The 115,343-nt window shown below is 69.6% G+C and carries 87 protein-coding genes and 6 pseudogenes (2 of these 93 running past the window's edge); 48 read left to right on the top strand and 45 right to left on the bottom strand.

Annotated features, from left to right (window positions below; all coding sequences use genetic code 11):
• The 5 genes in view from GFH48_RS02205 to GFH48_RS02185 are tightly spaced (each overlapping or abutting the next) and all read left to right on the top strand, a layout consistent with a single transcriptional unit that may run on beyond the window.
• Nucleotides 1–354: the 3' portion of an RNA polymerase sigma factor gene (locus tag GFH48_RS02205; protein ID WP_153286601.1), read on the top strand. It extends 207 nt beyond the left edge of the window; the window shows 354 of its 561 coding nt (coding positions 208–561); its start codon lies off the left edge, out of view; it ends in the stop codon at nucleotides 352–354.
• On the top strand, nucleotides 351–1,175 hold the full coding sequence (locus GFH48_RS02200; protein WP_153286600.1) for a cupin domain-containing protein: 825 nt from the start codon (nucleotides 351–353) through the stop codon (nucleotides 1,173–1,175). Before GFH48_RS02205 ends, GFH48_RS02200 begins: the two co-directional genes overlap by 4 nt.
• On the top strand, nucleotides 1,172–2,005 hold the full coding sequence (locus tag GFH48_RS02195) for an ABC transporter ATP-binding protein (RefSeq protein ID WP_153286599.1): 834 nt from the start codon (nucleotides 1,172–1,174) through the stop codon (nucleotides 2,003–2,005). Before GFH48_RS02200 ends, GFH48_RS02195 begins: the two co-directional genes overlap by 4 nt.
• The gene (locus tag GFH48_RS02190) at nucleotides 2,002–3,399 is read left to right on the top strand and encodes a hypothetical protein (protein ID WP_153286598.1); all 1,398 of its coding nucleotides are present in this window, start codon (nucleotides 2,002–2,004) and stop codon (nucleotides 3,397–3,399) included. The genes GFH48_RS02195 and GFH48_RS02190 overlap by 4 nt, the downstream gene beginning before the upstream one ends.
• Nucleotides 3,396–3,971, top strand: a complete 576-nt coding sequence (locus GFH48_RS02185) for a hypothetical protein (RefSeq protein WP_153286597.1) — start codon at nucleotides 3,396–3,398, stop codon at nucleotides 3,969–3,971. The genes GFH48_RS02190 and GFH48_RS02185 overlap by 4 nt, the downstream gene beginning before the upstream one ends.
• A gap of 271 nt (nucleotides 3,972–4,242) precedes the next feature.
• On the opposite strand, the gene GFH48_RS02180 is transcribed toward GFH48_RS02185, so the two are convergent.
• Complete coding sequence (locus GFH48_RS02180) at nucleotides 4,243–4,773, bottom strand: hypothetical protein (protein WP_153286596.1); 531 nt, start codon at nucleotides 4,771–4,773, stop codon at nucleotides 4,243–4,245.
• A 278-nt stretch (nucleotides 4,774–5,051) separates the two neighbouring features.
• Here GFH48_RS02180 and GFH48_RS38935 point away from each other — a divergent pair.
• The 6 genes and pseudogenes from GFH48_RS38935 to GFH48_RS02150 form a co-directional block, all read left to right on the top strand.
• Nucleotides 5,052–5,183: pseudogene (locus tag GFH48_RS38935) on the top strand (cold shock domain-containing protein); the annotation flags it as partial.
• Between the two features lie 140 nt (nucleotides 5,184–5,323).
• Nucleotides 5,324–5,602 (top strand): GlsB/YeaQ/YmgE family stress response membrane protein, encoded by a 279-nt coding sequence (locus GFH48_RS02170; protein WP_153286594.1) that lies wholly within the window; start codon nucleotides 5,324–5,326, stop codon nucleotides 5,600–5,602.
• 682 nt (nucleotides 5,603–6,284) lie between these two features.
• Nucleotides 6,285–6,689 (top strand): actin-binding ADF family protein, encoded by a 405-nt coding sequence (locus GFH48_RS02165; protein ID WP_153286593.1) that lies wholly within the window; start codon nucleotides 6,285–6,287, stop codon nucleotides 6,687–6,689.
• Between the two features lie 586 nt (nucleotides 6,690–7,275).
• Entirely contained in the window at nucleotides 7,276–8,931 is a 1,656-nt protein-coding gene (locus GFH48_RS02160; protein WP_153286592.1) for a PP2C family protein-serine/threonine phosphatase, read from the top strand.
• Nucleotides 8,928–10,022, top strand: coding sequence for a cobalamin B12-binding domain-containing protein (locus GFH48_RS02155; protein ID WP_153286591.1), 1,095 nt, complete (start codon nucleotides 8,928–8,930; stop codon nucleotides 10,020–10,022). Before GFH48_RS02160 ends, GFH48_RS02155 begins: the two co-directional genes overlap by 4 nt.
• Entirely contained in the window at nucleotides 10,019–10,435 is a 417-nt protein-coding gene (locus GFH48_RS02150) for an STAS domain-containing protein (RefSeq protein ID WP_153286590.1), read from the top strand. Before GFH48_RS02155 ends, GFH48_RS02150 begins: the two co-directional genes overlap by 4 nt.
• Before the next feature lie 108 nt (nucleotides 10,436–10,543).
• Here the strand turns inward: GFH48_RS02150 and GFH48_RS02145 are convergent, their stop codons facing one another.
• Together GFH48_RS02145 and GFH48_RS02140 are read right to left on the bottom strand one after the other, a co-directional pair.
• Nucleotides 10,544–12,241, bottom strand: a complete 1,698-nt coding sequence (locus GFH48_RS02145) for a methyltransferase (protein ID WP_153286589.1) — start codon at nucleotides 12,239–12,241, stop codon at nucleotides 10,544–10,546.
• A 76-nt stretch (nucleotides 12,242–12,317) separates the two neighbouring features.
• Nucleotides 12,318–13,529 (bottom strand): 4-hydroxybenzoate 3-monooxygenase, encoded by a 1,212-nt coding sequence (locus GFH48_RS02140; protein ID WP_194280468.1) that lies wholly within the window; start codon nucleotides 13,527–13,529, stop codon nucleotides 12,318–12,320.
• A gap of 608 nt (nucleotides 13,530–14,137) precedes the next feature.
• On the opposite strand from GFH48_RS02140, the pseudogene GFH48_RS02135 reads away from it, so the two are divergent.
• The 3 genes and pseudogenes from GFH48_RS02135 to ltaE form a co-directional block, all read left to right on the top strand.
• Nucleotides 14,138–14,311, top strand: a pseudogene (locus GFH48_RS02135) (DNA-binding response regulator); the annotation flags it as partial.
• Between the two features lie 262 nt (nucleotides 14,312–14,573).
• Complete coding sequence (locus GFH48_RS02130; protein WP_194280467.1) at nucleotides 14,574–15,026, top strand: VOC family protein; 453 nt, start codon at nucleotides 14,574–14,576, stop codon at nucleotides 15,024–15,026.
• Nucleotides 15,027–15,310: 284 nt separating this feature from the next.
• A complete protein-coding gene (gene ltaE, locus GFH48_RS02125) occupies nucleotides 15,311–16,450 on the top strand; it encodes a low-specificity L-threonine aldolase (RefSeq protein ID WP_228120272.1) in 1,140 nt (379 codons plus the stop codon).
• Between the two features lie 373 nt (nucleotides 16,451–16,823).
• On the opposite strand, the gene GFH48_RS02120 is transcribed toward ltaE, so the two are convergent.
• From GFH48_RS02120 to GFH48_RS02100, 5 genes are all read right to left on the bottom strand, one after another.
• Nucleotides 16,824–17,765 carry an ROK family protein gene (locus GFH48_RS02120; RefSeq protein ID WP_153286588.1) on the bottom strand — a complete coding sequence of 314 codons (942 nt, stop codon included), beginning with the start codon at nucleotides 17,763–17,765 and terminating at the stop codon, nucleotides 16,824–16,826.
• A 41-nt stretch (nucleotides 17,766–17,806) separates the two neighbouring features.
• The gene (locus GFH48_RS02115; RefSeq protein WP_153286587.1) at nucleotides 17,807–19,594 is read right to left on the bottom strand and encodes a dipeptide ABC transporter ATP-binding protein; all 1,788 of its coding nucleotides are present in this window, start codon (nucleotides 19,592–19,594) and stop codon (nucleotides 17,807–17,809) included.
• Complete coding sequence (locus GFH48_RS02110) at nucleotides 19,591–20,490, bottom strand: ABC transporter permease (protein WP_153286586.1); 900 nt, start codon at nucleotides 20,488–20,490, stop codon at nucleotides 19,591–19,593. Before GFH48_RS02110 ends, GFH48_RS02115 begins: the two co-directional genes overlap by 4 nt.
• Nucleotides 20,487–21,446: an ABC transporter permease gene (locus GFH48_RS02105; protein ID WP_153286585.1), complete on the bottom strand. Its 960-nt coding sequence runs from the start codon at nucleotides 21,444–21,446 to the stop codon at nucleotides 20,487–20,489. The genes GFH48_RS02110 and GFH48_RS02105 overlap by 4 nt, the downstream gene beginning before the upstream one ends.
• A 168-nt stretch (nucleotides 21,447–21,614) precedes the next feature.
• A complete protein-coding gene (locus tag GFH48_RS02100; protein ID WP_153286584.1) occupies nucleotides 21,615–23,429 on the bottom strand; it encodes a peptide ABC transporter substrate-binding protein in 1,815 nt (604 codons plus the stop codon).
• A 321-nt stretch (nucleotides 23,430–23,750) separates the two neighbouring features.
• On the opposite strand from GFH48_RS02100, the gene GFH48_RS02095 reads away from it, so the two are divergent.
• The 3 genes from GFH48_RS02095 (at nucleotide 23,751) to GFH48_RS02085 (ending at nucleotide 27,630) form a co-directional block, all read left to right on the top strand.
• Nucleotides 23,751–25,007 carry an ROK family transcriptional regulator gene (locus GFH48_RS02095; RefSeq protein WP_153286583.1) on the top strand — a complete coding sequence of 419 codons (1,257 nt, stop codon included), beginning with the start codon at nucleotides 23,751–23,753 and terminating at the stop codon, nucleotides 25,005–25,007.
• Between the two features lie 224 nt (nucleotides 25,008–25,231).
• Nucleotides 25,232–26,755: a M81 family metallopeptidase gene (locus GFH48_RS02090; RefSeq protein ID WP_153286582.1), complete on the top strand. Its 1,524-nt coding sequence runs from the start codon at nucleotides 25,232–25,234 to the stop codon at nucleotides 26,753–26,755.
• 80 nt (nucleotides 26,756–26,835) lie between these two features.
• Nucleotides 26,836–27,630: a copper homeostasis protein CutC gene (locus GFH48_RS02085; protein WP_153292678.1), complete on the top strand. Its 795-nt coding sequence runs from the start codon at nucleotides 26,836–26,838 to the stop codon at nucleotides 27,628–27,630.
• A gap of 339 nt (nucleotides 27,631–27,969) precedes the next feature.
• Here the strand turns inward: GFH48_RS02085 and GFH48_RS02080 are convergent, their stop codons facing one another.
• Nucleotides 27,970–31,182, bottom strand: a complete 3,213-nt coding sequence (locus GFH48_RS02080) for a family 78 glycoside hydrolase catalytic domain (protein ID WP_153286581.1) — start codon at nucleotides 31,180–31,182, stop codon at nucleotides 27,970–27,972.
• 375 nt (nucleotides 31,183–31,557) lie between these two features.
• Here GFH48_RS02080 and GFH48_RS02075 point away from each other — a divergent pair, with 375 nt between their 5' ends.
• The 3 genes from GFH48_RS02075 to GFH48_RS02065 all read left to right on the top strand — a co-directional run bounded on the left by GFH48_RS02075 (nucleotide 31,558) and on the right by GFH48_RS02065 (nucleotide 34,588).
• Nucleotides 31,558–32,049: a hypothetical protein gene (locus GFH48_RS02075; protein WP_153286580.1), complete on the top strand. Its 492-nt coding sequence runs from the start codon at nucleotides 31,558–31,560 to the stop codon at nucleotides 32,047–32,049.
• A gap of 758 nt (nucleotides 32,050–32,807) precedes the next feature.
• Nucleotides 32,808–33,695 (top strand): NmrA family NAD(P)-binding protein, encoded by an 888-nt coding sequence (locus GFH48_RS02070; RefSeq protein ID WP_153286579.1) that lies wholly within the window; start codon nucleotides 32,808–32,810, stop codon nucleotides 33,693–33,695.
• Nucleotides 33,696–34,111: 416 nt separating this feature from the next.
• Nucleotides 34,112–34,588, top strand: a complete 477-nt coding sequence (locus GFH48_RS02065; protein WP_194280466.1) for a hypothetical protein — start codon at nucleotides 34,112–34,114, stop codon at nucleotides 34,586–34,588.
• Here the strand turns inward: GFH48_RS02065 and GFH48_RS38930 are convergent.
• Nucleotides 34,495–35,541, bottom strand: coding sequence for a CU044_5270 family protein (locus GFH48_RS38930; protein WP_228121259.1), 1,047 nt, complete (start codon nucleotides 35,539–35,541; stop codon nucleotides 34,495–34,497). The genes GFH48_RS02065 and GFH48_RS38930 overlap by 94 nt on opposite strands.
• Nucleotides 35,499–36,031, bottom strand: a pseudogene (locus GFH48_RS38925) (RNA polymerase sigma factor); the annotation flags it as partial. The pseudogene GFH48_RS38925 and the gene GFH48_RS38930, both read right to left, overlap by 43 nt.
• A gap of 340 nt (nucleotides 36,032–36,371) precedes the next feature.
• On the opposite strand from GFH48_RS38925, the gene GFH48_RS02055 reads away from it, so the two are divergent.
• Nucleotides 36,372–37,157, top strand: coding sequence for a GNAT family N-acetyltransferase (locus GFH48_RS02055; protein WP_153286577.1), 786 nt, complete (start codon nucleotides 36,372–36,374; stop codon nucleotides 37,155–37,157).
• 425 nt (nucleotides 37,158–37,582) lie between these two features.
• Here GFH48_RS02055 and GFH48_RS02045 read toward each other — a convergent pair whose 3' ends face one another.
• Nucleotides 37,583–38,116 (bottom strand): GNAT family N-acetyltransferase, encoded by a 534-nt coding sequence (locus GFH48_RS02045; RefSeq protein WP_153286575.1) that lies wholly within the window; start codon nucleotides 38,114–38,116, stop codon nucleotides 37,583–37,585.
• Between the two features lie 408 nt (nucleotides 38,117–38,524).
• On the opposite strand from GFH48_RS02045, the gene GFH48_RS02040 reads away from it, so the two are divergent.
• The 5 genes from GFH48_RS02040 (at nucleotide 38,525) to GFH48_RS02020 (ending at nucleotide 49,444) form a co-directional block, all read left to right on the top strand.
• The gene (locus tag GFH48_RS02040; RefSeq protein ID WP_194280464.1) at nucleotides 38,525–41,458 is read left to right on the top strand and encodes a helix-turn-helix transcriptional regulator; all 2,934 of its coding nucleotides are present in this window, start codon (nucleotides 38,525–38,527) and stop codon (nucleotides 41,456–41,458) included.
• Between the two features lie 110 nt (nucleotides 41,459–41,568).
• Complete coding sequence (locus tag GFH48_RS02035; RefSeq protein WP_153286573.1) at nucleotides 41,569–41,739, top strand: hypothetical protein; 171 nt, start codon at nucleotides 41,569–41,571, stop codon at nucleotides 41,737–41,739.
• A gap of 156 nt (nucleotides 41,740–41,895) precedes the next feature.
• Nucleotides 41,896–45,549: a S8 family peptidase gene (locus GFH48_RS02030; protein ID WP_153286572.1), complete on the top strand. Its 3,654-nt coding sequence runs from the start codon at nucleotides 41,896–41,898 to the stop codon at nucleotides 45,547–45,549.
• 77 nt (nucleotides 45,550–45,626) lie between these two features.
• Nucleotides 45,627–46,190 (top strand): hypothetical protein, encoded by a 564-nt coding sequence (locus tag GFH48_RS02025; RefSeq protein WP_153286571.1) that lies wholly within the window; start codon nucleotides 45,627–45,629, stop codon nucleotides 46,188–46,190.
• Nucleotides 46,191–46,612: 422 nt separating this feature from the next.
• Nucleotides 46,613–49,444, top strand: coding sequence for a fascin domain-containing protein (locus GFH48_RS02020; protein WP_153286570.1), 2,832 nt, complete (start codon nucleotides 46,613–46,615; stop codon nucleotides 49,442–49,444).
• A gap of 404 nt (nucleotides 49,445–49,848) precedes the next feature.
• Here GFH48_RS02020 and GFH48_RS38920 read toward each other — a convergent pair.
• A pseudogene (locus GFH48_RS38920) lies at nucleotides 49,849–50,034 on the bottom strand (hypothetical protein); the annotation flags it as partial.
• Between the two features lie 182 nt (nucleotides 50,035–50,216).
• Entirely contained in the window at nucleotides 50,217–50,594 is a 378-nt protein-coding gene (locus GFH48_RS02015) for a MerR family transcriptional regulator (RefSeq protein ID WP_153286569.1), read from the bottom strand.
• Nucleotides 50,595–50,727: 133 nt separating this feature from the next.
• Here GFH48_RS02015 and GFH48_RS02010 point away from each other — a divergent pair, with 133 nt between their 5' ends.
• The gene (locus GFH48_RS02010) at nucleotides 50,728–51,801 is read left to right on the top strand and encodes an alkene reductase (RefSeq protein WP_153286568.1); all 1,074 of its coding nucleotides are present in this window, start codon (nucleotides 50,728–50,730) and stop codon (nucleotides 51,799–51,801) included.
• Nucleotides 51,802–51,924: 123 nt separating this feature from the next.
• Here the strand turns inward: GFH48_RS02010 and GFH48_RS02005 are convergent, their stop codons facing one another.
• Together GFH48_RS02005 and GFH48_RS38915 are read right to left on the bottom strand one after the other, a co-directional pair.
• Complete coding sequence (locus tag GFH48_RS02005; protein ID WP_228120271.1) at nucleotides 51,925–55,281, bottom strand: lectin; 3,357 nt, start codon at nucleotides 55,279–55,281, stop codon at nucleotides 51,925–51,927.
• Between the two features lie 543 nt (nucleotides 55,282–55,824).
• Nucleotides 55,825–56,175: a sigma-70 family RNA polymerase sigma factor family protein gene (locus tag GFH48_RS38915; protein ID WP_228121470.1), complete on the bottom strand. Its 351-nt coding sequence runs from the start codon at nucleotides 56,173–56,175 to the stop codon at nucleotides 55,825–55,827.
• On the opposite strand from GFH48_RS38915, the gene GFH48_RS02000 reads away from it, so the two are divergent.
• Entirely contained in the window at nucleotides 56,107–56,499 is a 393-nt protein-coding gene (locus GFH48_RS02000) for a dihydrofolate reductase family protein (protein WP_228121258.1), read from the top strand. The genes GFH48_RS38915 and GFH48_RS02000 overlap by 69 nt on opposite strands.
• Nucleotides 56,500–56,804: 305 nt before the next feature.
• Here GFH48_RS02000 and GFH48_RS01995 read toward each other — a convergent pair whose 3' ends face one another.
• On the bottom strand, nucleotides 56,805–60,623 hold the full coding sequence (locus GFH48_RS01995) for a Kelch repeat-containing protein (protein ID WP_153286565.1): 3,819 nt from the start codon (nucleotides 60,621–60,623) through the stop codon (nucleotides 56,805–56,807).
• Nucleotides 60,624–60,923: 300 nt separating this feature from the next.
• On the opposite strand from GFH48_RS01995, the gene GFH48_RS01990 reads away from it, so the two are divergent.
• A complete protein-coding gene (locus GFH48_RS01990; protein ID WP_153286564.1) occupies nucleotides 60,924–61,154 on the top strand; it encodes a hypothetical protein in 231 nt (76 codons plus the stop codon).
• 494 nt (nucleotides 61,155–61,648) lie between these two features.
• On the opposite strand, the gene GFH48_RS01985 is transcribed toward GFH48_RS01990, so the two are convergent.
• Nucleotides 61,649–62,005, bottom strand: coding sequence for a hypothetical protein (locus GFH48_RS01985; protein ID WP_153286563.1), 357 nt, complete (start codon nucleotides 62,003–62,005; stop codon nucleotides 61,649–61,651).
• 582 nt (nucleotides 62,006–62,587) lie between these two features.
• Between GFH48_RS01985 and GFH48_RS01980 the strand changes: the two genes are divergently transcribed.
• The gene (locus tag GFH48_RS01980) at nucleotides 62,588–63,478 is read left to right on the top strand and encodes an NAD(P)H-binding protein (protein ID WP_153286562.1); all 891 of its coding nucleotides are present in this window, start codon (nucleotides 62,588–62,590) and stop codon (nucleotides 63,476–63,478) included.
• 919 nt (nucleotides 63,479–64,397) lie between these two features.
• A complete protein-coding gene (locus tag GFH48_RS01975; RefSeq protein ID WP_153286561.1) occupies nucleotides 64,398–64,688 on the top strand; it encodes a WhiB family transcriptional regulator in 291 nt (96 codons plus the stop codon).
• Between the two features lie 134 nt (nucleotides 64,689–64,822).
• On the opposite strand, the gene GFH48_RS01970 is transcribed toward GFH48_RS01975, so the two are convergent.
• Together GFH48_RS01970 and GFH48_RS01965 are read right to left on the bottom strand one after the other, a co-directional pair.
• Nucleotides 64,823–66,031, bottom strand: coding sequence for a GH12 family glycosyl hydrolase domain-containing protein (locus GFH48_RS01970; RefSeq protein WP_153286560.1), 1,209 nt, complete (start codon nucleotides 66,029–66,031; stop codon nucleotides 64,823–64,825).
• 144 nt (nucleotides 66,032–66,175) lie between these two features.
• Nucleotides 66,176–67,990 carry a cellulase family glycosylhydrolase gene (locus GFH48_RS01965; protein WP_153286559.1) on the bottom strand — a complete coding sequence of 605 codons (1,815 nt, stop codon included), beginning with the start codon at nucleotides 67,988–67,990 and terminating at the stop codon, nucleotides 66,176–66,178.
• Nucleotides 67,991–68,749: 759 nt separating this feature from the next.
• Here GFH48_RS01965 and GFH48_RS01960 point away from each other — a divergent pair.
• Nucleotides 68,750–70,882, top strand: a complete 2,133-nt coding sequence (locus tag GFH48_RS01960) for a glycoside hydrolase family 6 protein (RefSeq protein ID WP_153286558.1) — start codon at nucleotides 68,750–68,752, stop codon at nucleotides 70,880–70,882.
• Nucleotides 70,883–71,338: 456 nt separating this feature from the next.
• Here the strand turns inward: GFH48_RS01960 and GFH48_RS01955 are convergent, their stop codons facing one another.
• Nucleotides 71,339–72,688: a flavin-containing monooxygenase gene (locus GFH48_RS01955; protein ID WP_153286557.1), complete on the bottom strand. Its 1,350-nt coding sequence runs from the start codon at nucleotides 72,686–72,688 to the stop codon at nucleotides 71,339–71,341.
• 209 nt (nucleotides 72,689–72,897) lie between these two features.
• Here GFH48_RS01955 and GFH48_RS01950 point away from each other — a divergent pair, with 209 nt between their 5' ends.
• The 8 genes from GFH48_RS01950 to GFH48_RS01915 all read left to right on the top strand — a co-directional run bounded on the left by GFH48_RS01950 (nucleotide 72,898) and on the right by GFH48_RS01915 (nucleotide 82,333).
• Nucleotides 72,898–73,551 carry a TetR/AcrR family transcriptional regulator gene (locus tag GFH48_RS01950; protein ID WP_153286556.1) on the top strand — a complete coding sequence of 218 codons (654 nt, stop codon included), beginning with the start codon at nucleotides 72,898–72,900 and terminating at the stop codon, nucleotides 73,549–73,551.
• Nucleotides 73,548–75,260 (top strand): GMC oxidoreductase, encoded by a 1,713-nt coding sequence (locus tag GFH48_RS01945; RefSeq protein ID WP_153286555.1) that lies wholly within the window; start codon nucleotides 73,548–73,550, stop codon nucleotides 75,258–75,260. The genes GFH48_RS01950 and GFH48_RS01945 overlap by 4 nt, the downstream gene beginning before the upstream one ends.
• A complete protein-coding gene (locus tag GFH48_RS01940) occupies nucleotides 75,257–75,913 on the top strand; it encodes an acetoacetate decarboxylase family protein (RefSeq protein ID WP_228120270.1) in 657 nt (218 codons plus the stop codon). The genes GFH48_RS01945 and GFH48_RS01940 overlap by 4 nt, the downstream gene beginning before the upstream one ends.
• A gap of 179 nt (nucleotides 75,914–76,092) precedes the next feature.
• Entirely contained in the window at nucleotides 76,093–77,037 is a 945-nt protein-coding gene (locus GFH48_RS01935) for an alpha/beta hydrolase family protein (protein ID WP_153286554.1), read from the top strand.
• 452 nt (nucleotides 77,038–77,489) lie between these two features.
• Nucleotides 77,490–79,604 (top strand): discoidin domain-containing protein, encoded by a 2,115-nt coding sequence (locus tag GFH48_RS01930; protein WP_228120269.1) that lies wholly within the window; start codon nucleotides 77,490–77,492, stop codon nucleotides 79,602–79,604.
• A 581-nt stretch (nucleotides 79,605–80,185) separates the two neighbouring features.
• Nucleotides 80,186–80,416 carry a DUF397 domain-containing protein gene (locus tag GFH48_RS01925; RefSeq protein ID WP_153286553.1) on the top strand — a complete coding sequence of 77 codons (231 nt, stop codon included), beginning with the start codon at nucleotides 80,186–80,188 and terminating at the stop codon, nucleotides 80,414–80,416.
• A 212-nt stretch (nucleotides 80,417–80,628) separates the two neighbouring features.
• Nucleotides 80,629–81,261, top strand: a complete 633-nt coding sequence (locus GFH48_RS01920) for a VOC family protein (RefSeq protein WP_153286552.1) — start codon at nucleotides 80,629–80,631, stop codon at nucleotides 81,259–81,261.
• Nucleotides 81,262–81,619: 358 nt separating this feature from the next.
• The gene (locus tag GFH48_RS01915; RefSeq protein ID WP_153286551.1) at nucleotides 81,620–82,333 is read left to right on the top strand and encodes an SDR family NAD(P)-dependent oxidoreductase; all 714 of its coding nucleotides are present in this window, start codon (nucleotides 81,620–81,622) and stop codon (nucleotides 82,331–82,333) included.
• Between the two features lie 259 nt (nucleotides 82,334–82,592).
• Here the strand turns inward: GFH48_RS01915 and GFH48_RS01910 are convergent, their stop codons facing one another.
• Nucleotides 82,593–84,029 carry a helix-turn-helix domain-containing protein gene (locus GFH48_RS01910; protein WP_153286550.1) on the bottom strand — a complete coding sequence of 479 codons (1,437 nt, stop codon included), beginning with the start codon at nucleotides 84,027–84,029 and terminating at the stop codon, nucleotides 82,593–82,595.
• Nucleotides 84,030–84,236: 207 nt separating this feature from the next.
• On the opposite strand from GFH48_RS01910, the gene GFH48_RS01905 reads away from it, so the two are divergent.
• Nucleotides 84,237–84,767, top strand: a complete 531-nt coding sequence (locus tag GFH48_RS01905; RefSeq protein ID WP_153286549.1) for a hypothetical protein — start codon at nucleotides 84,237–84,239, stop codon at nucleotides 84,765–84,767.
• A 464-nt stretch (nucleotides 84,768–85,231) separates the two neighbouring features.
• On the opposite strand, the gene GFH48_RS01900 is transcribed toward GFH48_RS01905, so the two are convergent.
• From GFH48_RS01900 to GFH48_RS01880, 5 genes are all read right to left on the bottom strand, one after another.
• The gene (locus GFH48_RS01900; protein WP_153286548.1) at nucleotides 85,232–85,918 is read right to left on the bottom strand and encodes a cytochrome b/b6 domain-containing protein; all 687 of its coding nucleotides are present in this window, start codon (nucleotides 85,916–85,918) and stop codon (nucleotides 85,232–85,234) included.
• Nucleotides 85,902–86,624: a molybdopterin-dependent oxidoreductase gene (locus tag GFH48_RS01895; protein WP_194280463.1), complete on the bottom strand. Its 723-nt coding sequence runs from the start codon at nucleotides 86,622–86,624 to the stop codon at nucleotides 85,902–85,904. Before GFH48_RS01895 ends, GFH48_RS01900 begins: the two co-directional genes overlap by 17 nt.
• On the bottom strand, nucleotides 86,621–86,830 hold the full coding sequence (locus GFH48_RS01890; protein ID WP_153286546.1) for a hypothetical protein: 210 nt from the start codon (nucleotides 86,828–86,830) through the stop codon (nucleotides 86,621–86,623). The genes GFH48_RS01895 and GFH48_RS01890 overlap by 4 nt, the downstream gene beginning before the upstream one ends.
• A 420-nt stretch (nucleotides 86,831–87,250) precedes the next feature.
• On the bottom strand, nucleotides 87,251–88,846 hold the full coding sequence (locus GFH48_RS01885) for an MDR family MFS transporter (protein WP_153286545.1): 1,596 nt from the start codon (nucleotides 88,844–88,846) through the stop codon (nucleotides 87,251–87,253).
• Nucleotides 88,843–89,511, bottom strand: a complete 669-nt coding sequence (locus tag GFH48_RS01880; protein ID WP_153286544.1) for a TetR/AcrR family transcriptional regulator — start codon at nucleotides 89,509–89,511, stop codon at nucleotides 88,843–88,845. The genes GFH48_RS01885 and GFH48_RS01880 overlap by 4 nt, the downstream gene beginning before the upstream one ends.
• A gap of 37 nt (nucleotides 89,512–89,548) precedes the next feature.
• On the opposite strand from GFH48_RS01880, the gene GFH48_RS38910 reads away from it, so the two are divergent.
• The gene (locus tag GFH48_RS38910) at nucleotides 89,549–89,773 is read left to right on the top strand and encodes a hypothetical protein (RefSeq protein ID WP_228120268.1); all 225 of its coding nucleotides are present in this window, start codon (nucleotides 89,549–89,551) and stop codon (nucleotides 89,771–89,773) included.
• A 245-nt stretch (nucleotides 89,774–90,018) separates the two neighbouring features.
• Here GFH48_RS38910 and GFH48_RS01870 read toward each other — a convergent pair whose 3' ends face one another.
• The 3 genes from GFH48_RS01870 to GFH48_RS01860 form a co-directional block, all read right to left on the bottom strand.
• Nucleotides 90,019–90,357 (bottom strand): thioredoxin family protein, encoded by a 339-nt coding sequence (locus tag GFH48_RS01870; protein ID WP_153286543.1) that lies wholly within the window; start codon nucleotides 90,355–90,357, stop codon nucleotides 90,019–90,021.
• Nucleotides 90,358–90,623: 266 nt separating this feature from the next.
• Nucleotides 90,624–92,741 carry a SpoIIE family protein phosphatase gene (locus tag GFH48_RS01865; protein ID WP_194280462.1) on the bottom strand — a complete coding sequence of 706 codons (2,118 nt, stop codon included), beginning with the start codon at nucleotides 92,739–92,741 and terminating at the stop codon, nucleotides 90,624–90,626.
• Nucleotides 92,742–92,995: 254 nt separating this feature from the next.
• Nucleotides 92,996–93,895 carry a LysR family transcriptional regulator gene (locus tag GFH48_RS01860; RefSeq protein ID WP_153286541.1) on the bottom strand — a complete coding sequence of 300 codons (900 nt, stop codon included), beginning with the start codon at nucleotides 93,893–93,895 and terminating at the stop codon, nucleotides 92,996–92,998.
• 135 nt (nucleotides 93,896–94,030) lie between these two features.
• On the opposite strand from GFH48_RS01860, the gene GFH48_RS01855 reads away from it, so the two are divergent.
• From GFH48_RS01855 to ypfJ, 3 genes are all read left to right on the top strand, one after another.
• On the top strand, nucleotides 94,031–94,849 hold the full coding sequence (locus tag GFH48_RS01855; RefSeq protein WP_153286540.1) for an inositol monophosphatase family protein: 819 nt from the start codon (nucleotides 94,031–94,033) through the stop codon (nucleotides 94,847–94,849).
• A gap of 42 nt (nucleotides 94,850–94,891) precedes the next feature.
• Nucleotides 94,892–95,488 (top strand): NADPH-dependent F420 reductase, encoded by a 597-nt coding sequence (locus GFH48_RS01850; RefSeq protein WP_153286539.1) that lies wholly within the window; start codon nucleotides 94,892–94,894, stop codon nucleotides 95,486–95,488.
• A gap of 296 nt (nucleotides 95,489–95,784) precedes the next feature.
• Complete coding sequence (ypfJ, locus tag GFH48_RS01845) at nucleotides 95,785–96,687, top strand: KPN_02809 family neutral zinc metallopeptidase (RefSeq protein WP_153286538.1); 903 nt, start codon at nucleotides 95,785–95,787, stop codon at nucleotides 96,685–96,687.
• A 205-nt stretch (nucleotides 96,688–96,892) separates the two neighbouring features.
• On the opposite strand, the gene GFH48_RS01840 is transcribed toward ypfJ, so the two are convergent.
• The 8 genes from GFH48_RS01840 to GFH48_RS01810 form a co-directional block, all read right to left on the bottom strand.
• Complete coding sequence (locus GFH48_RS01840; RefSeq protein ID WP_194280461.1) at nucleotides 96,893–97,369, bottom strand: hypothetical protein; 477 nt, start codon at nucleotides 97,367–97,369, stop codon at nucleotides 96,893–96,895.
• Between the two features lie 212 nt (nucleotides 97,370–97,581).
• Complete coding sequence (locus GFH48_RS01835; protein ID WP_153286537.1) at nucleotides 97,582–98,514, bottom strand: aldo/keto reductase; 933 nt, start codon at nucleotides 98,512–98,514, stop codon at nucleotides 97,582–97,584.
• Between the two features lie 48 nt (nucleotides 98,515–98,562).
• Nucleotides 98,563–99,423: an aldo/keto reductase gene (locus GFH48_RS01830; RefSeq protein ID WP_153286536.1), complete on the bottom strand. Its 861-nt coding sequence runs from the start codon at nucleotides 99,421–99,423 to the stop codon at nucleotides 98,563–98,565.
• 182 nt (nucleotides 99,424–99,605) lie between these two features.
• Nucleotides 99,606–99,914, bottom strand: a complete 309-nt coding sequence (locus tag GFH48_RS38425; RefSeq protein WP_194280460.1) for a hypothetical protein — start codon at nucleotides 99,912–99,914, stop codon at nucleotides 99,606–99,608.
• Between the two features lie 179 nt (nucleotides 99,915–100,093).
• Nucleotides 100,094–101,119 (bottom strand): LacI family DNA-binding transcriptional regulator, encoded by a 1,026-nt coding sequence (locus GFH48_RS01825; RefSeq protein ID WP_153286535.1) that lies wholly within the window; start codon nucleotides 101,117–101,119, stop codon nucleotides 100,094–100,096.
• Nucleotides 101,120–101,168: 49 nt separating this feature from the next.
• Nucleotides 101,169–101,978 (bottom strand): ATP-binding cassette domain-containing protein, encoded by an 810-nt coding sequence (locus GFH48_RS01820; protein ID WP_153286534.1) that lies wholly within the window; start codon nucleotides 101,976–101,978, stop codon nucleotides 101,169–101,171.
• Nucleotides 101,979–102,115: 137 nt separating this feature from the next.
• A complete protein-coding gene (locus tag GFH48_RS01815; protein WP_153286533.1) occupies nucleotides 102,116–103,111 on the bottom strand; it encodes an ABC transporter permease in 996 nt (331 codons plus the stop codon).
• 6 nt (nucleotides 103,112–103,117) lie between these two features.
• On the bottom strand, nucleotides 103,118–104,116 hold the full coding sequence (locus tag GFH48_RS01810) for a sugar ABC transporter substrate-binding protein (RefSeq protein WP_153286532.1): 999 nt from the start codon (nucleotides 104,114–104,116) through the stop codon (nucleotides 103,118–103,120).
• Nucleotides 104,117–104,619: 503 nt separating this feature from the next.
• Between GFH48_RS01810 and GFH48_RS01805 the strand changes: the two genes are divergently transcribed.
• Complete coding sequence (locus tag GFH48_RS01805) at nucleotides 104,620–107,034, top strand: glycoside hydrolase family 32 protein (protein ID WP_153286531.1); 2,415 nt, start codon at nucleotides 104,620–104,622, stop codon at nucleotides 107,032–107,034.
• Between the two features lie 203 nt (nucleotides 107,035–107,237).
• Here the strand turns inward: GFH48_RS01805 and GFH48_RS01800 are convergent, their stop codons facing one another.
• From GFH48_RS01800 to GFH48_RS01790, 4 genes and pseudogenes are all read right to left on the bottom strand, one after another.
• A complete protein-coding gene (locus GFH48_RS01800) occupies nucleotides 107,238–107,873 on the bottom strand; it encodes a hypothetical protein (protein WP_153286530.1) in 636 nt (211 codons plus the stop codon).
• Between the two features lie 185 nt (nucleotides 107,874–108,058).
• Nucleotides 108,059–108,218, bottom strand: a pseudogene (locus tag GFH48_RS38905) (aldo/keto reductase); the annotation flags it as partial.
• Between the two features lie 77 nt (nucleotides 108,219–108,295).
• Nucleotides 108,296–109,330 carry a zinc-binding dehydrogenase gene (locus tag GFH48_RS01795; RefSeq protein ID WP_194280459.1) on the bottom strand — a complete coding sequence of 345 codons (1,035 nt, stop codon included), beginning with the start codon at nucleotides 109,328–109,330 and terminating at the stop codon, nucleotides 108,296–108,298.
• A 99-nt stretch (nucleotides 109,331–109,429) separates the two neighbouring features.
• The gene (locus GFH48_RS01790) at nucleotides 109,430–110,407 is read right to left on the bottom strand and encodes an aldo/keto reductase (protein WP_153286529.1); all 978 of its coding nucleotides are present in this window, start codon (nucleotides 110,405–110,407) and stop codon (nucleotides 109,430–109,432) included.
• Nucleotides 110,408–110,581: 174 nt separating this feature from the next.
• Here GFH48_RS01790 and GFH48_RS01785 point away from each other — a divergent pair, with 174 nt between their 5' ends.
• A complete protein-coding gene (locus GFH48_RS01785) occupies nucleotides 110,582–111,490 on the top strand; it encodes a helix-turn-helix transcriptional regulator (RefSeq protein WP_153286528.1) in 909 nt (302 codons plus the stop codon).
• A gap of 451 nt (nucleotides 111,491–111,941) precedes the next feature.
• On the opposite strand, the pseudogene GFH48_RS01780 reads toward GFH48_RS01785, so the two are convergent.
• Both GFH48_RS01780 and GFH48_RS01775 read right to left on the bottom strand, forming a co-directional pair.
• Nucleotides 111,942–112,210: pseudogene (locus GFH48_RS01780) on the bottom strand (transposase family protein); the annotation flags it as partial.
• A gap of 134 nt (nucleotides 112,211–112,344) precedes the next feature.
• A complete protein-coding gene (locus GFH48_RS01775) occupies nucleotides 112,345–112,818 on the bottom strand; it encodes a cupin domain-containing protein (protein ID WP_153286527.1) in 474 nt (157 codons plus the stop codon).
• 342 nt (nucleotides 112,819–113,160) lie between these two features.
• Between GFH48_RS01775 and GFH48_RS01770 the strand changes: the two genes are divergently transcribed.
• The gene (locus GFH48_RS01770; RefSeq protein ID WP_194280458.1) at nucleotides 113,161–113,799 is read left to right on the top strand and encodes a TetR/AcrR family transcriptional regulator; all 639 of its coding nucleotides are present in this window, start codon (nucleotides 113,161–113,163) and stop codon (nucleotides 113,797–113,799) included.
• A 1,122-nt stretch (nucleotides 113,800–114,921) separates the two neighbouring features.
• On the opposite strand, the gene GFH48_RS01765 is transcribed toward GFH48_RS01770, so the two are convergent.
• Nucleotides 114,922–115,343, bottom strand: partial view of a class I SAM-dependent methyltransferase gene (locus tag GFH48_RS01765; protein ID WP_153286525.1) — the 3' end only. It continues 427 nt past the right edge of the window; 422 of the gene's 849 nt are visible here — the last part of the coding sequence; its start codon lies off the right edge, out of view; the stop codon is at nucleotides 114,922–114,924.

The following is a 115,343-nucleotide window of genomic DNA, read 5'->3' as shown; positions in this document are numbered from 1 at the left end:
GCGTTCGCCGGGGCGGCCGTCGGAGGGACGGCCACGGGTTGGCTGTGGACGATCGCGGCGCGCCGCCTGGTCGACGCCTTCCGCCGCAGGGCTCATCACGCGGAGCCGCCGCCGGCCGCCGCTGTGCCTGAGGCGGCGCCCGCCGCCGAGGAGGAGGCGCTCGCGGCGACGGTCGGTGGTGATGTCGGGGACGCGCTGCGGCGCCTCGCGCCGGAGCTGCGACAGGTGCTGCAGGCGATGGTGCTCGACGGGTTGTCCGTACGGGAGACCGCGGTCCTGCTGGGGGTGCCCGAGGGCACGGTCAAGACCCGTGCCCGCCGGGCCCGGATCGTGATGCGGGAGGTGCTGGCATGAAGGTGGAACACGCGTCGAAACGGATCATCGAGGGCTACGCGCGCGGCGGCACGGACCTCGCCGCCGACGAGGTGTGGGCCGTGGAGGCCCATCTGGAGGCGTGCCGGACGTGCCGTGACCGGCTGTCCGCGGCCGTGGGTGCCGAGGTGCCCGCCGTGACGTCCCTGGTCGACACCGTGTGGTCCGGCCTCGAACCCCACCTGGCCGTCACCCACACGATGTCGCGCGGACGGCGCTGGTCGGCGCGGCTGTCGAGATGGATGACGCCGACGATGGTGCCGTGGCTGGCCATGGTCGTCGGCGCGACGGTGCTGGCCCTGCTGTTCGACCTCGTCGGCTCCGGAGCCGACGAGGTGTCGCTGGTGCTGCTCCTCGCCCCGGTCCTGCCCGTGCTCGGCGTCGCGGCGTCCTGGTCGCGCGGTGTCGACCCGGCGTACGAGCTGACGGCCTCGGCGCCCAGGGCCGGGTTGTACCTGGTGCTGCGCCGCACCGCGTCCGTGCTCGGCGTGGTCGTCCCCGCGCTGTCGGTGGGTGGGTGGATGACGGGGGTGATGGTGGCTCAGTGGCTGTTGCCCTGCCTGGCCTTCACCGCGACGACCCTGGCCCTCGGTGGTGTCATCGGTGTGACCCGCGCCGCTGTCCTGCTGGCCGCCGTGTGGGCCGCCGTGATCGTGGCGCCGACCCTCGCCACCAGCCGTACGACCTTCGCCCTGCAGACAGGCGGCCTGCCCATGTCCATGTGGGGGTTGCTTCTCGCACTCGGTATCGGTGTCGTGATCGCCCGCAGGGGCGCGTACTCCGTGCTGGGAGCCCATCGATGACCATCGGAAAGGACCATCACATGACGTCCGCGGTGAGCGGGGCCGACATCGCGCCGACGGCCTACGCCCGGGAGATCCAGGCGACCGGGTTGAAGGTCAGGGTCGGCAGGAGACGGATGGCCGTCGACGGGCTCGACCTGTCGCTGGGTACCGGTGTACACGGCCTCCTGGGCCCCAACGGGGCGGGCAAGACCACGCTCATCCGGACGCTGGCCACCGTGCTGCGCCCCTCCGAGGGCACCCTGGAGATACTCGGTGAGTCCACGGGCGGCGTGGGTGAACATCGTGCGCTGCGCCGCCGGATCGGTTACCTGCCGCAGGAGTTCGGCTACTACAAGCGCTTCACGGTGCGCGAGTTCGTCGAGTACATGGCGTGGCTGAAGGAGGTGCCCAAGGCGGACATCCCCGCCGCCGTGCAGCGCGCCGTGGAGAGGGTGGGTCTGGCGGACCGCGCCGACGAGAGGATGAAGGCCCTGTCGGGCGGGATGGTGCGCAGGGTCGGCATCGCCCAGGCCATCGTGAACGACCCGACGATCCTGCTCCTGGACGAGCCGACGGCCGGCCTGGACCCGGCGCAGCGCCTGCGATTCCGTGAGCTGTTGCAGGAGTTGGGTACCGACACTTGCGTGGTCGTCTCCACTCATCTGGTGGAGGACGTCGCCGCCGCCTGCACCGACGTCGTGCTCATCGCCGAGGGGCGACTGGTCTTCCAGGGTCCTCCGGACGAACTGGCCTCGGTGGGCGGCCCCGAGCATGTGGGGGACAGCCCCCTGGAGCGCGGTTACTCGGCGCTGCTGTTCAACCCGGAGCAAGGAAGGGGTACTTGGTGAACAGCCGTGTCCTGCGTGTGGAGTTGAAGCGCTCTGTCGCCCCGTGGGCCGGCGCCGTGGTCCTGTTGCCGGCGCTGGCGTTCCTGTACCTGATTCCCGGATCGTGGTGGACGGGCACCACGGCGTGGACGGCCCAATGGACGTCCATGGCCCTGTGGACCCGCTCCCTGCTGTTCTACCTGTGGCCGCTCGCCGTGGGGCTCGGGGCACTGCAGGGCCTGCGCGACCACCGGTCCAAGATGTCCGAGCTGCTGACGAGCACGCCGCGGCCGGCCCGGCACCGCGCGGCCACGCTCGCGGGCGCGACGGCGGTCACGCTGGTTTCGGCCTTTGCGCTCCTCGTCCTCGTGGGCGCGGTCCAGGTGGTCGCCCACACCGACTACGCGCACCTCGGGTGGCTGCCGATCTCGTCCGTAGGGGCACTCTCTCTCGTCGCCGGGGCCGTGCTCGGGATGGGAGCCGGGCGGGCCCTGCCGTCCGCGCTCACCCCGCCCGCGCTGGCCATGGCTGCCTTCGTGTTCACAGTCCTCATGCAGTCGTCGCTGGGCCGGACGGGGACGACCACGGCGACGGGACTCCCGAGCACGGACCCGAACCAGGTCTCCCTGCTGTCACCGGCCGTGCAGGAGGCGCGCGACGCACTCGTCACGCTCTCCGTCCCCGTGCACATCGGGCAGACGATCTGGCTGCTCGCCATGGCCGCGACCGGCTTCGCCCTGATGGTCGCGGCGACCCCGCGCGCCCGGCTGATCGCCCTGACGCCCATTCTGTCGGGCGCGGTGATCGCCCTGCTCGTCCTCCCCTCCGACCCGCGCGCCATGTACGTCGTCGACCGGGCCGCCGCGGAGCCGGTGTGCGACGGCCCGGTGTGTGTGACGAAGACGCAGCGGGCGCGACTCGCCGGCCTCGCGGGTCCCGGCAAGGAGGCGCTGGGCCTGCTGCGGGGCGCCCTGGGCGGACGGGCTCCGGTCTCGGTCCGGGAGAACACGACCGAACTGCCCGAAGGTTCCACGCCGAGGTGGTCCCGCAGGACCGTGCTGTTCGACTTCGACGACGACATCATCGCCGCCTCGAAGGGCGAGGAGCTGACCCGGGCCCTGATCGCCAAGGGCATGGTGCCAGGGTGCGCCCCTGTCGGCTGGAGCAGCTTCGGGGACGATCAATTCGCGCAGATGATCGCGGTGGACTGGGTTCTCGGGGCCCTCAGGCCCCTTCCCGGCACCTTGTCAGCAAGTATGCGCCGCGAGGCCGACGCCAAGATCCGCCCGGTGTGGAAGAAACTCAGGTCGCTGCCGCGGGCCGAGCAGCTCTCGCGGATCAACGCGATGCGCGGCGCCGCGCTCTCCTGCAAGGGCGACGCGTTCGACGCGCTGAAAGGCGAGGCGTCCCGGTGAGATGGCTGACGCTGTACGCCCGTTCGCGTCAGGTACCCATGTCGCTCACCGTGCTGGTGATCAGCGCGGTGACGGTGTGGGCACTCGCCCGGGACGGCGGTGGGGAGTCCGGTGATCCGCGGCTGCCCGTGCTCGTCCTCGCCACGGGGGTCACGGTGGCCTCGGCAGGGCTCAGCGGGCAGGACCTCGCGCTGGACCGTACGGCCGCGATCCGTTGGGTACCCCGCAGAACGGCACACGTGCTGCTCTGCGGGGCGGTCGTCGGCGCGGTACTGCTGACCGTGCAGGCGATGGGCTCGGACGGTGCCACCACCGCGTTCGTCGTCCGGGACAGCGCGGGCCTGATGGGACTGGTCGCCCTGGGCGCGGCGCTCTCGGGCGGCCGGTACGCCTGGACACTGCCGTTCGCCTGGCTCTCGTTCTCCTGCTTCGCCCCGCCCCCGACGACCACGCCGATGCGGGTGGCGAGCTGGATGCTCCTGCCGCCCGGCACGGCAGCGGGCACCTGGACGGCCACGGTCCTCGCCGTCGCCGGCACCGCGGCCTACGCCGTCGCGGGACCGAGACGGTGACGACCGCAGCCCATCGTGGAACAACACCCGATGTCGTCGAGGCCGTGTCGTGGGGTATCGGCGTCACCACCGGCGATGTGTTCCGTCCGGGGACGGCTTCGAGGGTGTGGGCACCGGGGCGTTCTTCGTCGGCAGCGGTGCGGTTGGGGTGGTGCCGGACCACCGGCCCGCCGCCGTGTGTGAAGGCCCGCCGTCCGATCTCTGCCCCGACGAGCAGGGTGGCGAGGCGGAGCGCGACCGGAGCAGGTCCGACCCAGTATGTGCCCGTGAGTCACAAGTGGTAGACCCACATGGAGCTGATCCGGTCGTTGGCCGACCACGGGATGTTGTCGGCCGAGCAGATGCCGCAGAAGTAGATCTCGTTGCCGTAGTTGGACGTGTCGTAGGCGTCGATGGTGTTGCAGGTGCCGAACAGCTTGTAGGAGCTGATGCGGTCGTTCCAGTCGTCGCCGACGTAGGCGATGCCGTAGCCCGAGGCGTCGCATCCTCCGCTGCTGCCCCGGATCTGCGTGCTGGCGCCGCTCTGGTTGGCGTCCGCGTACCACGTCATCAGGAGCGTGCTCTGGATACCGGAGGGCCGCGCCTGGGCCGATGCCGTACCCGTGGTGCACGAACGCGACAGAACGCGGGACGACGTCCGACCCGGTTGGAGTTTGTCCAGGACGACGACGCAGTTCCGCGCTTCGTGGGTGTCCACCGCGGCGGCTGTGGCGGTGGTCGAGTAGCTGCCCGTCAGCGCGAGTACGGTGGCTGTGACGGCAGTGGCCGCGGCTACGCGCCCACGATGTAGACGTCGGGACATGAATTTCCCCCATTCCGGGCCCGATCCCGGTGACCGCGGCCCGCAACGCACGCTAATTCCGGCGCGGACGCGTCAGCAATCTTTTCGATGGAGGTCGAAAGGACCAGCGCGCCTCTCGGTTCCGGCCGTGTTCAGCGGGGTGGCCCGGATCGCGATGTGGTCGTGCTCACCGGTCACTACTACCGGGAGACAGCCCGTCCACAGCCACAGCCACCGGGCCGGCTTCGGGTTCAAGCACCTGAGTCAAGGGCCCTGTCGGCAGTAAGAGTTGCGTGCACGGTGGCGGAAAGGACGTCTTCGCGCAGTACTTCGACATCTCCGGCAACGGATACCGGGAGTTGATCGAGGGCGAGTCGGTCACGTTCGACGTGGCCCCGGGTCGGAAGGCCTCGGCGGGGAACATCGTCCGCCGCCGACCGCGGCGTACTCCGCGTATCGCCCTGGGACCGGGAGGCGACAGGACCGTGATGCGGGCGAGACGTTTGTTCGCGCGTAATCGGTGCACACGATGAGCTGACACGGTTCTTGTACGAGGAAGCGGAGAAACATCATGGGCATCATCGCGTGGATCATCATCGGCCTGCTCGCCGGCGCCATCGCCAAGGCCCTGATGCCGGGCAAGGACCCCGGCGGCGTCATCATCACCATGCTCATCGGCATCGCCGGAGGTCTTCTCGGTGGCTGGCTCGGCAAGGTGATCTTCGGCGTCGACTCCCTCGACGGATTCTTCGACCTTTCCACCTGGATCGCCGCGATCGTCGGGTCGTTCATCCTGCTCGCCGTCTACCGACTCGTCACCGGCAACCGGCGCTCGCACCGTCACGCGTGACCCGCTGACGGCATACGCGTTCGACGCACCGGACGGCTCCCGCACCTGATGACAGGACGGGAGCCGTCGGCGTACGGTCCGTGGTCCTCGGGTCGGCCACAGCGGGCGTCGGGCAGCTCTGTGGTTGTGGCCGCCGACTTCGTACACCCCGGGCTACGCTCACGGCCCGGCACCCGCGTGCTGCCCGTGGACGTCTCCGGTGGCTTCCCCACCGGGGTACGCCCCCGCGCCAGTGACGTGACCGCATTCCCACAGGGCGTTTGCGGCACCGAGGTCGCCGTGCGGCACCGCTCTCGTGATGTGATGGAGCCTGTCCAGCGCTGCGAGTTCCCCCTCGGCCCGTAGGCGCCCCCTGTCGGACATGAGCGGGAACTGCTCCGCGCGCACGTTCTCCGCGAACCGCCGCCACCGGCCTTCTCGCTGCTCAGGGACATCTGCTCGTACCGGCTCGACGGTCCCGGCACGAGCCGGACCGGACAGCAGCGTGACGTACCGCGCCCGCACCTCCGTCCGGCACTCCCGTCGCCTGCCTGTGGCCGCCGTGTTCGACCGCGCGGTCGAACACGGCGGCCACAGGCATATCCGGCGGAACGGGTGCTCACGGCGAGCGGCCCAGAACCTCCCAGGGGCCCGGTTCGTTGAGCCGCTCGGCCTGCTCTCCCCGTGATCAGAAGGGCTCCCCGTGAGCGGACATATCGCAGTGGACGACAGCTGTATCAGCGCCTTCCAAGAGCTGAAGGGCAGGCGGGACGTCAACACGGTGATCTACCAGCTCAGCGAGAGCCTGGACAGCATCGTGATGGACGTCATGGGGAACATGACGCACGACGAACTGTTGAAGGCCCTCCCGGCCGATGAGCCCCGCTACGTCGTCTACGACCTGCTCTTCGCCTCGCCGGACGGAGCCCGACAGGAGCGGATCGTGCTGATCTCATGGTGCCCGGCGCGGGCGACGGCCGAGGAGCGCCTCGCGCACTCCTCCGGCTCCAGCACGCTGCGGAATCTGCTCGAAGGTGTCCAGGTCTACGTGTCGGCCACAGAGCTGTCCGATGTGAACTACCAGACACTCGTATCCGGGGCGTCGTGACCCGTCTCCCTTGCGACATCAGTGATCGCAGCCCGGGGGCCACCGCCTGGCGGGCGGAAAGCCTTGCCGGGCGGTGGGCATCCCTGGTCACCGCCCGCGGGTACCGTTCGTCACCGTCACCGTCACCGTCACCGTCACGTCATCGCGGCACCGCGTGCCGGACACAGGCTCCCGCACAGGCGTCATAGACAGGCGCTCTGGCGCTGATGGCCGTCCAGCGGCGCGCCCCAGTGTCCGGACCGCGGCGGGGGGGGTGACCTACGGCACACGACAGGCCCTGTGCGTGTCCGACTGCCGGGCGAGGGGGATTCCCGGCTTGGACTCGCGGCCCAGATGACCACCTGCCGGGTGCCGAGGGTGACGCATTCGACAAGGGTGGCCGCGGTGAGGTCAGGCGGGCGGGAGGATCGCCCCGGCCTCCATGAGTCCTGCGCCCCTGGTACACGTGGTCTTTACGTTTGTGCCGATCCGGTGTGGTGGGGATGCCTGCTTTGCAGGGATGCCGTGACGTGAGGGATGGTTGCCTGAAGGCAACATTTCCGGCGAGCTGAAGAGGTGAGGGATTCGCGCAGCGGGTCCTCTATATTTGGTCTCCACCCGTGGGCAAACTGTCACCACCACAGAGCAGGGCTTTCCGTGGGGGAGCGCCCCGTACCCGGTTCTGGTTGCCGACCCTCAGGGCACTCTCGTCCAGTGCAATGACGCCGCCGCCGTCCTCCTGCCTCGAGCGGCCCCCGGGATCCCCTTGGCGGACGTGGCCCCGCCCTGGCTCGTGGCAGCCCACCTGACCTTGCGGATTTCCGCCACCCCCGCGGAGCCCGAGGCGGGGGTGTCACACTCCGGTGTGCTCGGTGGGCGCCGATTCGAGGCACACCCCAGCGTGCGGGACGACGGCATGGTGGCATGGTGGCTGGTGGACGACACCGATCATCAACTCGCCCGGGAAGCCCTGCACATGGAGCGGGAACGTACCGCGTTCCTCGTGAGGGCCTCCAACTCCCTGCTGTCCTCACTCAATCTGGGGCGGTGCATGGACGTGACCGCACAGATGGCCGCCGAGACTCTCGCCGATGCCGCCCTGGCCATCGCACCCGCCCGTGGGCACCGGCTGCCGGTGGTGACCTGCCTGCGCGGCGGCACGCCGGCCCTGTCCCAGGAGACGGTGGACCCGGACGACGTGCCGGGTCTCGGGGAGGCGCTGCGGGGGTTCCCGCCGGTGCCCTCACGGTGGATCGACCCGGCGTTGGCACCTCGGTGGATGGTGCCCGACGGGTTCGGGCCCGTCGGCTCGATAGTGATCACCCCGCTGCCGGGGCACGGTGTCCCGGCAGGGGCCCTGGTCCTGCTGCGCAAGACGGGCAGCACCGCCTTCAGCGACGAGGAAGAGATCTTCGCCCGTCTCTTCGCTGCCCGTTCCGGGGCCGCGATGTCCGCCGCCCGCCTGTACGCGGAGCAGACGGCCATCACGGACATTCTCATGCAGGAGCTTCTGCCACCGACGCTGCACCAGATCTCCGGGGTGGATTTCGCCGGCCGGTACCGGCCCTCGGCGGACAACGTGAGGATCGGAGGCGACTTCTACGACGTACACCCCGCCGGCGTCGAGGGCGAGCCGTCCCTGGTGACGATCGGAGACGTGTGCGGCAAGGGGCTGGAAGCCGCCGTCCTGACGGGCAAGATCCGAAATACGCTGCACGCGCTGCTGCCCCTTGCGGACGACCACCAGCGGATCCTGAGTCTGCTGAACACCGCGCTGCTCAACTCGCACCACGCCCGGTTCGCGACGCTGGTCCTGGCCTCCGCCGTCCGCCGGGGCAACGAGGTGGACCTCAAACTGACCAGCGGAGGCCACCCGGCACCGTTGATCATCCGCGCCGACGGCACGGTGGAGGAAGCCGACACCCGCGGCACACTGGTCGGGGCGTTGCCCCGGGTTTCCGCCAGCAGCGCCGAGGTCACCCTCGCCCCGGGAGAGTCCTGCGTGCTGTACACCGATGGGATCATCGAGGCCAGGGGCGGTCCGATGGGCGATGCCCAGTTCGGTGAGGCACGTCTCAAGCGGGCGTTGGCCGAGTGCGCGGGCATGCCCTGCGAAGGCATCGCGGAACACGTCCAGATGCTCGCCGCGCAGTGGCTGGGCAGCCGTCGGCACGACGACATGGCCGTCGTCGTCATCTCCGCACCCCGCACCCAGTATCTGAGTGCGGTGAACGGCACCACCCGAGGCAGGTACACCGCGTGACTACGAGCACCCCGCCCCGTCTCCCCGACGGCGCGCATCTTCGACAGCTGGCCGAGCAGCTGTGGGACATCGTCTCCGCCGGCGACGAGTACTCGGCCATCGAGCTGGTGATGCGCGCCCTCGACGAGGGGGTCGACCCGGAGAGCGTGCTGCTGGACGTGATCGCCGTGGTGCAGGGCAAGGTCGGCGAGGAATGGGCGGCCAACCGGATCACAGTCGCCCAGGAGCACGCGGCGACCGCCGTCAATGAACGGGTCGTCGCCGTCCTGGGCTCGCATCCCGCCGCCCGCACCCCTCCTTCCCGGGGCAGGATCACGGTCGCCTGCGTGGACGGCGAGTGGCACGCACTGCCCGCCCGACTGGTGGCCGAGGTCCTGAAGTTGCGCGGCTGGCAGGTCGATTACCTCGGCGCCCAGGTCCCGTCCCCGCACCTGATCGCCCACCTGCACAGCACCCACGCCGACGCGGTCGCCCTGTCCAGCTCCATCGCCACCCGGCTGCCCACGGCGCACGCGGCGATCACCGCGTGCCAGGCGGTCGGCGTACCCGTCCTCGTCGGCGGCGCCGCCTTCGGGCCCGAGGGCCGGTACGCCGCCCTGCTGGGTGCCGACGCATGGGCCCCCGACGCCCGCGCCGCCGCCGACCACCTCGCTCGCGGGCCGCTGCCACGCCCGCACCTCGGACACCAGCCGATGGACGACCTGCCGCACTTGGCCGACCAGGAGTACACCCTGGTCACCCGCAACAGCGACTCGCTCGTACGGGCCGTCTTCACCGCTCTGGAAAACGACTTTCCCGGCATGCGGACCTACAGCGACACACAGCGCGAACGCACAGCGGAAGACCTGGCGCACATCGTGGAGTTCCTGGCCACCTCGCTCTACCTCGGTGACGAGAACCTGTTCACGCAGTTCATCAGCTGGACCGAGCAGATCCTCGTGGCGCGAGGTGTCCCCGCGCGGAGTCTGCCGCCGGCCCTGAACCTGCTCGCCAGTGAGCTGAAGGACTTCCCGCGGGCCATCCGCATCCTCCAGCACGGGACACGAGTACTCCTCGCCGATCACGACACCGCCGCCGGGAACCCCGCATGACCTCGCTGCCTTTCGATCACTTGCGCCTGACCACGGTCGACACCGAAGACAGAGTCCGTATAGAGCTCCACGGCGACCTCGACTACGACAACGCCGACCTCCTCCTGGACGAGGTCACCGTCCAGCTCTCCGGCCGGCCGGGGCTGAAGGACCTGCACCTGCACTGCCGTGGCCTCGGAACGGTCGACTCCATGGGTCTGTCGATCCTGCTGATGATCGGCCGCCGGACGGCCGCCGCGGGGGTGCTTCTGCACCTCGACGAGCGGCCTCCGAAGCTGGACCGCCTCCTGGACCTGACCGGCACCCTCGACTACTTCACGGCGCCGCCTTCCAGCGGCGCCCCGGAGTTCTCGAAGGCAGAGGAGAACGTGGCAGCGGCCGCCCGGCCCACCGGGCCGGACGGCACCAGCTGAGCTCTCGTGGGGAGCGGGATTCCCGACGCCTCCCCCTTGGACAAGGAGCGCGGACGGCATCCTCGAACGTCCCACCGGATGTCTGAACCGAATTCCTGACTCAGAACACTAGGACCAGGACCCGGTGTCCGGCCCGGTCCCGCGGACGTGCAGCACGCTGCCGTCGAGAGGCAGCGGTGCCCGGCCCACCAGGGTGAGGCCCGCGTCGGCGAAGAGCCGGGCGTAGTGGTCGGCCCGCCGTTCGCGGCCGCCGACGTTGCACATCATGTGCAGGTCCCAGGCCGTGGCGAGCGAGGCGGAGCCGTCGGCGGGCAGGACGCGTTCGACGACGAGCAGATCGGCGGTGTCGGGCATCGCGCGGGCGCAGTGGCGCAGGATCTCGCGGCAACGGTCGTCGTCCCAGTCGTGCAGGACCCGGGACAGGACGTAGACGTCGCCGCCCGCGGGTACGTCCGCGAAGTCGCCGGCCCGGAAGCCGCACCGTGCCGAGTGGCCGGCAGCGCCGAGGAGGCGGCGGGCGGTCTCGACGGTGTGCGGGCGCTCCAGCAGGATTCCGCGCAGGCGGGGATGTGCGGAAAGGATTCGGCCGAGCAGTTCCCCGTTGCCACCCGCGATGTCGACCACGGTGGCCCCTTCGGCCGCCGAGGTGAGGACCGGGTGCGCGGGCAGCGGGTCGAACATGCGTGAACCGGCGGCCATCGACCGGTCGAAGAGTTCGGCGAGCGCGGGATCGCGGGCGAAGTGGTCGAAGTGGTTCTCGCCGAAGCGCTGCTCGAAGGCGACCTGTCCGGTGCGCACCGTGTGACCGAGCCCGGCGAAGGACTCGTAGAACGGTCCCCCGTACATCAGCGCCAGCGGCCGCATGGACCCCTCGGTGTCCGCGCGCAGCAGCCCGCCGAGGTCCGTGAGCCGGAAACCGTCACGGTCCTCGCTCACCACACCGAGCATGGTGAGGTAGCGCAGCAGGGTGGCCAGGTTCGGAGCGAAGGCACCGACGTCCTGGGCCAGTTCGGCCACACCGACGCCCCGTTCCCGGTCCATCGCGTCAGCCACCTCCAACTGCGCGAACGCGGCCAGGGCCTGCGTGGTCCACGCCCCGGTCAGCAGCCGCAGGAGGGTGTCGGCGGGCTGACGCCCACGGTGCTCGTCGAGGTGGGCGGTGAGGACGTCGCGATGGTCGCCGGGGACGTAGAGTTCCACGCGCCGGTAGCCGGCCTTGGCCTCGGCGGCCGTGGCGAAGTAGAACACCGTGCCGTTCTCGTGCGGGTTGTACCCGCCGCCGTCGGGGGTGGCACCGTACTGCGCGAAGGTAGCGCACAGTCCACGCAGCACCAGCGGGTCCGGTACGTCGACCTCGAAGGCGACATGCGCCTCGTGCTGCCGCTCCCGCTCGTGCGTGGCGATCGTGCCGAGGTCCGATCCTGGCGGCACGGTCAGTGTGAACACCTCGACCGTGCGCCGCGCCCCGTCCAGGCACCGCACCTTCGGGCGAAGAAGGCCGACGTCGAGCTCGGCGGCACCCCGCTTGTGCCGTACGGCGAGACGCTCGCGCACGACGACACTCGGCCGCGGCGGGGCGTCAGCGGTGAGTCCGCAGTCGCGGAGCATGGCGTCCAGTGCCGCCTCGTCGCCAGGGAAGACGAGGAGCGCCGCGTGCGAGAAGTCGCAGCGCTCCACCAGGGTCCGCAGCTCCGGGCCGTCGAGCCCGGGAAGCAGGAGCGGGAGCAGTGCGGCGGTGTCCTGTGCCTTGACGAAGTCGACCGTCGCGCGCAGGCGGGACGTGTCGCCCGACCATGCCGTGATCATCGCGGGGGAATCCTCATTCCGGGGTTCGGATGTGTGCATACGGGTGTACGCGGGTGCGGAGTTCGGAGGTGACGGGCTACACGCCGACGTAGTGCTCGGCGAACCAGTCCTGCTGGCTGCGCGAGGTGCGCAGTGAGGTGAGGCGGGAGCGGCGCAGGGAGTTGTGGAACAGCGACTCGCCGTCTGCGCCCGACGGGCCGTGCAGCAGGCTGATCATCCAGTGCGAGAACTCCTGTGCGCGCCAGATGTACGGCAGGCACCGCGCCGTATAGGCGTCGAGGCCCTGAGGGTCCCCGGCGGTGAGGTCGTCGATCAGGGCGCGGGCCAGGATCTCCGCTTCGAGGACCGCGAGATTGGCGCCCTTCGCGGCGGACGGGCTGATCAGGCCGGCGGCGTCGCCCACGAGGAACAGCGCTCCGTGGCGCAGCGGTTCGAGCACGTCGGACTCCAGGGCGACGACGGAACGCTGCACGACGCGGCCGCGGCGCAGTGGGCCGTACTCCCACGCCCGCATCCGCAGTTCCAGCTCGTCCCAGATCCGCTCCTCCGACCAGGCGTCGGCAGGGGTGCCGCGCTCGCACTGCAGGTAGTAGCGGGTGACCTCGCTGGTGCGGGCCATGTGTCCGGCGAACCCGCGCTCGTGCACCGCGTACCCGACGGCGTCCAGGCTGGGCGGTGCCTCGGCGAGCAGGCCGAGCCACGTCACGCCGTGATCGCGGTGGTGGCGGACCGTGCCGGCCGGCAGTGACCGCCGGGCGGCGCCGTGTCGCCCGTCGCACCCGGCCACGTACCGCGCCTGCCACAGGCCGGGCCGCCTGTCGGCGTCGACCACGGCCACCTGGGGTCGCCCGCTGTCGGCGTCGCGCACGGCGACGGCTTCGGTGTCGAAACGGATCTGTCCGCCGCGATCCAGGAACCGCCTCAACAGGTCGGCCACCAGGTTCTGTTGGGGGTAGACGGTGTGTCGTTCCCGTCGCCCGAACTCGCCGTAGTCCAGCCGGAACCGGCCGTCTCCGGTGCGGAATTCGCAGGTGCTGTGGGGCTGCCCGTGCCGGTGCAGCCCCTCGGCGAGACCGTGCCTGTCCAGGGTCCGCACGGTGTTGGCGGCCAGGAAGCCGGCACGTGCCCGTGTCTGGATGTGTGTCCGTCCGGCCCGCTCCAGGATGACGCAGTCGATTCCACGGTCCACCAGGATGTTGCCGAGCACGAGCCCGGCGGGCCCGGCCCCGAGGACGACCACATCGGCCGCGTGGTCGGCGGGTTTTCGCCGACCCTTCCCATCTGTCATGGATCAAGATACTAAGTAGGTAAAAATCTGCCCTCGAACAGAAATCACCTGAATGCCCGACTCGATCGGCAAAAAGATCACTGCTCGGGACAGCGGGCCCTGGCCAAGTGGGAACGAGGGTCTGCCGAACATGACGAGGGGGCATGGCGATTGGGCGGAGGGGACGGTTCCGGGACTGAGTCACCTCGGGGCACTCGGGGCACTCGGGGCACTCGGGGCACTCGGGGGTGGGAGTGACGTCCAGGGAGGGGCACTGGTTCCGTACGGTCCGTAGGCTCGTCGGCCATGCGTCCTGACGCTCCGTGCCCGTGATTCGGTACCCACTCGCGGCGCCTTCCGGTGGGCTGTCGAGCCTCGCTCGCCTTGGGCCGCCATCGCGTAGGCGGCCTTGCCGTCCTTGCCGTCCTTGCCGATCCGGGTAGCACCCGCGGGGCCGTACACGCGGGTGACCGAGGCGACCGAGGGCAGTGCGTCGACCCGGTGCGGCATCGACGCGGCCGGGCACGCCTGCGCCGATCCGCCAGGGACCGCGGTCGACCGGGCGCTGCGCCCGGCGGCGGGCTCGGATGCCGGCGGACTCAGTGAGCAGCCGGCGTGGATGCGGTGGCCCGCGTGAGCACGAGGTCCTCTCCCTGATGGCGCAGGCGCGCTCGAAGGCTGCCATCGCCGGCCGGAAGTTCGTCAGCAAGCACACCTGCACCATCTTCATCAAGCTCGGACTCGAACAGTCGGAGGACGACAATCGCCGGATCCTGGCGGTGCTCGCGTACCCGGAGGGCTGAACCGGCATGGTCGTCCGCGACGGGAATGCGGTCATCGGCGTCCGGGCTTCGAGGTCCTTCCTGCCGTCGGACCCGGGCCGCGTACCGCGCGGGCCCCGCTGTGACACGCCCGTCGGCCCATCTGAATCCCATCCGACTACGGGGGGCCAGGAGAGTCCGCGTGCTCAAGTGCGCGTATGACTTCCGTGCGCACCGATGAGTTCCGGAGGGCGGGTCGGTCTACCCCGTCGTACCGCACCGAACCTCGGACTGGAGACCCACCATGACCACTCCCGTGCACGCCGGTCGCATGCTGTTCGTCAACGTCCCCGTGGCGGACGTCGAGCGGAGCAAGGAGTTCTTCGCGCGGCTCGGGTTCAGCTACAACCCGATGTTCACCGACAAGACCGCCGCCTGCATGCTGGTCGGCGAGCAGGCCTCCGTCATGCTGCTCAGCCACGAGACGTTCGCGCGGTTCGCGAAGCTGCCGATGGCCGATCCCACCACGCACACACTGGCGCTCTACTGTTTCGGCGTGTCGTCCCGCGACGAGGTGGACACGGTCGCCGAGGCCGCGCTCGCGGCGGGCGGCTCCGAGGCGGACGGGCCCGAGGACCACGGCTTCATGTATTCCCGCAGCTTCTTCGACCTCGACGGCCACGGCTGGCAGGTCATGTGGATGGATCCGTCGAGCACCTCGGACAGTTCGAGCTCCGGCACGCCCGCGGGAACGTGATTCCGCTCGGAACCGAGGCGGACGCGATGGCTCTCGGCTGACTCTGGGCGCGGGAGGAGGCCTCCCAGCCGCGGTCGAGGGTCTCGCGAGGCCGCACGTCGCTTCCGGCCGGCCCCGACTCCGACCCGTCGTCCTCTCGACAGGGACGGACGGATGCTCGGCCCGCTCGTCGACAGCGGCCCACTTTGATCTCCTCGGCCCGAACCGCGGCGGACGGGACCGCATTCCCGTGATCGTCGTGCCCCGGGCGGTCGCGGTTCCTCCCGCCGTGGCAGAGTGTGCGTGTGCCGACCACCGATAGCGCCCGTGCCGTTGACCCCGTCGATGTCTCCCACGCCGAGAACGAGGCGGACGCCGCCCGTGACCGGTCCGGTCACCTCGTCGATCTGCGCAGCGACACCGTCACCCGGCCCACCGAGGCGATGCGCCGGGCCATGGCCGAGGCAGAGGTGGGGGACGACGTCTTCGGCGACGACCCCACCGTCAACGCTCTCCAGGAGCGGATCGCCGGGCTCCTCGGATTCGAGTCCGCGCTGTTCGTCTCCTCGGGGACACAGAGCAACCTGTGCGCTCTGCTGACCCACTGCGGTCGCGGAGACGAGTACATCGCCGGTCAGATGGCTCACATGTACCGGTGGGAAGGCGGCGGCGCGGCCGTGCTGGGAGGCATCCAGCCCCAGCCGCTTCCGCATCGAGCGGACGGGACGCTGGACCCGCGGGACATCGCGGCGGCCGTGAAACCGGACGACCCGCACTTCGCCCGAACCCGGTTGCTCTGCCTGGAGAACACCATCGGTGGCCGGGCTGTGTCCATGGACTACCTCGAGACGGCCACGCGGATCGCCCGGGACCGCGGACTCGCCACGCACCTTGACGGGGCACGGCTGTTCAACGCCGCGGTGGCCGGCGGGGACGACCCGTACGAGCAGGCACGACGGATCGCCGGTCACTTCGACAGCGTCTCGGTCTGCTTCAGCAAGGGACTGGGGGCGCCGGTCGGTTCGGCGCTGGTGGGGTCCCGGGAGTTCATCGCGGGTGCGCGACGCTGGCGCAAGGTTCTCGGTGGCGGGATGCGTCAGGCCGGCGTCCTGGCGGCCGCGGCTCTGCACGCGCTCGACCACCACGTGACACGGCTCGCGGACGACCACGCGCACGCCGCGCTGTTCGCGGAGGGACTGAAGGGACTGGAGGGCCTGACCGTGGAGCCGAGCGGGACCAACATGGTCTTCGCGAAGTCCGCTCCCGGCCTCGATGTCGACGAGTTGCGCGACCGGCTGGAGCGTCGTGGCGTCCTGTGCGCGGCCTACCCGGACCAATTGCGCTTCGTGTTCCACCTGGACGTGACGCGCGCCGATGTGGAACGTGCGGTGCGGATCGTGCGCGAGGCCGTGGCCGAAGTGGCCGGCACGCCGGCCGAGAGCTGAGCGCCGCGTCTTCGACCGCGGTGGGCGCCTCGGGTGGTCACGCGCCCGGGAGGCTCGCATACGCGGACGCGGGAGCGCCCGGTCCGCAACCTGGGCCTTCAACGAACGCGCCCGTGCGTCGTCGGCCTTGTGTCCGGTCCCTCGATGAGGGCCTCGTCAGCCGTCACTCGAAGGTCGGAAGGCGAAGCTCGGAAGGCAACGCCGGCACAGGTGTTTCCGGACCGTAGGGCGTGTTGAGGTCCGTGCGGCCGCCGGACGAGCGGACCGGGTGCGCCGGCGGCGGATCGCTCCGTCGTTCTCGCGCGCCCGGACCGCCACGCCACCGCGGTCCACGGGTCGGACCCCGTGGGCTTCGGGGCCGGTGTTCCCGTCGTTACGTCGTTGCCCTCAGCCCCGTGGCCAGTTCGCCTCGGACACGGGCGGCGGCGCCGACCGGGACCGCGTCGGAGGCCAGGGCCGCCTTGACCAGGCGGACGGGGTGACCGCTGATCGGGGGGTCGGCGGCGAGGGCGGACAGGATGAAGGGTTCCAGCAGGGGCCAAGCACGGCTGACGCCGCCGCCGACGACCACGGTGGTGATGTCGGCGACACCCGCCGTGATCACGATCGCCCGGGCGATGCCCGCCCCCGCGGCGCGGTACACCGCGAGAGCGTCGTCGTCGCCTCGGACAGCGGCCTCGGCGACTTCACGGGCGGTGCGGTGGATACCGGTGAGATCGGCGTAGCGAGCCCCTATGGAGCGGCCGGAGGCCAGCGTCTCCAGGTGGCCGCGGCCGCCGCAGGAGCAGGGCAGGTCTCCGAAACCGGGGATGTGCCCGATCTCGCCGGCCGCGCCGTGCGGACCCGCGTACAGGGCGCCGTTGGTCCACAGGGCGCCGCCGACCCCCGTCCCGAGGGTCATGCCGAGGACGTCGGCCTCGCCGCGCACCGCCCCGCCGTGGACCTCTCCGTAGAGGAAGGCGTTGACGTCATTGTCCAGGTAGGCCGGGACGCCGAGGGCGTCCTCGACGGCGGCGGTGACGGTGAAGCCGGCCCAGCCGCGGAAGGAGTCGCTGGCGACCAGGATGCGGCCGTTCGCGGAGTCCACCACCCCGGCGGCGCCGATTCCGGCGCCCACCAGGCGGCCCGGGGTACGGGCCAGCAGCGGGGCGAGCGCGTCGAGCGCCGCGCCGACCATGGCCCGGCCGCCCTCGCGTGCCGGGGTGCCGGCCTCCGCGCGGTCGAGGACCGTCAGGTCGTCGGAGCAGACCACCACCTGGGTGGTGGTGCCGCCGATGTCGATGCCGGCGAACAACGGCCGGTGAGAGGTTGTCATGGCCGAGTCCTGCGGGGTGTGGGGGGAGAGAAGGGGGCCGGTCACGTCTGGGCCTCCGTACGGCCGGCCGCGAGGGTGGCCAGACGCTCGGCCCTGCGGCCCCGCTGCACCACCGGGTCGGGCACCGGCACGGCGGCCAGCAGACGACGGGTGTAGTCGGTCTCCGGATGCAGCAGGGTCGTCCCGGTGGAGCCCTGCTCCTCGATCCGGCCGGCGCGCATCACGACGACGCGCTGGGCGAAGTGCTGCACGACGGCGAGGTCGTGGGAGACGAACAGACAGGCGAAGCCCAGGTCGCCCTGGAGTTCGGTGATCACTTCCAGGACCGCCTCCTGCACGCTCACGTCGAGCGCGCTGGTGGGTTCGTCCGCGACCAGCAGCCGGGGTTCGAGCACCAGGGCGCGGGCCAGGCTGACCCGCTGGCGCTGTCCCCCGGAGAGTTCGCGGGGCGTGCGCCGGGCGACTTCACGTGGCAGCCGGACCCGGTCGAGGACGGCGGAGATCTTGGCCTGCCGGTCCTTGGCGGACAGGTCGCGACGGTGGATCCGGAGCGGTTCGGCGATGCATTCGCCGATGGTCATCCGGGCGTCGAGGGAGGCCACCGGGTCCTGGAGGACGACACCGATGCCGGCCCGCAGCGCGCGGCGGGCCCGGGCGCGGGTGCGGCCGAGGTCGGAGCCGAACAGGGAGACGGTGCCGGACGTGGGCGGGATCAGGCCGAGTGCGACGCGGGCGGCGGTCGACTTGCCGGAGCCGGATTCGCCGACGAGGCCCAGGGTCTCCGCAGGTCCGACCCGGAACGACACTCCGTCGAGGGCGTGCACGGCGGCCTTGCCGCGGCCGAACACCACGCTGATGTCCCGCAGTTCGACCACGGGCTGGTCCTCGGGGCCGTCGGACCCGGCGGACGGGTCCGACGGCCCGGCCGCGGGACCGCCCGTGGGGGCCGGCACGGTCGTGGCGGGCAGGCCCGTCGCGTCCGTCGTGTCCGCGGTCTCGGCGACGGACAGCCGGGGCACGGCGGCCAGCAGACGCCGGGTGTAGTCGTGGGTGGGGCGCAGCAGGACGTCCTCGACCGGCCCGGTCTCCACGATCCGCCCGTGGTACATGACCGCGACGCGGTCCGCGAAGTCGGCGACGACGCCCATGTTGTGGGTGACGAGCAGCACGCCGGTGCCGGTCTCGGCGGCGAGCCGGCGCAGCAGGTCGAGGATCTCGGCCTGCACGGTCACGTCGAGGGCGGTGGTCGGTTCGTCGGCGATGAGCAGCCTGGGCTCGTTGGCGATGGCCATGGCGATGACGACCCGCTGCCGCTGTCCGCCGGAGAGCTGGAACGGGTAGGCGCGGGCACGCCTCTCCGGTTCGGGGATGCCGACCCGGCGCAGCAGGTCGACGGCCTCGGCGGCGGCGTCCTTGGAGGACACCTCGCGGTGGTTGCGGATCACCTCGGCGATCTGCTTCCCGATGCGGGTGAGCGGGTCGAGCGCGGTGGCCGGCTCCTGGAACACCATGGAGGCGGTCCTGCCGCGCAGCGCCGCGAGTCCGTTCTCCGAGGCGCCGACGATCTGGGTGCCGTCGATGACGGCACTGCCCGTGGTGCGGGCGTTCCCGGTGAGCAGACCCATCGCGGCGAGCGCGATCGTCGACTTGCCGGAGCCCGACTCGCCGACGAGGGCCAGTGTCTCGCCCGGCCGGACCTGGAGGGACACGCCCTCCACCGCGGGTATCTCGCCGGTCTCGGTGGTGAAGACGACGCCGAGGTCGTCGAGTTCGAGGATCGGGCCTGGCTCCGCGGTGCGGGCGGGGGAGCCCTTGGTGGTGGCGGTCATCCGCGTCCCCTCACATCGAATGCGTCGCGGAGTCCGTCCCCGATCGCGTTGAACGCCCACACCACCAGGATGATGGCCAGGCCGGGCGGCAGGATGAGCCACCAGTAGCCGGAGTAGGCGGCGGTGAGACCGGCGGAGAGCATGCCGCCCCAGTCGGTCTGCGGCGGCCGGACTCCCATGCCCAGGTACGAGACGTACGCGACCAGCAGGATGGCGTCGGCGATCTGGAAGGTCGCGGCGACGACGATGGTCGACACCGAGTTCGGCAGGATGTGCCGCAGGATCGCCCGGGCGTGCGTGCCGCCGATGGCGCGCAGGGTCAGGACGTAGTCCCGGTTCTTCAGGGTCAGTGTCTCGGCGCGGACCAGCCGGGACGGCACCAGCCAGGACACCAGGCCCAGGATGAGGACGAGTCCGCTGAGGCCCGGTGTGGTGATGGCGGAGACCACCAGCAGGATGAACAGCGCGGGGATCGCGATGCCGGCGTCGACGATCCGCATCATCACGGCGTCGATCCAGCCTCCCGCGTATCCGGCGGCGGCGCCCCACAGGGTGCCGATGCAGGTGGCGAGGACGCCCGCGGCGAGGCCGACGATCAGCGAGACCTTGCCGCCGTACATCAGCCGGCCCAGCTCGTCGTGGCCGACGGCGTCGGTGCCGAGCCAGTGGGCGCCGCTGGGGGCGAGGTTGACCTGCTGGAGCAGGGTGTGGGTCTGGTCGGTGGAGTACACCAGCGGACCGGCGAAGCAGAACAGGAAGAAGAGGACCACGACGGCGAGTCCGACGACGGCCAGCCTGTTGCGCAGGAAGCGGCGGACGGCGAGCCGTGTGCTGGTGGCCTCGCGCGAAGCGGCGTCCTTCGCCGGGGCCGTGTCCGGCTGGATGACGGCGCTCATGCCCGGCCTGCCTTCACTCGGGGGTCGATGATCCGCTGGACGATGTCGGCGAGCAGGGTGCCGGTGACGGTGGCGACGGCGATCACCAGCACGCAGCCCAGCAGGACCGGGTAGTCGGAGGACTGTGCCGCCGTCCAGAACAGCAGCCCCATTCCGGGGTAGTTGAAGAGCTGCTCGACGACCAGGGCACCGCCGAAGAGCACCGGGATGTAGTAGCCGAGCATGGCCACCACGGGCGTCAGCGAGTTGCGGAACACGTGCCGTCCCAGGATGGCGCGGGAACGGGAGCCGCCGGCCCTGGCCGTGCGGACGTAGTCCTCGGAGAGGTTCTCCAGGGTGGCGGCCCGCATGTACCGGCTGAACACCGCGATCATGGAGGCCGCGCCCGCGACGACCGGCAGCACCAGGGCCTGCGGGTCGGAGAACACCTGGCCCAGGGTGTCGCCCTGCGGAGCCTGCGAGGGGAACCACGCCAGCTGCTGGCTGAAGACCAGCACGAGGATGAGTCCGAGGAAGTACACGGGTGTGGAGTAGGCGATGAAGCTCAGGGTGGTGATGATGTAGTCCGTCGCCTTGTTGCGGCGCACGGCCTGCCACATGCCCAGCGGTATCGCGAGGACGAGGCCCACGAGTGCCGACAGCAGGGTGAGGACCAGCGTCTTCGGCAGCCGTTCGCCGATGAGCTGGGAGACCGGTTCGTTGAGGGTGTACGAGGTCCCGAGGTCCCCGCGCAGCAACTGGCCGAGGTAGTGGAAGTACTGCACGGGCAGGGACTTGTCCAGACCCTGTTCGTGGTTGAAGCGGGCGATCTGCTGTGCGGTGGCCTGGGGCCCGAGGATCCCGCGCGCCGGGCCTCCGGGAAGGGCGTGCAGCAGGCCGAAGACGACGATCGTCACGATGACGATCACCACGACGGCCTGGAGGACGCGTCTGATCAGGTACGAGGAAGTGCTCATGTGTTTTCCGGTCGCTTCGTCTCTGTGGCGCGCTCGGGCGTCACCTGGACAGGGGCGTCACCGCGACGTGGGCGTCGGTGTGGCGCGGATGCGCGAGGGGTGGGCGCGGGCCTCCGACGGCCGGCCGGGCGGCCGGGTGTCGGAGGCCCGCGCGGGCACCGACCGGGCTTACTTGGTCCACTTCCACATGGCGGGGTGGAAGTTGGCGAGCGAGTCCTGGGCGAAGCCGCCGAGGCCGTTCTTGACCACGGAGATCTGGTAGTCGGGCTCCGGCAGCCAGATCACGGGGAGGTCCTTGGCGAGTGCGGCGCTGTACTTCTGCACCGCCTCGTTCGAGGAGGACGTGGTGGTCTCGGTGATCAGCTTGTCGACGTCGGCGTTGGAGTAGCTGCCGAAGTTGGAGCCGCCGCCGGTGGCGAAGAGCGAGTCACCGCTCGGGTAGGCGGGGAAGTACCAGCTGCCCGCGGTGCCGAAGAAGGAGAGCTGCCACGAGCAGCTCGACTTGCCGGCGGTGCACTGGCCGGCCTGCGACAGGACGGAGTTGACCGGGGCGGTCTTGATGCCGAACTTGATGCCGGTCTTCGCGAACGACGACTGCAGCGCGCTCATCATGTTGTCGGTCACGGTCGAGCCGGACTGGGACAGCACCTGCATCTCGAACTTGGTGCCCTTGTCGACGCCCGCGCCACACTGGTTGCCGCCGGTGCCGGGGTCGTTGCACACCATGGTGCCGCCCTGCTCGGCCCATCCGTGGTCGGTGAGCAGCTTCTTCGCCTTGACGGCGTCGAAGGGGTACGGGTTGTTCTTCTGCTCGGAGGAGACGAAGGACGACTCCTGGCCCTGCGGGATCGGACCGTAGGTGGAGACGGCACTGTCGTTGAAGACCACCTTGGAGAGGGTCGTCTGGTCCACCGACATCTGGATCGCCTGGCGGGCGTACAGCTGCTTGAACACCGGTCCCATGGCGGGGTTGTTGAAGTTGTACGGCATGTAGGTGATCGCCCAGCCGCTCCACGGCTTCACCGAGTAGCCCTTGGCCTTGAAGGACGACTCCTGGCCCAGGTCCGTGGCGTTGATGTAACCGTAGTCGACGGTGCCGGCGCGGAGTGCGTTCTCCTCGGCGTCGGTGGTGGTGAACGGCAGCAGGTTGACGTTCTTGATGTTGGCCTTGCCGCCGCCGTCGTACTTCGCGTTGGCGGTCAGTTCGACCCTGCCCGCGGTGGAGAACGACTTGATGGTGTACGGGCCGCTGACCGTCTTCCACAGCGGGTCGGTCGCGTAGCCGGAGATCTTCTTGGCGGCGTTGTTGAGGTACGTCCAGACCTGCTTGGCGCCGGCGGCGGTGTGGTCCAGGTCGGAGACGGCGCCCGAGTCGCTCGTCTTGTCCCAGACGTGCTGCGGGATGGGGCGGATCATGCTCAGCTCGTTGGCGAGCATCCACTCCTGGTTGTAGGCCTTGTCGAAGGTGATCGTGAAGTGCGTGTCGTCGATCGTCTTGAAGGAGGCCCAGTTGTCCGGCGCCTTGCCCGGGCTGTAGCTGGCCCAGTCCGCCTTGTCGGCCTTGACCAGGTTGAACCAGAACTCCACGTCGCGCGAGGTGATCGGCTTGCCGTCGCTCCAGTGACGCTGGTCGAGGGTGATCGTCACGCTCTTGCTGTCCGGGGCGAACTTCGCCTCGCTGGCGAGGGAGTTGTCCTTGTTCCAGCCGACCTTGCCGGTGGATCCGTCGTACGCGATCAGCGGCTCCCAGGCGGCCTGGGATATCGAGGAGTTGTTGGTGTTCAGGTGCGCGGCGGTGCCGATCGGGAGGATCCAGTTCGGCGTGAAGTTCGCGGGAAGGGCGTAGTTGATCGTGTCCGAGGACGCCGAACCGGAGGACGAGGTACCGCCGCCGGAACAGCCGGTGACCAGCGCGCCGGTGATGACGGCGGCACCCGCGACGAGGGCCCAGCGGCGGCCGGCGGCCGTGTGAGCAAGGAACATGACTCTCCTCAGAGTGAAAGGACCCGCAAACGTCATGGGAGGACCCAGAACCGGCGCCGCGGGATCGGCGCTGTGTATGGCGACAGTCAACGACGGACCCGCCGAACAAACAAACAAGAATTAGTAACAAATAAGTTACTGCGAATCTGGCGAAAGTCTGATCCGTCCACTTCGAGTACGCCGAGTGGGGTCTATGTGCCGTTTTGAGTGGAATCCTCTTGGCGTCGACACTCTCCGCTTTCTTCACGGAAGCCGTTCCACGACCGGCAGAACGGGCGTACTGTCTCCGGCACACCCATCACTGCGGAAGTTACTTCGTACATGACTGAAATAAGTGCACGGGACCGCAAGAGCACCAAGGGCGTGTCCCCGAAGGGCGCCGTGCCGAAGAGCGCGACGCTCGCCACGCGGGTCCTCGAACTCGTCGCATCGGGGCAGGCGTCGTCCCGCGCCGAACTCGCGCAACTCCTCGGCACGGCCCCCTCGACCATCTCCCTCACCGTGGCCGAGCTGGTCGAGCGCGGGCTCATCGCCGAGGAGGGCACCCAGTCCTCGACCGGGGGCCGCCCCCGCAGGGTGCTCAGGGCGGGCAGTACCGACGAGTACGCCGTCGCGGCCGACGTCGGCGGCCGGCACGCCCGGATCGGTGTGGTGCTCCCGGGCAACGGCGTCCGCGACGTCGCCAACGTCCCCTTCGAGATCGCCGACGGTCCCGAGGCCGCCCTGCCGAGACTCGCCGAGCACTTGGAGTCCCTCGCCGACCGGCGGGGACGCGACCGGCTCCGGGGCGTCGGACTCTCCCTGCCCGGGCCGGTGGACGTGACCGCCGGCGCCGTCGTCCTGCCCTCCCGGATGCCCGGCTGGAACCGGTTCCCGGTCGCCGCCTGGCTGGAGGAGCGCTTCGGGGTCCCGGCCGTCGTCGACAACGACGCCAACTGCATGGCGGTCGGCGAGCAGAGCGTCAGGCCCGCCGAGCACCGACGGACGATCACGGTGAAGATCGGCTCGGCGATCGGCGCCGGCGTCATCATCGACGGCGGCCTCTACCGGGGCGCCACCGGAGCCGCCGGCGACATCACCCACATCCGTATCGACGGCGGAGCCGACATCCCCTGCTCCTGCGGCAACACCGGCTGCCTGGAGACCGTGGCCTCCGGCGCCGCGCTCGTCCGCATCCTGCGCGAACGGGGCCTCGACGTCACCAGCACCGAGGACGTGGTCCAGCTCGCCACCGACGCCGACCCGGAAGCCACCCGCGCCGTCCGCAGGGCCGGCGACCACCTCGGCCAGGTGCTCGCCGCCAACGTCAACTTCTTCAACCCGGACGCCGTCTATCTCGGCGGCATCCTCTCCACCCTCGAACCGTTCATCGCCGCGGTGCGCAGCCAGCTCTACGAGAGCTGCCATCCGCTGGTGACCGAACACCTCACCATCGAGCGGGCGGCCCTCGGCGCCGACGCGGGACTGGCCGGAGTCGGGCTGTTCGCCCTGCAGCGCGCCCTGGCCCGTGCTCTGGGTGAGGCCGGAGGCACCGGCACGGACCGGTTCCCCACCGCCGCGCCCCCAAGAAGTGGCTGACGCCGCCCAAAACGTCCCGCCTCGGCCCAACTCCCGCCCCGGGCAGCGTCCGACGGGGCCGGAACCGCCGACACCCGGCTTCCTGCCGGAAACGAAGTCCTGAAGGAAGCGAAGAAAGTCCGGGGCCCGGGACCCGCCCGTGGCCCGGATCCCGGACAGCACCCCGAGGCTCGCGCACCAAGCCTTCCGCACCGCCCACTCCGCACTACCCCGCACGAGGAGCCATGTCGCACACCCGCACCGCCCATGCCCGCCCGGTCATCGCCGTCGCCGGCCTCGGCATCGAGTCCTCGACCTTCTCTCCCGCCCGCACCGAGGCGCCCGCCTTCCATCCCTCGCGCGGTGCCGAGGTGTTGGAGCGGTACCCCTTCCTCGCCCCGGGCGAGGAACTGCGCGAGGCCGCCGAATGGCACGGCGCCCTGGTCGGCAAGTCGCTGCCCGGCGGCACCGTCACCGCCGCCGCCTGGACCGCGCTCACCGACGAACTGATCGAACGCCTCGCCGCGCTGCCCCGGCTCGACGGTCTCTGGTACGACATCCACGGCGCCATGACCGTCGAAGGGATCGACGACGCCGAGGCCGTACTGCTGGAGCGCGTCCGCGCCACCGTCGGCCCGGACGTGATCGTCTCCACCTCGATGGACCTGCACGGCAACGTCTCCCGCGAACTGGCCCACCGCAGCGACCTGATCACCTGCTACCGCATGGCCCCGCACGAGGACCACATGGAGACCAAGGAGCGCGCCGTACGCAACCTGGTCGAGCTGCTGGTGTCCGGCGGCCCGCGCCCGGTCAAGGCGTGGGTGCCCGTCCCCGTGCTGCTGGCCGGCGAGCAGACCTCCACCCGGATCGAACCCGCGAAGAGCGTGTACGCGGCCGTCGACGAGGTCGAGGCCGCCGACGGCGTGACCGACGCCGCCATCTGGGTCGGCTACGCCTGGGCGGACGAACCCCGCAACCGCGCCGTCGTGGTCGTCACCGGCGACGACACGGCGGCGGTCTCGGCCGGGGCCGAACGCCTCGCCCGGGGCTTCTGGGACGCCCGCCACGACTTCGACTTCGTCGCCCCGACCGGCACCTACGACGAACTCCTCGACGAGGCCCTCGCCACCGACCTGCGGCCGTACTTCATCAGCGACACCGGCGACAACCCCACCGCGGGCGGCGCCGGCGACGTCACCTGGGGTCTGACCCGGCTGTTGGAACGTCCCGAGTTCCAGAAGGAGGACGGCCCGACCGTCATCTACGCCTCGGTACCCGCCCCCGCCGCGATCGAGACCGCCGTCGCCGCCGGGATCGGCGCCACCGTCACCGTCACCGCCGGCGCGGAGGTCGACGACCGGCACGCCGGCCCCGTCACCCTCACCGGCGTGGTCCACGCGATCCGGCACGGCGACCGCGACGCCGAGACCGAGGTCGTCATCCGCGTCGGCAGCGTGTACGCGATCCTCACCAGGCTGCGCAAGCCCTATCACCACGAGCACGACTTCACCGACCTCGACCTCGAACCGCGCTCCGCCGACATCGTGATCGTCAAGATCGGCTACCTGGAGCCCGAACTGTTCGACATGTCGGTCGGCTGGAAGATGGCCCTCACCCCCGGCGGTGTCGACCAGGACCTGGTGCGCCTCGGTCACCGCCGCATCCGCCGCCCGATGTTCCCCTTCGACCGTGACATGGCCGCCCCGGACCTGACGGCCCGCGTCATCCCGGCCTCCGACCAGCCGCTCACCGGGGGCGACGAGTGAGCGAGCGCACCACCAGGCCTCTCGATCCGTCGCGCACCGCCGGTGCGGGTCAGGCCCCCGCACCGGTGCCCTACGCCGAGATTCCCGGACGCGGGCAGCCCGGCACGGACGGACAGGTACCACGGCCCGCACTGGAGATCGCCGTCACCTCACCGGCCGGCGCCCGTGTCGCCCTCGACCACGGAGCCGACCGCGTCGAACTCTGCACCGGTCTGGAACTGGGCGGTCTGACCCCGTCTGCCGCCCTGGTCGAGGCGGTCGCCGCCGTGGGCCTGCCGGTTCAGGTGCTGGTCCGCTGCCGACCGGGCGACTTCGTCCACGACGCCGAGGAGACCGCCCTGATGGTCGCCGAGGTGCGCTCCGTGATCGCCTCCGGAGCCTCCGGCGTGGTCGTCGGCGCGCTCACCGCCGACGGCAGCCTCGACACCGCTGCCGTCACCCGCCTCGCCGCGGCGGCTCACGACGCGGGCCGCCCTGTCGAGGTGACACTGCACCGCGCGATCGACCTGTCCGCGGACCCGGTCGCCACCGCCGCGCTGTTGCCCGCCCTGGGGCTCACCCGGGTGCTCACCTCCGGCGGCGCCCCGGCCGCCGGGCAGGGGCTGACCCGCCTCGCCGCCATGGTCGAAGCCGCGCCCGGTGTACAGGTGATGGCGGGCGGCGGGGTGAGTCCCGGCGACATCCCGGCCCTGACCGCCGCCGGGGTGGCCGCCGTCCACCTCTCGGCGAAGCGTCGCGCCGAACCCCGGCGCGGGGCCGCGTGGATACCCCTCGGTGCCTCCAGCGCGTCCGCCGAGCAGGACACCCACTTCGTCACCGACCCGGCAGTGGTCGCCGAGGCCAGGAGAATGCTGGAGACGCGGACGGCGTACTGACCGCCCTGCGCCCCTGAGAGCTCTCGCCGCGCCGGCTGTTCGCGGTCCACGTCGGACCGCGGACACCCGGCGCGGAAGCGGACCCGCGTGGCAGGCCGCTCGCCGGCATCCGGTGGCCGGCCCCAGGCTGTCGCCGCAGAGCATGTCGCCGCGGCTTCCGACAATCCTCTGCCGACTGACCGGCCGGGTCAGCCGGTCGGTCGTCCCTGTGCCGCCGCGGCTCGGTCCACCCGCGTCAGGGGCGGGTTCGGCAAGGCCGCCCCTGACGCGCCGACCGTGAACTGTGTTCCGGCCGACGCGTCTCTCAACACGCCGTGGGGGAGCGACGGTTCGGGAGGGCTATCCCGTCACGCGGAACAGGTGGCTCCCCGCGCCCACGGTGAAGTGGGCGTACCCGGCCTTGTGTTCGCCGGCCGTCGCGGTCGCGGGCGCGTGCACCGCCTGTCGGCCGCTGACCGGGACGAGGACCTCCGCGGTCGCCCCCACCGGTACGTCGACCCGGAGCGTGAAGTGTCCCCGCGTCCGTGTCCACGACGAGGTGATCCGGCCGAGTGGTGACTGGACATGGGCGGATGCGTGCGTCAGGTCACCGACGACGTGGGGTCGGATCGTCATCTTCGTGTAGCCGGGTGCGGTGGCTTCGATGCCGGCGACACCCTGGTACAGCCAGTCGTCCACCGTTCCCGTGAAAGCGTGGTCGTGCGAGCGCGAGTTGGCGTTCCACTCCTCCCACATGGTCGTGGCACCCAGTCCCTCGAACCAGTATCCCCAGCCGGGATAGGTCGGGTTGGTGGCCACCGTGTACGCCAGATCGGCGTGGCCGGCCTCGGTGAGGACCGGCAGGAGCACCTTGGTCCCGAGAGCGCCGGTGTCCAGGTGGTCGCCGCGGGTGTGGATGTCCGCGACGAGGTTGTCGACCACGGCTCGGCGGTGCTCCTTCGGCACCAGACCGAAGCTCAGCGGGAGCAGGTTCGACGTCTGCCGGTATCCGGCGGCTTCGTTGTCGTAGTAGGCCTCCTTGTCCGGGCTGTAGAAGGTGGCGTTGAAGGTGTCCTTGACCTTGGCCGCGAAGGCGTCGAAGTGCCGCGCGTCGGCATCGTGGCCCAACGCCTCGGCCATGGTCGCGAGCCGTGTCGCGGTGAGGTAGATGTACGCGGTTCCTGAGAGCCGGGTGCCCTCAGGGGCGTTGGCGCCTTCCGGGGAGAGCCAGTCGCCGTAGCTGAAGCCGGTGTAGATGCCGCCGGTGCCGCTGATGTCGTGCTCGTAGTACGCCAGCCAGGCCTTCATGCCGTCGTAGTTGTCGGCCACCGCCTCGGTGTCGCCGTAGTACCAGTACAGGTCCCAGGTGCCGAGGATGTAACTCGCCGACCAGATGGGGTCCTTGACCTGCTTGCCCGACTCGGTGGTGGGCACGGTGGGGCCGATCGAGCCGTCCTCGTTCTGGTCGTCGCGGTGCGAGCGCATCCAGTTCTCGTAGAAGTTGCGCATGTCGAAGTTCGCGATCGCCGAGTCCGCGTAAAGGAAGCCGTCGGCCGTGTAGGGGCGCTTCTCGTACATGGGTGTGTCGGTCGGGATCGAGTGCAGGTTGTTGAGGATCGTGTCGGCCTGGGCGTCCTGGTAGCGGTTCAGCAGGTCGCTCGAACTGGTGAAGCCACCGGTGGACGCCACCGCCGTGTGGACCCTCATCCCGTCTACCGACTTGAGGGTGACGCCTTGGGGGACGACGACCTGGGCGTAGCGGAAACCGGCGTAGCTGTAGCTCGGCTGATAGTGCTCCACCCCGTCACCCCTGAGGGTGTACGAGTAGGTCTGCAACGCCATCCCGTAGGCACCGGTGTTGTCGACCGTGCCGTCGGCCCGCAGCTTCTCGCCGTAGGTGACGGTGACCGTCGCCCCGGCGGGACCCTGGACGCCGATGCGCGCCCAACCGGCTGTGGGACTCGCGTAGTCGTAGACGTGGGTGCCCTCAGCCGGGGTGGTGGTCCGCTCGGCCTTCAGGTGATCGGTGACCTTGATGGGCGGGAAGCTCTCCGAGCGGAGCGTGCCCTTGGGCCCGTCGACGCTCAGCGCGGGGCGCCAGGTGGCGTCCCCGAAGCCGGGGCGGTCCCAGCCGGGCTGCTCCGCGCGGGCGTCGTAGGTCTCTCCGAACCAGAGCGACTGCGTGGTCGTCGGCCCGTCGGACACCTTCCACCCGCTGTCGCTGAGCACTTGCTGGTGACTGCCGTCGGTGTAGGTGATGTCGAGCTCCAGCTTGAGTTTGGGCTCGCCCCACCACGAAGACGCCTTCCACTCGTCCGGGTTGGTCATCGCGTAGAAACCGCGGCCCAGGCTGACCCCGATGGCGTTGCCGCCGGTACGCAGCGCGTCCGTGACGTCGTACGTCGAGTACAGGACGGTCTTGTCGTACACCGTGAATCCGGGTTCGAGTTCCCGGTCGCCGATGCGCCGGCCGTTCAGGTAGAGCTTGTTGTAGCCGAGGCCCGCGATATGGGCTCGTGCCGAGGCGACGGGTTTGCCCGCGGTGAACTCGTCCCGCAGCAGTGTCTCGGGCGCGGGCGGAGCCGACACCGACCGGCCCCAGGGACCGGATCCGTAGGGGGCGGCCTCGATGGCGTGCGGCCACGCCGCGTCGTCGTACCCGGGCTGCTCCCACCCGTCGTCCGCGGAGTCCGAGGCCTTCCAGCTGTCGTCGGTGACGACGTCGGCCGGTGATCCCGCCCCCTCGAAGTGCAGGCTTCCGAGTGCGCCCGCCGGCCCCTGATTGGTGTTGGTCGCCTCCACCGCCAGCACATTGGCGCCTGTGCGCAGGTACGGGGCGATGTCGACGATGCTCGCGGTCCTCCAGGAGTCCGCGACGCGCGCGGAACTCGTCACCTCGGTACCGTTGACGAACAGGGTGAAGCGGTCGTCGGCGGTGAGCTGCATCTCCGCCGTGCTGATCCGCGCCTCGGCGGGCAGGTCGAAGGTCCGGCGCAGGTAGCGCGAACCGGCGGGAGCCGAGTCGGACGGGTTGCCTTCGGGATACCAGATCCAGTTCGCGTCATCCAGCCGCAGCGCGGGCGCCTTCGCGTGCGCCCCGATCCAAGTGCCTCGGAAATCACCAGGGTTGACGAAGGCCGTCTCGAATCGCGCTTCGTCACTCCATGGCGACGCCTTCCCCGCACCGTCCCAGACCCGTACGTGCCAGTAGTAGCGCGTACGTGACGTGAGAGCGGGACCGCCGTACGTCACGTCGAAGGACCGGGAGGAGCGCACACGCCCGCTGTCCCACACTTCTCCCTTGCCGCCCTGCGACGTCGACACCTCGACCTCGTACGCCACTTGCCCGACCGTGGTGCGACCGGCCGCGCCACGCCCTGGGGCCACCTGCCAGTTCAGCCTCGGCCGGGGGACGTCGACACCCAACGGCTGGACCTGATGCTCGACTTCGAGCCCGCTCACCACGAGCGATGCCCCGTTCGCGTCCAGGCTCTGTCGGAGATCGGGAACGGACACCGCCGCCGCCCCGGGCGTCGCCCCCAACCCTGACGCGGCCACTACGAAAGACAGCATCAACCCGACAGCCATCCTGCGCTTTCTCACGCTTTCCTCCATCGACGGCAGACGGTTCGGCGCGCGGAACGAACGCCGTCTCGTCGCGATTGAATCGTTTCAATTCTCTTGTATGTCACTCAACCACAGGCGTCACGACGGGGACAAGATGTCGTCAACCGGCCTGTTGGTCAGGAGCCTTGAGTCACCAGCCGCATATTGCGTACGGCCTGCGCGCGGCACCCGGCGACCGTGGCGAGCGGGCCCCGCGGCGGAATCGCACCGATCGGGGTGGTGGGGCTGTGGAACGCGGTGTGGCCCGGTGGGGGAGTGTCTGTGGGCTCGGTCAAGGAAAACCGGGTGCGTTTGTGCTCGGGGTGAGGTCAGCATTGCCTGGTGTCCGAGCTGCTGTGGGATGACGTGAGGGGCTTCTTCGACCTTGAGTGGGAGGGGCGCCTTCCGGATGTGTGGGTGACGGGGGCTGGGGTGGAGGATTGGCAGGCGGTCCTCGATCTGGTCGTTGCGAGTGGCTGGCGGAGTGAGTACTCCGAGGGCGGTGTCGTCATGCCATGGCCGCGCGCCTGGGAGGTGCTGTCACGGCCTGCCGACGCCGACTGCGCGGATCTGCGGGTCTGGCCGGCGCCGGACGTGCTGGCGATCTTCCGGTTGGAGTCGGCTGAGGAGATCGGTTTTGACGTGGACCTGCTGGAGTTGCAGGGGCAGGAGCGGCTGGACGTGCTGTGCGGATTTCTCTGTGCGATCGGGCGCCGACTGGGCAAACGGGTGGTGATGACGCCCGAGGGCGACGGGGACCGGAGTCATCCGGTGCTGGGGTTCGACGTCGAGTCCGACCGGGTGGTGCTGCTGGCGGAACCGCCGATCGGCTGACTGCTGCCGTTGGACGTGATGCGTGGAAGACGCCGTCTCGGAGCATCGTGAAGGGGACGTCGGCTGGTCGTCGGGCGAGGCGGAGCAGTGCTTGGGTGGGGTGCTCGCCTCGCGCGGTCCTCTCGCCGAGTGGGCCCGGGACGCCGGGTCGCCCAGGGCGGCGGATGCGGACAGGAGACGGCCCGTTTGAGCTGCTTGTTTCGCCTGGGAAGGACTGTCGGCCGCGGATCGAGGGAGCCTGGACTGCGGGTCGCGGGGGCGAGCCCTGTGCGGGCGGCGAGGTGGGCCGCGGTCGGGACGGTGCTGCCGTCGCCGACCTCGATCTCACGCTCACCGCTCTCGTACGACCCCGGCAGGCCGCGGTTGACGTGACGGTCCGCCCGGGGGCGGCCGGTCGGGAAGTGTGCGCCATGCGCACGGCCGGTCCGGCAGTGCGTGCCATGCGCGGGCTCGACAGGCCACGCTTCGCCCGGAACCCCTACGATGAGAAGTGGCGAGGTCCGGAGGCGGTCCCTGCGAAGCCGGTGAGCCTTGACTCGGACGTCCGGAGGCGGTGCACCCGGGTACGCCGGCGGGTGCCCGAACCGGGATTCACCGCATGGGCGCCTCGGCGCCGGACGGCGCTGGGTACGTGAGGCCGCGGCGATGGCCATGGCCCAGGCCGCACACGACGACCCCTCCGGAGCTGATCCGCGTGGTCGGCCGCACCGGCCGCACCGGCCGCACCGGCGGGACCTGCGGAGCGAAGGGGTGAGGATATGGCCACGGTCCTGGTCACGACGGCGAACGGTGAGACCGGCCGACCCATGGTCGATCGCTTGATCGAAGAGGGTTTTCACGTACGGGCGATGGTCCGTACGGACGACGAGCGGGCGCAGCGACTGCGGGACAAGGGTGCCGAGGTCGCCTTCGGGAGCCTCCTGGACTTCCGTGAGGTGCGCGCGGCTCTGAAGGGCGTACAGCGCGCGTACTTCAACTACCCGGTCGGCGAGGGTCTGGTGGAGGCAGCCGTGATGTTCGCGCAGGCTGCCAGGGAACAAGACCTCGACCTCGTAGTGAACATGTCGCACATCCAGTCGCGTCACGACGCGCGCAGCAAGGCGACGCAGAACCACTGGCTGTCCGAGCAGGTCTTCAACTGGTCCGGAGTGCCCGCGACGCACCTGCGGAACGGGTTCTTCATGCAGTGGCTGCTCTACATCTCCGGGCTGATCCGTTACGGCCGTTACGTCATGCCCTTCAACGCCGACAGCCGCTTCGCGCCGATCGCCGGCAGTGACATCGCACTGACCGCGGCCAAGATCTTCACTCGACCTGAAGAACACGCCGGCGGGGTCTACACCCTCACCGGTCCGGTCGAGTACAGCCACGAGGAACTCGCGGCCGAGGTCGGCCGGGTCCTGGGCCGCGACCTCCCGTTCGAGCAGGTGACCGTGACGACGTTCCTGGAGCTGATCGGCGAGCCCGGTGACACCGCCAAGCTGAAGCACTTCGAGGCGGTCACCATCGACCAGCAGGAAGGCCGCTTGGCCGGCGTCACCGACACCGCCCCCCGCATCACCGGACAGTCCCTCCAGACGGTCGAGGAGTTCGTCAACGAGCACCGCTCACGCTTCGAACTCCCCTATGCCGTAACCACAGGCTGACAGCCGCCTGTTCGGGAGCCGCTGACCGCTGAGGCCATGTCGCCGACCGGGCGGGCGAATCGCGTCCATGACCTCGGCCCGCGCTGTTCCTGCGGGTACGGCCCGGGGCGACGGCAACAGCGCGCGGCGGCGCTCGACGGTCGTCCGGCGGGTACGCAGCGGGATATCGCCCCCTCCTCGGCCTCTGCCCGCGATCTCCTCTCCCGGTGGGCGTGGCCGGCCGTCCGGTCGGCCCGCGCCCCCTCGTGCGCAGTAGGCCGAATTTCAACCTTGTCGGTTCGCGTCGCCTGCGCATCAATAGAACTGTAGATCTGACGATCTGTCAGATTCGATCCCGCGGTGTGTCCGCACCCACCCGGTCCGGGGTCGCCATTCCCACATGGCATTCCCAGTAACGGGAAGGGAGCCCGATCTCCATGAAACGATTAGCTTCAGGTGCGGCACTCACGGCGGGGGTCCTCGCCGCCACGGCGTTGGCCTTCGCGCCCTCCGCGTCCGCGGCCGTCACTCCGAGTTCCGCCACCATCACCGCCACCTGCGGCCTGTTCGGTGGCGGAGCGGCCACACTGACCGCGACGCAGGTGAGCAGTACCTCGGCCACCGTCACCCTCAGTTCCACCGCCATCACCACTCCGCTCGCCCTGTCGGCGAACTCCATCAACTCCACGCTCACCATGACCAACTCCACCGGCGCCAACCGGGTCTTCAGCGGCGCCGTGAACCCGGCCATCCCTGCGGGCGGCTCGGTCACCGTCGGTCCGCTCCCCGGCACCGTGGCCATCGGTGACAGCCTGGACTTCTACAAGGGCTCGCTGAAGATGGTCATCTTCGGCATCACCGTCACCTGCACGTCGACCGCCGCCCAGTCGCCTGGACCCTTCGTCTTCAGCTGAGCCAACCGAGTGAGTGATGCGTTCCGGGTGCCGCGGGAACGGGGGGATCTGATGGTCCTTCCGGTTTCTGCGGCATCCCCGTCGACTACTCGGCCAGCCTCTACGTCGACGGCTTCCTGCTGGTTCGGAGAGGTGGCTGAGCCTGCGAACCTCGCATGTGCGGGGGAGCGGAGGGGCATCGAACGGTGACGGCGATGGGTAGGGATCACGCTCGTCGGAGCGGAGGCGCCCATGAAGAAGCCCTTTGCCTCCCAGGGGTTGTTGTCACCCTCCCGCCGACGTGGTCGATCTTCCCCAGGTAGGCGTAGGTCTTCGGGTCGAGGAGTCCCGGGGATCTTGGTCAGTGCCCGGAACATTCCTGCCTGTACTTTCGGCGGGACAAGGAGGGATCGGAAGAGGACGTTGAGCTCCCGCCGGTCATGTTCCGCCCGCGTCTCGCCCTTGACGGCGCCGATGGCATGTTCCTTGAGGATCCGTCGCATCATCTGGTCCGGGTCGCTCGGCAGAGTGGCGAGGAATCGGTAGAACTGACGCTGAGAGCGATCGTCGTAGCCCCGCTCCTTCCACTTCTCCTCCTGGTCGGGTCCGTACCAGACCTGGAGCCTGTTCGGATCGAACCCCTTGGTGGAACCCCCTCCGGGAATCCCGGGCAGCCTGGCGTCCCCCGTGCCGTCCCAGCGGGTCCACTGCTCGGATGTCTGGGGCCTGCTCCCGTCGAGGAACGTGCTCTTCTCGTACACCCACTGCTTCGCCGACGGTTCGGTGCCGTCATTCTTCGCCACGGTGGCCGCCGCCAGCTCCAGTGCGGCAGCGGAAGCCTTCGCGGACAGCACCTCACGTCCGCCGTCGGAGTGCCCGTCAGGCAGTCGCGCAACGACGCCACCGGATGTCGCAAGGGCCGCGGCGGCCGCGTGCCGACGGGGATTTCCAGGGCATCGGCGATCTCGGCGCAGGTGAGATCGGCCCAGGCGAAGAGCAACGCATGCCGGTCCCCCTGGGAGAGTCCCGCCAGCGCTCTGGCCAGAGACCTGGAGGAACCTTGCGCGACAACACGGTCGTCAGCGGAGTCGGTCCAGGACGCCACCACCGGATCGTGACCGGCGCGAGCCAGTATCCTCAGCGCCTTGACCTCGTCCCTGCGGTGTCGACTGATGAGCCGTGCCGCGATCCCATGCAGCCATGAACGGACGGAGGCGCGGCCGGCGTCGTAACGGACGCGTATCCGAAAGGCCGTCAGGAAGGTCTCGGCCGTCACGTCGTCGGCCGCGTCCGCGCCCAACCGCCGCGCGACATAACGGTGAATGGTGGGGCGTGGCGGTCGAAGAGCAGAGCGAACCGCTCCGGCTCCGTCAACGACGCCGCGATCACTGCCGCTTCGTCGACCTCGGTGGTAACGCTGTTGGTGGGAACCTCTGTTGGAGGTCTGCAGGGCAGGTCAGTCATAGGAGCCCGTCTGGTCGCGGGAACAACTCCTCTCACCTGTACTTGCCGTCTCACGGGAATCCGGTTCACGCCCGTCCGTCCGGCCACCCACCCACGCCGCCGCAGGGCATCCCGGCGAGCAGCGTTCGGAGACCTGAAACCGTAGGGGTCCACGTTGTCCGGGGTATCGGTGTGCTTCGGCACTGGGGTGTCCGACCCAAGGGCGGCCGACCATCGAGGCGGGGGAGCGGCAGAGGCCGCCTGATTCCGATCTCCGGTGGCCGGGTGAGAGACCTCGACCCTTCATGTCAGCGTGCTTTCGACCGGCTTAATCACTTGACCCGGTCCGTACGGTGTTCCAGTGAAGGACATTCTGATCAACGAACTCCGCACCGCGTATGACGCCCAGCTCCGTGGTGTCACCCCGCCTGGCGGCAGCGTCCGCGTAGAGACGGACGGTCCGTTGACCCGTGTCGTCGGGTGGCACCGTGGCTTCGTCACGGGCCCGCGCGACCTCGGTGTGCGCGGGGCGGAACTCGACACGCTCATAGCGCGGCAACGTGACTTCTACGCTGCCCGGGGCGAGGCGTTCGAATGGAAGACGCGCGCCCATGATCTTCCCGCGGATCTCACCGACCGGCTCACGGCCGCCGGCTTCGTCGCGGAGGACACCGAGACCGTGCTCATCGGACAGTCCGCGGACCTTGCCACCGACCCCGTCCTGCCCGACGGCGTGACCCTCCGCCGTGTCACCGCCAGATCGGACCTCGAACGCATCGCCGCTTTGGAGAGCACTGTCTGGGGCGAGGACTCGAGTTGGCTCGCCGACGACCTGGGCGCTCGGATCGAGAACGCCCCGGAGAACACCGTGGTCCTCGTCGCCGAGGCACGCGCCGAAGTCGTCTGCGCCGCCTGGCTGGTGTTCCACGAGGGCGTCGACTTCGGGGGTCTCTGGGGCGGCTCGACGCTCGAGGAATGGCGCGGACAGGGCATCTACCGGGCCATGGTCGCCCACCGGGCCCAACTCGCCGCCGCCCGCGGGGTCCCCTACCTCTACGTCGACGCCTCAGCCGACAGCACGCCGATCCTCACCCGCCTCGGCCTGCACGCCGTCACCACGACGACCCCGTACATCTGGTCCCCCTGAGGCCAGCCTGCCCCCGACCGGCGTGGTCGCCGCGCAGATGGGGGTGGACCCGGTGGAGGCAGCTGCTGAACGCGGGCTACGGGCCGCCCCTGGAAATCCACGCCCCTACCGTCACGCAGGGGCATAGCGAGCCTCGACGTGATCCCGGCCCTGAGCGCGGCGGCCGCGGCGACGCAAAGGAGATGGGTCAGCTCTTCGTGGAGCGCCGGGGACGACGGGCTGGTGACCGTGTGCGGGCAGCGCGGGATCCGGCTCGTCCACCGTCGCACGGCGGGGTGCATCAAGCCCTCGGCGACCGCCGGGTGTCCGCGCGGTCGGCTCGTACGCGACGTTCACGGGCCGCCTGCACGTCGAACGACCCACCGCTGCGTCCCGTCGCGAACGTTCCGGCGCGACGGAGGGGCCGTATCCACCGTTCGGCAGACTCAGGTCTTGGCGACGACCTCGGCGCGCAGCACTGAGTAGATGACCATGTCGTGCCATGTTCCGGCACGGAAACAGGCGCCGCGCAGGACGCCTTCGCGAGTGAAGCCTGCCCACTCCAGGGCGTGCTGCTCGGCGATGTTCGACACCTCGGTGCATGCCTCGATCCGGTTGACCTTGGTGTGGGCGAACAAATATTCGACGAGCTGGCGCTGGGCCCGCTTGCCGTAGCCCTTGCCGCGTTCGGCGGTGAGCAAGGAAATGCCGATGTTCCAGCAAGGTGACGCCGGGCCCTGAAGTACCTCATGCCACTGCACCTCACCGACGAATCGGTCGTCGTCTCCGGCGATCGTCAAACGTCCGCCTTGAGCGGTGAGGAAACCGTGCTCGGCCCACTGCCGGCGGAGTTGCCCCGGGTTGCGGTAGCCGAAGAAGCCGAGGTCTCCGAGCTCGGCACGGTCCTCGTGGAGACGCTCGAACAGGTCGAGGTCCTTCTCGGAGACAGGGCGCAGTCGAACATGATCATGATGGGGCATGCGGTCCAGGGTAGTGGTCGGCATACGCGCAGCCGAATGTGCCCACCTGAGGGCTGTCCCGCAAGTGATCCCCACGGCCGTCCCCGGCGGACGGTGTCGGCCTCCGTGTCTCGCAGTACGGATACCGGCTTCGCGAACCGGCGCGGCTTCCATCCGTCCGAGGGCGACGGCGGGCCGCTGCCGCCGGGGCGCCGGCAGGAGGTCGGCGGATCGTCGGTGACACGGTCCGCGGGATCGCAACCGCTCTCTCCCGGTGTGTTCTGCCAAGGGCGCGGTCGTGGAGCAAGGTTCGCAGGTTTACGGCCTTGTCGGCGTCGCGGAGCGAAAGTTGACGTGCCGCCCCCAGAATGATCTCCCGGGGATAAGGTCGGTGCCGGCGTACTCGCGGTCGGCTGGGGGGACTTGGCGGTGGTTGGAGAGGCCCGTAAGAATGACGGTCGGCTCCCGGCGCTGTCCGCGCCACGGTTCGTCGGCCGGGACGGTGAGCTGAATACGCTCCGGTCGGCGCTCGAACGTACCCCCGTGGTCGTTCTGGTCGACGGTGAGGCGGGCATCGGCAAGACCCGTCTGCTGCGGGAGTTCCTGGCGTCCGAGGCGGAGCGGGGGCGGCGCGCCCTGGTCGGTGCCTGCCTGGAATTGCGGGTGCCGTACACGCTCGGCGCGGTGGTGGACGCGGTGCGCGACGGCGTTGACAACGTTGCCGGGCTGCGACTGAGCGGTCTGGGCGGGGCCCTGCGGCCTCTGTTCCCCGAGTGGGCCGACGAGTTGCCTCCGGCGCCGGAGGCGCTGGAGGACGCCACCTCTGCCCGGCACCGGCTGTTCCGTGCGTTCGCCGAGGTCCTCGGCCGGCTCGACGTGGCCCTTCTCGCACTGGAAGACGTCCACTGGGCCGACGAGGCGACCCTCGAGTTCCTGCTGTTCCTCGTCTCCCGCCGACCGCAACCGGTGAGCTTGGTGCTCACCTTCCGGCGGGACGAAGTGCCTTCGGCGTCCCTGCTGTTGCGGCTGGCCTCCCGGCTCCCGTCCGACGCCCACCTGGTCAGGTTGACGCCGGGACCGCTGGATGTCGCCGAGACCGTCTCCTTCGTCTCGTCGATGCTGGGCGGCGGCTACGTGTCGAAGGAGTTCGCTGGATTTCTGCACGCACGCACCGAGGGCGTACCGCTGGCGGTGGAGGAATCCGTGCGGTTGATGCACGACCGGGCCGATCTGATCCGTCGGGACGGCGGCTGGGCGCGGCGGCGGCTGGAGCGCATCGAGGTTCCGCCCACGATCCGCGACGCCATGCTCGAACGCGTCCAACGGCTCCACCCAGACACCCGCACCGTCCTCTACGCGGCCGCCGTGCTCTCCGGTCCGGTCGACTTCGCGACCCTGCGCGCGGTCACCGGTCTGTCGGAAGAGCGCTTCGCGGCGCAGGCGGCCGAGGCGCTCGGCAACGGCCTGCTGCGTGAGGACAGGGCTGGACAGTGGTCGTTCCGGCATTCGCTGGCCTGCGACGCCGTGTACGACGCCATCCCGGCCGGGGAGCGACGGGCCACGCACCTGCGGGCGGGCCGGGTGTTGGAGCGGTGGCCGCTGGCCCCCGTGGCGCAGTTGGCACGGCACTTCCGGCTGGCCGGTGACGTCGAGGCCGCGTGCCGGTACACCGAGGCGGCGGCCGACCTGTGTGTCCAGTCCGGGGACGTGGCCACCTCGGCGCTGCTGCTGCACAGCCTGGTCGCCACCGTCCCGCTCCCGGCCGGGGTACTCGTAGGTCTGGTGACGAAGATCCAGTTCCAGGCGCTGTCCGGTTCCGACCCCTACTCGGCGATCACCGAGGCGCTGCGTTCGGCTCTCGCCGGTCAGGCCCTCACGCCCCTGGAGCGGGCGTTGGTCCGCTTCCAGGTCGGCCGGGTCCTCATGGTGGCGGGCGAGATCGAGGCGGGCCGCCGCGAGATCCTCACGGCGTTGCCCCATCTGTCGCCGGGGTCGGCGGAGACGGCGCGCGCCCGTGTTCTGCTGGCTCTGCCTCTGGGGAACGCGCGTCCGGTCTCGGAGCACCTGAGATGGCTCCAGGAGGCGCCGCCGCTGACGCAGCCCGTGGCTTCCCTGGACCGGCTGCGCCTGTCCGTGGAGCGTGCGTTCGCGCTGCTCATGCTGGGCGAGGAGGCCGGATGGGCGGCGGCTCTCGAGATCCCGGACGACGTTCTGGATCCGCAGGAGGCGTCCATCGTCGCGATAGGGCATACGAACGTCGGTGAGGAGGCGACGCGTTGGGGACGTTACGACGAGGCCCGGACACGACTGGCCAAGGCCCGGACCCTCGCCGAGCGCCATCAACTCCTTGACTACCTCGACAGCATCGCCTCCTCCCGGGCACACCTCGACTGGTTCACCGGCGCCTGGTCGGGACTCGCGGAGCGGACGGCGCGTCTGGTGGACGACGACGGTGGGGTACGGCTCAAGGACCGGTGCGAGGCATCCCTCGTGGCGGGGTTGCTCCAGGCCGCCTCGGGAGACCGGGAGGCGGCGAAGGAGAGGCTGCGTTTCGCGGGCGACGACGACCAGCAGCGCATCGAGGCCGCGGCCGCGCTGGCCCAGTTGTGCCTGGGCGACGGCGACGTCGAGGAGGCACTGCGTCTGACGGACCAGCTCGCCGGGACGGTCGTCGGCGGCGGACTGTGGTCCCGTGCCGTCGAGTTCGCCCCGGCGCGCACCGCGGCCCTGGTCGCCGCCGGCCGCATCGGACCTGCCACCGACGTGGTGAACGCTCTCGAAGGGGCCTTGGGCGACAGGGACGCACCTGCGCCACAGGCGTCCCTGATCCTCTGCCGCGCGATCCTGGCGGAAGTCGACGGCCGTCTCACGGATGCCGCCGCCTTGTTCGTCCGCGCGGCCGGTGCGTGGGAGGCGCTGCCGCGCCCGTACGACGCGCTGCTCGCCCGTGAGCGCTCCGCCCGCTGTCTGCTGGCGCAAGGCCGGGACGAGGCCGGGCTGCCTCTGCTGTCGAGTGTGGCGCAGGCCCTGACGGAACTCGGTGCCCGCAACGACGCCGGGCGGATCAGCCTGTTTCTCGCCGGACGGGGAGGGGACGTCCTCGCGGTGACGCGCGGCCGCGGGCGTCCCGGTTACGGCAACAGGCTCTCGCCGCGCGAGCTGGAGGTGGCCCGGCTGCTGGTCGAAGGGCTCACCAACCGGCAGATCGCCGACACTCTCGTGGTGTCGGTGCAGACGATCGCCAGCCAGGTGAAGTCGGCGATGCGCAAGCTGGACGTGACCTCGCGCACGGCACTCGCGGTCAGGGTCGTCGAGTCGGGTCTCGTCGTCGGGCAGCCCCAACGGACCTTGTACGACGAGTGAATTCCGCCCGCTGTGAGAAGGACGAAGAAAAGTCGGGGACCGGGGGGCGGGATTAAATCCCGCATCTGACCGATCGTGCCAGGAGCCGGTCGGAACGCACACTCGTCGCCATGCTGCCCGCTGAGCCGACACCCGCGTCCGAAGAGGACCCGCCCGACCCGGAACCCCGTCCTCAGGACGAACCGGTGCCGGTCGGACCCCCGCCCGGCCCGGCGGGCGCCGCCACTGTTCGCAGCGGTGAGGCCGGCGCCGACGACGTCGCCGAGTACGAACCGCTCTAGCGCGGAAACCCGGGGTGCCAGGCGCCGCTCGACCCACTCCGCCGGCGGGGACGGCGTCCTCGTACACACGACGAGCCCGCTCACTGACGCACCGAGGATCCGCACGCCAAACCCTTCCCCTGTTTCCCCGTCATCCCTCTCACAGGAGACTCATAGATGAAGTCCAGCGCACGAACGCGCATCGGTAGACGCTGGGGCGCGGTGACCGTCGGTCTGACCGTCTTCGGCATGCTCGTGTCGACGACGACGGCCCACGCCACCGAGCCGGTCCGGAAGTCGCCGGCATCCGCCGTCCCACAGACGAAGAGCCCGAAAGCGGTCACCGACGACCTGGCGCGGACCGTCGCCGGGTCCGGTGGGTCCGTCCCGGTCACGCTGATCACCGGCGACAAGCTGCACGTCGGTGTCGACAAGGACGGCAAGCCGGTCGTCCGCGACACCGAGAGCGCGCCACGGGCCGACGGACTGCCCGTCGTGTTCCACACCCTCACCCGCCAGGGCAAGGCGTACGTCGTGCCGGACGACGCACTCGCGCTGGTCGCCAAGGGGCTGCTGGACTGGAGTCTCTTCGACCTGAGCCAGCTGGTGACGCTCGTCGCGGCGGGCAAGGGCGACACGGTGCCGGTGCTCGTCACCTACACCGACACGGTCGACAGGACACGCAAGGTGGCCGGCGCGTCCGGCGGCCGGAACCTTCCGAGCATCAACGGCCGCTCGATGAACATCGCCGACGGCGGACGGTGGTGGCACGACGTCCGGGGCAAGACGGCTTCCACGCCGGCCACCGCCCGCTCGACCGGTTCCCTGGCCGGAGTCAAGAAGGTCTGGCTCAACGGCCTGGCCCACGTCGACCTCGAACAGTCCGTACCGCAGATCGGCGCGCCTGTCGCCTGGGAACGCGGCTACGACGGCAGCGGCGTGACCGTGGCGGTCCTGGACACCGGTATCGACGCCACCCACCCGGACGTGTCCGCGAGCATCGTCGGACAGGTCGACTTCACCGGCAGTGCCACGGGCGCCAAGGACGGGCACGGTCACGGTACCCACGTGGCGTCCACGGTCCTGGGCAGCGGAGCCGCGTCCAAAGGGCTGCGCAAGGGAGTGGCACCCGGCGCGAAGCTGCTGGTGGGCAAGGTCTGCGACGACGCGGGGCAGTGCCCCGACGACGGGATCATCGCGGCCATGGACTGGGCGGCCCACTCGGGGGCCAAGATCGTCAACCTGAGCCTGGGCGGTGACCCCACGGATGGCACGGACCCGATGAGCCAGGCGCTCAACGAGCTCAGCCGTGCCACCGGAACCCTGTTCGTGGTCGCGGCCGGGAACTCCGGTTTCATCGCCCAGAAGGTCGTCGCCCCGGGCTCCGCCGACGACGCCCTGACCGTGGCGGCCGTCGACAAGAGCGACGCTATGGCGTCCTTCTCCAACCGCGGGCCCCGTATCGGGGACGGCGCCGCCAAGCCCGACATCGCGGCGCCCGGCGTCGACATCGTCGCGGCACGCGCCGCCGGCACGACCATGGGCACGCCGGTGGATCAGTACTACACCACGGCCAGCGGCACCTCGATGGCGACGCCCCATGTGGCAGGCGCCGCGGCCATCGTCGCCCAGCAACATCCGGAGCTGACCGGCCGGCAGATCAAGACCCTGCTGATGGACACCTCGGCCGACCTCGGGCACGACCTGTACGCCCAGGGCGCCGGCCGGGTTGACCTCGCGGCCGCGACCAACCCGCGGGTCGTCCCGAAGGGGAATCTGAACTTCGGCCGGCTGGCCCACCCGCACGCGCCGGTGACGAAGAAGATCACCTACACCAACCACGGCGACGAGCCGGTCACGCTGCACCTCGCGACGCCGGTCTCCTTCGCCGACGGCCGGCCCGCCGCGGCAGGCATGTTCACCCTCGACAGGGACAAGGTCGTCGTTCCCGCAGGCGGATCCGCCGAGGTGGCGGTGACACTCGACGGCAGCGTGCTCGGGACCGACGGCGCCTACGGCGGCTACAACGGGCTGCTCAACGCGCGGGACGATTCCGGCGCGATACAGCTGAGTTCGGGCATCCACACCTTCCTCGAAGCCCAGAAGTTCCCGTTGACCGTGAACGTCGTCCTCCCGGCCGGTGCCACCGACGTGCACTACGGCACCGCCACGTTCACGCCGGTCGACGATCAGGTACACCTGCACGCGGGCCCGACCTTGGAAACCGGCGCAGGCACCGTGACCGAACAGCTCTTCCGCGGAACCTACGCGGCGCAGATACCGGTCACCTGGCGCGACGCGGCCGGCGAGTGGCAGCAGGCGCAGCCGATGGCACCGGAGATCGGCCTCACCAAGGCCACGACAGTCACGCTCGACCTGCGCAAGGCCAAACGGCTGAGCGTGCAGTATCCGGAATCCACCGAAACCTACATGGTGGCCGATTCCGTCAACCGGGTCTCGGCGACCGGGCAATGGACAGCGGGCACGGTGGTCTCGCTCGGCTACAACGCGAGGGAGGCGAACTGGTGGGTGCTGCCCACGGGCAAGGTGAGTACCGGCACCTTCACCCACGACCTCTACAGCTCGCGGACGACTCCCGTGGTCAGCATGCGGACTGTCGGCCGCGGGGTCCCCACCAGCCTGTCCGCCCGCTACGGGACCCCGGACGCCACACTGAGCGAGACGCAGATGTGGCTGAACGACGACGGTGATCCAAGCTTCCGCGAAGCCTCGATCCCGGTTCCCCGGCTGCCGGTCAAGGGACATCTGCCGGTGGTCGACGCGGGCACCGGTTCCGCCGCCGACCTCGCGAACGTCGACGTCAAGGGCAAGCTCGTACTCCTGACACCGACCGACATCTGTCAGGCGTCCTGCGACTTCCCAAGGCTCCGCGACGAGCGGGTGGCGGCCGCCGCCGGCGCCGGTGCCGTCGGTGTACTGGTCGCGGCACCGGATCTCACCTCGCTGGGCCGTCCCACGGATCTCGACCAGTGCGCGGACGGGCCGAAGAGCTGTCCGGCCATCCAGTCCTACGGGCCCCTGCCCATCGTGACGGTGCCCTATGCCCAGGCCGAGAGCCTGATCAAGCGGATCAAATCCGACCGGTCGCCTGTCGAGGTCACTCTCGGCGGCAGTGCCGTGCCGAGGGTGTACGCCGCCAGGTACCACGACGAGGGACAGATCAAGCCGGACACCTACCGGGTCGCGAAGGACGAACTCGACCGGGTCGACCTGCACTTCCACGCGGCACGGCCCGGCGACGTCCACCAGTTGGCCTGGATGCAGTTCCTCCGGACCACCCCCGTCGCGTCGCAGGTCACTCTGCCGCGACTCGCCACCCAGCAGACCCTCACCACCTTCGTCAAGCGGCAGAGCGACGCGATCAGCCGGTTCACCGCGTCCTGGGCCGAACGGGGAGCGGACTCCTTCCTGACGCACAACCGCTCCGAGGCGAACGACCTGGTCCTCGGCGGCAAGGACGACATCCACTGGAACGCGGGACCCTCCGTGCCGGGGGCCGTTCCCCAGGTGCGGACCAAGTCCGGCTTCTCGGTCGGGGCCGGACCGTGCGCGGGCTGCCGACAGGGCGACACCTTCTACCCCACCATCTACCTGACGGACAGCGGCGGCGGCCGCCAGGCCCTGATCGGCATCGTCGACGACGAAATGATCACGCACGACTTCACGGACATCCCGGCGTGCGGGCCCACTCCGTCGTCCACCTTGCCGAACCTCGACTACACCTGCGACTTCGACCTGCTGAACGCGTCCGGTCACGAGATCGAGCGTCGCACGGAGCATCTCCCCGACCAGAGCTACCTCACCCAGTGACGGCACTCGGACCCGCTAAGGAGACCAACACGATGAACACCGGGATGCCTTCGGCACGGCGCCGCAGAGGACTCGTCATGGTGCTCGCATCCGCGGTGATGCTGGCCCTGGCCGGCTGCAACGGTGGTGACCTCATCTCCTACGACCTGCCGGCGAAGTCGGCCCGGTACACGTTCGAGGCGAAGACCGACGACGTCAAGACGGTCTGGGAGTACACCTCGGCCGAAGCGACCAAGGACGACGCCCCCGAACTGAGCCCGTGCATGGGTGACGTGACCGGCAGCAACAAGGCGGCCTGCCGCCCGGAACCGCTGATCTTCCTGCGGTACGACTTCGGCCTGGCCCTGGACAACACCGTCAAGGCGGGGGAGGACCACGACATCACCGTCGTCGGCTACTACCAGCCACGCCTCACCGCCCTGCCCAAGGTGACCTCCCTGAAGGCGGAGACCACCTTCGACGGGGGCAGCACCTGGCACCGGGCCACCACGAGAACGACCGGGAAGAACACCTTCACCACGACGGTCCGGAACCCGCGGCGGGACCAGGCCGCCAAGGGCATCGGACTGAGAATCAGCGCGACCGACAGCCAGGGCAACACCGTCAGGCAGACCATTCCCACGGCGTACACGCTGCGCTGACGGCACCCGCCGGACATGCCTGACAGGACGGGGCGAGACCGGGTCTCGCCCCGTCCGCGTGTCCCGGCCCGGACGCACGCGGGGTCCGATGGGCGCGCGGTCCGTACCGCAAGGCATCGGACCGCGCGACGAACAGGACCGCGACGTCCTGAAGAAGACCTTCAACGGCCCGTGGCACCCGTTGCGCGCGTGCGGGATCGCCGGCGCCGCGTCGTGTCGGCCACCCCTTCTCTCAGGCTCGATCGTTCAGCACACACATCGGATGTATTTGAGGTAGTTCCCTTGACATGCTCTCGCCTGAGCGGCCACTGTGTGCTGCGCCTGCTCGTGCATCTTCCCGCTCACTTACCCGCATGCGTGGCGTATCGCGCGCATTAGGAGCGATCATGCTGCAACGGCACCACAGATCTCGGCCTGTGAGAATGATCCGATCATTAGCTGGGGTAGCGGCAGCGTTCCTCACGGCCGGACTCCTCGTCCCCACGGCCGCGCGGCCGGCCTCGGCCGCGGCCGCCACCGCGACGACCGCCTGGCAGAACGGCGGTTTCCACGTCGACACACCGAACGTGGTCCGCCGCTCCGACATCGTGCTCGGCAAGCCGAACCCGGCCGGTGCCCAGTCGCTGCCCCTGGGGAACGGCTCGCTCGGCACCGCGGTGTGGGCCGCGAACGGATTCACCGCGCAGCTCAACCGCTCCGACACACTGCCGGGCCGCAAGTCGCCCGGGCAGGTGACCATTCCCGGCCTCTCGAAACTGACCGGTGCCGCGGATTTCAAGGGCTACCTGGACCTGTACACCGGGGTGCTGAACGAGTCCGGCGGCGGTATGACGCTCAAGGCGTGGGTGTCGGCCACGAAGGACGAACTGGTGGTGGACGTCACCGGCGCCGATCCCAACGCCGCACAGTCCGCCACGGTCAGCCTGTGGTCCGGGCGCAGCCCACAGGCGGCGGCCTCGGGGGCGATCGGCACGCTGGCCGAGACGTGGGCGGACAATCAGGAAGCCGGCAGCTCCGGGCGGACCTTCGGATCACTGGCCGCACTGAGCGCGGGCGGCCGGGGCGTCGCGGCGCAGGTCGTCAACAGCACGCAGGTGAAGGTGAACTTCACACCCAACGCCGACGGATCCTTCCGGGTGATCGCGGGCGCACCCACGTGGACCGGCGGCAACGCGGGCAGCACCGCCTCCGCGCTGCTCGGCTCGGACACCGGCGCCGCCGAATCCTCCCTGCTGTCCACCCAGCAGTCCTGGTGGGCGAACTACTGGGCCAACAGCGGAATGCTGGAGGCGAACTCCCCTGACGGCCAGGCCCAGTACATGGAGTCGCTGCGCACGATCTACCTGTTCATGGAGGCCGCGTCCATGCGAGGCGCCATCCCCGGCAGCCAGGCCGGGGTCGCCGACATGTTCAACTTCGGCCAGGACCACCAGAACTGGACGCCGTCGGCGACATGGCTGTGGAATCTGCGCACGCAGATCTCGGCGAACATGAGCAGTGGCAACTTCGCCCTCAACATCCCGATCTTCAATCTCTACCAGAACAACCTGCCGGCCATCGAGGCCTGGACGAAGCAGCAGATGGGCGGTCTCGCGGGGGCCTGCGTCCCGGAGGTCATGCGGTTCAACGGCAACGGCGGCGACCCGTCGCCCGGTGCCAACGCGGCCTGCAGCCGGCCCGGCAGCCCCAATTGGAACGCCCTCGATGTCACCTCGGGCGCGGAGATCGGCCTCTACGTGTGGCAGCAGTACCAAGACACCGACGACTTGAACTTCCTGCGCACGTACTATCCGCTGATGCGGGAGTCGGCGACCTTCCTGCTGGCCTACCAGAAGGTGGGATCCGACGGAAAGCTGCACGCGGTGGCGAACGCGCACGAGACACAGTGGGCGGTGCAGGACCCGACAACCGACCTGGCCGCCGATGCCGCGCTGTTCCCCGCCGTGGTCAGCGCCGCGAAACTGCTGAACACCGACACCTCCCTGCAGTCTCAACTCACCACCGCCCTCGGGCAGATCCCGCCATGGGCACGCACCGACTACGCCCACACCCAGGTCCTGCCGCCGTCGGCGGATTCCTCCAACAACGACGTCATCGCCTGGTCCTACCAGCCCACCGCGACGATCAGGAACGGCGAGAACATCGACCTGGAGCCGGTGTGGCCGTACAACCTGATCACGGACGACCCTGGCGCGCCGCACGACCTCGGGGTACGCACGTACAACCACCGTGTGTTCTACGGTGCGGGCAACGACTGGAACATGGACGCGATCGATGCGGCCCGCCTCGGTATGGCCAGTGAGGTCGCCTCCCGGCTGGTCGCCATCACTCAGGCCCACCAGGTGTACATCAACGGCCTGTCCGACCTTGGCAGCACCGTCGGCACCGAGGGGTACATCGAGCAGGTCTCCGGAGTGGCCACCGCGCTCGACGAGGCACTCGTGCAGGACTACGACGGCACCCTCCGGATCGCCCCGGCGTGGCCGGCCGGCTGGGACGTCAGTGGCAGCGTTGCGGTGCAGGGCAACACCAGGGTGAACGTACAGGTGCAGGGCGGCACCCCGGTCACCGTGGCCATCCAGGCCGGTTCATCACGGACCATGAAGGTCCGCAACCCCTGGCCCGGCAGAGCGGTTCAGGTCGTCAACGGCTCCAGCAACGCGGTGGTGGTCTCCTCCACGACCGCCGGTACCTTCAACGTGCCGGTCGTCTCCGGCCAGCCCTACTTGGTCGAGCAGGTCGCAGCCCCCACCACGGCTCTGCCCTTCGCGCAGGTATCCGGGTCCCCGGCGACCACCGCCAGACACCTGGGCACCGTACAGATCGGCATCGACGGCAGCGGCGGCACGCCCGGCGGCGGCTCCGTGGTCTCCTTCAAAGCGCACGCCAACGGCGACTACGTCACCGCGGACAACGCCGGCGCCGATCCGCTGATCGCCAACCGTACCGCGATCGGTCCCTGGGACCAGTTCGACCTGATCGACCAGGGCAACGGCTCCGTCGCGCTCCGCGCTCACGCCAACGACAAGTACGTCACCGCTGACAACGCCGGCGCCGACCCACTGCTGGCCAAGGTGGACGCCGTCGGTAGCTGGGAGCAATTCCAGCTCATCCACAACGGCGACGGCAGTATCAGCCTCAAGTCCGTGGTCAACGGCGACTACGTCACCGCCGAGAACGCCGGCGCCGATCCGCTGATCGCCAACCGCAGCGCGATCGGTCCCTGGGAGGAGTTCGACCTGATCAACGGCTGACCGCGGCGCCTGCCCGCCGCGCACGCGCTCCGGTGAGGGCGGCGAGGCCGCCCCGGGCCGAGTGCGGGGGCGCCTGTTGCCCAGGTGCGCGTTCACGGAGCGGCCCGGTGTCGACCGGGTGTCCATCGAACGGACTCTCAGAGGGCTTGCTCGCTGCCCCGCGCACCTGGGCAACAGGCGCCCCCACTCGTCGCCGGTCTGCGGCCGTACGCCGGATGGCTTGCCGGTGTCGGGCCGCCCGGTGAACGTGCCGTTCGGCGACACGGTGGGAAGCTGGTGCGTACAGGGCAGAACTGTGGGAACGTAGATATATCTGGCCCGCCGCGATCCCCCCTCGCGACGGGCCAGGTGCGGTGCACGGCCGGCTGGAGACGGTGGGCAGTGAGGGCAGGGGCAGATGAGGTGGCGAGTTCGGTGGCCCGTCGGCTGTCAGGGGCCCAGATTGTGGTGACGACAGAGGTGCGGGCCCCCGCTGCGGCGTGCTGTGCGAGCACGCCGCCGGCCAACAGGCTCCCGTCGTCGGGGTGCGCGAACACCCCGAGCACCGACGGCAGGACGGACGGGGTGGCTGGGGAAGTGGGTGTCGTCATGGGCGGGGGCCCAGCCTCACTTACGAGAAGGTGGCGCTGAGGTCGATATCGGGCGCGGTGGCCGACGAGGCGGATCCGCTGGGCACATGAAGCCCAGGACAGCCATGACGTCCATCCCCAACTCGGCTCCCACCTCGCTCGTCGCGGTCAGTACGACGTTCCTCCGGAGACGGCCGAAGGCTTCAGACCGTTGTGGCGGACCTCAGGGTCTTGCGATGAGCCCGGTTGGTGGCCATCAGGACGTCGAGGGACTCCCGGGTGCGGACGAGTTCGGCGATGTGCTCGTCGAGGCGGTCGCGCTCCTCGGCCATGCGTTCCAGTGCGGCGTCGGAGGCTTCCTCGCTGGGGGAGTCGACACAGGGCAGGAGTTCGGCGATGGTCCGGCTGGACAGTCCCGCGGCGTACATCCGCTGAAGGAACGTCACCCGCTCGACCGCGTCCTCCGTGTAGTGCCGCTGTCCGCTCGCGCTGCGCGTGCTGAACAGCAGGTCCTGTTCCTCGTAGTAGCGCAGGGACCGGACGCTGACTCCGGACCGTGCGGCGAGCTCTCCGATGCGCATGCCACCCCTCCCGGCTGTGATCCGGAGCACAACCCTTGCCTCTGACGTCAATGTCAGGTTTTAGCGTAGCCGAAGAGCGCGACCCGGTCACCGGGAGCGACGGAACACCTGCATGACGCGAGGGAGACACGACGTGACGACGCTTTTCACCGGATACCGGCTCGGCGATCTGGCGATGCCCAACCGAGTGGTGATGGCCCCGATGACCCGCGTACGGGCTGCCGAAGGGGGTCTGGCGACGCCGTCGATGGCACGCTATTACGCCCAGCGTGCCTCGGCCGGTCTGATCGTCACCGAGGGGGTGCAGCCGAGCTTGATCGGTCAGTCGAACCCGGGCACCCCAGGACTGCACACCGACGAACAGGTGGCCTCATGGCGTCCCGTGACCGACGCGGTGCACACCAACGGCGGGCGGATTTTCGCCCAGATCATGCACGGCGGGCGGGTGTCGCACCCTGACACCACCGGGATGCGGCCCATCGGGCCCTCGGCCGTGCCCGCCGTCGGCGAGGTGTTCACGCCCATCGGGCCCCAGCCCGCCCCGACGCCGCGGGCCCTGGACACCGCGGAGGTGCCCGAGCACGTCCAGTCGTACGCCGAGGCCGCACGCCGCGCCCTCGACGCGGGGTTCGACGGTGTCGAACTGCACGGCGCCAACGGCTACTTGATCTCCCAGTTCCTGTCGTCGAACGCCAACCTCCGCACCGACCGGTACGGAGGCTCGCCGGCCAACCGGATCCGGTTCGCCGTCGAGGCCGCCGCGGCGACCGCCGACGCCATCGGCGCCGACCGGACCGGAATCCGCCTGTCTCCGAACGGCCCCTTCTGGGGCGTCGAGGAATCCGATGTCCCCGATCTCTACGGCGCGCTCCTGCAGGAGTTGTCCCGCATCGGACTCGCCTATGTCCATCTCGAGGCGACGACCGACGAAGAGACGCTGCTCGGCATGCGCCGCACCTGGCCGAACGCCCTGGTGATGAACCCTGTGCTACCGATGGGCCCCAAGCAGACCGGCCGCACCGAAGCGGACCACTGGCTCGGCCTCGGCGCCGACCTCATCAGCTTCGGCCGTGCCTTCATCGCCAATCCCGATCTGGTGGAACGCCTGCGTACGGGCCTGCCGATCGCTCCCGCCGATGAGTCGACGTACTTCCAGGGCGGCGACAACGGCTACCTCACGTACGCGGCGTACCAGCACGCCGCCTGAGGTCCCGTCCCGCGCAGTGCGCAACGCGGACAGGCAGCGCGGACACGTCCCGTCCGCGCCCGAAGGGCTGGTTCCGGAGGTGGTGACCGGAACCAGCCCTCAGCCGTCAGCTTCCGCCGTGCCTCACTGCCCGAAGCCGTAGGCGAACAGGTGGACAGTGCCGGTGGAACCCGTCACCGGAAGGGTGATCGACGCCACCTGCTTGGACACGTCGAGGGGGACCTTCGTCGAGAAGACGTACGTCTTCACGCTGTCCCGACCTCCGCTCGCCGTGTTCCGGTAAGCCGTCGAGACGGCCGTCGTGTCACCCGGAATCGGCTTGCTGCCGCCTCCGTTGAGCGTCCAGTCGGAGAAGCCGACCGTCGCCCGGGACGTGGTGCCGTCGGTGTACGTGACGGTCAGCGTGCCCGAGACCCCGCTGCCGTCCGTCGGCGCGTTGGCCGCGGAGCCCAGCAGGCCGAGGGACGCACCTGAAGTGCCGGCCGGCATGGGGATGGTCTGGCCGGCCATCTCCAGATTGTCCGGCTGACCGGACGTCACCGTCGGCCAGGTGTAGGAGATGCCGTCGGCCGTGATGGCGGAGCCGTTGGTGACCCCGGCCGCCGACAGGGCGTTCTGCGAGAACGCCCAGCCGCCGCCGTCGAACCCGACCGAGAAGGTTGCCCCGTCGGGGAAGACGCCCTCATTGGTGTCGTAGGGCCACAGCGCGCCGGCCTTCGCAACGGCCACGCGGAGGGCGGCACTGCCCACTGCCGTACCGGTGGTGTGGTCGGTCAGTGCGAAGGTGACCGGGAACGTGCCCTCGTTCGAGCCCGCCGTCACATGGACCTTGGCCTCGGCGCTGCCGGACGCGGCCACCGTCAGTGAGCCGGACGCCGTGTCCAGCGTGACTCCCGAAGGTGCCGTCGCCTTCCAGTCGACCGTGACGGCCTTGCTGCCGAGGTTGGTCAGCTTCAGGGTCCCGTCACCGGAGGCACCGGGCTGGAGGACGAGGCCGTCGCTGGTGGGGCCGGTCGCAGCCAGCACCCGGTCGCCGCCCGTGGTGTCCGACGGCGGTGCCGCGGACGGGTCGGACGCCCACGACTTGTCGGGCTGGGTGCCGAGCGTGAAGTCGAGCGTGCCGGCTCCCGTGAACTGCTGGTACGTCAGCCAGGAGGTGTTCCACGGCTTGCCCTTGACGTCGAGCGACTGCACGTAGGGCGCGTCGGGCGCGGCCTGCGGCGCCTTGATCTGTACCGCCTTGCCGCTTCCGGGGGTCACCTTGGCCACCGGGAAGGCCGGACTGCCGAGCACCAGGGTGTCCGCGCCCGGGGTCTCGGGATACATGCCGAGTGCGGACCAGACGTACCAGGAACTCATCGCGCCGAGGTCGTCGTTGCCGAAGGAACCGACCGGGGCGTTGAAGTACAGCTTCTGCTGGGCGTCGCGGACGGCCGCCTGGGCCTTCCACGGCTCGCCCGTGTACGCGTACTCCCAGGGGATCTCGACGCTGGGCTCATTGCTCAGGTCCGCGTCGGTGCCGCCGGGGTGGGCAACGTTGTCGAGCAGGCTGTCCAGGTAGGACGAGTACGCCTGCGTGCCGCCCCGCGCCTGGATGAGCTGCCGCAGGTTGAACGGGACCATCGGGGTGTACTGCGCCGACGTGCCCTCCACGAAGCCGTTGGAGGTGCCCGGGGTGAATCCGCCCGTGAACTGGCCGTCCTTGTTCTTGCCCTGCATGTACCCGGTCTGGGGATTGAAGACGTTCATCCAGTCCTGTGCGCGGGTGGCGAACTTCGTGTAGACGGACGTCTTGCCCAGTGCCTTCGCGAAGGCGGCGACAGCGTAGTCCGCGGAGTCGTACTCCAGCTGTGTGGAGACCGGCCCGTAGAAGTTGCAGCAGCCGTAGTCGTTCTCGTCCAGCGGGAGGTAGCCCTTCGCGTCCCGCACCGACTCGCCGGGGCGGTCGTTGTTCGGGCTCGTGCCCTCGTGCTGCAGGGCGGCGAGCGCCTTGTCGGTGTCGAAACTCCGTGCGCCGAAGGCGTACGCGTCGGCGATGATGCCGGCGGCCGGGTCGCCGACCATGACGTAGCTCTCACCGTTGTTCGACGCCCACTTGGGGAGCAGGCCCGTCTGGTCATACCCGTTGAGCATCGAGGTGACGACATCGCTGGTCACCTTGGGCTCGACCATCGCCATCAGCTGGGTCTGGGAGCGGTAGGTGTCCCAGCCCGAGTAGTTGGCGTACTGGGCCTGTTGTCCCTTGGCCAGCTTGTGGACCTGATTGTCCATGCCCATGTACTGCCCGTCGGCGTCCGAGAAGACGTTCGGGTGCAGCAGCGCGTGATAAAGCGCGGTGTAGAACTGCGTCTGCTGGTCCGTGGACCCGCCGCCGATCTGGACCTTGTTCAGCACCGCGTTCCAGGCGTCGTGGTTGGCCTGCCCGACGGTGTCGAGGCTCCAGCTCTTGATCTCGCGCGAGAGGTTGTCCGCCGCACCGGTGTCACTCGTGTACGAGATGCCGACCTTCGCGCGCACGGTGGGGTTGGTGGAGGTGTCGAAGGTCAGGTACATCCCGTTCGCACCCGTCGTCGGCGGCTCGGCGCTCGACTTGGCCTTGCCCGAGGGCGACTTGGCGGGTGCGCTGCTCGCGCTCGTCGCCGGGGAGACGGATCGCGCGCCACCACGGGTGCCGTGCACCGTCGGGGACGGCGCGGCGGGAACGGTGAAGTGCTTCTCCTTGAGCGGCTTCGACGGGTGGGCGCGCAGGTCCTGTTGGGCCTTGCCCGCCTTCAGCGAGGTCGCGCTGGGGTTGATGGTGCCGCCGACCCAGGTACCGCTCGCAGTGAACGGCTGGTCGAACTTGATGTCGAAGTGCAGCGAGTACCTGTTGGCGGCGCCACAGAAGTGGCCACTGTCGATCGAACCGCTGATCTCCTTCTTGTTCACCACCTGGACACGGGTCCCGTCCACCTGCGTGGCACCACCGCTGAGCTTGAAGAGCAGGTTGGCCTGCTGACCCGCGGGGAAGGTGAAGGCGCCCAGACCGGCGCGGGTGGTGTCGGTCAGCTGCGTGGTGACCCCGTTCGCGTCGGTCACTTTGTAGGAGCCGATGCCGGCCTTCTCGTCATCGTGGCTGAAGCCCACGGACGTGCCGCCGAGGCTGCCGGACAGCGCTCCGGTGACCGGCAGGACGGGCAGGTCGCCGGCGACGCCGCAGCCGGGCCCGGAGACATGGGTGAGGCTGAAGCCGGAGATCTTGCTGTCGTTGTACTCGTAGCCGCCGCCCGAGGGCCGGTCGGGTGTGGTGTCGGGACCCCACTGCACCATGCCGGCAGGCATGTCGGGGCCGGGGAAGGTGTCCACCGCACCGGAGGTGCCGATGAGGGGGTTGACCAGGGACGCGGGGTCCTTGACGAAGCCCGGTGTCGCGGCACTCGCCGCTTGGGCGCTCCCGATCGAGGGGAGCGGAAGCATGGCGATGCCCAGGACGGACACCACGGCCAGGCGTTGACGGAATCTCTTGCGGTTACGTGGAGCGGCTGAACGTCGGGGTCGTGCCATCTGTTGCCTCCACAGCGGTTCCCACTTCGCACATGAGGTGTCGGCGTGCCGAAGAGCGCACGCCGACGAGCGGCAACGGTGCCGGTCGCGCGGACGGCCTGACAACGTTGCCATGCACGAGAGACGAGTGAACGCGCGTGCCTGCGGGGTGTCAACGAGATCAACAGAACTTTCTGGTACGGCAGTTGACGGTGAGCAACGTCCGGGACATTCATCGCGCGGGCTGATCGGTCCGCTGGAAAGCGCCGAACAGCCCCCAATACCGGCGCCACCTGGCCGACTTCGGCCGCCTGGACTCTTGAGCGGGTTCATCCGACCGGCCTCACCGGGGAGGTGGAATCACGCGCAGTCACCGGGAGACGCGTCAAAGGTTCTGCAAAGTGACCGATGAGCCAGGCCTCAGGTGACCCCTGCGGGCGACACCGGGGGCGGCGAACCGCGTCTCGTGAGCTGCCTCGAGATGCGCGGCGGTCGGTTCGCTCACCTCGGGAGTGATCGCGGTAGTCCGAACCAGGGGAGGACGCTGTTGTCGAAGCGGGTCATGGCACAGATCCGATCGCCTGCGAGGGCGAGGGCGAGGGCGAGGGCGAGGGCGAGGGCGAGGGTGAGGGCGAGGGCGAGGGCGAGGAGGCCGGTCCCGTGACGGATGCCGGTGGGGGTGCTCGTGTAGATTCCGAACGCGGGTTGCCCGTTTGCTCGCGTTCGCACAAGGTCGATCTTCCGGCCCGAGCGGAACAGAAGGTCGCAGAAGCGGGCCACTGCATCCCGGCCCTCGTACTCGATCGGCATCGGCGGCATCGACATGAAATCGTCGTCGATCAGAAGCGCCACCAGCGCGTCGACGTCCGCGCGCTCGTAGAGCCCAAGTGGCGCAACTCGACCATGCTCAAGGGCGAGGTGGTGCGCGAGTTTTGGCGGCTGAAGCAGGAGCGCGACGGTGAGATGGTCGTCTACGGCAGCTATCAGCTCGGGCGCCTGCTGATGGAGCACGGCCTGGTCGACGAGCTGCGGCTGATGGTCTTCCCGGTCGCGCTCGGGACCGGCGAGCGCTTCCTCGGCGAGACCGGCGACAAGAAGCCCAGACGTCTGATCAACTCGCGGACCGTCGGTGACGGCCTCGCCCTCCTCACCTACGAGATGGTCCGAGAGGCCTGAGGCCCGGGCGGGAACGTCGGCTGAGGGAAAGACTTGTTCGGTCGGGCGCCTGCCTCCGCGGAGGCAGGCCCTGGCCGTCGGTCTTTCGCCGTGGCCGTACAGCCGTGGCGGGCTGCTGCGCTGCCTGGAACCAGTGGCTTCCGGAGCCGCCTTCGCTCAGTTCCGTCGGTCCCGTATCAACCAAAGCCGAGGTCGGGCGCCTGACACCGGGCCGGCCGATTTGCGAGGCGGACACGGCAGGGCCCGCCCGGAGACGGCGATTCGCCTCCGGGCGGGCCCTGCCGCACGTGCGGAGCCAGTCGGCGTCAGGAGCGGACGCGCAGCGAGACGGGCAACGCTGTCACCGGGTACGGAGTGTCGTGGACGAAGGTGAGCGACGCCGTCCACACACCGGGCCTGCTGACGCGGTTCGCTTCGAGCGTGACGGTGACCGTGGCGCTCTGGCCCGGTCGCAGGACGAGCCGGTGCGGAGTCTCCGACAGCCAGGACACGTCCGACTCGGTCTGGTCGTAGCCCGGCAGCAGCATCGCGTTCGCCACGGGGGTGGGGAAGCGGGGCTGGCTGCTGCCGCCGACCCGGTACATCCCCGGTGCGCCGCCGCCCCGGTAGACGGGGCTGGGGGCGTCGGGCAGGGGGCTCCAGGTGTCGGTGTCCGGGGCGTAGGCGTATCCCTCTCCGGTCAGGACTCTGTTCTCCCCGACGCGCTTGAAGCCGCCGGAGACGAGCAGCCGGCCGTCGGCGGCGGCGTAGACGGCGGTGGACAGGCCGGCGGGCATGTCGGCGATGGCCTGCCAGCTGTCGGAGGCCGGACTGTAGACGTAGCCGCGCCCCGTCTCGACGTAGTCGTGGGTGCCGCCGGCGCAGTACACCTTGCCGGAGATCGCACCACATGACGCCCAGCTGATCGTCGTCGGGTAAGGGGCGGCCGTCGACCAGGTGCCGGTGTCCGGGTCGAAGACGTAGACGCTGTCCGTGCAGTCGGTGTTGGTGCATCCGCCGATCACATAGAGGCGTCCGTCGAGTACGACGCCGCTCGCGCCGTAGTGGCCTTCGGGGACGGCGGGCCCCTTGGACCAGGTCCCCTTGACGGCGTCGTAGACCTGGAGGGTGCTGCTGACCACCTCGCCGGGTCCCCAACCACCCACGGTATAAAAGTGGTTGCCGATAAATCCGTGGGCGGTGGCCTGACGCGGTCGTGGCGCGCTCGTGCCCTGCTTCCAGACTCCCGCGGCAGAGTCGTAGATGTAGAGGTCGCCGGTCGGGGTGTCGCCGTCGGCGGTGCCCAGAGCCGAGTACAGCTTGCCCTGGTGGTTCTCGACCGCGTTGTCCATCACCGGCACGGGCAGGTCGGGCAGGTTTTGCCAGGCCGTTCCGGGTGCCGGGCCGCCCGGTCCGGTACCGGTGCGTTCGCCGATACGGACGGTGGCCGCCGCCGTGCCGGTGTTGCGCACGGTGACCTCGCGGGTCACCGTGCCGTGCCGGCCGGTGGTGGCCTCGATCCCGGCCGGATCCACCGACAGGCGCCCGGCCTTGAGGACGAACGCGCCCTGCGTGGTCCGGTCCTTCGGTACCCGGACCGTCAGGGATGCGGTGCGGTAGGCGGGCTTCGCCGCGGTGACGGTGTGCCGGCCGCCGCCGGGGACGAACAGCCGGTAGAGGCCGTCGCCGGCCTTCGGGTCACCCGCCGTGGCCGCGCTCAGCGTGGCAGGCCCCGTGGCCGGGCGGGTGGCCACACTCGCGCCGATGAGGCCATGGCCGGTGTTGGCGTCGGAGACGGTCCCGGTGAGGATGCCGCCGGGGACGGGGGTCAGGACGCGCTCGTCGAGCGCCACGTCGTCGACGGCCCAGAGCACGCCGGGGCCGGTGAAGTGGAAGCGGAACCGTACGGCCGTCTTGCCCGCGTAGGCGGTCAGCGGGATCTCCACCCGGCCGCTGGTCCACAGCTGGTCCTGGTGCCATACGGTGGTCCAGGTCCGGCCGCCGTCGGCGGTGACGTCGACGTCACCGCTCTGGTCGCCGGATCCCTCGTAGTCGGTGCTGAAGGCCAGCGCGGGGTCGCCGTCGCGGCGCAGGTCGTAGACAGGGCTGACCAGTTGGGTGTCGAGAGTCGTGTCCCATCCGGCGTGATCGTTGTCGGCGATGGCGAACCCGCCGGAACCGCCGGTGCTGTTGCCCCGGCCGCCGGGGTCGTCGAAGGCCCACCCGGACGGGCTGCCCGGAGCGTCGACCACCTGCCATCCGGGCGGCGGACCGGTGGCGGAATCGAAGGGCTGCGTGTCGAGCGCCTGCACCTTCAGGGTGTAGGCGGGGTCGTCGCCCGCCCAGGTGTCGGCCGGCAGCGCCAGACCCACGTGCTGATCGGTGGCGCCGACCTTCACCTCGCGCACCAGCGGCTGGTAGTGGGTGTCGTCGGCGGTGATCCGCAGCGTGTACGTGCGGTCGGCGGGCAGGTCCACGCTGTACGCGCCGGTGTAGGCGTCCGACCAGACCGGGGCGCCCGGCACGCCGTCCACGGTGATCCTCGCGTGCAGGGGCCAGCCGTGTCCCGATCCGTCGGTGACGGTGCCGGAGACCCGGTGGGTGGCGAGTTTACGCAGACCGAAGTCACGGCGGACGGTGGCGCCGTCGCCGACCGTCACGCCTGACGCCGTGCCCGCCGCGTAGCCGTACGCGTCGATCGTGACGTCGTACTCGCCTGCGGGGAGCGGAAGTTCGTAGTGTCCGCGGCCGTCGGTGGTGGCGGTGTAGATGCCCGCGGTCACCCGGGCCGCGGCGACGGGCGCGCCGGTGGAGTCGTCGGTGGCGATGCCCGAGAGGGTGCCGTGCGCCGCCATGCGGAAGGCGCCGAGCCCGGCGGGCGTGCCGAGGCCGGTGGGGCCGTCGTAGCCGGGGCCCGCGGTGCACAGGTAGGAGGGGGAGCATTTCCCGTTCGACCCGGTCGTCACATCGTGCAGACCCGCTGAACCGCCTGTGGCGTAGGGGTAGGTGTTGGGATAGGTCCCGGCGACGGGAGTGCCGGCGTTCGCGTACACGCCGGTGATGATGGGCGCGGAGGCGCTGGTGCCGCCGGCCACGCCCCAGCCGCCCGCCTGGCCGAAGGTGTCGTAGACGGCGACACCGGTGGCCGGGTCGGCCACGGCGGAGACGTCCGCGACGGTGCGGCCGGGACACCCGGTGTCCCGTTGGAAGGCCGGTTTGGGCTCGTAGAGGGAGCAGCCGGAGCCGGTACCGCTGCCGTCGTGGTCCCACACGGATTCCGACCAGCCGCGGGACGTGCCCGCGTCCTGGGTGAGGGTGGTGCCGCCGACCGACGTGACGTGTGGGGAGGCCGCGGGATACGCGACTCCGTACCGGGTGTCGCCGGAGGAGGCGACGATCGCCACACCGGGGTGGTCGTAGTGCGAGTCCGCCGCCGTCTCGGCCGGGTCCTCCGGAAAGAACGCGTAGTTGGAGCCGTATGAATTGGAGACGTATCCGGCGCCCATGCCGACCGCCTGGTCCACCGCGGCCCCCAGGTCCTCGACCGTCGGCCGGTCGGCCTCGATCAGCAGGATCCGTGCTTCGGGGGCGACGGCGGAGACCATGTCCAGGTCGAGTGAGATCTCACCGGCCCAGCCTGTGTCCGCCGCGGGAAGGTCGGTTCCGCCGCGCTGGTCGGTCTTGGTGAAGCAGCCGTTGGCGGTGGTGCAGGGCGGTAGCCCGAACTGCGCCCGGTAGACGGCCAGATCGGCTTCCGCGTCGGGATTGTCGTAGGCGTCGACGATGGCGATGGTCCGGCCCGCTCCGCCGTTGGTGGGAAGGCCGTAGGCGTCGCGCAGGTCGGTGGGCCCGAAGCCCTGGGGTGTGTCCTCCGCCTCGCGCAGTCCCTTGTGCGTCGCGACGTCGGTCCGCAGCAGCCCGAAGCAGGTGAACTGGTGGGGTTTGGCGGGCCCGCACAGCGGCGCCACATGACCGGGCAGGTCGTGCGAGCGCGCGGTCGACTTCGCGGCCTTGCCGCCGTCGGCGGCCTGCGCGGGAACCTGGGCCCCGAGCGCCGCCAGCACGGCAGTGGTGAGAAGGAAGACTCCTACGGCCGGACGTCTGCGGCGGCGGAATGACAACCCTGGTTTGAGGGATATGGGCAACACACGTCTCCTGCAAATTGGTTGGCGGCCGCGGACCGAGGCCGCGCTCACGTTAGTGAGTTGCCCGCGCGGGCGGAAAGGTTCGCGGAGCAGCTATGTATTTTCACCGGTGACCGTGTGCCCGTAGAGGCACATTCACCGGCTTCGCAGCCCCTGGAGGGGTGCCCGTGCGAGGTCACGGTGGCGGCCCGGCGCACGTCGGGGGCCGTCGAAGTCACCTACTGGATCACCAGCGCCGAGCAGACCCTGCGACGTACCCGCGGATGAACGCCGGCATGTTCCGTGGTGCATGCTCAGGGCATGAGCGCATTCAGGAGTGATCTGGACCTCGAGGTCTACGACGTGACGGGCAACGGCGTGCAGGTCGATGTCGCGACCAACGCCCTGAACGGCACTGTCCGGCTGTCGGTGCTGTTCACGCAGGAGATTCTCTTGTCGGCCGATGACGCCGAGCGAGTCGCGCAATCGCTGCTGCGCGCCGCAGAACACGCTCGCCGTTTCGAGCCGAAGTCGGACGACCGCGAACCGTAGATCGGTCGTCCACCTTCCGGTTGAACTCCCCAATAGGGCCCCGGGCTTGGCTTTGAGGACGCCGTGTGTTCAGTGAGGCGGCAGGGCGCGGCCGAAGGCGATCGCGTGGGTGAGGGTCACGGGCCTGGACAGCCGGCACCTGACTTTGCGACGGGCTGGGTCGACCGGGCTGGTGGTGACGCACAGGGTGCGACGGGGCCGCGTCACGATCATCTGGTGGTCGGGGGTGGCCCGCTCGACGGGTTCAGCCCGGCGATCGTGCGTCAACGGTGGTCACTTGAACCGCAGGTACGGTGCACCAGGCCGTTCGGGATGACGGTGGGCCGATGCCTCGAACGCCGACTCGTAGTTGATCAGCGGCACGTCGTCCGGGTACCGCCGCCCGGTTCCTCGTCGCGTTCCGCACCGCCGGCCTGAAGGAGGTGACCGTGCGCGAGGTCAGTGCGCCCATGTCTTCCACAGCGCTGTCACCGTGGCCTCGATTCATCTCTCGCTCAGACCGTGTCCAAGCCGGCTTCCAGGGCGTCGGCCCGTTTCTGCAGGGCTGCCGCGATGTCGTCCCAGTCCGGTCCGTGAAGCCACAGGTTTTCGGCGGCCTCGCGCATCAGTGCCGGCTCGTCCGGCCGCTGCAACAACACGAGCCGATAGGCCAGATTCCGGATCCAGACCGGCAACTGGCCGTCCACCACGTGCGGACTGAGCTCACGTAGCATGGCGAGGATCTCATCCGCGTCCGCGAAGGTGAGCTCCTCGACGAAGTAGTGCTCCCGGTGTTTCTGGTCGCACTCCGCAGTGGGTCGGTGCTCGTCTCCGTAGAGACACCGTGCGTGCTCCGTCAGTGTGCTGTGCATGTTCGGGAGCCTACGACGTCATGATCCTCCTGGCACAACCTGATGCTGCGTTCCTCGCTTCGTGCGTAGAAGTCCTGGTGGCACGGCAGTTCGGGTACTCGGGAGCGGGTGTCGGGCAATGGTGTTCCGGGCGCGGCCGGGCCGCGGAGCGCGCGGCTCCTCGGCGCGGGTGACGTCGGCGTCGTAGTGGACGCGGCGTGCGTCACGGGTGACTGCGCCGCAGCGCGGGCGGGCGATCGTGTCGGCGGTGCGCTCGGTCGCTGTCCCGACCGTCCGCCCCGGTGTCCGCGTTCCCCCGCCCCCCGCGAACCGCTCGCCGGCCCGGTATCTGAGCCGCTCGCGAAAGCGCCGCCGCCCAGGTGCCGTTGCAGGGCTCAGTCGGTCGCCGCAGACCCGGGCGCCGGACCGCCCCGGATCCGGTGCTGTTGATGATCCCGGGCACGTCCGAGCGGCGGACCCAGGACTGTGTCGGCCACGGCGGCACCGCCTTGTTCGCCACGCTGGACATAGCCTTCTCGGCAAGTCATCGGAAGCAAGGGTTCCGCTATGGACAGCGGCCCGGATGGAGGGAGACCCATGCCCATGTCTGAGGAGAACCACGCCACGGTGGCGGTCACGGGGGTGACCGGAGCGCTGGGCGGCCGGATCGCGGCCCGGCTCGCCGAGCATGGCGTGCCCCAGCTCCTCGTCGGGCGCAGCCCTGACCGTATGCCTGAACTGCCGGGCGCCCAGCGGCGCGGGCCGGCCGCCTACGGAGACGCCCCGGCCATGCGCGAGGCACTCGAAGGCGCGTCGACCCTCATCCTGGTCTCCGGATACCGCACGGGGCGCAGACTGGAGGAACATGCCACCGTGGTCGAGGCCGCGATGTCGGTCGGCGTGGACCGGGTGCTGTACGTGTCTCTCGTCGGGGCTTCGCCCGTCGCCACCTATCTCAACGCCCGCGACCAGTGGGCGACCGAACAGTTCCTGGCAGGGGCCGGGGTCCGTCATACGGTGCTGCGGGCGGGCTGGTACTCGTCGACGCCGGCTGCCCTCGCCGACGAGGAATTCGTCGTGAGCGGCCCCGCGAGTACCGGCCGGGCGGCCTTCGTCACGCATGAGGACATCACGGAGGTGATCACGGCGGTCGCCCTCGACGACCGCCCCCGCTGCGAGCACGACGGTGCCATCCTGGAGATCACCGGGCCCGAGGCCCTGACCCTCGACGAAGCGGTCACGCGGATCGCCGCGGCCACCGGCCGGCCCTACCGCTTCGAGACGGAGACCCTCGAAGAGGCCTTCGCGCGGCGATGGCGACTGGGCATGAGCGGGGTGCAGATCGAGACCTGGATCTCGTGGTACCAGGCGATCGAGAGGGGCGAGATCTCCACGGTCACCGACGTCGTCCCCCGATTCACCGGCGCACCGGCCACGCCGATCTCGGACGCGGCCTGGTGGCCCGAGCCGCGGACAGCGCGCGGTGTCCGGTAAGGGCTCACGCGCGGACCGGATCCGGCTCCGGAGAGGACCACTTTCCGCGATTCCTCCCACGGGGGCCGGTGCCGTCCAGGTTGTTGGAGCGGGCAACGGGTGTTGTGCCTGCGCCGGATCATGAAACGGGTGGAGGGGGTCAGCGCGGCGTCCTAGGCGAAGGTGCCGCGGCCGGGGTCGCGGCAGCGGGACTCATGAGTGAGTTCGCGACAGTTCAGAAGCTTCCAGGTCCTCGTGCCACAACCGCGCCGGATCGGGCGGGGACTTACGGGGAACCGCGGCCGCCGGTGGCGGCCAGAGCCATGGGCCGATCTCGTCCTTGCGGCCCTTCACGGGGAGTTCTGGTCAGCCTGGCCTGCGAAACAATGGCAGGACCCGGTATGTCGCCGCTAGTTCCGAGACGCCGGTGCGTGACGGCACCTTCAATTCATCAGCTCATTCCGGGCCTCGGCGTGCGCCGGGTCCATACGCTGCCCGCTTCGTGGTCATGGTGTCGCCGTGGACGGTGACAGCCCGTGGCTTGGGGCCGCGAGGCAGCCGGTGGTTCGACCGAGGCAGGCGGCCGGAAGCCTGGACGCCAGTGATTCTTCCGATCTTGCCCGCCTCATCCTGCCGTGTCTCTTCCGACCGGGCAGTAGAAGCTCGGGGTTTCACGCGCAGGTTCCCCGGTCAGTCGGTGTACAGCAGCCTTCCTCGGAGCTGAGAGGAAACGGGTCGCGTCGCGTATATCGGACTGGACGGTGAAGAAGGGGCCGAGGTCTGAGCGGAGGCGGGCCTCGTACGCGGGGCGCGGGACAACGGTGCCGCGTTGAGGAGGGGTGGGGTGTGGGGCCGGACGGTGCGTGCGCCTCCGGGATGAGCGGGATGGCAACGTGCGGCAGCGTAATCAGCTTGATCGGTTGTGGGGGAGAGGGAAGTCATGACGAATGCGCGGACGGACTGGAGAGAGAACTCGGCCTGTGGCAGTTCCGATGCGGACGACCTGTTCGCGGACAGTCCGCGGCAGAAGCGGGCCAAGACGATCTGCATGCGGTGTCCGGTGCGTACGGAGTGTCTGGCCGAGGCTCTCGACGAACGTATCGAGTTCGGTGTGTGGGGTGGCATGACGGAGCGGGAGCGCAGAGTTCTGCTGCGCAGCAAACCGGACGTCGCCTCCTGGCTCTATGTACTGGAAGCGGCCCGGGACGGTGTGGTGTCCCGGGCCGGCTGAGACCAAGAGGTACCGCTCACACTGGACAAGGGCCCGAGGTCAACCACCTCGGATCCGGCGATCCGGGTTGAAACAAGGGGAGGGAGTGCCCTCCGAGGCTCGAGCGCGGATGACCGTCGACGCGCCGCCTCGTCTCAGCGGACGCTCCACACCTGGTTCGGCTGGGTGCCGCCACCGCCGTAGCAGTCCCAGATCTGGATTCGCGTACCCGCCGCGGTGCCGCGTTCCACCGCGTCCAGGCACTTCCCGGAGTCGGTGTTCACGATGGTGCCGTTGGCGTTGATCCGCCACTTCTGCGCGCCCAGCCCGTTGCAGGACCACAGCTGGACGACGGTGCCGTTGGCGGTACGGCCGCCGGAGACGCCCAGACACTTGCCGGTTGCCGGGTTCACCAGCGCTTCGCCCAGGCGGGCCCACTTCTGTGCTCCGGCACCGTTGCAGTCCCAGAGCTGAACGACGGTGCCGTCCGCGGCCGCCCCGTTCTTCACGTCCAGGCACCGGTTGCTGGCCTGGCCGACGACGGTGTCGCCGCCGGCCGGAGGCGGTGTGGTGCCCCCTCCTCCGTCAGTGGTGAAGGAGAAGTCGTCCACCGCCAAGCCCTGGCCGCCGACCCAGGGTTCGAAACCGAACTGGACGCTGGTCAGATACCACGCCTTGTTCACGTAGCCGCGACCGGCCGCGTCGTCGGTGAACTCCGCGATGCGCACGTCGAGCGAGTTGGTGCCCTGCTGACGCACATAGGACACCACGTTCCAGGAGATCCCGCCGTTGGACAGCCGGCCCTCCCACACGTCGTATCCGGCGCCTCCGACGGTCGCCGTGCCGATCTTCGAACCGGCGGGCTGCGGCGGACCGGAGTGGGCACCCCAGATCATGATCTCGGCACCGTTGTTCTGCCCGGCCGGGTGGGGCGAGGAGTCGAGCCAGATGTCGTACGCAGCGTCCCAGGAACCCCCGGTGGTGCGGTAGGAGACGGCGCTTCGGGGGTCCTTGAACGCGCTGACCTGGACCGGGAGGCCACTGTTCGTACTGCAGTTGCCGTAGTGGCAGCCCGCGTAGACCGATGGATACGCGGCGGGTGCGCCGTTCGTCGGGACGTTGTGACTCGCCGTGCTGATGTTGAAACCGGTGCTGGTGACAGTGAGGCACTGTGGGGTGTCGTCCCCCCACTCGTTGTTCTGCACGACGTACCTGCCGCCGGCGATCGGCGCACTGCCGAACTTGTCGCACAACACCGTGTCGGCGCCGGCCGCCGTGCCGGCCACCAGCGACAGCGCGGCGGCGAGCAGCAGCGCCGCGAGCACACCCACCGCGGCGCGCGCGCCTGAGCGGACATGGATCATCGGAGACTCCTTCGGGAGACGTGAAGGTGGGGAGGACCGCGGTCCCGCTTCGGCCGCGTGCCGCCGCACGGCGAGGCTCGCCGTCTCGTCCGCCACACCGTGCGGCGTGCCGCGGACCGGCCGGGACCGGTCCGAGTGATCTCCCTAGCCGGCCCGGCAGTTCAGGACCGGGGTCCCCGCGCCGCCCGGTGCCGCACTGAAGCCGAAGCCGGTCGAGGCGCCGGCCGCGATGGCCCCGTTGTGGGCGGCGTTCGCCGCGGTCACCGTCCTGCCGACCTGGCTGTAGGAGGCGTTCCACATCCCGGAGACGGTCTGGTTGCCTGCCCACTCCCAGGTGACCTGCCACGACCTGGTCGTCGAGGAGCCTGTGTTGGTGACCGTGACGTCGGCGTTGAACCCGCTGCCCCAGTCGCTGCTCACCTTGTAGGAGGCCGTGCATCCGCTGGAGCCGCCTCCGGTGCCGGCGGTCGTCGCGGTGACCGGCGCGGACGCCGGAGAGGTGTTCCCGGCCGCGTCGCGGGCCCGCACCGTGTAGTCGTAGCGGGTCCCCGCGGTGAGGCCCGTGTCGGTGAAGGACGTGCCGGTGACCTGACCGACCCTCGCGGTGCCGCGGTAGACGTCATAGCCGGCGACCCCGGTGTCGTCGGTGGACGCCTTCCACGAAAGGGAGACACTCGACGCGGTGGTACCGGTCGCGGCCAGTCCCGTCGGTGTCGAGGGCGGGGTAGAGTCCGCGCCTCCTCCTCCGGCGAAGCCTGGTGCCTTGATTCCGGCGAGATATCCGTCTTTGACGGTGTCCACGGTCTGCCAGTCGTCCTTGAGAATGCCTCCGGTGTCGCCGGAGTTCGGATTCCACGACCAGAAGGTCCAGTTGAAGCTGTCGGCCCCGTATGTGCTCGTGGGGCGCAGGTAGTCGACGAGTGCGGCCAGCCACTTCTGGTCGACCGTCGACTGCAGGGTGGTGCCGAACTCTCCGAGCCAGACAGGGGCGATGTTCTGTTTGAAGATGTAGCCCCAGTTCTTGTCCCAGATGGCCGGCATGTTCGCCGGGAACGACGGGTCGCTGAACCACGGTTGCTGGGCCACGCTGGTGGCGTAGTCGTGGGCCGAGTAGACGAGGCGGTCGGCGACGCTCAGTCGCACCGGTGCCGTGGCGACCCCGGCGAGGTTGCCGCCCCACCAGTTGCTCTGACCGTTCACCGTCTGGACGCCCTCGACGAAGATCAGCAGATCTGGATTGACGGACAGGACCGCGTTGCCGGCCCGTTCGGCGGCGAGCCGCCAGTCCGTGCTCGTGTCGCCGCAGCCCCAACAGGCCGGGTCGTGCGGCTCGTTGTGCAGGTCGATCCCGATCACCGCGGTGTTGCCCAGGTAGCGTGCCGCCAAGGCCTTGAGGTCGGTGATCCACGTCGTCTCGGGGACGGCGGAGGTGTACCAGAGCGCCGACTGGGCCGAGGAGTCGGGCCGATGACGGTCGAGCACGACCTTGAGACCGACCGAGCCCGCGTAGCCGACGATCTTGTCCATCACCTGGAGGGAGTTGAGGCCCTGCAAGTCGGTGTTCAGGCCGCCTGCGTAGGTGATGCCGTTGGGCTGGGTGCCCTTGAAGATGTCGTCGCTGTAGGGCAGGCGGATGGTGTTGTAACCCAGGGTCTTCATCTGGTCGACCATCGACTTGTAGTCGCGCGACCAGAGCCCGTGCGCGACGTAGTTGGACGTCTCGAATCCGAACCAGTTGACGCCGGCCATGCGCACCGGCTGGTTCTGAGCGTCGAGGATCCGGCGGCCGTCGGTGTGCCAGTATCCGGCGCCGGATGCGGCCGCCACACGCGACGGGGGCGAGGGCGCGGCGGCCGCCCGGGCGGGCATCGCAGCGGTGAACGGGACGAGAGCCGCGAGGGCCGCGGTGAGAAGCGCGACCAGGGCACGCCTGACGGGGAAGGGGGGTGGGTGACGCATGGTGGGGGGTCCTCTCCGGGTGGGAGCGCTCCCATTCTTGGGCGCACGTCTCCGGGCGGGCAGGCGGTGGGGCATCCGGCGTGACGGCTCCCGCGGACCGACAGGAGTGTCCCGCTCCTGACGGCCGCCTCGTCGTAGCCGGACTGCGCACATGGAAGCCACTAAGCGTGTCCGCGTCAATACCTTGCGCAGCGATCGCCTCGGACCGCGGAGTTGTCGGCCACGGGTGCGTTCCGTTTCGGCCATGGCCGCGGCGCTCGGGGCCGCGAAGGGGGCGTTCGCCCGCCGCGCGGATTCTCCACCGCACGGTTCTCGGACCCCCGGCGCCTTCGCGCACGCCGCGACCTGGCATGCCTTCGCGCGGCCCGTGCGTGAGTCCGGCACCGTGATTCGAGCGTACGACGGACCGTCAGGACGGCACTCTCGGCACGGGTGTTGACATCCGCGCTCCGGTCCCCGCACCTTGGGAGCGCTCCCACATTTGGTGCCTCCGTCCCCGCCGTCACCTCAGCGACCGGGCACCGTCCGCACGCGACGACGAGAACGCCGGGCCTCCGCCCGGTCGGCGCCGCGGCGCGCTCCTGTTCGGCGGCCCCTCAGCACCACCTCGCGCGACGCACACGGTCGCACCTTCGTCGTGCCCGCACGAAACGCCCGTCCGGCGGACTTCCGCCCGGTGTGCCGGACGACGCACACCGGGCGGCCGCCGGCGACCCCGCACACAGACCGCACTCGCCCGCTCTCCCCAGGAGATGACCGATGCCCTCCCGCAGACCCGACTCCACCTTGCGCCGAAACGGACCGAAGCGGACCGCCGTTCTGGCCGTCGGCGCCCTCCTCGGAGCCCTGTCCATCACCGCCCTGCCGACCACCGCGACGGCAGCCGCCAAACTCGACAACCCCTATGTCGGCGCGAAGGCGTACGTGAACCCCGACTGGTCGGCCAAGGCCGCGGCCGAGCCGGGCGGTTCGGCCATCTCCAACCAGCCCACCTTCGTCTGGCTGGACCGGATGGCCGCGATCCAGGGCACCGCCGACGCCCGTGGTCTGAAGGCGCACCTCGACGCGGCCAAGGCGCAGGGCGCCAACCTCGTCCAACTGGTCATCTACGACCTGCCGGGCCGGGACTGTGCGGCCCTCGCCTCCAACGGCGAACTCGGCCCGGACGACCTGGCCACTTACCAGAGCGGCTACATCGACCCGATCGCCGCGATCCTCGCCGACCCGGCCTACGCGAGCCTGCGCATCGTCAACCTCATCGAACCCGACTCACTGCCCAACCTCGTGACCAACGCGGGCGGCACGGCAGGCTCCACGCCGCAGTGCGCCACCATGAAGGCCAACGGCAACTACGAGAAGGGCGTCGGCTACGCCCTGCACAAGCTCGGCGCTCTGTCCAACGCCTACAACTACATCGACGCCGGCCACCACGGCTGGCTCGGGTGGGACAGCAATCTCACCCCGTCCGCCCAGGAGTTCAAGAAGGCCGCCACCACCAACGGCGCCACCGTGAACGACGTGACGGGCTTCATCGTCAACACCGCCAACTACTCCGCCACCAAAGAGCCGTACGTCAAGGTGACGGACACGGTGAACGGCCAGACGGTGCGCCAGTCCAAGTGGATCGACTGGAACCAGTACGACGACGAGAGCTCGTACGCGCAGGGGCTGCGCACCGCGCTCGTCGCGCAGGGCTTCGACGCCGGTATCGGCATGCTCGTCGACACCTCACGCAACGGCTGGGGCGGTTCGGCGAGGCCGACCGGTCCCGGCCCGACGACGAGCGTCGACGCCTACGTGGACGGCGGTCGCATCGACCGGCGCATCCACGCCGGGAACTGGTGCAACCAGAGCGGGGCGGGCCTCGGCGAGCGCCCGGCGACCGCACCCGACACCGGAATCGACGCCTACGTGTGGGCCAAGCCGCCGGGTGAGTCGGACGGGGCCAGCCAGGCCGTCGACAACGACGAGGGCAAGGGCTTCGACAGGATGTGCGACCCCACGTACACGGGGAACGCGCGGAACGGGAACAACCTCACCGGAGCACTCCCCAACTCCCCGCTCGCCGGGCACTGGTTCTCCGCCCAGTTCCGCCAGCTGCTCGCCAACGCCAACCCGCCGGTGAGCGGATCGGGTGGCGGTGGCGGGGACACGCAGGCCCCGACCGTTCCCGGCGGCCTCACGGTCAGCTCCACGACCAGCAACAGCGCCACCCTGAGCTGGAGCGCGTCCACGGACAACACCGCGGTCACCGGATACGACGTCTACCGCAACGGCACCAAGGTCGGCAGCGCCACCACCACGTCCTATACCGACAGTGGACTCGCCGCCTCCACCACCTACACGTACACCGTCAGGGCCAAGGACGCGGCCGGCAACGTCTCGGCCTCGTCCACGGCGGTGTCCGCCACCACCAAGGCATCGGGCGGAGGAGGAGGCACGCCGGGCCTCAAGGCGCAGTACAAGAACAACGACTCCTCCACCGGCGACAACGGGATCAGGCCCGGTCTCAAGCTTGTCAACGGCGGTTCCAGCACGGTCGATCTGTCCAAGGTGACCATCCGCTACTGGTTCACCGGGGAGTCCTCATCGGCCGGATACCAGACCTTCTGCGACTGGGCGCAGCTCGGCTGCTCCACGGTGAAGACCTCCGTGAGAGCCGTCTCCCCGAGCCGCACGGGCGCGGACCACTATCTGGAGGTGGGCTTCACCTCCGGTTCGCTGGCCGCCGGAGCCGACAGCGGTGAACTCCAGTTGCGCATGGCCAAGTCGGACTGGTCGAACTTCGACGAGTCGGACGACTACAGCCGCGGTGCCAACAGCTCCTACGCGGACGCGGCCAAGGTGACCGTGTACGTGGCGGGCACCCTCGTGTGGGGCACCGAGCCGTAAAGCGGGCAGGGCGGTCAGGGGGCCGGGGCGGCGACGCTCCGGCCCTCACGCCGCCCGTGCGGGACGCGCCGCTCGTCCGTCCTGGCGCGGTGCGCCGGTGCGGTCGCGGACGACCATCAGGGGGTGGCGCCGGTCGGCGGTCAGGGCGTGGGCCGGCGGCGGCGCCGTCCGTTCGTCTCCGTCGGGCGGCGGACTCGGCGTCCGTCAGGGTTCGTCCGCGAGCCGCAGCGGAGTGCTGTGCCCTCCCGCCACGCTGCCGTCCGGCCTTCCCACGGCACGGAGTTGCCGCAGGCGCTGTCACGGAGAGGTCTTCCGGATCGGGTGAAGCCGGTGCGCGAGCCCCTCTTCTCTTGGCTCTTGCCGTGCGCCGCTTCGGTTCGGGTGGGGCGGCCGACAGTCACGAGCCGACGGCGGTGGCCGAGCAAGGGCGAAGACCGAGAACGCGCCGCCGCGCGCTCAACGTGGGTGTGACCAGCGGCCGGCGGGCCTGCGGACTCGTGCGGCCGCCTGCCGACGTTCGTCGCGCAGCTCCTTGAGATAGGACCGGGCGTCCACCTGGATCGTGTGCCGCCTGGAAGCCACGTACCGGCGGGCCAGCGCTTCACGATAGGCCTGCGCTTCGCGCCGCATCTCCGCGGGCTCGGGCAGGATGCCCCGGCCGTCGAGGAGATCGGCCACCCAGTGCGACTGGGCCTCGGCGAGCGGCATGATCGCGCCGAGGGGCTGCACGAGGCCGATGAAGTACAGGCCGGGGTGGTCGGGGGAGACGACCCGGTGGTACAGGCTGACGGCGTTGTCCGTGGGGTCGGTCAACTCGCCCCTGAGGAACGGGAAGGAGATGTCGTACCCGGTGCAATAGATGATGTCGTCGATCACCTCGGAGGTGCCGTCGGCGAAGACGACCCGGTCGTGTTCCAGGCGCTCCGGGTTCGGTTTCACGGCGATGTCGCCGTGGCCCAGGCGGGAGAGCAGGTCGTCGGAGATGGTCGGATGGGCGCCGAGCACGCGGTGGCGCGGCGTCGGGAGTCCGTAGCCGCTCAAACTGCCGCGGCTCAGTCGCAGGAGCAGCTGCAGTCCCCGGTCCTGCACCGCCAGAGGCGCCCTGGCCAGCGCGGAGTTGGTGAGGTGGTCGGTGGGTACGCCGAACAGGTACTTCGGCAGGATGTGGGCGCCCCGCCGCATCGCGAGGAACGTGCGCCGGGAGACCCGGGAGGTCTCCACCGCGATGTCGCAGGCCGAGTTGCCGATTCCGAGGACGAGGACCCGCCGGTCGGCGAACGGGTCCGGGGTGCGGTAGTGGTGGGAATGGGTCTGCCGGCCGGTGAACCGTCCGGCTCCGGGCAGCGGGGGCCGGGGCATGCGTGGCTTCCAGTGGTGCCCGGTGGCGACCAGGACCGCGCCGTACGTCCGCTCGTGCGATGCCCCCGTGTCGAGTCGACGGACCGTCACCTGCCAGCCCTCGCCCGGTATGTGTGCCGCTCTCGTCACCTCGGTACGGAAGGTGATCGACGCGCGCAGGCCGAAGTGGTCCACGAAGGCGTCGAAATAGCGGGCGATCTGGAAGTGGCTCGGGTAGACCGGGTAGTCGTCCGCCATGGGGAAGCAGGCGTACTCCATGATCTGCCGCGAGGTGTTGATGTGGAGCGAGCGGTACGCCGACGACATGCCGTTGTCGTTGAGGTACCGCCAGTTCCCTCCGACCTCCGACCCGGTCTCGTAGCAGTCGTACGGGATTCCGCGTGCCGCGAGAACCTGGCAGGCGGCGATTCCGGACGAGCCGGCTCCGATCACACACACCCGTTCCATGACGGATCCTTCCTGCCGGCACCGGGTCATGTGACCAGGTGGTCACAGGCTGGCTCGGTGCTCCATCCGTTGTCAATGGCCGTGCCGCGCCCAGGCGCGACCCTCGGGGCCCAACAGCCTTTTGTGTCACGACCGTTGACACCGAGGGCCGGCGCCTCCACGATGACCGGGCGGTCACATGACCGCCCGGTCATCCGCGGGAGCACCCCATGCCCACCACCACCTGGACAGGCCTGTCGCCGGTCCGACGAGAGCGCGTCCTGGTCGCCGCGATGGACGAGTTCGGCACGCACGGCTACTCCACCGGGAGCCTCAACGTCATCGCCCGTGAGGCGGGCGTCGCCAAGGGCTCGCTCTTCCAGTACTTCGCAGGAAAACTCGACCTGTTCGCCTACGTGGCCGAGCAGACCTCGCTGCGCATCTACGCCGAGATGCGTCCCTGGCTCGAGGGGTACGACGGTTCCACCGAGTTCTCCGCCCACTTGACGGACGCCCTGGGCGCGTGGCTCGACTACTTCACCACGCACCCACTGGAACGCGGGGTCACCGCGGCGACCAACATGGAGATGAACCCGTCGGTCCGTGACGCGGTGCGTGCCCCCGTCCAGGAGATCTACCTCGTCGGTCTGCGTCCCCTGGTCGAGAGGGCCGTGGAGACCGGGGACCTGCGCAAGGACGCCGACGTGGACGCCCTGCTGTCGCTCCTGCTCGTCCTCCTGCCGCATCTCGCCCTCGCTCCGCACGCCCCGGGAAGCGAGGGCCCGGTGCCCCTCGTGGGAGAGAACCCCGAGATCCGCCGGGAGAACATCGCACGGCTCGTCACCCCCCTGCTCGCCGACTTCGTTTCACGGAGCGGGCGATGAGCGAATTCGACTACGACGTACTGGTCGTCGGCTCCGGATTCGGCGGCAGCGTCACCGCCCTGCGGCTCACGGAAAAGGGCTACCGGGTCGGCGTGCTGGAGGCCGGCCGCCGTTTCGCCGACGCGGACTTCCCCCGTACCTCCTGGCACGTGCGTGACTACCTCTTCGCTCCCCGGCTCGGCTGCCGGGGCATCCTGCGTATGACCCTGCTCGGAGACATCCTGGTCCTGACCGGAGCCGGGGTCGGCGGCGGCTCCCTGGGCTACGCCAACACCCTCTACGAACCCTCCGACGCCTTCTATCAGGGATCGGCCTGGGCCGCGCTCACCGACTGGCGCAGCGAGCTCGCCCCCTACTACACGCAGGCCCGCCGCATGCTCGGGGTGACCCCCAACCCCGTCTTCACCGACGCCGACCGGCTGCTCAAGGACACCGCCCGCCGTCTCGGCCGTGAACACACCTTCCGCCCCACCCCCGTGGGCGTCCACTTCGGCCCGCCCGGTACCCTGCCGGGAACACGCGTCGCCGACCCCTTCTTCGGCGGAGAGGGCCCCGACCGGGCCGCCTGCCTGCAGTGCGGTGCGTGCATGACCGGGTGCCGGCACAACGCCAAGAACACCCTGCCCAAGAACTACCTGGGTCTCGCCGAACGTGCCGGTGCCACGGTCCTCCCGGAGCGCACCGTCACGGACGTCACCCGGCGCGGCGAGGGATGGGCCGTCACCTCGGTGCGTACGGGCGCCTTACCGCGACGCCGCGGACGAACCCTCACGGCCCGGAACGTGGTCTTCGCCGCAGGTGCCCTGGGGACCCAGGGACTGCTGTACCGGCTGCGCGACCGCGGTTCCCTGCCCCAGGTGTCACCCCGACTGGGGAGGCTCACCCGCACCAACTCCGAAGCGGTGCTGGCCGTCCGTTCGAAGCACAAGGACGCCGACTACACCCGGGGCATCGCCATCACCTCCTCGGTGCGACTGGACGACACCACACATGTCGAACCCGTTCGCTACGGCCGGGGCAGCAATCTGCTGGGGCTGCTCGGCGCGACACTCGTCGACCCCGCACCGGGCCGGTCCCGGCTGCTGCTCGGACTGGCCGCTATGGCCCGCAACGCGCGCGGCCTGCCACGACTGCACAACCCACGCCGCTGGTCCCAGCAGACCGTGGTCCTGCTGGTGATGCAGACCGTCGACAACTCCGTGACCACATACACCCGAAGGACCCTCCTCGGCCGACGAAGGCTGACCAGTCGTCAAGGAGAGGGCGCGCCCAACCCCGTCTGGATACCCGCGGGCCACGCGGTGGCGCGAGAGGCGGCCGCTCTGAGCGGCGGGCAGGCCTGCGGAACCTGGGGTGACCTCTTCGACATTCCGACCACCGGCCACCTCATCGGCGGCTGCGCCGTCGGCGACAGCGCGCGGAACGGCGTCGTCGACCCGTACCACCGCTTGCACGGCCACCCCGGGCTGCACGTCATCGACGGCTCCACCATCTCCGCGAACCTCGGCGTCAACCCGTCCCTCACGATCACGGCCCTCGCCGAGCGAGCGACCGCCCTGTGGCCCAACAAGGGGGAGGCCGATCCGCGCCCCGGCCCCGGCGAGCCGTACCGCACCGTCGCCCCGGTCCCGCCGCGTCATCCCGCGGTGCCCGCCGGCGCTCCGGCTGCCCTGAGTCTGCGGCCTCCCACCGGAAAGGACGTCTCGTGACCGGCTATCCGAAGGAGCCCTGGCAGCTGGCCGGCCAGATGTACCTGTCGATGTGGCTGGTGGCGCGACACGAGGTGCCCGAGGTCCCCCTCGGGACACGTCCCCTCACTGTCGCAGGCCGCGGCGTGGTGGGAGCGGCCTGGGTCGTCTACGAGAACGACAGCGTCCTGTCGTACAACGAGCTGCTCCGGGCGGTTCTCGTACGGGTCGGAGCCCGCCCCCGCGTGTGCATCACCGACATCTGGGTGGACAGCGAGACCTCGAAGGCGGGTGGTCGCGCCCTGTGGGGCATCCCGAAGGAGATGGCTGACTTCGACCTGGACAGGAGCGATGGCCTGAGAGCCTCCGCCAAGTCCGACGACGGGCTTCTGGCCGGCGCAGCCTTCCGCCCCGGCAGGAGACTGCCCGGCCGCTGGCCGCTGTCCTACCGCGTGGCACAGACCTTGTCCGGAAGGCTGAAGACCACTCCGGTGCGGTCGCGTTCCACTCTCTCCCTCGCGCGGGCCGACTGGAGCGCGCCGGACAGCGGCCCCTTGTGGGCGCTGGGCCTCAGCCGTCCCCTGATCAGCGTCGAACTGAGCGACTTCCAGATCCGGTTCGGCGAAGCCGCCGCAGACCCCCCACGGGCAAGGAGTGAGCGGCCGGCCCCCTGAACCGGCCGCTCACTCCGATGTTCACCCCCGGTCCGGGACGCGCGTGCGAGCCCGCCGCGCACCGTCCCGCCTCACCCCGGCCCGCTCCCCACGCAAGCCCGTGCCCCGGCCGGCGAGCTCACCTACGGGCTCGACCGAGAAAGAGTGTTTCCATCCCCCCACATTGAGAAGGTGATCGCATGTTCCGTGGACTCCTACGGACCGTGTCCGTACCGGCGTTACTGCTGACCCTCGCAGCCGCGCTCGCTGTGTCACCCGCCGCCACCGCGGCCACCGCCTCACCCTCCGCCGTCGCGGCGGTGGACCCCTCGAGCGCCGGATCGTTCGCCGTCACCCACACCGATCTGACGGTGTCCGCAGCGGGCCGTTCGTTCACGGCCCGCGTCTGGTATCCGGGGACGACCGCCGGAGCCGACGCCCCGGTGGCCGCCGGATCGCACCCCGGACTCGCCTTCGGCCACGGATTCTTCCAGGACATCTCCAAGTACGAGAGCCTGCTCAAGCACTACGCCTCCTGGGGATTCATCACGGTCGCCCCCAAGTCCCAGGGCGGTCTCTTCCCCAGCCACTCGGGATTCGCCGACGACCTCAACGCCTCCCTCACCTGGCTGACGGCTCAGAACACCACCAGCGGCTCTCGTTTCGCGGGTAGGGTCGACACGGCGCACCTCGGACTCTCGGGCCACTCGATGGGTGGTGGCGCCGCACTGCTGGCCGCCGGCCGCAACAGCGCCGCCAAAGCCGTCTCCACACTGGCGGCCGCTGAGACCAACCCCTCCGCCGTCGCCGCGTCCGGCACCCTGAACATCCCCGCCCAGTACGTCGCGGGCAGCGCGGACAGCATCGCCGGCGTCGCCGACAACCAGCAGAAGATGTACGACGCGAAGCCCTCGCCCGCCCAACTGCGCGTCATCACCGGCGGTTTCCACTGCGGGTTCGTCGACAGCTCGGGCATCGGCTGTGACAGCGGCTCCCTCACCCGCGCCGCCCAGCAGAAGCTCACTCAGGGAATCACCACCGCCTACCTGCTCTACACCTTGGGAGGCGACAGCTCCCTCTACGACCAGGTCTGGGGCTCCGCGGCCCAGAACCTGGCCGGAGTCGTGTACTCGGCCAAGCCCTGATCACGCGCGAAGCCGTACCGGTCCTGCACCGCACGAGCCTGTCATGACCAACCCGTGACCCCTGTCGTCCGACTGTGACGGCGGGGGTCATGTGGTTGCGTGACGCTGCCGGGGTGGCGAAACGGTGAGCAGTGGTCAGTCGGCCGCGGCCCCGATCCCGCTGTCGGGGCCTCTCGGTGCGTCGCGTTCAGCCATTCACCGGCCCATGGGGACATAACGGGTGTTGCGGATCCGTACAGCTCAGGAGCCTTCACTTCTTGAAGACATACCGCGACCGGGGAAAGCTCGGCGCTCGATTCCGTTCACAGCCTTGACGTGTCAGCAACAAGGCCGTAACCATCAGTCATCCGGAGAGCGCTCTCTCATTCGGCGACCAACCCACAGGAGACGCCGTGAGTGGAAGACCCCCGTACCGCTTATTCCGCCGCCCCATCGCGCGTTCGCGCCGAACCGTGCTGTTCACCGTCGTCACCGCTCTGCTGGCGACCTGTCTGCTGGCTCTGGCGCAGGCGCCCGCCCAGGCGGCCGGAACGCTGTTGTCGCAAGGAAAGCCCGTCACCGCCTCGTCGACCGAGAACGTCGGCACCCCCGCCTCCGCCGCGGTGGACGGCGACGCCGGCACGCGCTGGTCGAGCGCCGCCACCGACCCGCAGTGGCTGCAGGTCGACCTGGGCTCGACCTCCACGATCAACCAGGTCGTCCTCAACTGGGAGACCGCCTACGCCACGTCGTACAATATCCAGACGTCGGCCGACGGTTCTTCCTGGACCGAGGTCTACTCGACCACGACGGCCACCGGCGGCACTCAGACACTGACCGTCAACGGCACCGGCCGCTACGTCCGCATGTACGGCACGGCGCGTGCCACCCCCTACGGCTTCGCCCTCTGGGAGTTCCAGGTCTACGGCACCAGCGGCAGCGGCGGCACCGGATGCTCCACCACCAACGCGGCGCTGAACAAGCCCGCGACGGCCTCGTCCACCGAGAACGCAGGTACCCCCGCGTCGGCCGCGGTCGACGGCAGGAACGACACCCGCTGGTCGAGCACCGCCGCCGAACCTCAGTGGATCCAGGTCGACCTGGGCGCCGCACAGAGCATCTGCGGCGTTCAGCTCAGCTGGGAGACCGCCTACGGGAAGGCCTACCAGATCCAGGTCTCCGACAACGGCACCACCTGGACCACCGTGTACCAGACGTCCACCGGTGTCGGCGCCACCGAACTCCTCACCCTGACCGGCTCCGGCCGCTACGTCCGCATGTACGGAACGACGCGGGCCACCCAGTACGGCTTCTCGCTCTGGGAGTTCCAGGTCTTCACCACCGGGACCACCCCACCGCCGGGCGGCGGCAACGCGGTACTGCTCTCCTACAAGAAGCCCGCCACCGCGTCCAGCGCACAGGACGACGCGCAGTGCGGCGGCTGCACCCCCGCCAAGGCCTTCGACCACGACCCGGCCACCCGTTGGGCCACGGCAGCGGGCACCGGCTGGACCGACCCGCAGTGGATCAGCGTCGACCTCGGCGCGAGCGCGCACGTCACCCAGGTCGTCCTGCAATGGGACCCGGCCTATGCCAGCGCCTACAGGGTCCAGGTCTCGGCCGACAACACGAACTGGACCGACGTCTACACGACGACCACCGGCACGGGCTTCAAGCAGACCCTGAACGTCGACGGCACCGGCCGGTACGTGCGGATGTACGGAACGGCGCGCGGCACCGCGTACGGATACTCCCTGTGGACCTTCGACGTGTTCGGCACCGGAGGGAGTCCGACCGCCCCGCCGCCCAACCCGCCCGACCCGGGCAACCCCGAACACGTCGTCTTCCAGGACGACTTCAACACGCCGGCCGGTACCACGCCGGACGCCTCGAAGTGGACCCAGGACACCGGCCCCGGTGTCAACGGTGAGCTGGAGTACTACACCAACGCCAGGAACACCACGATGGACGGCGCCGGGAACCTCGTCATCGAGGCCCGCAAGGAGGCCACCCCGGGCTCCAGTTGCCCCACCGATCCGCTGACCGGTTCCACGACCTGCCAGTACACCTCGGGCCGTATCAACACCTCCGACCACTTCAACTTCACCTACGGACACGTCGAGTCACGGATCAAGGTGACCGGCACGCAGGGACTGTGGCCCGCGTTCTGGCTGCTGGGCTCCGACTTCAAGACCGGTACCCCGTGGCCGGCCTGCGGTGAGATCGACATCATGGAGCACATCGGCAAGGTGCCCGACACCGTCTACTCGACCCTCCACGCGCCGGCCTACAACGGTGGCGGTGGCTTCGGCTCGCCTTACCAGGTCGCGGGCAGTGACTTCTCGTCCGCCTTCCACACCTACGCGCTGGACTGGGACTCCAGCCACATGACCTTCACCGTCGACAACAACGCCTTCTTCACCGTCGCCCGTTCCACACTGGAGACGACGAAGGGTCCATGGGTCTACGACCACCCCTTCTACATGATCCTCAACAACGCGGTGGGTGGTGACTGGCCGGGCGCGCCGAACGCCACCACCGTCTTCCCGCAGAAGATGCTGGTCGACTACGTGCGCGTCTCGCAGTAGGCGAGCGGCCCCGGCCCCCGTCCAGCCCCTGTGGCGGGATGCCCTGCGCATCCCGCCACAGGAGCCGGATCGGACCGAGCCTGTTGGCTCACACAGCCGGCCCACGAAGACATGGGCCCGCGGGCCCGGCGATGACGGAAGGGCATGTCATCCGTCGGAGTCCGATCCGATGCCGCTCGAACGAGGTTGGTACGAACCGCTGTTGGGACGAGCCCGAAACGCCCGCAGGGTCCGGGAACGCCGGCTTCGCGCGCATCTCCGATACGCCGCCGTGCGGTCGCCGTCCAGCTCCTCGAAGTTGGGATCGCCCCGGTCGGCTGCCCTTCGCCCGCCCGCCCGCAGGCGCCAGGCCGCGTATCGAGGTGACGCCGAAAGGCCCCCCTCGACCGGGCAGCGCGATCCGTATCGCAGGGACCCGGACGCGAAGGGGGGAAGTCGGATGTCGCGGGTCCGGCGGCAAGTAATCGGCATATACACCGGCGCGATCGGCCGTACCCCACTTGACCAGTTGCGAGGTCGACACGAAAGGGTAAGGGTGGAAAAAGGGGAATTATGCACCCGAGCATCGAACGGAGTTTCTGATGCGAGCGAGAAAGGCTGAACTGTATGCGCGCGACCTGGCGGAGGCGCGCTGGGTCAAGAGCAGCAAGAGTGCTGGTCCCTACAGGCCGGACTGCGTCGAGGTGGCAGACCTCGGCGGCGGAGCTGTTGCGGTCCGTGACTCGAACAACAGGGACGTGCAGCCTCTGCGGTTCACCGCGGAGGAATGGACGGCGTTCCGAGACGGTGTGCGCGAGGGCGAGTTCGGTTGAGAACATCCCGCGTCACGCCACCACTTGACCGGGCCCGCCGCTCTGGAAGCGGACCCGGTCCTCGTGAGCGCGTCGCGTCCCTGCACGCCGTCCGGGGCTGATCGAGGATTCAGGGTGGAGGCGGGGGACCCGTCGGGCTTGTGGCACCGGACCGCCGGACCGGGCAGTTTTCGAGAAGCGTGGGGGACCCGGCCTCCCCTACCGTCGTAGCCATGAAGTCCATCGATTCCGTCACCCTTGAGGTGGCCGACACCACGGCCGCCGCCCGCTTCTACTCCACCGTCTTCGGGCTGGACCCGTCGCACGTGCGTCTACGTACCTCCGAAGCCCCCACGACGGGCTTCCGTGGGTTCACCCTGTCACTGGTGGTGTCCCAGCCGGGCAACGTCGACGCCCTGATCGGCGCCGCCCTCGCCGCCGGCGCCACCGCCCTCAAGCCCGCCTCGAAGTCGCTGTGGGGCTACGGCGGCGTCGTTCAGGCCCCTGACGGCACGATCTGGAAGATCGCGACGTCGGCGAAGAAGGACACGGGCCCGGCCGGCCGGGACTTCGACGAGCTCGTGCTCCTGCTGGGCGTCGAGGACGTGAAGGCCACCAAGCGGTTCTACGTCGAGCAGGGCCTCACCGTGGGCAAGAGCTTCGGCGGCAAGTACGTGGAGTTCGCCACCGGGCCGGGTTCCGTCAAGCTGGCCCTCTACAAGCGCCGCGCTCTGGCCAAGGACGCGGGTGTTCCCGCTGACGGCGCCGGATCGCACCGGATCGTGCTCGCCGGCGCCATCAGCCCGTTCACCGACCCGGACGGGTTCGTCTGGGAAACCGCCGCCCCTCTGACAGCCACCGTTTGATCCGAAGTGTGCGCGTCGACGGGTTCGAGAACAGCTGGTCGGCGACGCCGGGTCGCCATGATCAACGCCGCGCACTGGACGGTGCACCCGCATCCGCCCCCCTGCCGCTGTGACGAAGCCGCACCCCCATAGCCCTGCTCCGCGTTGTGGCCTCAGCCACAGTACTCGGCCGCCGGAACTGCTGGAACGCCGACCGGAGGGCGCACCGCCCCCATGCCTGGCCGGATCCGGCGTCGAGCCGGGAAGTTCGGTCACGGAGAGTGACGCTTGACGGTAAGTGAACGAGCGTTTTATTTTTTTACCGGTCGACCGGTCGACTACTCGATCGGAACACTCACCCTCCCTGGAGGAGACAAACATGAGTACGCAGGTTCAGAAGGTCGCGGTCATCACCGGCGGTTCGCAGGGCATAGGGGCGGGGCTGGTAGAGGCCTACCGCAAGCTCGGTTACGCCGTCGTCGCCACCTCCCGCAGCATCGCCCCCTCCGATGATCCGGCCGTGCTGACGGTGCGGGGCGACATCGGCGCCCCCGACACCGGCAGGCGCGTCATCGAGGCCGCCGTCGAACGCTTCGGCCGCATCGACGCCCTGGTCAACAACGCGGGGTTCTACGTGGGCAAGCCCTTCACCGAGTTCACCGAGGACGACTTCACCTCACTGGTCGCCGTGAACCTCAGCGGCTTTTTCCGCATCACCCAGCAGGCCATCCCGCACATGCTCGCCCAGGGCGGCGGACACGTCGTCCAGATCACCACCAGCAACGCCGACCACGCGATCGGCATCATCAATGGCAGCCTGGCCTCCCTGACCAAGGGCGGCCTGCAGTCCGTCACCAAGGCACTCGCCATCGAGTACGCCACCCGAGGCATCCGCTTCAACGCCGTCGCCCCCGGCGTCATGAAGACCCCCATGCACGCCGTCGAGACCCATGAGTTCCTCGACGCCCTGCACCCCGTGGGCCGCATGGGCGAAGCGAGCGACATCGTCGACGCCGTGATCTACCTGGAGAACGCCCCCTTCGTCACCGGTGTCATCCTGCCCGTCGACGGTGGCCAGAGCGCCGGCCACTGACCGCCCGTCTCCTTCGGTCTTGTGGCGGAGCGCGCCTCGGGGCCCGGCAACTCGGCCCGTGGATGCCGGCGGGTCCGCGACGCTCTGGCTCGTCCAGGGGCTGCGCGCCTGCCGGGACTGTCCCTCACCCCTCTCAGCGGATTCCCCTTCACGGACCCTCGGAGCGTCTCGATCACGCCGTCACGGGTGTCCTGAGCCACACGACCCGTGGCGGGCGCACCAGGGCGAGGAGGCGTCGCAGCGGTCCCGTCGGCCCTGCTCAGCTGGTGAGAGGGGTCCAGCCGCCGCGCGCGTACCAGTAGCGCGGCAGGCCCTTGATGCTGCTGGTGCGGAAGGCGACGCCGTGGTCGTCGACGCGCTCGGTGCCGGTGCGGCCCCGCGAGGACCAGTCGAGCTCCAGATACCAGCGGCAGTCGCAGCCGGCGGTGCGGGCGTCGACCAGCAGCACCTCGGGATCCTTCGAGGACACCCGGTAGGGCATGCGTGTCGCGGGAGTGCTCGTTCCGCCCTCACCGCCCGGGACGGAGCGGGCGATCGGTCGGTCCATGTCCAGATCCACGGCGAACGAGCGGGGATTCATGTCACTGCCGCAGCCCTGGCCTGTGGAGTAGACGGTGCCCTTCATCGGGGCGGCCCGTCCCACGACGCGGACCCGCAGCGCTTCCAGGACGACGGCCGCATCCGTCCGCCCCTGGACGGAGAGGGCGACGAGTGTCTGGCCGCCGTGCACCGCGTCCTGGGTACGCGCCCAGGGGGCGGCGTCCTGCGGAGCCGGGGGTGGCGGCACCTGCCGGGGCGCCTTGTCGATGACGTAGTCGTGATCGCAACCGAGTTCCCAGAGCTGGGAGTTCGCGGTCCACGTGAGGGGCGGGGCGGCGGGGACGGCCTTGGCGGAGGGGTTCGTGGAAGGGCTCGACGAGCGGTCGCCCGTTGCCGGCGCCTTCGGTGAGGCTGTGCCGGGCGGCAGGCGGCGCGCGGTGGAGGCGGATGCCGACGGTATGGGGAAGCCGTGTCGTGCGCCCGCGGTCGTCGTGCCGGACCCCTGATGGTCGCCGTTGGACGAGGAGTTCCGGGGCAGCAGGGCGGACAGGCCGCCCAGGGTGGCGATCAGCGTGGTCACGACAGCCGCGGTGACCGCTAAGCGGCGCCTGTGCCAGGGCTTTCGCGAGGTGGGGCGTGACGCCGCGTCGTGCTCGCGTGACGAGCCGGCAAGGCTTTCCGCGGGGGTTTGCCGGGGTCCGGACGAGGGGCCGGGTTCTGCCTCGGGTACGAATGCGGCGGCCGTGGTGGAGACGGAGTCGGCGGTCACCCCCGACGGGAGTTCAGCCGCCCCGTCGGCCGGAGGGATCTCGCAGTCCGCCGAGCGGACTCCGGCGACTTCCGGCGCGGGCTCGGTCACTGTCCGGGACCGTTGTCGTGCGGCCACTGCCAGGACCCACCGCCGGTGCAGCTCGATCCGTTCGGCCGGACTGGCCTCGCACATCGCGGCGAACCGTTCCACCGGTGCGAAGCCGAGCGGCACGGCGTCCCCCGCGCAATACCGGTGCAGCGTCGAGGCGTTCATGTTCAGACGGCGCGCGAGTGCCGCGTAACTGCGGTCCGTACGGTCCTTCAGGCGCCGCAACAGCGCCGCGAACTCCTCCACCTCTTCCTGGGACGGCACCGGTTCCCCCTGCCTCGCGTCCCAGGACGGCATCCCAGGCACTCCCTATAAGGAGAGGTCAAAAGGCCTGGGACGGTTCCACCGTTGCGGATGGGGCGGCGTCCGTTGTGCCCGGACCGCGGGGCCGCCGATGCTCTTGGTGTCGCCGGAGCCGCTCCCGCCACGCCACGTGAGCCGAGAGGGCGGCCCTCGCACACGGCGACACACCTCCGGACCCATCGAAATCGGGGAAACACACTGATGAACAGCAACACGACTGCCCGCAGGCGCGTCCGCCGCACCGCTCTGATCGCCGGCCTTGTCGCCGCCGTGACCCTGCCACTGGGGCTCACCGCGTCGGCACAGGCGTCCGCTCCTGCCCCTGTGAAGGCGTCCGCCGTCGCGCCGCGGTCGGTCAGCGGCACGTCCGGCCAAGTGGTGACCCGGGTCGCCGACTTCTACGGCGCGTACATCGACGCCAAGGGCGACTACGAGGACCCGGACGCCACACTGGCCACGGTGCTTCGCAAGCACTACCTGACGCCCGACTTCGCCCAGAGGCTGGCGGCCTGGGAGGACGAGAACGGCGCCGACGGTGTCCTGCGGGCCCAGAACGTTCCCGCGCGGTGGAAGGTGACCGACAACGGCGCTGTGGGCAACGGGCACGAGGTCATCGTCACCCTGACCTTCGGCAGCGGGGGAACGACGGGAACGACGCAGAAGACCAGGCTCTTCGTGCTGGTGGAGCGGTACAACCGCATCGTCGACATCGAGACCACGAGCGCCCGCTGACGACGGAGCCGCGCCGCCCGGTCCGTCTCGGCCGGGGCCCTGGGACGGGAAGGCGGATGCATCCCGGGGCTCCGGGTTGCGTCCCTGCCCGGGGTGGCAGCCGGCGCCGTCCCCAGGGCCACCCTCCGCCGGAAGTCGGGACCGTGACACCCGGGTCGGCCGCCGGGGCGATGACTCACGCGGCGGACGGGCGGCCGTCTTCGACGAAGAGCGGTACAGGGAACGTCATCCGGAGGAGGCGGTCCGGAAGGGCCGGGTGCGGCTGGTAGACCGTCGCAGTGGTCCTTGAAATCTGTGGCCGTCGGCCGTGCCGAGCGAAGCACGCTCGACATGGAGGTGGGACAGGGCTGTGGCCAGGGGATCTTCGGGAGTGCGTACGACGAGCCCCTGGAGGCTCCGGGAGCGAGCTCTGCAGCGGGTCATGGCCGGGTGGGGACGCCCCCCTCGACCTCCGCGCTCTCACGTCAGAGATCCTTCGCAGGGTCGTCGTCGACCCGGTGGTCGCCCGGGTTGTTCTTCTCCCAGAGTGCGTGATGCTGCCTGGCCCAGGACCGGGTCACGAACCCGGTGCGCAGACCGCGCCGTGCCTCGGGGTCATGGGAGGCCATCCAGATGTGGCCGCCGATGAGGACTCCCAGGAGCAGCGCCAGCCAGTCGTGGACGAAGGTCGCCCCGGTACGCGCGAAGAGGGGCGTGAGCTTCGGGAACCACTTGATGAGCCCTGTCCCGATCATGACGAGTACGGCTCCGGCGGCGACGGCCGCGTACATCTTCTGGCCCGCGTTGAACTTTCCGGACAGGTGGGGGCGGTAGCGCAGGGTCGCTCGCAGCCAGCCGCGATCGTGCGGGGTGAAGCGGTTCAGCCGGGTGAGATCGGCGCGGAAGGCCCGGGAGAGGAGGCCGGCGAGCAAGGGGAGGGGGAGAGCGATGCCCGACCACTCGTGCACGATGACCAGGAGGTGGCGTCTGCCCACCAGTTCGCCGAGCGTGGGGAGATACAGGAAGGCGGCGGATGCGATGGCGGTCCCCATCAGCGCGGCGGTGGTGCGGTGGATCCAGAACTCCGCGACGGTGAAGCGACGCAGCAGTTGTTCCTTGCGGGCCACGGCTTCTCGTGTCGGGGACTTCGAGGCTTCAGGAGGTCGGGTCATCGTCGCGTCCGTTCGTCTTGCCGACCCATCCGTCGATGTCGTAGCCGCGCCGTTCCCAGTAGCCGGGCGTGACGCTGTCCGTGACGGTGATCCCGGAGAGCCACTTCGCCGACTTGTAGAAGTACAGCGGTGCGGCATACAGCCTCACCGGACCGCCGTGTGCGGCGGCGACCGGCTTGTCCTGCATCTCGTAGGCGACGAGCATGTCGGGTCGTTGGGCCTGCTCCAGGGTCAGGCTCTCGCTGTAGACGGCGTCGAAGCAATCGAAGAGCACCGCTTTGGCGCCCGGCTGCACTCCGGCGCTCTTCAGCAGATCCGCGAGCCGGACGCCCGCGAAGGGGGTCTGCGGCACCCGCCAGCCGGTGACGCACTGGACGTCCCGGACGAGACGGGTGCGGGGCATGGCTTTGAGTTCGTCGAGTGTGTACGTGGCCGGGCGGTCGACGAGGCCCTGGATGGTGAGCCGGTACTCGTCGGGCGAGCGGTGCGGGATGCTGTCGGCAACGGAGTAGAACTGGAAGCCGCCACCGCCCGGCAGCAGTCCGACCAGCCCTGTGGGGTCCTTGCTGGCGGCTTCGGCCAGCAAAGCCTCCGTCGTGTTCTGCAGGCGCGCGGCGGCGGGGACCGCGACGGCGCCGAGCGCGAGTACGCCGAGGACGACCCGTCGTCCGACGGGTCGCCCCACGCGGTCCTCGTCCTGGCTCAACTCTGCTTCCCGGAACGCAGTTTCCTCACTCCGCCGACGAGCATCGCGAGGCCCACCGCGGCCACCACGATGCCGATCAGCAGCCACTGGGACTGGCCGTTCATGCCGCCGCTCATGCCGTATGCGCCCGATCCTTGCAGGCCCCAGTTCACGCCGATGAGGAGAAGGAGAGCCCCGCCGATCACACGTACCCAGACCTTGTTCATTGCCGTTCTCCTGACGTAAGGGCGACGGCATCTGCCGTGCGACCCGATCTGCGGAGGCCATGGTTCCACGGGCTGCCCGGACGCAGTGGACTGCGTCTGCGGCGTACTGCTGTTCGGATCAACCCAGGGTCTCGGCGAGAGCCTGGGTTGATCCGCTGGGGCGTGACATCGGGTTCGTGCCGGCGCGGCACCGCGCCGTCCTTGCCCACCAGGAACTTCGTGTTGTTCCACCGGACTTCGTCGGTGTCAGCAGCCTCGGGGCGGGTCTTCCTCATGTGCTCGCACAGGAAGTGGTCGGGGCCGAGGTCGCCCGGCGCCTGCGGGCGCAGGTGCGGCGGTGGTGACGGCGAAGGCGTGGACGCTCATGTGCGTGCTCCTGGTTGGGTCGTACGGCCGGCCATGGGGCGCACGGGGCTGGGGTCAGTCGAGCGGCAGGGCGGGAACCCTGAGCTGCTCGGAGTCTGCCGGGGTGTCCTCGATCGTCGTGGCCAGGGGCTTCTCGGTCACGAAGGCCAGCAGCACCGCGGCGATGCCGAGCAGCGGGACCAGGTAGAGGAAGACGGGCGTGAGGGCGTCGCTGTAGGCGTTCACGATGACGTCCCGGACCGCTGCGGGCAGGTGGTGCACGGCGTCGGGGGTCAGCGAGTTCGCGCCGCCGCCGGCACCACCCGCGCCGAGGGAGGCGCCGGTGAGCAGGTCGGTGAGGCGCGTCGCGAACAGGGTCCCGACGATGGCCGCGCCCAGGGAGGCGCCGATCTGGCGGAAGTAGTTGTTCGCGGCCGTGGCGGTCCCGACCTCGCGGGCGGGGAAGGTGTTCTGCACGATGAGAATCAGGATCTGCATGCTCAGGCCGAGCCCGATGCCCATGACACCCAGATACGTGCAGGTGACGACCACCGAAGTGTCCGCGGTCATGGTCGACAGGAGCGCCAGGGAGACACCGACGACGACGGAGCCGATGATCGGGAACGCCTTGTAGCGGCCCGTCCTGCTGACCAGGTTTCCGGACAGCGTCGAGGTGACCAGCAGGCCGCCCATCAACGGGATCATCAGCAGTCCGGCCTTGGTGGCGCTGGCGCCGGTGACCATCTGGAGGTAGGTCGGCATGTACGCGAGCGCACCGAACATCGCGATGCCGGTGATCAGGCCGGCGGCGGTGGTGAGGTTGAAGTTGCGTTCGCGGAACATCCGCAGCGGCATCACGGGCTCGCTCGCGCGACGTTCGACGAACACGAAGCCCGTCGCCGCGGCGACCGTGAGGGCGATGAGGCCGAGGATGACGGCCGACGTCCAGGCGTAGGTGGTGCCGCCCCAGACGGTGGTCAGGACCAGCGCGGAGGAGGCCACGGCCAGGAGCGCGATCCCGGTGACGTCGATGCGCGGGCGCTCCTGCTTACGGGTGTGCGGGTGGAGGAAGAACACCGCGGCCGTGATCGCCAGCGCGCCCAGGGGCAGATTCATCCAGAACGCCCACCGCCAGCCGATCCCCTCGGTGAAGAAGCCGCCCATGAGCGGGCCGGCGACCGAGGAGAGCGCGAAGACGGCCCCCATGATGCCCATGTACTTGCCGCGTTCCCGGGCCGGGACGATGTCGGCGATGATCGCCTGCGACAGAATGATGAGCCCGCCTCCGCCCAGACCCTGGATGGCGCGGCCGATGATGAGCGCGGTCATGCTGTCGGCCAGACCGCCGACCACGGACCCGACCATGAACAGGCTGATCGCGGCGATGAAGATGCTCTTGCGCCCTATGAGGTCGCCGACCTTGCCGTAGACCGGCATCATGATCGTCGAGGCGAGGATGTAGGCGGTGGTCACCCACAGCATGTGGTCCACGCCATGGAGCTCACCGACGATGGTGGGCAGTGCGGTGCTGAAGATCGTCTGGTCCAGCGACGCCAGCAGCATCGCGACCATCAGCCCGGAGAAGACCAGCCAGATGCCGCGTCGGCTCTCTCCGCCGGACGCCTTGCCGGCGAGCTGTCCGGCGGGCGCCGGGTTGATGGTGCTGGTCATGCAAGTCTCCTGAGAGTGGTGCGTACAAGTGCGAGGGCGCGCTGCTCGATGACTTCGGCGTCCCGTATTCCCGGCCCTGGTGCGTCTTCGCCGGTTTCGGCGTTCTCCGCCCAGTCCAGGACGGCGGAACGGACCGCGCTGGCGCACAGCGCCAGGACGATGGCGCCGTGAGCTTGACTGTCGGGGCCGGTCTCGCCGCCGCGCGATGCGCGCCGCGCCAGGATCTGGCTGACGTGTCCGGCCAGCCGGTCCCTGCGTGCGTTGAGCTGGGCGAACTGGCCGGCGACGATGTCCGGGTACCGGCGGATGATTTCGAGGCGCCGGCGGTGCAGTCCGGCCTCCACGCTCTCCGTGATGCCCATCGTCGCCATCACCACGTGGATGACCGCTACCACCGGGTCCAGCTCGTCGACGTTCGAGAGCTGCGCCGTCATCACGTCCTCGTCGGCCTGCTTCGGTCGCACACCGAGAACGGCGGCGTCCTTGCTCTCGAAATAGTTGAAGAAGGTGCGGGGCGAAATGTCGGCGCGCTCACTGATCGCGTCGACCGTGGCCGCCTCCAGTCCGTCGCTCAGAACCAGTTCGACCGCCGCCGCCTCGATACGGGCTCGAGTCTCGGCCCGCTTGCGATCCCGCAGTCCCGGCTTCGGTGCTCCAGCGTCCATAATTCATACAGTATGGCAAACATGCAGTCACGCAAAAATGCTGAGCTGCACCTTCGGATACGGAGCTCAGTCGCTGCGGGGGTACGTGGGGCGGGCGGTGCTCGCGGGCGCGGACGCGGTGGTCCCGCCGGCGGTGACCGAGGCCGTGCGGGACGCCTCGACCGCACTCGCCGTACGCGAGGTCTCGACGGCGGGCCAGGTCTTCGTCACCGGGCACTGGGTCACCACCCGCCGCGAACTCCGACAGCCCGCAACCGGCTGACCCACAGCCGGATACCATCCCCGGCGATGACGGCCAGGGCGACTTCTACGCCTCGCGACATCCGGCGGTCCGGGTTTTCTCGCTCACCCGCATTCCGGCCCCGGAGCCCACCCCGCACACTCGCTCGGGTGCCATCCAAGGCCTTGTGTCCAGAACGCGCCGAGTGCCATCACGCAGATGAGCCCTGACTGCCTCTGACGCTCCCAGCCGGTACGGGCGTCGCGGCCGCGGTGCACGGCGGCCGCTCAGAGGTGGCCGTCGAGAACCCCCCGCACCTCGGCGATGGTCAGGGACCCCGTGCCGTGTGCCACCGCCTCTCCTTCCTTCAGCAGGACGTACGAGGGGGCTCCGGTGATCCCGTACCGCCGGGTTGCGGCCGGACAGCGCGTGATGTCGGTACGGACGGCCGTCAGGCGGCCTGTGTACTCGTCGGCGATGTCGCCCACGACGAGGTCCATCGCCCGGCAGGGTTCGATTGCCTTGGGCCATGTCCCAGTGAAATACGCGAGGACCGGGACTGCGCTCATCCTGAGGATGAAATCGAACTCCGCATCCTCACGGGGTTGGTGAACCGGCTTCGCCATGGAAGCTCCTGACCTCGCGTTCCGTCATTCCGTCCCCATCATCCCCCGCGCGGTGCGGCAGGCCGGCCCGCGGGTGATCGACACCGGCGGGCCGGGAGACCCGACGACCTGGCGGGTCAACGAGCGGCCGGCCCACGGTCGGTGCGCAGCCCCGCTCCAGTCGCATCCCGACCTGCCCGAGCACCGCGCCGGGTGGGCCACTGGCTCACCTGGACGGGCGCCTCTGTACGTCGGCCGACGTGGGCGGGCTTGACCGGAGTCGTGGATCAGTTCGTGACCTGGACCAGCAGTATGGCGATGTCGTCGGTGCGCGGCTTGAGCGAGGCATGGTGGAGGAGGGTCTCGGTGAGGCCTTCGACGTCGTCGTTCGGGGCCTGGGCCAGTCGGTCGGCGAGGGCGCCGATGGCATCGTCGATGTCGATGCCGGGTGCTTCGACGAGCCCGTCGGTGTAGAGCGCCAGAGTGACGCCTGAGGACAAAGCAAGGTCCACTGCCGGATAGTCGGCGTCGGCGGCGATGCCGAGCAGTGGTCCCGGGGGCACTACGAGGACTTCCGTACGGCCGTCGGGACGGCGCAGGAGTGGCGGCGGGTGTCCGGCCGTGGCCAGGAGTGCCCGGCGCCGGACCATGTCGAGCTGGATGCAGAGGCAACTGGCGAAGAGACCGGGATCGAGGTCGCACATCACCTGGTTGGTGCGGGTCAGGAGATCGTCCGGGCGCATGCCCACGGCGGCGTGGGTGTGAACGGCGGTACGCAGCTGGCCCATCAGGGCCGCGGCGCGGACGGTGTGGCCTTCGACGTCTCCGATGACCGCTGTGACGCTTGCGGTGCCGCATCGGATGAGGTCGTAGAAGTCGCCTCCGACATCCATGCCGTGAGCCGCGGGCAGGTAGCGGGCGGCGGTCCGCAAGCCGGGAACAGCGGGTAGTCGTTGCGGGAGCAGACCGGTCTGCAGGGTGCGGGCGAGATCGTCCCTGGCTTCGTGCAGGCAGGCCCTGTCCAGGGCTTGAGCGACCAGTCCGGCCACTGACATCAGGAGATTGCGCTCCGTCGTCGGGAACTGTCGGGTCCGGTCGAAGGACAGTACGAGAATTCCCACCGGCCGGCCGCGGATGACCAGCGGCAGAAACGCCCACGCGCTCCTGGTGTCGTACTGGACAGCGTCCGGGTAGGTCTGCCGGAACTCGGCGAAACTGCTGAAGAACATGGGGCTGTGCCCGGCGAGGGCCTTCGCGGGCGGATTGTCGGAGGCCAGGGAGTGGCCGTCGAAGAGGGACAGGAAGGCGGTGTCGTAGCCGCGGTGACCGACGACCCGCAGTCGACCTTCGGACGCGGTCATCAGGATCAGGCCCGCGGCGCCGAAGGCGGGAAGGAACTGGTTGGCGATGGTCTCGGCGACATCGCTCACCCGTACCGTCTCCGTGAGGCTTGCCGCGAGGTGCATCAACAGGTGGAACGGTTTGATCTCCGTGGGCTCCACGAGAGGCGGCGCGGGTCGGCGCTGACCGGCCGGTGACGTCTGGGGGAGGGCCGACATGTGGACGCTGACACCGGAGGCATCTGGGTAGAGCTCGAAGGACAGACACCTATCGGGTGTGCGGGTGACGGTGAAACGAGCGGGCTGGTGGCCGATGACCGTGGCACGGAACCGGTCCTCGAAGTCGGGACCACTGAGCCACCGCAGACGCTCCCAGGGTCGTGCACCCAGCAGGTCGGCCGCGCCCACTCCGAGCAGGTCGCTAGCCGCATCGCTCGCGAAGGTGATCCGGCCTTCCAGATCCAGGGACATCGCCCCGGGAAGCCGCACCGCATAGTCGTAGGCCGCCAGTGCTCCGGCGTGGTCGGGAGTGCTGGACCGTTCCGCAGGCAGTGCCATGGGACGCTCGCCGGGCAATAGCGGCTGTCCCCGGTGTGCCGCGCGCTCCAGCAACAGGCCCGCGCGGTGGCAGAACGCCTCGATCGCCCCCTCTTCGCGCGGGCTCAGGTGCGTGGGGTGCGACGGAGGCCACAGCAGGCAGGCGGTACCCCGCACGACCTCACCGGCGACGACCGGGGCAGCCGCCACGGCGTGGTCGGGAACCATGAGGGCGAGCCGGGGATAGCGGAGTGCCAGCTCCTCGGGGTCGCCGACCCAGACCGTGCGCCTTTCGCGCGTCGCGTCTGCGGCCGGAATCGCCTCTTCCACATGGATTCGTGCCCAGGGGGAGACGACGGTCCAGGACGCTCCGTACAGCATCGCCAACCGCAGGACCGGCTCCTCGGGCGGCAGAAGGAACAGCATGGCGCTCGACGCGTCGGCGTCCGTCACCAGGCGCCGGAAGAGGCGGGCCAACTTCTTCCAGTCCTGTACGGAGCCCGACGCGGCAGACACCACGACCGTCACCGACCTTCCTGGAGACCGGACACCCGACCGGTCACCGCCTGCCCGGCCGGCTCCACCCTGATTCCGGAGCCGACCGAGAGTGCCACCTTTACCCGAGACATACATTGACAATAGCTATGAAAATTCATGAAAGTACTGCAAATACTTTCATTCATGCATGACGCACACGCGCCGGGAGCGGTGTCGGGGTGGAGGACATGTGTGCGTCGCAAGTGCCGGATCGAGGAGCTTCACCCTGCCCGGACGCCGGGCGATCACGGGACAACGCTCAGCGCGGTGCGTGCCAGCCCGCGCAGCCAGGCGTGGGCGTGGTCGGTGTCGTAGCGCTGATGCCACGACAGGTACACGGGTGCCGAGGGTAGTTCGACCGGGAGGGGGAGCACGGTCAGGCCGAGGTCGGCGACTGCGGACCGGGTGGTGGCTTCGGGAACGCTGATCAGGAGATCGGAGCCGCGCGCGAACTCCAGCGCGGCCGCTTCCGTGGGCACGGTCGCCACCACGCTGCGGGTCAGGCCGAGTTGTGCGAGGGCGGCGTCGACGGCGTTGCTGAGGTTTCCGCGTCGCGAGACGGTGACGTGCTCGGCGTCGGCGTACTGCTTCGCGGTGACGGTCTTGACGCGCGCGAGAGGGTGCCCCTGCCTCACGACGATGACGAGGCCGGTCTCGCCCACGCTCTCGGCACGGATGTCCGGTGCGCTCGGGCGGTTGGCGTTCGCCTCCAGGTCGACCTCGCCGCGGCGCAACTCGGGTGTGTCGATGCTCGATTCCGCGACGAAGCGCAAGCGCACACCCGGCGCCTGTTCGCGGACGGCCGCGAGCAGTGCGGGGCCGCTCAAGGCGACCAGTGAATCGTGCCAGCGGAGTGTGAAAGTGCGCTCCAACGTCGCCAGATCGAGTTCGTGGCTCGGTGCCAGCACTCCCTGGACCTGATGCAGCAGCTCATGCACCTGTTCCCGGACGGCGATCGCGTACGGCGTCGGGGTCATCGTGCGGCCGGTGCGCACCAGGATCTGATCCCCGGTCGTGCGCCGGATTCGACCCAGACTCCGGCTCATCGCGGGGGCGGTGACGTGCAGGCGCGCGGCCGCCCCGGCCACACTTCCCTCCTCCAGCAGCGCGTCGAGCGCGGCGAGCAGGTTCAAATCCAATTGCATTTGAGTAATCCTAGTCGTGCTTGACATGCATTTGAAGTTAATCGGGTGGCTGTATACCTTCGAGATGAGAGCGCAAGACGGAACGGGCGGCTCGGCCCGGCCGGCCTCATCCCCTCCTCACCAGGGAGCACCACCATGTCCGAAACGCTTCAGACCACCGACGCCCCCGCCTCCGACGCCGACCTGCTCGGCCAGACCGTGACCGCCGTGCGCGCGGCCGGTTCGGCGCTGCGGGAGCGCTTCGGCGAGGTGGTCCGCTACCAGACCCGCGAAGAGCTGATGCGCGCGCTCGCCGCCAACGACGACACGGCCCTCGACATCCTGCGCCCCCGTCTCACACGCCTGCGTCCGGGCGCCGGCTGGGTGGAGGACGAACTGGACGGCGGGGCGCTGCCGTCCGGCGAATGGTGGGTCGTGGATCCGGCCGAGGGCAATGTCAACCACCTGCACGCCCTGCCGGAGTGGGCGGTGACCGCCACGCTCGTGCGCGACAACCAGCCGGTGCTCACCGTGGTCCACCTGCCGTTGACCGGCGAGACCTACACCGCGCTCACCGGCGGGGGCGCGCACCTCGACGGCAGGCCGCTGCACGTCTCCCGGGCCGCTGACCTCGGCCTGAGCATCGTGGCCACCAGCCAGGCCCGGCCGGACGAGGACGAGGAGGTCGTACGGCGCGTCGGCTCCTCGATCACCGCGATGCTCTTCGACGCGCTCGTCGTCCGCACCGCCGTGCCCGCGACCCTGCACCTGGTGAACGTAGCCGCCGGCCGGATCGACGCCTTCTGGCAGTTCGCCGGCGCCCGCGCTGACCTGCTGCCCGGGGCGCTGCTCGTCACCGAGGCCGGCGGACGGATCTCGGACGCCGAGGGCCGCCCCTGGACCCCGCGGAGCGAGAGCCTCCTGGCAGCCGCGCCCGGCGTCCACGCCGAGGCCGTTGCCACGCTCTCACGCTGACCGCACACCACCACCCGCACGCACGGAAAGGACCAGATCATCATGACCACGATCGCAGTTCTCGGAAACGGCCGCGTCGGCGGCAACCTGGCCACTGCACTCACCCGGGCAGGGCATGAGGTGACCGTGGCGGACCGCGCGCCGGGCGCCGCCGCCGACGCTGCCCGGACGGCGCGGATCGTCATCAACGCGACCCCGGGCGCCGGCTCACTGGACCGGCTCGTCGCCCTGCGCGTGGAACTTCGCGGCAAGATCCTCGTCGACGTCTCCAACGCCACCGTCGACGGACCGGACGGACTGCCCGGCGACCTGATCTACCCCGGTTCGAGCCTCGCCGAGCAACTTCAGGAAGCACTCCCCGAGACGCGCGTCGTCAAGACCCTCAACACCATGCTCTTCCCGGTGATGACCGCGCCGGCCGTGCTCACCCAGGCGCCCGACGTCTTCCTCTCCGGCGACGACCCGCAGGCCAAGCAGACCGTCCGCGAACTGCTCACCGACCTCGGCTGGCGCAAGGAGTGGATCACTGACCTCGGCGGGATCCGGACCGCCCGCGCGACGGAAGCCGCGATCCTGTTCGTTCCGCACGTGATGCGGTCCAGCGGATTCACGCCTTTCGCGATCTCGATCGCCCGCTGATCCGCACCCCGTGCGGGAATCCGGCTGGAATTCACGGTGATTCCCTGGCGCTGGGTGGTCGAGCGGACCTGCGGTCGGCTCATCCGCCTCGGCCGGCGTACCCGCGACCACGAAATCCGCACTCGCCGTCTCGAAACGGTCATCACCCCGCGGTGATCGGCCCCCTCATCCGCCGGCTCACAGCGAAGCCCTGCCCAACCGGCCCGCGGCGGACCGGATGTGAATCCGCCTTCACGGGGTAGGCGAGCGTCACGACGCGGGGCGGGCCGACGCGCTGCTTGAGGGAAAGTCAGCGAATGCAATTCGACGACGACGCTGCCCTGGACACGTCCGAGGTGCAGGACAATCGAGGCGGAGCGCTGGGCGGCATACCCGGCGGCGGGAAGACCGTCGGCGGTGGAGTGGTCGGGCTCCTGGTGCTGGTCGCATCGGTGGTCTTCGGCGTGGACCCGGGCCTGTTCGGCTCGGACGGCACCGCTTCCGCACCGGGCACCGGTACCGGATCGGGGAGGTCCGCCGCCGACCTGGCGGCCAACTGCCGGACCGGGGCCGATGCCAACCGCAAGGAAGAGTGCCGGATCGTCGCCGTGGTCGACAGTGTCCAGGCGTTCTGGAAGCAGACGGAGACGACCGCCGGCAAGTCCTACGAGCCGGCCCCGACGTTCCTGTTCACCAGCAGCGTGAACACGGGCTGCGGGAACGCCACCTCCGACGTCGGCCCCTTCTACTGCTCCGCCGATGACAAGGTCTACCTCGACCTCGGGTTCTTCGACGACCTGAGCGGCAAGTTCGGTGCCAAGGGCGGGCCTTTCGCCGAGGCCTACGTCATCGCGCACGAATACGGGCACCACATCCAGGACCTCAGCGGCACGATCTCACGGGGCAGTGGTCAGGGCCAGAACAGCGGCTCGGTGAAACTGGAACTCCAGGCGGACTGCTACGCCGGAGTGTGGGCCCACCACGCCACCACCACACGTGATCCCAGGAGCGGAAAGCCACTGATCACCGAGCTGACCCAGGACGACATCAACCGCGGACTGGACGCGGCCGCCGCGGTTGGCGACGACCGCATCCAGGAGCGGTACCAGGGCAAGGTCACGCCCGACACCTGGACCCACGGCTCCGCGAGTCAACGCCAACAGTGGTTCTCCACCGGCTACGGCTCCGGCAGCGTCGCCCGGTGCAACACCTTCGGTTGAGGAACGTGCCGGAGAACACGAACAACGTGGGAACCGCGTCCCCGCTGGCGGCTGGCGGCTGGTGGCTGCTGCAGGTCCCGATCTGCCGGAACGGAACGGAACGGAACGGAATGGAACGAGACGGGACGGCCATGGCTGGTCTGGAGCGCCCTGCGGCGACCACAGCAGGGGAGGGCCTCTCTCCCGCTGCGCGTACTTCGGTGAATCAGTCCCGCGTGGCGCCGTGGGGCCAGATGACGCGTATGGGAAGGCCGACACTGTGCGCGTACGCGACGACGTCCGCGGTGCCGCCGTAGCCGCGGGCAGGTCGCCCGTCCCATACCGCGATCAGTTGGTCTGCGAGGCCCACCACGATCTCGCTGCCCGCCTGATGGGCCTGCGATGTCGACTCCTTCATGCCGGTGTGATGAACGTCGACGGCCCGCGCCATCAGTTCGTCGTACACCGGGTAGTGCCAGGCGGGCAGGTTCTCGCGGTACTCGGCCGCTGGGATGACGGCCTCCAGCCGGCCACCGTGATCGAGGACGGCCTGGGCGAACCAGACGTCAGGTCCGTCGGAGATGCAGCTGATGGCCACCAGGTCCTCGGCGTCGTAGGCATCGACCACCTTGGCCAGCTCGGCGCGCACTTGGGCTTCGACCTTCGCGGACAGGCCTCGGTGGCCCGTGATGCCCAGACGCATGCCGCCTTCTCCCTTCACAGGTATCCGCCGCGCGGCAGGGTGTCGCAGTCGCGCACATTACCGGGCGCGGACGGCCGGACGTGGGCGTGGTGGAAGGCGCGGGCCCACAGGAGACACTCCCCGACGACGTCGAGTTCGCGAACATCCCCCGATGGGCCCTGCGAATGATCGCGGCGGTCTTGGACGCCGGATCGGGCGGGTTGGGTCCGCGGTCAGGGCACGATGTAGTTCGCGGCGCGGAACAGTTCGTACCATTCCGCACGGGTCAGTGGTACGTCCGATCCGAGGGCGGCGTCCGCGACGCGCTGCGGTGTGGTCGTACCGATGACCACCTGCATCCGTGCGGGGTGCCGGGTGATCCAGGCTGTCGCGATGGCCAGGGGAGGCACATCGTACTTCTCCGCCAGGCGGTCGATGACGGCGTTGAGCTGAGGGTGGCGCTCCGAGCCCAGGAACGGTCCGTCGAAGAAACCGGCCTGGAAGGGTGACCAGGCCTGCACGGTGATGTCGTGCAGGCGGCAGTAGTCCAGGAGCCCGTCGTCGCGGCTGACCGACTGGTCCAAGCCCTGCATGTTGGCTGCGACGCCCTGCGCGATGAGCGGGGCGTGCGTGATCGACAGCTGGAGCTGGTTGATCACCAGCGGCTGACTGACGTGACGCTTCAGCAGGTCGATCTGCCGGGGGGTGTGGTTCGAGACGCCGAACGCCCTTACCTTGCCTGCCGTGGCGAGTTCATCGAACGCACGCGCGACCTCCTCGGGTTCGACCAAGGCATCGGGACGGTGCAGCAGCAGGATGTCGAGGTAGTCGGTGCCAAGAGCCTTGAGTGAACCGTCCACCGACTCGATGATGTGTTCGTAGGAGAAGTCGAAGTACGGGCCTTCGCGGACGATGCCCGCCTTTGACTGGATGATCAACTTTTCGCGCTGTGAGGGGCTCAGCCGCATCGCCTCGGCGAAACGCCGCTCGCAGCCGTGCAGTTCGCTGCCGTATACGTCGGCGTGATCGAGGAACGTGATACCGGCGTCCATCGCGGTGGCGAGGAGCTCTCGTACCTCCGCGTCACTCTTTTCCTGGATGCGCATGAGGCCGAGCACGATGTTCGGGGCGACCAATTCGGTGCCGGGCAGCTTGAAAGTCTTCACGATCGGGTCCTTGTCCGTACGTAGTATGCCGTGCCGGTGCTGGGTGCCTCAGGCCGCCGACAGGCGGGAAATCTGCTCGGCACTGAGATGGACGTCGGTGGCGGCCGCTGAGTCACGGATGCTTTCGGGGCGAGAGGACCCGGGAATCGGGATCACCACGGGCGCGAGGGCAAGCTCCCAGGCCAGGGTCACTTGGTAGACGCTGACGCCCACTTCGTCCGCGACGTCCCGGAAAGCGGTGTGCCGCGCCGAGAGTTCGGGCGCGTTCGCTATGCCGCCCAGTGGGCTCCAGGGCAGGAACGCGATCCCCAGTCGGTCGCAGTGTTCCAACTCGCGCAGACTTGAACGGAACCTGGGCGAGAACTGGTTCTGTACCGAGTGGAGCCGACCACCGAGGATCTCGTTGGCCTCGTCGATCTGGTCCACGGTCGCGTTCGAGATGCCCGCCATGCGGATCGCGCCCTCGTCGAGCAGGTCACGGATCGCACCGATCGAGTCGGCGTACGGGACGCGGGGGTCGGGGCGGTGGAACTGGTAGAGGCCGATCGCCTCGACGCCCAGACGCTTGGCCGACTCCTTGGCGGCCTGCTTGAGATGGGCCGGATCGCCGTTCACGGTCCAACTGCCGTCGCCGGGCCGCAGGTGGCCGCCCTTCGTCGCGACAAGCACGTCGTCCGGTCCCCGGCCGTACGCGCGCAGAGCCCGGGCGATCAGCTCCTCGTTGTGCCCGACCTCGCCGGCGTCGCGGTGATACGCGTCCGCCGTGTCGATGAGCGTGACACCGGCGTCGAGCGCGGCGTGGATGGTCGCGATCGATCTGCGGGTGTCGGGGCGGCCCTCAATGGACATCGGCATGCCGCCGAGCCCGATCGCCGATACCGTCCGTCCGCCGATCGTGCGTTGCTTCATCGAACGTCTCCTCCGGATGTGGAAGACAAGTGGTCGAGGCCTTCCCGCACGGGAGGTCTGCGTGGCCGAGCCTAGGAATCATCGATTAGTAAGTCCAACAGTTGCCGGCTATGGCATTGAGAAATGGAATGGATAAGTAGATGTGCGGAAGATGCGGTACGCGCGGTGCCTGCCGGACGGCGTCACGTCACACAGAGATCGTCTTCTCTCGTTGTTTCATCCTGAATCTTCCGTTTGTTCTGCGGGGTCCGGTCGCGGCAGGAGACGCTGTTCTCGTTGGTGGGGCGGCGGGCCATGAGGTCGGTCATGGCTCCGTTGGTCCGGGGCTTGCGTCGAGTGATTGCCAGGTCGATGCCGAGGGGCGGCCGGGCACTTGGCGAGGTGCTGACGGCATCCGCCGTCGATCCGCACCTGGCGGTGCCCGGGTGTTCGGAGGTGACCTGGTCCAGGAGTCCGGTGGCGGCGACGGAGTTCCGCGTGCTCGCCGCCATGAGGTTCTCAGCGTGGACGAACAATACGCCGCTGATTGTCCATCGCGAGAGGGCCTCGCTTCCGTAGAGTCAGAATGACGCGATGGTAAGGGAATTCAACGGTGTCCTTTCCGCGGGGCCGAGGCCGGCCGGCCTCGGACATCTGCCCTGCTCCACCACTTCAGGGGCGTCTCTCTTCATCACCGGCCGGGCCGCGGAGCCAGTTCGCCGGAGCCGCGCAGGATCAGATGCGTCTCCACCAAGACCGTGCGTGCCCGCGCGCGGTCCCCCGCCAGTCGCCTGATCGCGATGGCTCCCGCGGTCGCGCCCACGGCTGTTGGGTTCTGGGCCACGACGGTGAGGGCCGGTTCGAGGATGGACGCGATCGGGACGTCGTCGAAGGCGACGACCGCGATGTCCTTGCTCCCGCCGCGGGCGAGTTGGGTCAGCACTCCGAGCGTCATGGTGTTGTTGCCCGACAGCAGGGCAGTCGGCGGGTCCCGCAGGTCCAGGAGCCGTGCCGTCGCCTCGGCTGCGGTCTCGGGGTCGTGGGCGTCTGCGATCAGAGCGCGGTCGTGCGAGAGACCCGCGTCGGCGAGCGCCTCTCGGTAACCGGCGAGGCGCTCCCGCCGGGTGTAGAGCCTGGTCGGCAGGTCTCCGACGAACCCGATCCGGCTATGGCCGCCGGCGATGAGGTGAGCGACGCCCTCTCGGGTGCCGGAGCGGTTGGTGCTGACCACGGTGTCCGTCGTCAGACCGGTACCCGGGCGGTCGAGGAAGACGACCGGCATACCCGCCGCCCGGTGTACCTGGAGTCGGGAATGCTCGGATCCCGCTGCCGGAGCCACCATGAGGACGCTCACCCGGCGTGCCAGGAACGTGTCGATCAATGCCTGTTCCCGATGGGGGTCGTCGTGCGACGAGCCCATCAGCAGGGTCAGGCCGCGGGTGCGCACGGCGTCCTCGATGCCGCTGGCGACGGCGCCGAAGAAGGGGTTGCTCATGTCGGGAACCACCAGGCCCACGGTGGTGTCCGGCCCCCCGGTCCGGATGGACCGGGCCATCAGATTGGGCTGGAAGCCGAGTTTCGCCACGGCTTCCAGCACCCTCCTGCGTGTGTCGGGCGAGCTGGGACCATCCTCGTTGAGGACCCGGGAGACCGTCTTGGCGCTGACCCCGACTTCGCGGGCGACGTCGGCGAGCGTGGGTCTGCGGGCCGGTGTCATGGACTCCCGATTCTCTGGACTTCGCTTCCCACGGTGCCGCGACCTCCGGTCAGCTTGCGTGCACCCCGGCAGCCGACGCGGCGTCACTGTCGGCGACCACGGTACCTCCGTCCGGGCTCACACTCAGGGCGCCGGTCATGATGGCGACCACCTCCGCCATGCTGTATTCCGACGGTTTGATCACCGCCTCCCGGCGGCCGAGCCGGTGAACGTGGACACGGTCCGCGATCTCGAAGACATGAGGCATGTTGTGGCTGATGAGTATCACGGGCACGCCGCTGTCGCGGATCCGGCGGATCAGGTCGAGCACCTGGCCGGACTCCTTGACGCCGAGCGCGGCGGTCGGCTCGTCCATCACCACGACGCTACGCGCCCACGCGGCCGCGCGGGCGACCGCGACGGCCTGGCGCTGTCCGCCCGACAGTGTCTCCACCGGCTGCGTGAGCGAGCCGATGCCGACCTTCAACGAGGCCAGGTGCGCGGCGGCCTGTTCGCGCATGGTCTTCCTGTCGAGGAGACGGAAGACCGAACCGAGGACTCCCCGGCGGCGGATCTCGCGGCCCAGGAACATGTTCGACGCGATGTCCATCGACGGCGCGACCGCCAGGTCCTGGTACACCGTCTCGATGCCCCGGGCCCTGGCGTCCTGGGGGCCGGCGAAGCGGATCGGTTCGCCGTTCAGCCGGATCTCGCCGGCGTCCGGTACCAGCGCTCCCGTGAGTGCCTTGATCAGGCTGGTCTTGCCTGCGCCGTTGTCACCGATGACGGCGAGCACCTCATCGGGCATCAGGTCGAAGTCCGCGCCGTCGATGGCGGTGACCTGGCCGTAGCGCTTGACCAGTCCACGTGCGCTGAGCATCGGCTGGGGCTCGTTTTCCGCCGAACCTGCCTGTCCGGGAGGCCCGTCGGGCAGCGCCTCGCCGTGGTTCGCGGCGTCTGTGTGCTTCCCGCGCGCGGTGGCGGGGGCCGGCCTGTCGCCGGGAACGCCCTGGCCGGTCATCGTGTTCCCTTCCGCGAGAGCTGGTCGACGGTGACGGCCAGGATCACAAGGACGCCGGTCACGAGTGTCTGGTAGACGGAGGAAACCCCCATCAACTGGAGTCCGTTGCGGAAGACACCGACGATGAGTACGCCGACGAACGTGCCGAGTACCGTGCCGCGTCCGCCGAACAGACTGGTCCCGCCGAGGACGACCGCGGTGATGCTGTCCAGGTTGTCGGTCTGCCCGGCCTGCGGGTCGCCCACGCCGGTGCGCGACACGAGCAGGAGGGCCGCGATGCCGTAGACCAGTCCGGCGACGACGTAGACGCTCACCGTCAGCCGGTTGACGCGGATGCCGGTGAGCCGGGCGCTCTCGGAACTGTTGCCGAGGGCGTAGACATGACGGCCCCAGGCAGTGCTGCCGAGCGCGTAGGCGAAACCGAGGAACAGTGCCACGGTGACGAGCGAGCCGTAGGTGATGTCGGTGTTACCGAGAGGGAAGGTGCGGCCGAGGGCGGTCAGCGGTCCCGGCAGGCCGGTCACCGTCTGCTCCTCGGAGTAGATATGGGTGAGGGCGAAGGCCACGTTGAGCATGCCCAGGGTCACGATGAACGGCGGCAGTGGCACGGCGCGTACGAGCAGGCCGTTGGCGAGGCCGAACACACCGCAGGCGAGCAGCCCGACGAGGACGGCGACCAGCGGGGGCCATCCCTGATGCACGGCCAGCCTGGCCATCAGGATGCTGCCGAAGGCCATGACGGCGCCACAGGACAGGTCGATGCCGGCGGTGAGGATGATCAGCGTCTGCCCGATGGCGAGCGTGCCGACGACCATCACCTGTTGGAGGATCAGTGAGAAGTTGCCGCCGGAGAGGAACTGGTCGGTACCGATGGCGAAGAAGACGGAGGCGAGAACCAGGGCCACGAGAGGTCCGGCGACCGGGGTCGTGAGCAGCCTGCGCAGGACGAACGGGTTCGCGGCGCCTGCGGTGAACGGGGCGGGGGCGGTCATCGTGGATCAGCCCCAGCAGTTCTTCAGACCGAAGCCGGTGTCCTTGGCTTCGACGCCGGTCTGGGGCTTGTCGGTGATGAGTTGCACGCCGGTGTCGGTGTAACCCGAGGCCTTCTTGCCGCCCTTGGCGTACTGGGCGATCGCCTTGACGCCGTCCGAGGCCATTTTCAGCGGGTACTGCTGTGAGGTCGCGGCGATCTTGCCGTCCTTGACGGCCTGGACCCCGGTACAGCCGCCGTCGATCGCGACGATCATGACGTCCTTCTCGCGGCCCTTGGCCTTGAGCGCGGTGTACGCGCCGAGCGCGGCGGGCTCGTTGATGGCGTAGACGAGGTTGATGTCGGGCGCCTTCTGCAGGCAGTTCTCCATGGCTGTCTGGCCCTTGGCCTGGTCGCCGCCAGTGTCCTGGGAACACACGATGGACGGATCGGTCGAGCCGATGCCGAAGCCCTTCGCGAAGCCGTCGTGGCGCTGGACGCCGACCGAGATGCCTGGTGCGAGATCCAACGTGGCGATCTTCGCGGTCTTGCCCGTCATCGCGGTCTTGGCGTATGCGCCGATCAGCTCGCCGGCCTTCACGTTGTCCGTGGCGAAGAGAGCGTCGGCGGCGTTCTCCGGCTCGGGCGGGGTGTCGAGGGCGATCACCAGGACTCCCTTGGCACGCGCCTTGGCGATTGCGGGGACGATGGCCTTCGAGTCGTTCGGGGTGATCAGTACTCCCTTGACGCCTGAGGCGACCATGTTCTCGAGAGCGGTGACCTGGCCGGCGTTGTCGCCGTCGAACTTGCCCGCCGCGGTCGACAGATCCACGTGCGCGGACTTCGCGGCCTGCTCGGCGCCCTGGCGCATCTTCACGAAGTACGGGTTGGTGTCCGTCTTGGTGATGAGACCGACTTTGGCCTTCCCGGACGAGGAGTCACCGCCGGAGCCGGACCCGCAGGCCGTCGTGGACAGGGCGAGGCAGGCTATCGCGACGGCGAGGACCGGACGGGTTCTGGGAAGCATGGACGACTCCTACGGGCAGACAGAACGGTGGATCCGCGCGGTTTGCGGGAGTGCGGGGGTACGGCCGAAGGGCTGTCAACGTTGTCACATGTCAACGTTGACACCCACTGCGGAGGATGATGAACGCCCAGTCCGGCATCGTCAATGCCTTGTGCAGGAAGCCGGTTGGGAAAACGGAGCGCAGGATGAGCGACGGGCGCGACGGATCGCTCGCCGGTCTTCCGTGTGGCCGCGCGCTTGCGCCGCGCCCTGAGCCGGCCGCGCGGGCAGATCGGATGCGGCGAAAGCAAGTCCGTGCGTGCGCAGGGTAGTTGCGGCCCAAGGATGCGAGGGAGCAGCACGGTCGTCGCACGGACCGGATGGCGGACAGCCCGGCGGATCGAAGTCGTGCACGAGCGTTGACGAGTCGCCCGCTCGGTCCCATCATCGGACATCGATCGGCTGTCAGCGATGACAGTGTCAACGATGACATGTCTGCCGTGAAGCGCAGAGAGTGGGTTCACATGCGTCGAAGAGCCAGGACCCTGCTCGTCGCCCTGGTCGCGGCCCTGGCCGCGATCCTGCCGGGCGCACCGGCCGTCGCCGGGACCGTGCAGGACTACCCGGAGTTCCCCTACCCGTCGACCACCTACAGCGAGCCCTACCGGGGTCAGTTCCACTTCAGCTCCCGGTCCGGCTGGATGAACGACCCCAACGGTCTGGTCTACGCCAACGGGGTCTACCACTTCTTCTACCAGCACAATCCGCACGGCCTGGCCTGGGACACCATGCACTGGGGCCACGCCACCAGCCCTGACCTGGTCCACTGGACGCAGAAGCCGATGGCGCTGGAACCCGGGGTCCACCCCGGCACACTCTTCTCCGGCGGCGGTGTCGTCGACAAGGACAATACGTCCGGCCTCAAGACCGGATCACTCGACCCGATCGTCGTGTTCTCCAACACGAACGGCGTGAGCGTCTTCTACAGCAACGACAACGGGCGGACCTTCCAGGCGTACGACAAGGGCCGCAAGGTCATCGACATCCCGGACGAGAGCCGGGACCCGAAGGTGTTCTGGGACGCGGCCCGACAACGCTGGACGATGGTGGTGTGGTCCTCGCAGGGCGGCAACGGGGTGAACATCTACACCTCGCCCAACCTCCTGGACTGGACGCTCGCCAGCCGTTTCGCGGCGCCGTGGCTGTTTGAGTGTCCCGACATGTACCCGCTCGACCTCGACGGCAGGGCCGGGAAGCAGAAGTGGATACTGACGTCCGCCTCCAGCCAGTACGTCGTCGGTTCCTTCGACGGAAAGACCTTCAGCACGGACTGGACGCAGCCGCAGCAGATGGATCTCGGCAGCACGTACGCGGGCGGCAGTTTCTACGCGGCCCAGACGTTCACGAACACACCCGACGGCCGTACGGTGCAGATGGCCTGGCAGGGCGGCAACTATGGAAGCACCTGGACCGGCAACGCCACCTTCCCGGCGACCCTGGCCCTCGTGACCACCCCCGACGGTCCCCGCATCACCCGGACTCCCGTCACCGAACTGTCGACGCTCGCCTCTGACACCCAGACCTGGAAGAACAAGACGCTCGACACCGCGAAAAGGGGCAATCTCCTCGACGGCGTGAAGGCCGACACCTACGAACTCACCGCACAGTTCGACGTCAAGGGCGCCACCGCCACGCAGTTCGGATTCGACCTGCACTCGCGCTCGGACGGCACCGCCGACCGCCGCGTCACCTACGACACCAAGGCCCAGACACTCCAAGGCAAGCCGCTCACACCGCGGAACGGCAAGGTCACGATGCGCATCCTGGTGGATCGCGGGCAGTTGGAGACCTTCGCCGACGGCGGTCTGTACTCCCTGTCCGACAACGCCTACTTCGACTCGTCCGCCGACAGTCAGGGCATCGGTCTCTTCTCTCTCGGCGGCAAGGTGACCCTGGACAGCGCGACCTTCACACGCCTCAACACCAGCTGGGGCACCGGCCAGTCCACACTGCTGAGCAATCTGAAGGGCCCCTGGCACGCCGCCGGCGGAGCCTGGAGCGACGTCAGCGACGGCAAGCGGGTCTCCGCCTCCGGCGACGCCTTCTACCTGAGCGCGAGCAACGGAGATGACGCGACCTACCAGGGCGACATCAGCCTCGACACCGCGCGGGCGGGCGGTCTCACTTTCCGTGCGAACGCGGACGGCGCCGGATACACGGCGAACATCGACACCAGCGGCGTCGTCAAACTGTGGCGACCCGGCAAAGACATCGCCACGTACGCCACGCCCATCGCCGCCGGCAGCACCCACCACCTGAAAGCGCAGACGAACGGCAACCGCATCCGGGTCTGGCTCGACAACGGCTCCACCCCCGTCATCGATGCCACCGACGCCACCTACACGAGCGGTCTGTTCGGTGTGAACGTCTACAGCGGCACAGCCACCGTGCAGAACCTCAACACCGGATCCACCGGATTCGCCGTCTTTCCCGCGGAACGGTGGTCCCCGCATGGAGGCATCTGGACCGTCGAACCCGACGGACTGCACGGCCGCAGCGCCCAGGACGGCTTCTACCTCAGCGACCGGACCGGCGCAGATTTCACCTACGAAGGTGACCTGTCCGTCACCAACGGCACCGCCACCGGCCTCACCTTCCGCGCCGAATCCGGCGGCGCGGGCTACACGGCGAACATCGACACCAACGGTGTCGTCAAGCTGTGGCGTCCGGGCCGTGACATCGCGACGTTCAAGACACCCATAGTCGAAGGGCGCACCTATCACCTGAAGGTGCGCGCCGACGGCAACCGCATCAGGGTGTGGTTCGCGAACGGCGCCGATCCTGTCATCGACGCCACCGACGACACGTACCCGAGCGGCCTGTTCGGCGTCAACGGCTTCGCGGCGAACACGGTGGCACAGAACCTGACCGTCAGCTGAGCAGCGCCATTTCGGGAGGCGTGCGCACGTGTGGCGCGCGCCTCCCGTGTCGACCTGCTCCTCGTCGCCGGTGGGAAATGTCCAGGTCTCGCTGCCGGAAGCGATGTCCACCACATGCAGGTCATGGTCGGTGCTGCCGTACTACGCCGATCCGTCGACCACGGTGGGTGACGAGACTTCGTCGAATACGAGCGTGGTGTGTGTCACCGTGTCGGTTCGTTCGGCCGTCCGTTCACGGTGCCAGGTGTCGTCCGGTCCGGTTTCCCGCGATAGGAAGACGGCTGTTCCTTTCGCCCGAACCACAGTTCGGGCGGTGCCCACTGCCGAAGAGCCTTCTCGTACGCCTGATGGGATTCGTCCACGCTGACGCGATAGCGAAGTCGTGGCAGACCGGACCGAAGGGGGGCCGTGTCGCGGACGAACTGCCACAGCAGCGGATCGTCACGGTCGATCTCGCGGCTGGGGCACAACTCGACCGTGTGGACGCTGCCGTTGCCACGCCGCGCCCAGTAGATGCCGACCGCGGCCAGCGAGTCCCAGGAGATCACCGCGGCATCCTCGCCGCGGATCCACCAGAAACCGGTCGCGTCGAAGGCCGTGACCCAGCGGCGGGCCCGCCAGTGCAGGACGACCTGCACCACGCCGACGGCGCCGCCGCTGAGCAGCACCGCCACACATGTCCAGCCGCCGACGCGGAGATCGCCGTCCCCCACCATCATCCAGATCCCGGCGACCCCGAAACTGATCGCCGCCACATCGAAGACCAGCCCGTGCAGAAAACGACGCAGCCCGTACCGAAGAACGGTCGCGTCGTGCGCCGGTCTGCCATCGAAGATCATGGCTGGGAACGGTAATGGCCCGGTGGCCCGGCGACCAGGTTCGTGACGAAGAAGTGTTCGACAACGCCGGGCGTCGACGGGTCGGGCAGGTAAGGCCACCCGGCAGGGCACCGCTCTGACGGACGGCCAACCACGCGGCCGCGACGGCTTCCGGCGCGGATCCGCGACATCGGCCCCGCACGGCTGGGGATGCCGCTGTTCTTGATGGCGTGGCCGACGGCTTCCTCGCTGCCGCAGGCGGCCGCGGTGTCCGGCAGTCGGTGGCCGGCGGCGAGAGATTCGGTGACGGCCCGCTCGGTCCTGTCGGCCGGGATCCGATGGACGCCGAAGCCTGAGGATCGGCATCTGGACGCCGCTGTTGAGGGTGACGGCCGCACAGAACCCTCCCTTACGGGGGAGCAGTGGGGCCGGTGGCGCGCTGGTCAGGGGGTGATGAGGGCTTTGAGGACGTGACGGTCGGTCATCGCCCGGTAGGCGGCCGGGGTCTGGTCGAGGGTGAAGGTCTGGTCGAAGACGCGGCCGGGAGTGATGGTGCCGTCCAGGACGTCGGGCAGCAGCTGTCCGATGTAGACGCGGGCCGGACTGGCGCCGCCGGTGAGGGTGATGTTCCGCATGATCATGGACGGACCGACGGGGCCGTCCTCGTACTGCGGGACGCCCAGGCGGCTGATGGTGCCGCCGTCGTCGACGGCCGCGAGAGCGGTCTCCAGGGTCTGGCGGGTACCCACGGCTTCGATGACTTTGGCCACGCCGTTGCCGCCGGTGATGTCGCGGACCCGGGCGGTGCCTTCCTCTCCGCGTTCGGCGACGACGTCGGTGGCTCCGAAGGCGCGGCCCAGGTCGGTGCGGCCGCTGTGCCGGCCCATGAGGATGATCTGTTCGGCACCCAGCCGCTTGGCGGCGATCACCGCGCACAGCCCGACCGCGCCATCGCCGATCACCAGCACGGAATCGCCCCGGCCGACGCCGGCGGTGACCGCGCCGTGGTGGCCGGTGCCCATCACGTCCGACAAGGTCAGCAGGGACGGCAGAAGCGCGGAGTCCGCGGTGACCGGCAGCTTCACCAGGGTGCCGTCGGCCTGCGGGACGCGCACCGCCTCGCCCTGGCCGCCGTCCACACCGTCGAAGCCGTACCGGCCGCCGTTGCGGCAGGAGATGTGCAGGCCGCGGACGCAGTAGTCGCAGGTGTTGTCGCAGTACGTGAACGGGGCGACGACCAGGTCACCGGCCGCGACGCCCGAGACGTCGGAGCCGGTCTCCTCGACGACGCCGAGAAACTCGTGGCCCATCGGCCGCCCCGCGTCCACGGCCGGCATCGACTTGTAGGGCCACAGGTCGGATCCGCACACGCACGACAGCACGACGCGGACGACGGCATCGGTGGAGGACTGGATCTTCGGATCCGGGCGGTTCTCGATCCGGACGTCTCCGGCTGCGTACATCACGGCTGCGCGCATCGACAGGTGCTCCTGCTCTGGGAAAAGGGTGGGCCGTCCTGCGGCGGCCGGGCGTTGCTGCGGGTGGGGCCGGGGCGGGGCCGGCCGTCGGTGAGGGGGTCAGCGTTCGAGCATCTGTGCCTGGGCCTCGGTGTGGGTCTCGCCGGCGGCGGGCGGCAGGCTGGAGAGCGTGTCGATCTGTGCCGGCGTCAGCGTGACGGCATCGGCGGCGCTGTTCTCCTCCACTCGTATGACGCGCTTGGTGCCGGGGATCGGGGCGATATCGGCGCCCTGCGCGAGCAGCCAGGCCAGCGCGACCTGCGCCGGGGTGACGCCGGCCTCGGCGGCGATGGCCTTGACCTCGTCGGCCAGCGCCAGGTTCCGCTGAAAGTTCTCGCCGGTGAAGCGCGGGTTGTCGCGCCGGAAGTCGCTTTCGTCGAACTGGTCGGTGGAGTGGATCGTGCCCGTGAGGAAGCCGCGGCCGAGCGGAGAAAAGGGCACCAGGCCGATATTCAGTTCCCGTAGCACCGGTAGCACCCGCTGCTCGATGCCGCGCGTGAACAGGGAGTATTCCGACTGCACCGCGGTGACCGGCTGCACGGCGTGCGCGCGGCGGATCGTGTCCGGACCGGCCTCGGAGAGACCGAACGCCCGGACCTTGCCCTCGGTGATCAGCTCGGCGACCGCCCCGGCGGTCTCCTCGATCGGGGTATTCGGGTCGACCCGATGCTGGTAGTACAGATCTATGTGGTCGGTGCCGAGCCGCTTCAGGGAGCCCTCGACGGCGGTGCGGACATTGGCCGGGCCGGAGTCCAGGTTCCATGCGCCGTCTCCGCCGTGCGAGACCAGGCCGAACTTCGTGGCCAGCACCACCTGGTCCCGGCGCCCCTTCAGTGCCTTCCCGAGCAGTTCCTCATTGGTGTAGGGGCCGTAGATCTCGGCGGTGTCGATGAGCGTGACGCCCAGCTCCAGCGCCCGGTGCACCGTCCGGATCGATTCCGCGTCATCCGTTCCGGAGCCGGTGTAGCCGTGGGACATGCCCATCGCACCGAGGCCGATCCGGGAAACCTCCAGGTCACGCAGCTTGATGTACCGCATTTCGTCCTCTCCACATCTGGGGGTGCCCCGAAGCAGCGGCTCCGGGGCACCGGCGTCTTGCTCCTTCAGCTTCGCCCCGGTTGCCCGCTCGTGGCAGGGCGGGCTCTTCAGGGGTAACGACAGGGCCCCCCTCCGATCTGCGCGCCCGGGCCTGAACGCGTGAGACTGGGGGGTATGGCATCCGAGAGCGCGCGCAGCGAGGGCGCCGAACTGGGCCGTTACCTGCGCGCCCGCCGCACCCAGACCAGCCCCGGACACGTCGGCCTCACCGTCGGCGCCGGGATCCGCCGTACGCCCGGGCTGCGCCGTGAGGAGCTGGCCACCCTCGCCGGCATCAGCATCGACTACTACGTACGCCTGGAACGCGGCAAGGAGACCCGCCCCAGCCCCGCCGTCCTCGACTCCCTGGCCCGCGCCCTGCGCATGGACGACCAGGAACACCAGCACCTGCGCGAGCTCGCCGCCCGCGCCGCCCGCTACGTCTCCGAACCGCCGCCCGCACCGGGCCGCACCGTGCGCCCCCACCTCAAGCTGCTGCTCGAATCACTGCGCCCGAACCCCGCCTACGTGATCAGCCGCAGCATGGACATGCTCGCATGGAACCCCGGCGGCCTCGCCCTCTACACGGGCCTGGACGACTGGCCGGTCAAGCACCGAAACCTCGCCCGCTACCTCTTCCTCCACCCGGCCGCGCCCGATCTCTTCCCCGACTGGGACCGGCAGATCACCGCCTGCGTCGCCCGCCTGCGCGCCATCGCCGGCACCGCCCCCGACGCCCCCGACCTCACCAACCTCGTCGGCGAACTCCTCCTCAAAAGCCCCGCCTTCGCGGGCCTGTGGGAACGCTACGAGGTCACCGGACGCAAGCCCGCGCAGAAGGTCTTCCACCACCCGCAGGTCGGAACGGTCACCCTCACCTCGCAGTCACTGCACGTCGAAGGCACCCCGGGTCAGCGCATCGGCGTCTACACCGCGGAACCCGGCAGCCCCGACCACGACGCCCTGCTCCTGCTCGACATGACCGCGCCCCGGTCTGAGCAGCGCCCCGCCCCCGCACCGAAGGACGCCCGGCCCGCGCCCTAGCGTCCGGCGATCGCGGCACCGGAAATTTCGGGGGAGGGCGGGTGCACGACGACTGGACCGTGGTGGGGGTTGTCAGCCGGGTTGTTCATGAGGTTGGTGTCTTGGACGTGGGCCCGGTTCGGGGCCTGGTCGGGGTGAGGCGCAGGGCGAGCAGGGCGGTGTCGTCGACGGGGCGTACCTCATCACCGGGCCGTCATTCCGCCGACCGGTCGGATCGCCCCCTCAATGCCGCGTGGGCCTTCTGGCGGGGCGCCCCGGTGGCACCCCCTGAGTGGCCGCCGGCGGGGCGGCCACTTCGGCCCGTCGTTCAGATCGTGGCCGTGTCGATCACGAAGCGGTACCGGACGTCGCTCTTGAGCACACGCTGATACGCCTCGTTGACCTGGTCGGCCCGGATCACCTAGGCGTTCACCATGCCGGGGGACTCCGACCAGACCCTGTTTCCGTACCGGGCGCGGATCTTCGCGTGGGACCGGTTGACGGCTGGTTGGCCGGTGGGGAGCTCGCCCCATCGGCCGCGGTATCGGTGACGGACGGTGCCGCCTGCGCCCTGGTAACCCTTGTCCGCCCGGCAGTCGATGCCGGCCTCGGCGAGGGCGTCGATGACGCCGTGGTCCCGCGGTCCCGTGTGGCCCGGACGTCGTGGGCGGCTCCGGCCAGGGCTGGTGAAGCCCATGGGAGACGGCCGTTGGGGTCGGCGATGACCTGCGGGTTCATGCCGTCCTCGACTTCCGAGCTCAGCCCGCCCCAGCGATGGATTCGCCGCCGCACACGGGGAGCGGCGGACGGGCCGCGGGTTGCGTCATGCCGGTCGGGTACTTCGTGGCGTTGTTTCGGTGGTGCGGCGTCTGGGATTACCGCGATGAGGGTGTGCGCCAGTCAGGGAGGTCTTCGAAGTGGACGTCGTAGCGGTTCTGTTCGGGCAGGAGTGAGGCGAATTCAGCCTCGCCGCGGCTGATGGCGGCGAGCTGTTCGAAGTAGCCGAATCGTTCGATGCCGGGGCTGAGTACGACGACGACGTCGGCACTCTCGCCCTCGGCTGCTCCGAAGACGTGGGGGAGTCCGGGCGGTATGACGACGAGGCCGCCCTTTCGCACGGTGGTGAGTGTGTCGCCGAGGCGGAAGAGCATCGTTCCGTCCAGGACGTAGAAGAGTTCATGGGAGAGCTTGTGGTGGTGCGGGGGTGCTCCGTCGGCTCCGGTGGTGAGGGTGAGCCGGCTGGCGCTGACGGCGCCTCCGTCGGCGAGCAGCTCGAACGCGCCGTTCGCGAGTGATGCCCCGGCCGCTTCGCCGGGCTGGACGACCAGGGCGGTGGGTATGGCCTTCATGCGGCGACTCCTTCGATCGGACATTTCGGCATATTGATTTTACTGTACATGTACAGTAGTGCGGGTGGGGTGCCGGCTCGTGCGGTGCTCCGAGGCGGGCTCGCGGCCGCGCTGAGGGTTCCCCTCGGGAGATCTCGGACTCAGTGGCCGTCGGTCGGGGCGGCTGCACCCGTCGAGACGCGAGGCCCGTCGAGGCGGGAGGCCCGTCGAGGCGGGAGACGATTCAGCGGCGAGCGCGTGGTCCGTAATGGAGCGGTCGCGGGAAGTGCGCCTAGCTGTACATGTACAGTTGTACTGTACAGGCGTTGTACATGTACAGGTGAGGGGTGTCACACTGCCCGTATGGCAGCAGTGAACCCCCCACTCTCCGACGCGGACCCGCCCGGAGCGCCGCCGCTCGGCGTGACCCGCTCGCGGGACGGAGGGGCGACACGTGCCACGATCGTCACCGCTGCCCGAGCCGCCTTCGACGAGAAGGGTTACGCGGGTACGTCGCTGCGCGAGATCGCCAGGAACGCGGGTGTCAAGCCCTCACTGGTCGTGCACTTCTACGGCTCGAAGGCGGGCCTGCTGGCTGCCACCGTGGAATGGCCGTTCGACCCCGACACGGTCGTCCACGAGGTACTCGCCGGGGGCCCCGATCACATCGGCGAGCGCCTGGCCGACGTGTTCCTCAGTACCTGGGAGCAGGACGGCCGGCCCAATACCGCCCTGACTCTGCTGCACGCGGCATGCGAACGTCCTGAAGCAGCCACGCTGGCGCGGGAGTTGTTCACCACCTGCGTCGTCAGCCCGATCGTCACGGCCATCGACCCGGAACGCGCCGAACTGCGCGCATCCCTGGTCGCCAGCCACCTGCTCGGCCTGCACGTAGGACGCTATCTACTGGAATTCGACGCCATCGCCGAGGCGAACGCCGACCTGCTCAAACAAGCACTGGCGTCCACCATCCAGCACATCTGTACCGGCAAGCTCTGGTAGACATGCCCAACGCCTGCATCTGACGTCCCCTGACCATGCTCCATGGGTGCGGAGGGACTGCGCATGCCTCGATCCGGAAACCTCACCCGCGACCGGACCAAAAAGCCCCTCGGGTTTTTTCGCCGACAACTGTCTCGGCCCTCCCGCACTCTGCGCCGGACAGGCGCGGGCCACCGCCCTGGTCAGGCTGCCCCAGCGAGCCCGACATCCTTCTCCGCACCCCGGATCCACTTCGACAGGAGGAGAAAGAAGACAGGAAGAGGGGAGGTGTGTACAGGAGCGCATAGAGGGATCGGGCCCGGCCTGTCTCCGGCGGCGCGTCGGCCGGGGGCCTCCGCGCTCGCTGCGCGCGACGGCCTGCCAAAGGGTAGGAGCGAGGGGAGTCGAGTGGGCTGGTGAAGCCATGCCGGGCAGCCGCTGTCTGTCTCGACTGTGGCCGAAGCCGATCTGGACGAGGACCGGCATGCCGACTGGGATGTGGCTCGACGGTTTGCCCGCGTCCGACGCGTCATCAGCCATGCGCTGGATGCACAACTGGGTCAGGACGACGGCACCGAGGCTGACGCCCTCTGCGTCAAGGCCGCTTCTACCGTACGGACAGCACCGTCATCCCCTTCATCGGGGCCCTGGTCGAGGAGCCGGGGCAGGTCGTTGCACGCCACGGTCCGAAGTCGGGGATCAAGGGGCGTTCTGTAGTGGTTTCCTGCCGGTGACCGCCCAGCCGATGCGGTGGTCCGGCGAGTTCGAGGCACCCCAGTGCCACCTGTCGTGCACGTCCAGGGGCTCCGAGCCCGGCTGGACGCTCCGAACTGGGCGACGGCAGACGTGCCGGAGAGCAACTCGTGGCCTTGGCCCCGGAATGCGAGCCGGGCACCGATGCGTCGTGTTGAGGCCGGCCCAAGGACCCGAGGCGTGCGCTGGGCCGGCGACCAGCGGCCCTCGTTACGCCGCTCTCCTTGCACAGTTCAGAGCTCAAGGGGGTGAAGTGGGTATCACTGATGTCGATTTTCGTGGCTCGGCCGGCTGTTCCGTGAACCAGTGCAATCAGCAAGGCTTGAACGGTGGCACGGGCAAGGGTCGTTCATTTGAGGAGCTGCTTGCGGACCGTTCCGCCGTCGTGTCCTACCGGCGGACCGCCGAGATCAGTCCGCCGGGCTGCTCCTCGTGCTGCGGCGGGGTGCTGATCGGGCGGCCGTAGGCGGCGGCGCGCTCGCGCAGGGTGTGGCTGTCGGCCTCCCAGCCGTGCCCGGCCAGCCAGGCCACCGGGTCGTCGGGCGTCTCCGAGACCCACATGGACGCCGCCGATCCCGGTACGGCGTCCGCGCCAAAGCGCTCGATCACGCCGCGTGAGCCCAACGTCAGCCCCATCCGACTGCCTGCCGCCGACTGCATGCTGATCCGGGCCAGCAGCAGTTCCACCGCGTCCGCGGGCAGATAGATCAGCAGTCCTTCGGCGATCCATACGGTCGGCACCGCCGGGTCGTGCCCGGCGGCGGCCAGCGCTCCTGGCCAGTCCTCACGCAGATCCACAGCGACGGTGATCC

It is taken from the genome of Streptomyces fagopyri, from assembly GCF_009498275.1.
Taxonomy (GTDB): domain Bacteria; phylum Actinomycetota; class Actinomycetes; order Streptomycetales; family Streptomycetaceae; genus Streptomyces; species Streptomyces fagopyri.
This window is presented reverse-complemented; position numbering and strand designations above follow the sequence as displayed.

What these genes read in the sequence shown, in the direction of transcription:
- GFH48_RS02200 (WP_153286600.1), top strand. Translation starts at nt 351, where the DNA reads ATGAAGGTGGAACACGCGTCGAAACGGATCATCGAGGGCTACGCGCGC.
- GFH48_RS02195 (WP_153286599.1), top strand. Translation starts at nt 1,172, where the DNA reads ATGACCATCGGAAAGGACCATCACATGACGTCCGCGGTGAGCGGGGCC.
- GFH48_RS02180 (WP_153286596.1), bottom strand. Translation starts at nt 4,773, where the DNA reads ATGTCCCGACGTCTACATCGTGGGCGCGTAGCCGCGGCCACTGCCGTC.
- GFH48_RS02170 (WP_153286594.1), top strand. Translation starts at nt 5,324, where the DNA reads ATGGGCATCATCGCGTGGATCATCATCGGCCTGCTCGCCGGCGCCATC.
- GFH48_RS02150 (WP_153286590.1), top strand. Translation starts at nt 10,019, where the DNA reads ATGACCTCGCTGCCTTTCGATCACTTGCGCCTGACCACGGTCGACACC.
- GFH48_RS02145 (WP_153286589.1), bottom strand. Translation starts at nt 12,241, where the DNA reads ATGATCACGGCATGGTCGGGCGACACGTCCCGCCTGCGCGCGACGGTC.
- GFH48_RS02140 (WP_194280468.1), bottom strand. Translation starts at nt 13,529, where the DNA reads ATGACAGATGGGAAGGGTCGGCGAAAACCCGCCGACCACGCGGCCGAT.
- GFH48_RS02130 (WP_194280467.1), top strand. Translation starts at nt 14,574, where the DNA reads ATGACCACTCCCGTGCACGCCGGTCGCATGCTGTTCGTCAACGTCCCC.
- GFH48_RS02120 (WP_153286588.1), bottom strand. Translation starts at nt 17,765, where the DNA reads ATGACAACCTCTCACCGGCCGTTGTTCGCCGGCATCGACATCGGCGGC.
- GFH48_RS02115 (WP_153286587.1), bottom strand. Translation starts at nt 19,594, where the DNA reads ATGACCGCCACCACCAAGGGCTCCCCCGCCCGCACCGCGGAGCCAGGC.
- GFH48_RS02110 (WP_153286586.1), bottom strand. Translation starts at nt 20,490, where the DNA reads ATGAGCGCCGTCATCCAGCCGGACACGGCCCCGGCGAAGGACGCCGCT.
- GFH48_RS02105 (WP_153286585.1), bottom strand. Translation starts at nt 21,446, where the DNA reads ATGAGCACTTCCTCGTACCTGATCAGACGCGTCCTCCAGGCCGTCGTG.
- GFH48_RS02100 (WP_153286584.1), bottom strand. Translation starts at nt 23,429, where the DNA reads ATGTTCCTTGCTCACACGGCCGCCGGCCGCCGCTGGGCCCTCGTCGCG.
- GFH48_RS02095 (WP_153286583.1), top strand. Translation starts at nt 23,751, where the DNA reads ATGACTGAAATAAGTGCACGGGACCGCAAGAGCACCAAGGGCGTGTCC.
- GFH48_RS02090 (WP_153286582.1), top strand. Translation starts at nt 25,232, where the DNA reads ATGTCGCACACCCGCACCGCCCATGCCCGCCCGGTCATCGCCGTCGCC.
- GFH48_RS02080 (WP_153286581.1), bottom strand. Translation starts at nt 31,182, where the DNA reads ATGCTGTCTTTCGTAGTGGCCGCGTCAGGGTTGGGGGCGACGCCCGGG.
- GFH48_RS02070 (WP_153286579.1), top strand. Translation starts at nt 32,808, where the DNA reads ATGGCCACGGTCCTGGTCACGACGGCGAACGGTGAGACCGGCCGACCC.
- GFH48_RS02065 (WP_194280466.1), top strand. Translation starts at nt 34,112, where the DNA reads ATGAAACGATTAGCTTCAGGTGCGGCACTCACGGCGGGGGTCCTCGCC.
- GFH48_RS02045 (WP_153286575.1), bottom strand. Translation starts at nt 38,116, where the DNA reads ATGCCCCATCATGATCATGTTCGACTGCGCCCTGTCTCCGAGAAGGAC.
- GFH48_RS02035 (WP_153286573.1), top strand. Translation starts at nt 41,569, where the DNA reads ATGCTGCCCGCTGAGCCGACACCCGCGTCCGAAGAGGACCCGCCCGAC.
- GFH48_RS02030 (WP_153286572.1), top strand. Translation starts at nt 41,896, where the DNA reads ATGAAGTCCAGCGCACGAACGCGCATCGGTAGACGCTGGGGCGCGGTG.
- GFH48_RS02025 (WP_153286571.1), top strand. Translation starts at nt 45,627, where the DNA reads ATGGTGCTCGCATCCGCGGTGATGCTGGCCCTGGCCGGCTGCAACGGT.
- GFH48_RS02020 (WP_153286570.1), top strand. Translation starts at nt 46,613, where the DNA reads ATGATCCGATCATTAGCTGGGGTAGCGGCAGCGTTCCTCACGGCCGGA.
- GFH48_RS02015 (WP_153286569.1), bottom strand. Translation starts at nt 50,594, where the DNA reads ATGCGCATCGGAGAGCTCGCCGCACGGTCCGGAGTCAGCGTCCGGTCC.
- GFH48_RS01990 (WP_153286564.1), top strand. Translation starts at nt 60,924, where the DNA reads ATGAGCGCATTCAGGAGTGATCTGGACCTCGAGGTCTACGACGTGACG.
- GFH48_RS01985 (WP_153286563.1), bottom strand. Translation starts at nt 62,005, where the DNA reads ATGCACAGCACACTGACGGAGCACGCACGGTGTCTCTACGGAGACGAG.
- GFH48_RS01980 (WP_153286562.1), top strand. Translation starts at nt 62,588, where the DNA reads ATGTCTGAGGAGAACCACGCCACGGTGGCGGTCACGGGGGTGACCGGA.
- GFH48_RS01975 (WP_153286561.1), top strand. Translation starts at nt 64,398, where the DNA reads ATGACGAATGCGCGGACGGACTGGAGAGAGAACTCGGCCTGTGGCAGT.
- GFH48_RS01970 (WP_153286560.1), bottom strand. Translation starts at nt 66,031, where the DNA reads ATGATCCATGTCCGCTCAGGCGCGCGCGCCGCGGTGGGTGTGCTCGCG.
- GFH48_RS01965 (WP_153286559.1), bottom strand. Translation starts at nt 67,990, where the DNA reads ATGCGTCACCCACCCCCCTTCCCCGTCAGGCGTGCCCTGGTCGCGCTT.
- GFH48_RS01960 (WP_153286558.1), top strand. Translation starts at nt 68,750, where the DNA reads ATGCCCTCCCGCAGACCCGACTCCACCTTGCGCCGAAACGGACCGAAG.
- GFH48_RS01955 (WP_153286557.1), bottom strand. Translation starts at nt 72,688, where the DNA reads ATGGAACGGGTGTGTGTGATCGGAGCCGGCTCGTCCGGAATCGCCGCC.
- GFH48_RS01950 (WP_153286556.1), top strand. Translation starts at nt 72,898, where the DNA reads ATGCCCACCACCACCTGGACAGGCCTGTCGCCGGTCCGACGAGAGCGC.
- GFH48_RS01945 (WP_153286555.1), top strand. Translation starts at nt 73,548, where the DNA reads ATGAGCGAATTCGACTACGACGTACTGGTCGTCGGCTCCGGATTCGGC.
- GFH48_RS01935 (WP_153286554.1), top strand. Translation starts at nt 76,093, where the DNA reads ATGTTCCGTGGACTCCTACGGACCGTGTCCGTACCGGCGTTACTGCTG.
- GFH48_RS01925 (WP_153286553.1), top strand. Translation starts at nt 80,186, where the DNA reads ATGCGAGCGAGAAAGGCTGAACTGTATGCGCGCGACCTGGCGGAGGCG.
- GFH48_RS01920 (WP_153286552.1), top strand. Translation starts at nt 80,629, where the DNA reads ATGAAGTCCATCGATTCCGTCACCCTTGAGGTGGCCGACACCACGGCC.
- GFH48_RS01915 (WP_153286551.1), top strand. Translation starts at nt 81,620, where the DNA reads ATGAGTACGCAGGTTCAGAAGGTCGCGGTCATCACCGGCGGTTCGCAG.
- GFH48_RS01910 (WP_153286550.1), bottom strand. Translation starts at nt 84,029, where the DNA reads ATGCCGTCCTGGGACGCGAGGCAGGGGGAACCGGTGCCGTCCCAGGAA.
- GFH48_RS01905 (WP_153286549.1), top strand. Translation starts at nt 84,237, where the DNA reads ATGAACAGCAACACGACTGCCCGCAGGCGCGTCCGCCGCACCGCTCTG.
- GFH48_RS01900 (WP_153286548.1), bottom strand. Translation starts at nt 85,918, where the DNA reads ATGACCCGACCTCCTGAAGCCTCGAAGTCCCCGACACGAGAAGCCGTG.
- GFH48_RS01890 (WP_153286546.1), bottom strand. Translation starts at nt 86,830, where the DNA reads ATGAACAAGGTCTGGGTACGTGTGATCGGCGGGGCTCTCCTTCTCCTC.
- GFH48_RS01885 (WP_153286545.1), bottom strand. Translation starts at nt 88,846, where the DNA reads ATGACCAGCACCATCAACCCGGCGCCCGCCGGACAGCTCGCCGGCAAG.
- GFH48_RS01880 (WP_153286544.1), bottom strand. Translation starts at nt 89,511, where the DNA reads ATGGACGCTGGAGCACCGAAGCCGGGACTGCGGGATCGCAAGCGGGCC.
- GFH48_RS38910 (WP_228120268.1), top strand. Translation starts at nt 89,549, where the DNA reads ATGCTGAGCTGCACCTTCGGATACGGAGCTCAGTCGCTGCGGGGGTAC.
- GFH48_RS01870 (WP_153286543.1), bottom strand. Translation starts at nt 90,357, where the DNA reads ATGGCGAAGCCGGTTCACCAACCCCGTGAGGATGCGGAGTTCGATTTC.
- GFH48_RS01860 (WP_153286541.1), bottom strand. Translation starts at nt 93,895, where the DNA reads ATGCAATTGGATTTGAACCTGCTCGCCGCGCTCGACGCGCTGCTGGAG.
- GFH48_RS01855 (WP_153286540.1), top strand. Translation starts at nt 94,031, where the DNA reads ATGTCCGAAACGCTTCAGACCACCGACGCCCCCGCCTCCGACGCCGAC.
- GFH48_RS01850 (WP_153286539.1), top strand. Translation starts at nt 94,892, where the DNA reads ATGACCACGATCGCAGTTCTCGGAAACGGCCGCGTCGGCGGCAACCTG.
- ypfJ (WP_153286538.1), top strand. Translation starts at nt 95,785, where the DNA reads ATGCAATTCGACGACGACGCTGCCCTGGACACGTCCGAGGTGCAGGAC.
- GFH48_RS01840 (WP_194280461.1), bottom strand. Translation starts at nt 97,369, where the DNA reads ATGCGTCTGGGCATCACGGGCCACCGAGGCCTGTCCGCGAAGGTCGAA.
- GFH48_RS01830 (WP_153286536.1), bottom strand. Translation starts at nt 99,423, where the DNA reads ATGAAGCAACGCACGATCGGCGGACGGACGGTATCGGCGATCGGGCTC.
- GFH48_RS38425 (WP_194280460.1), bottom strand. Translation starts at nt 99,914, where the DNA reads ATGGCGGCGAGCACGCGGAACTCCGTCGCCGCCACCGGACTCCTGGAC.
- GFH48_RS01825 (WP_153286535.1), bottom strand. Translation starts at nt 101,119, where the DNA reads ATGACACCGGCCCGCAGACCCACGCTCGCCGACGTCGCCCGCGAAGTC.
- GFH48_RS01820 (WP_153286534.1), bottom strand. Translation starts at nt 101,978, where the DNA reads ATGCTCAGCGCACGTGGACTGGTCAAGCGCTACGGCCAGGTCACCGCC.
- GFH48_RS01815 (WP_153286533.1), bottom strand. Translation starts at nt 103,111, where the DNA reads ATGACCGCCCCCGCCCCGTTCACCGCAGGCGCCGCGAACCCGTTCGTC.
- GFH48_RS01810 (WP_153286532.1), bottom strand. Translation starts at nt 104,116, where the DNA reads ATGCTTCCCAGAACCCGTCCGGTCCTCGCCGTCGCGATAGCCTGCCTC.
- GFH48_RS01805 (WP_153286531.1), top strand. Translation starts at nt 104,620, where the DNA reads ATGCGTCGAAGAGCCAGGACCCTGCTCGTCGCCCTGGTCGCGGCCCTG.
- GFH48_RS01800 (WP_153286530.1), bottom strand. Translation starts at nt 107,873, where the DNA reads ATGATCTTCGATGGCAGACCGGCGCACGACGCGACCGTTCTTCGGTAC.
- GFH48_RS01795 (WP_194280459.1), bottom strand. Translation starts at nt 109,330, where the DNA reads ATGCGCGCAGCCGTGATGTACGCAGCCGGAGACGTCCGGATCGAGAAC.
- GFH48_RS01790 (WP_153286529.1), bottom strand. Translation starts at nt 110,407, where the DNA reads ATGCGGTACATCAAGCTGCGTGACCTGGAGGTTTCCCGGATCGGCCTC.
- GFH48_RS01785 (WP_153286528.1), top strand. Translation starts at nt 110,582, where the DNA reads ATGGCATCCGAGAGCGCGCGCAGCGAGGGCGCCGAACTGGGCCGTTAC.
- GFH48_RS01775 (WP_153286527.1), bottom strand. Translation starts at nt 112,818, where the DNA reads ATGAAGGCCATACCCACCGCCCTGGTCGTCCAGCCCGGCGAAGCGGCC.
- GFH48_RS01770 (WP_194280458.1), top strand. Translation starts at nt 113,161, where the DNA reads ATGGCAGCAGTGAACCCCCCACTCTCCGACGCGGACCCGCCCGGAGCG.